Source organism: Mycobacterium sp. 1164966.3 (assembly GCF_001665395.1).
In the GTDB taxonomy this organism is placed as follows: Bacteria; Actinomycetota; Actinomycetes; order Mycobacteriales; family Mycobacteriaceae; genus Mycobacterium.
The window spans coordinates 1-80,929 of the sequence record NZ_LZSG01000007.1; the positions used below are offsets into that span (position 1 = coordinate 1).

Sequence of the window (80,929 nt, forward strand, 5' to 3'; positions counted from 1 at the left end):
TGTCAAGGATCAACCGAAACAGCTGTAAAGAATCAGCCGAAACACTGTCAGGCATCAACCGAAACCGAAACGTCAAGTATCAGCCGAGGTAATACATGCCCTGACGTGCCCCCGGCAGGATTCGAACCTGCGACACCGGCTTTAGGAGAGCCGTGCTCTATCCCCTGAGCTACGAGGGCGGACTGGCTGAGCTTACCGGGGACGGCGCGGGCCGCGGCCCGTTCACCGCAGCTCGGCGATCACCTTCGCGAAGGTGTCGATGTGGTTGTCCTGGACGGTGAAGCAGGTGACCCCGTATTTTTCGCGGTATCCGCTCAACGTGTCGGCCATCTCGCGGGGCGACCCGGTGAGCACCGAAGTCTGCTCTAGCAACTGCGAGTCGGACAGCCCGGACGCATACCTACGGGTCACCGACAAATCGGGCATGGTCTCGCCCTCGGCCGGAATGGCGGTGATCGCTAGGTTCAGCTCCAGCGGATCAAACCGGCCACCGGCGGCGTTGCGCACGAACTCGATGCGCTCGGCCAGCGGGTCGTCCACGTCGCGCACCCTCGACCCCGTCAGCCCGATGATGTCGGCATGCCGAGCTGCCAGGGTCAGGACGCGATCTCCGTTGCCGGCGATCAGGATCGGCGTGGTCGGGTGGTGCTGCTTCAGGTACTTCGTCATGTGCTCGAGGTAGTCGACGCGGGCTCCGGCGCTGGGGTACGGAAGCTCGGCGGCGTCGAATTCCTCTCGGACATAACCGGTGCCCAGCCCGATCTCCAGGCGGCCGTCGCTGAGCCGGTCCACCGCCCCGAGGTCTCTGCTCAGCAGGGCCGGCTTGTAGAAGGCGGCGTTGAGCACATACATGCTCAGCCGGATCGTCTTGGTCACCATCGCGACCGCGGTCAGTGTCGGCATCGGTGCCGCCGCGCCGAGATGGTCGGGCACACAGATGACGTCGAACCCGAGGTCTTCGGCGCGCTTCGCTTTCTCCTCCAACGCCGTGCGTGACTTGAAGAAGCGAATGCTGACCGAGAAGCGGAAATCCTTGGCCACCGACACCTCCGTTAAGCGAGCTAAGTAAAGACTTACCAGGACCGCGCCGCGGCCACCAAGCCGTCGACGAGGCTTGTGGTGATCGGTGACCAGCCGTCCGCGCCCGGATGCGGACTGCGCGGACTAAGACCCCGGACTCGCACCGACAGCTCCAGCTGCGTGCCGCCGTCGCGCACCCGGTTGACCGGGTTGTCCGGGTGCAGCCCGCGCAGTTCACGGGGAATTGCGTTGAGGTCGGTGACGACCTCGTATCCCGGCAGCACGATGTGCCGCGCCAAGTGTGCCGCCAGCGCGCGGTTGCCGCCCCCCGCCAGTAGCTGGGTGCCGCGTCCGATGCGTCCGTATCCGTGCAGCGAGACCGCGACGTCGACGTGTTCGAGGAACTCGGCCAGCCGCGCCGACTCGCTCGGGTGGAAACGGGCCGACGGCAGATGATGCGGGTAGCGGTCGGGATGACGCAGCACATACACCGATGCCCCGGCCGCCTCGGCCGCACGCTCGGCGATCGCGTCGGTCATCTGCTCCAGGCCGCCGCCGTGGATTGCGAGAAAGCCGAACCGCGACCGCAGCCGGCTGGCCTGGACCACCCCCGGCTCGTTCAACAACGCTGAAAGTGATTGCGGTCCCGGCCCAGACGGCGCCAGCGGATGCGGCCAATGCGCGGGGTCCCAGCGATGCAGAAAGTCGATCCAGCTCTGCGGGAGCCGGTGATGGACGGCGCCGTCGATGATCCGCGGCAGATAGCCCGGCCGAGGCGGACCCGGAGTCACCCGATGATCGATGTAGACCCACGCCGGTGCTGGGCCGCCGTCAGTGTGCACGGTCAGCCGGTCGCGCCGATAGCGCACCGGAACGCCCTCGGCGCTGTCCAGGACGGTCAGATCGTGGTCGGAGACCTGCCAGAGCACCCCGTGTACCTGGATGCCGGCGAATGGTTCGACGGTGGCGACGCCGCGCTCGTTGATCAGCCAGTCGTGATCGTTCAGCACCGCGGGCCGCGGATCAATTGCGTCGGGACAGCGCGACGCCATCTGACTGACGCACAGGTTGGATCCATATGCGAAGTACGAATGCCGGGCCGCCGGCATTCAGCCCGTCGCAACCGGATAGGCGATGGGGTGCGGAATGCGTTGCACCAAGCTAACTCCTGTACGTACCAACGTTCACTATCCTGCCGTACGGCCTGACCAGCACGCCACGCAGTCCGCCGCGGCGCCGGAAGCGCAACTGCCACAACGAATTACGCTGCGTCGGTCACCGTCAGGTAGATCAGCACGATGTTGAGCAGACTGACCATCACCGCGACCGCCCAGCCGAGAGCGGTGGTGACGGGATGGTTGGTGTCGGTGCCCATCAGCTTGCGGTTGCTGGTCAGCCGGACCAGCGGCAGTACCGCGAACGGTATTCCGAATGACAGCACGACTTGGGAGAGCACCAGGGTGCGCGTCGGGTCGAAGCCCAGCGCCAGAATCGCCACGGCGGGGCACAGCGTGATCAATCGGCGCGCGAGCATGGGAATCGAGCGCTGCAGTAATCCCTGCATGATCATCGCGCCGGCATAGGCGCCCACCGACGACGACGCCAGCCCGGACGCGAGCAGTCCGACCGCGAACAGCACCGCGATGGTGGCTCCCAGGGTGTCGTGGATGGCGGTGTAGGCGCCCTCGATGGAACCGCTCACGCCGTGGTGCTGCAGGTTGATGGCGGCGACCAGCAGCATCGCCGCGTTCACCGTTCCGGCGACCGCCATGGCCAGGACGACGTCCACGCGGGTGACCTGCAGCAAGTGACGTCGGTGTCGGCCCTCGGCGGGATGTCCATGCCGGTCGATAGCCAGACCCGAATGCAAATACACAGCGTGGGGCATCACGGTGGCGCCCAGGATGGCGGCGGCCAGCAGCACCGTCTCGGTGCCGCGGAACCGCGGTAGCAGCCCGCTGAGCACGTCGCCGGGCGGGGGAGTTGCGACGAAGAAGCTGGCCGCGAAGCCGATCGCGATGACCAGGAGCAACCCGGTGATGACACGCTCGAACAGCTGCTGGCCGCGACGGTCCTTGACGGTCAGCAACAGCAGCGACACCGCACCGGTGATCACCCCGCCGACCAGCAGCGGCAGGTTGAACAGGACATGCAAGGCGATCGCCCCCCCGACCATTTCGGCGACGTCGGTCGCCATCGCCACGAGTTCGGCCTGCAACCAAAACGCGAGCCGTAACGGACGGCTCATCTGCTTGCCGATCGCCTCGGGCAGCGAGCGACCGGTCACCAGTCCAAGCTTCGCTGACAGGTATTGCACCAGGCCGGCCTGCACATTGGCCACGACGATGACCCACAGCAGCAGGTAGCCGTACTGCGCACCGGAGCTGACATTGGCGGCGACGTTTCCGGGATCGACATAGGCGATGGCCGCGACGAAGGCCGGACCGAGCAGATACCAGCTCGTCTTGAGCGAGGTCTGAGTGTCCTGCGCCAACGTTTCGACCCTCAATCCCGTTCGCCCGATAGGAATGTGAGGTTAACCAAGTGTGCCGAGCAGACGCAAAAGCCCCTAATTCTGGCCGAATTAGGGTGCTTTTGCGTCTGCTCGCCAACTCGCCACCGGCTAGGCGGCGATAATGCTGCCGCCGCCGTCGACCCGAACGATCTGGCCAGTCAAGTACCCGGCGTCGTCGTGCAAGAGCATGCAGATCACATGGGCGATCTCGACGGGAGTGCCAACCCGGCGCAGCGGAATGGTATCCAGCAGCCGGGATTCGCGTTGCGATCCCACGGGGCTACGTTCGCGATACATCTCGGTCTCGACGGGCCCAGGGGCTACCGCGTTGACGGTGATGCCCGTAGAGGCAAGTTCACCGGCCCAGATGCGCGTTGCTGTTTCGAGCGCGGCCTTCGCGCCCGCATACGGCGTGCGTTCGGCGACCCCGAGCGTCGTCAAGCTGGTGACGTTGACGATGCGGCCCCACCGGTTAGCCAGCATTCCGGGCAGCACTGCCTGCACCACCTGGACCGCGGTACGCACATTCATGTCATACGTGACGAACAGATCGTCGAGATCGATCGACCCGATGCGACCGAACCGCGCATAACCCACGTTGTTGACCACGCCGTCGACGGCGCCTTCGGCAACGATTCGTTCGAGCGTTTCCGCGGTCGCGTTCCGGTCGGCGAGGTCGACTTCGTAAAACTGCCCGGGAAAGTCCGACGGCGCCGTCCGGGCGAGGCCGATCGGCTGGTGCCCGCCGGCGGCCAACCGGTCAGCCACCTCGCGGCCAATGCCCTTCGACGCCCCGGTGATGAGGAATCGGCGATTCGACATGGGATCCCCTTTCGGCACAACGACTCTGACTGCAACGCCGAAAGGAGCGCGATTGTTTCACCGCCGAGCAGACGCAGAATCGCCTAATTCGGGGCCGGATTAGGCAATTCTGCGTCTGGTCGCCAGAGACCGCGCCCAGTGACCAGGGGAAGGTCAAGCGTCGTGCGAATTCCGGGCGCAGCCGCCACCACCGCCGGAATCGCGTTGACGATCCGCATCGCCGTCGCGACCAGCCCGGCATGGTTGTGGTCGCCGTTGCGGCTGCTCAGGCAGATGTCCACGGCGTAAGACGGTTCGCCGGTGATTTCGATGCGGTAGCAACCGCCCGGCTGCGCGGGTTGCGGCCAGTCCGGACAGAGGTCCTCACGCAGCCGGGTGACGTGTTCCAGCACGACGGCGGGCCGGCCGTCGACCATCCCGCGCACCTCGAACCGCAACGCCGCGGCGCTGCCTTCGGGAATATGCCCCGAGGCGATGTCGAAGGCCTGCGGTGCTGGTTCGCGGACATACGTTTCGGAGACCTCGTCGAGCGAAATGCCCAGCCCCGCAGCAATTTGGCGGACTACCGATCCCCACGCCAGGCTCAGCACCCCGGGCTGCAACAGCATCGGGACATCGTCCATCGGCTTACCGAAGCCCATCACGTCGAACATGACGACCGCGCTGTCATACGTCGCGTAGTCGACGATTTCCATGCACCGAACCTGCTGAATGCTCTGGCAGGTGCCCGCCAACGCCAGTGGCAGCAGATCGTTGGCAAAGCCAGGGTCGATGCCGTTGACGTACAGGCTCGAATTGCCTTCTCGGGCAGCATCTTCCAAAGGTGAGATGAGCTCGTCAGGCAGCACCTGCCACGGCCACTGCAAGAACACGGGCCCGCTACCGACGATGTTGACCCCGGCCGCCAGGACCCGCCGATAGTCGTCCAGGGCCTCGGGCAGCCTGTTGTCGGCCATGGCGTTGTAGACGGCACATTGCGGACCCGTGGCCAGCACGGCGTCCAGGTCGGTGCTGGCTTTCACGCCGGTCGCCTTGTCGAGTCCGGCAATTTCTGCGGCGTCCTTGCCCGCCTTGGCATCGGATGACACCCAGACGCCGGTCAGCTGGAACTCCGGGTTGGTGATCAGCGCGCGCAGTGAGTGGACGCCGACGTTGCCGGTGCCGAGTTGTACGACGGGTATGGCCATGACGGGCTCCTTACAGGTGGGTTGCGGACCGCGAGCAGACGCAAAATCACCCTCAAACGACCCGTTTTGGGTGATTTTGCGTTCCCCCGCAAGCGGGTGGGCCCACACCGCAGGTAGGGGAGTGCCCCCAGCTCGCGCATCACAGGTCGGGGACGGGGATGTCGAGGTTGGGGAAGGTGAGGCCGCCATCGACCTCAAGTGTCTTACCGGTGAGGAAGCTGCCGGCCGGCGACGCCAAATAGACTGCCGCAGCAGCGATATCGACGGGGTCGCCGAGGCGACGCATCGGCGTCACCTTCTCCATCGGCTCGCGCAGCTCGTCGTTCGCGGCCACCACGTCCAGTGCGGACGTCAGGATCGAACCCGGCGCAATGGCGTTGACCCGGATGCGTGGGCACAGGTCGAGTGCGGCCAGCCGGGTGTAGTGAGACAGTGCCGCCTTCGCGGTGCCGTAGGCGGCGAACCCGCGCCCGGCCAGCCGGCCCATGGTGGAGGTGATGTTGATGATGCTGCCGCCGCCGGAGTGCTGCAGCATCAATGGAACGGCGGCGATTGTCAAGGCGTGGGCGGTGGCCACGTTGAAGGTGAACGCGTCTTTGAGGTCTTTCACCGGGGTGGTCAGCAACGTGTTCGGCATGGTGCCGCCAACGTTGTTGACGACGATGTCCAGTTTCCCGAACGCGTCGACGGCCTGGCCGGCCAGCTGCGCCGTTGCCTCGGGATGGGCCAGGTCGGCGGCGACGGTGTGGGCCCTTCGGCCGGTCGCCCGAACCTCTTCCGCGACGGCATCTAGTTGAGATTGCGTTCGCGACGCGATGACGACGTCGGCTCCCGCTTCGGCGAATGCCAGTGCGATGGCAGCCCCCAGTCCGCGTCCGCCACCGGTGATGACGGCGACTTTGTCGTCGAGACGGAACCTGTCAAGGATCATTGCGGCCTCTCTTTTCAGTTGCGGGCCGAACTCCGGATGGACACCATTTTTGTAACAGGTTCTAGTTTGGCACATCGGTGAGGCAACCGGCGACGACGGCCGCAAGCAAGTGTCGCCCGACGAAACTATTGAATTCGCGAGGTCCTAATGTAACGTCGTGGCTGCGGGAAAACGGCTGGCCGGCAAAGCCGCGGGGAGGAGCCGCGGCGAACATGTTTCATTTCAACCGTGAGGAAGTAAATTGAGACTCAAACGATTTGGCGCCGTACTGAGTGTCCTGGCAATTGGCGCATTGGTGTTGTCCGGGTGTGGCAGCGACAAAAATGCAGGCGGAGGAAGCGCGACGTCGGGGCCGTCTTCCGCGGGCGGGGGGAACGTCAGCTGCGGCGGTAAGCAGACCTTGAAGGCGAGCGGATCGAGCGCCCAGGCCAACGCCATGACCCTCTTCACCAAGGCGTTCGAGCAGGCCTGCTCAGGTCAGTCGTTGAATTACACGCCCAACGGTTCCGGTGCCGGAATCAAAGAATTCACCGGCAATCAAACCGATTTCGGTGGCTCGGACGTAGCGCTGAGCAAGGAAGAGGCCGCGGCTGCGGAACAGCGCTGCAGCTCGCCGGCATGGAACCTGCCGGTGGTCTTCGGCCCGATTGCGGTGACCTTCAACCTGAACACCGTCAACTCGTTGAACCTGGACGGCCCCACGCTGGCAAAGATCTTCAACGGCACCATCAAGACTTGGAACGACCCAGCCATCCAGGATCTGAACAAGGGCTTCACGCTGCCCGGTGAGCCGATCCACGTCATCTTCCGCAACGACGAGTCCGGCACTACGGACAACTTCCAGAAGTACCTGGACGCCGCTTCCAACGGCGCATGGGGCAAGGGCGCCGGAAAGGTGTTCAAGGGCGGCGTAGGCGAGGGCGCCAAGGGCAACGAAGGCACCTCGGCGGCCGTCAAGGCGACCGAGGGTTCGATCACCTACAACGAGTGGTCCTTTGCCCAGGGGCAGAAGCTGAACATGGCCAAGATCATCACCTCGGCCGGTCCGGATGCGGTGGCGATCAGCGCCGAGTCGGTTGGAAAGACCATTTCCGGCGCCACGATCTCGGGCCAGGGCAACGACCTGATCATCGACACCAATTCGTTCTACAAGCCGTCGCAGGCGGGCTCGTACCCGATTGTGCTGGCGACCTACGAGATCGTTTGCTCGAAGTATCCGGACGCCCAGGTCGGCAAGGCCGTGAAGGCGTTCCTGCAGACCACCATCGGCCCGGGGCAGAACGGATTGGGGGACCACGGTTACGCCCCACTTCCCGACAGTTTCAAGTCGAGGTTGTCGACCGCGGTCAACGCCATCACCTAAATTGATCGCGATATGGCCCGAGGACCGCTAGCCAGGCCGCAGCGCCCGAGCGAAGCAAAGCCTGCGCTAGCGGCCCCCGACGGGCGCGCGGCACGACGTGGGGACCGGCTGTTCAAGCTCGCCGCTGGAACAGCCGGTTCCACCATCGTCGTCGCGATCGTGCTGATCGCGGTGTTCTTACTGCTACGTGCGGTCCCGTCGTTGCGGGTGAACCACGCAAACTTCTTCACCAGTGCGCGATTTGACACCACCGACGCCAAGCACCTCGCGTTCGGTATCCGCGACTTGTTCATGGTCACGGTGCTCAGCTCGGTTTGCGCGCTGGTGCTGGCCGTACCGATCGCAATCGGAATCGCGGTGTTCCTCACCCAATACGCGCCGGTGCGGTTGTCGAGACCATTTGCCGCAATGGTTGATCTGCTGGCCGCGGTGCCGTCGATCATCTTCGGCCTGTGGGGAATCTACGTGCTGGGACCGAAGCTCGAGCCGCTCACCAACTTTCTGAACCGGCACCTGGGGTGGTTGTTTCTATTCAAACAGGGCAACGTATCCATGGCCGGCGGCGGCACCATCTTCACCGCCGGCATCGTGCTGTCGGTGATGATCCTGCCGATCGTCACGTCGGTATCGCGAGAAGTGTTCCGACAGACCCCGCCCATGCAGATCGAAGCCGCACAGGCGCTGGGGGCGACCAAGTGGGAAGTCATCCGAATGACGGTGCTGCCCTTCGGTCGCAGCGGCGTGGTAGCGGCGTCGATGCTGGGCCTGGGCCGCGCTCTGGGTGAAACCGTGGCGGTGCTGATCATCCTGCGCTCGTCAGCACGTCCGGGAAAGTGGTCGCTGTTCGACGGCGGTTACACGTTTGCCTCCAAAATCGCCTCCGCGGCATCGGAATTCAGCGAACCCCTGCCGACCGGGGCATATATTTCCGCTGGATTCGCATTGTTCGTCCTGACGTTCGTGGTCAACGCGATCGCCCGCGCGATCGCCGGCGGGAAGGTCAACGGGTGAGTGCCGACCTGCTCGACCGACCGGTGAAAGCGGCCGTGTTTCGGTCGCTGAGCGTCCGGCGTCGGATCACGAACAGTGTCGCGACAACGTTTTTCCTGAGCTCGTTCGTCATCGCGCTGATCCCACTGGTCTGGCTGCTGGGGGTCGTGGTGGTGCGGGGCTGGTACGCCGTCACCCGCTCGGGCTGGTGGACGCACTCGCTGCGCGGCGTAATGCCGGGTGAATTGGCAGGAGGCGTGTACCACGCCATCTACGGATCCCTGGTGCAGTCCGGAGTGGCCGGCCTTCTTGCCGTGCCGCTGGGCGTCATGACCGCGGTTTACCTGGTGGAGTACGGTTCTGGCCGGTTGGCCCGGGTGACCACGTTCATGGTCGACGTGCTCGCCGGGGTGCCATCGATTGTGGCGTCGTTGTTCATCTTCAGCCTGTGGATCGCAACCCTGGGATATCCGCAGAGCGCCTTCGCCGTCTCGTTGGCCTTGGTTCTGCTGATGTTGCCGGTGGTGGTCCGGGCCACCGAGGAGATGCTCAGGCTGGTGCCCGACGAACTGCGAGAAGCCAGCTACGCGTTGGGAATTCCCAAATGGAAAACGATCGTGCGGATCGTCTTTCCCATTGCGATGCCGGGCATCGTCGCCGGTATTCTGCTGGCGCTCGCGCGCGTCCTGGGTGAGACGGCGCCGGTGCTGGTGCTGGTCGGCTACAACCAGTCGATCAACTACGACATCTTCAACAACAACATGGCGTCACTGCCGCTGTTGATCTACACCACGCTCACCAACCCGGAGCCCGCCAGTTTCCTGCGGCGCTGGGGTGCGGCGCTGACGCTGATCATCATCATGGCGCTGATCAGTCTGACCGCCGCGGCGATCCGCTTCGTGGCAACCCGACGGCGCCGGTAGCCGGTCAGGGCTTGAGCTTGAGCACTCGGCCGTTGCCACGGTCGGCGACGTAGACGTTGCCGTCTTTGTCCACCGCCACCGACAGGGGCGTATTGAGGCCCTGGAACGGTAACTCGGTTGAGTTGCTCGCTCCGGCCGCCAGTTTCAGGACCCTGTTGTTGTCGTGTTCGGTGACGTAGACGCTGCCGACTTTGTCCACCGCGATACCCCACGGTGAGGAGAGGCCGGTGAACGGCAGTACGGACTGGTTGCTCGTCCCGGCATCCAGTTTGAGCACCCGGTTGTTGTCGGTGTCGGTGACGTAGACGTTGCCGTTGCTGTCCACCGCCACCCCGTCGGGATTCTTGAGCCCGTCGAAGGCCAGCACGATCTGGTTGGTTGACCCGGGCTCCAATTTCACGACCCGGTTGTTGCCGCGGTCAGCGACATAGATGGAGCCCTGGGCATCCACCGCCAAGCCCTCGGGGTAGTTGAGACCGGTGAAGGGCATGTCGGTCTGATTGTTCGATCCGGCCCCCAGCGAAACCACCCGGTTGTTGAAATCGCTGACGTAGATCTTGCCGGCGCTGTCCACCGCCACGCCCTGGGGCTCGTAGAGGCCGGAGAACGGCTTCACCGTCGGCGCGCTCGACCCGGCAGCCAGCGTCACCACCCTGCCCTTCATGCCCTGGTTGGTGACGTAGACGGTGCCGGAACTGTCGACCGCCACACCGCCGGGCGAGAGGCGGAAATTGAGATCTTTGAACGGCAGCTCTTGCTGTTGCCCAGGCTTTGCCTCCGGTTGACCCGACTTGTTGTCCGACCCCCCGAACGCGAACACCGCGACCAGCACGATCGCGAGCAGGACCGCCGCGATGCCACCCGCGATAAGCAGCAGTTTCTTCTTGTCGCGGGGCTTGCCCGCCGGCTGGTATGACTGGCCGGGCGGCGTGTAGGGACCGGGCGTGGCGACATCAGGTTGGCTGGGCCAGCCGCCGCCGGCCACGGGGTGGGCCTGGGTACGTTGGTCGCCCGCCTGCCCGCCGCTGTCCCCTGACACCGGACGCATCATGGTCTGGTCGCCGCTCGGGTACGACGGCCCCATCATGGTCTGGTCTCCGCTGGGGTATTGCGGCGTCGGTCCCATGGCGGTCGCGGCTGGATAGTCGCCGGAAGCGTAGTGGGGCCCCGACGACTGCTGCGGATAGCCACCAGACGTTTGTTGCGGGTAACCACCAGACGTTTGTTGTGGATAACCGCCGGAGATTTGTTGCGGGTAGCCGCCCGAGGGCTGCTGTTGGTACGCACCGGAAGCCTGCTGTGGGTGCGCACCCGAGCCGCCGAAACTGGCCCAGCCCACACTCGGGTCGACGACCGGGGCCATCAGAGTCTCATTGTCGCCCTGGCGCAGAATGGTGGCCTCTTGGCGCTGCTCGGAAGTCGTGAGCGCGTCATGGGCGGCATCGGCCAGATCACCGCAACTGAGGTAGCGGTCCAGTGGATTCTTGGCCATCCCTTTGGCAATCACGTCGTCCAAGGCCGCCGGCACTCTGCCCGGCCGCAGCTGGCTGGGCCGCGGCGCGGGCTCCATGAGATGCGACGCGATCAATCGTTCGACGCTCTTGGCCGAATAGGGCGGCGAGCCGGTCAGGCACTCGTCCAACACACAGGCCAGCGCATAGATATCGGCGCGGTAGGTGACCTCGGTGTCGCCGAACCTTTCCGGGGCCATGTAGTTATAGGTGCCCACGGCTGTCCCGGTCTGGGTCAGCCCGGGGTCAGTGGCGGCACGGGCGATACCGAAGTCCACCAGATACGCGAAGTCCTGGTTGGTGACCAGAATGTTTTCCGGCTTGACGTCGCGGTGGGTCACACCGGCGCTGTGCGCGGCGTCCAGTGCGGCGGCGATCTGGCGAATGATCGCCACCGATCGCGCCGGTGCCATCGGACCGGTCTGCGTCAGGATGTGCCGCAGCGAGACACCGTCGATCAGGCGCATCTCCACGTAGAACTGCCCGTCGATCTCGCCGTAGTCGTGGATCGGCACAATGTGCGGCTCGGTCAACCGTCCCGCGGTGTCGGCCTCACGTTGCATCCGGGCACGAAACACCGAATTGTCCGAGTATTGCGCCGAAATCAGCTTGAGCGCCACCACCCGGCGCTTGCGGGTGTCCTCGGCTTCGTAGACCTCGCCCATCCCGCCGCGACCTATGAGACGCACCAGCTTGTAGGGCCCGAACTGGGATCCCTCCCGCGAAACGGCGTTACTCACCGTCGACGCTCCCTTCGCCAGCCACCTGATCCGGACGGCCAGAGTAAGCCCTCGGAAAACCGATGGTTACCACACGGTAAATCCTTGACGACCAATGCGCCCAGAGATTCGGATTACTCACAGTGAATTCTGAAATCTCTCCAAACAGTTGCACGCGCGCAACATCGACTTCCATCAGTCCAACCCACGCCCAAACCCGTTGTGCCCGAGTTGGTTTGCGTGGTTACCCGATGCTGTTTACCGCTGGCACCAGTTTGGATTGCAACGAACTCGGTAGCGGAATGTAGCCGTACTCGTCGAGCCCGTTTTGGCCGTCGCCAATTGTGGCCTGCATGAAGGCCTTAACTGCAGCGCCGGTGGGGCCATCGGGGTATTTCGAGCAGACGATCTCGTAGGTCACCAGCACTATCGGGTAGGAGCCCGCCTGCGACGGCTTGTAGAACGTCGACGTGTCCACCACCAAGTCATTGCCCTGGCCCTTGAAGGCCGCGCCGGAGATGGTCTTGCCGACCGTTTCCGGGGTGATCGCCACCGGATCCGGACCCGCCGAGGTGACGATCAGCGCCCTGTTCAGTTGATGGCCCTCGGCGAATGACCACTCGTTGTACGTGATCGACCCGTCGGTTCTCTTCAGGGCCTGCGACGTCCCGTCATTGCCCGCGGCGCCCTCGCCGACCCCGCCGTTGAATGTCTTGCCGGCGCCCTTGCCCCACGCGCCGTTGGAAGCGGAGTCGAGGTACTTCTGGAAGTTGTCCGTGGTGCCCGACTCGTCGGAGCGGAAGACGACGTGAATGGGGGTCGGCGGCAAGTTGCTGCCAGAGTTGAGTGCCTTGATCGCCGGGTCGTCCCACTTGGTGATGCCGCCGTTGAAGATCCTCGCCAGGGTGGGGCCATCCAGGTTCAGCGAGCTCACCCCGTTGATGTTGTAGGTGACCGCGATGGGCCCGAACACCACCGGCAAGTCCCACGCAGGCGATCCGCAGCGCTCGGCCGCCCGGTCGGGTTCACCTTTAGCCTGATCCATCGGCGAATCGGACCCGGCCAAGTCGACCTGGCCGCTGATGAACGCCTTCATCCCGGCACCGGAACCGTTGGCGTTGTAGTCCAGCGTGTAGCCGGGGCAGGCGTGGATGTAGGCGTAGACGAATTGCTCGATTGCGTTCTTCTGCGCGGTCGACCCGGCGGCATGGAGTTTCTTCTTACCGCCGCAGTTCACCGGAACCGCGGGAGTGGTGGATTTTGAAGCTGACGGGGTGTTCGAATGTCCACCACAAGCCGATAACACCAGTGTGCTGGCGACCACCAGACTCAATGCGGTGCCAGATCGAGTGAACTTCACGGGACTCCTAGATTCAGGATCGGCAGCACGATGAGCATAACGTGAATCGAGGCCGCATTGGTCAGGACTTCGACGCCTGTTTCGCCCGGCTCTTCTTGGCCGGCGCTTTTTTCGCGGCTGTCTTTTTCGCCGGTTTGTTGGAGCCCGAGCGGGCTTTGACGCTGGCTTCCAGCTTCGCGAGCAGGTCGGAGACGTCTTCGGCCTCGTCCAGTTCTGTCGGTTTCTCCTCGGCGGTAAAAGCTTCCCCGCCTTCAAGTTTCGCGTCGACTAGTTCTTGGAGCTGCTCTTGATAGGTGTCGTGGTAGCGGTCGGGGTTGAAGTCGTCGGCCATCGACTCCACCACCTGCCCGGCCATCTTGAGTTCTGCGGGCTTGATATCGACCTTCTTGTCCAGCACCGGGAAATCGGGGTCGCGGATTTCGTCGGGCCACAACAAGGTGTGCACCACCATCACGTCGCGCTTGCCGAAATCCTTGACGCGCAAGGCCGCCAGCCGGGTCTTGTTGCGCAGCGTGAAGTGCACTATCGCCATGCGGTCGCTCTCGGCGAGCGTCTTGGCCAGCAGCACATACGATTTGGACGACTTCGAATCGGGCTCCAGGAAATAACTGCGGTCGAACAGCATCGGGTCGACCTCGCTGGCCGGGACGAATTCCAGCACCTCGATTTCGCGGCTGCGCTCCTCGGGCAACGTGGCGATGTCGTCGTCGGTGATCACCACCATGCGCCCGTCGGGGGACTCATAGGCGCGGGCGAGGTCGCTGTATTCGACGACTTCGCCACACACCTCGCACACCCGCTTGTATCGGATGCGCCCGTTGTCCTTGGCGTGCACCTGGTGGAACTTGATGTCATGGTCCTCGGTGGCGCTGTACACCTTGACTGGGACGTTTACCAGCCCGAAGGCGATCGAACCCTTCCAGATGGAGCGCATGGTGCCAGTATGCCCACGTAGTGCCGAGCAGACGCAAAAGCGCCCATTTCGGTACGAAATTGGGTACTTTTGCGTCTGCTCGCGCTAGCTAAGCCCCGGCCCGGGAGACGGTCAGCGCCGCCGCCAGACTCGCCGCCTCAAGGGCCGCGGTCAGCGCCTCCAGTCCGATCCCGCGTAGCGCCGCGCGCCGCTTGCCACCCAGTAGGCCCTGTTCCCAAAGCCTGTCGAGCAGACCGACCATGAACGCGTCGCCGGCGCCGACGGTGTCCACCACCTGCACCGGCCGCGCGGCCACCCGGGCCTGGCCGCCCGCGCAGAACGCCACCGACCCCTGACCGCCCAGGGTGAGCGCGACAATCGCAGGCCCTGAGGCCAGCCAGGTCTGCGCAGTGACCTCGGGCGGCCGGTTGGGATGGAGCCAGCTCAGGTCCTCGGCGCTGGCCTTGACCACGTCGCAGCGCTCGACGAGGTGCTCGATTCGTTCCCGGGCCAGATCCCGGTCGACGATCAGCGACGGACGCACGTTGGGGTCGAAGGTGAGGGTGGCCGAGACGCGGTAGGCGTCGAGCAGCGCCGCGACGGCCAGGCAGCCCGGCTCGCGCACCGCGGCGATGGATCCCGTGTGCACGAAAAGCGGCGGGGCGACCGGTGGTATCCCGGACAGCTCCCAGTCCAAGTCGAACGCATAACTGGCCGATCCGTCTTCGGTCAGTGTCGCGGTGGCCCGGGGGGTCCGCGAGGCCGAGATGCTGCTTGGAAGAAGTTGTGCGCCAGCAGATTTCACGTATTCGACGATACGGCGGCCGGCGTCGTCGTCGGCGATGTGGGTCAGCAGGTCGACTCCGCGGCCCACCCGGGCCAACCCGACGGCGACATTCAACGGGCTGCCGCCGACGTGGTCTTGGCCGCCGACAGTGTCGATCAGCGCTTCGCCGATCACCAGTCCGCGAGTCATGGCACCTCCCCGTGCAGCAACACTTCCAGGGTTGCCCGCGCCCCGCGGGTGTGCAACGAATCCAGCGCCCAGAGGTACGCCGCCACGAAGCGTGGCTGCTGCGCCAGATCCCCGAACACCGCGGTGATCTCGATGAACGCGATGGGATGCTCGTGCTGCGATCGGGCGATCGGCACCAGCGAGTCTGCGAGCTGGTCCACCACTTCGATCGGCTCGCCCCGCTCGTCGACGCCCTCGGCGTAGCGGGCCCAGCTGGCCACCGTCGCTGCCGCCAAGCGAACCGGCCCGTCGCCGGCAAGATTGTCGTGGATCACCGGGAGCAGCCACTTGGGGATGCGGTCCGACGAGTAGGCGCAAAGCCGCGCCACGGTGTCACGCACTCCGGGGTTGGCGAAACGCTCGACGAGCGTGCGGCTGTAGTCATGCAGGTCGATGCCGGGCACCGGCGCCAGCGTCGGGATGGCCTCGAAATCGAAATAGGCGAGCAGGAATTCGGCGAACAACGGGTCGCGCGCTGCGTCGTGGACGAACAGGAAGCCGCACAGCTGCGCGAAGTAGCACAGGCACTGGTGTCCCGCGTTGAGCAGCCGCAGCTTCATCAACTCGTACGGGCGGACATCGTCGACCAGCAGCACGCCGGCCCGTTCCAACGGCGGTCTGCCGTCCGCGAAGTCGTCTTCGACGACCCAGGCGGCGAACGGCTCGGTGAGCACCGGCCACCGGTCGGCTATTGCGAAGTCACGCCGTATCTCCGCGGCTATCTCCGGTGTCGTGGCCGGGGTGATTCGGTCCACCATCGAACTCGGGAACCGGGCGTTTTCCGCTATCCATTCGGCGAGACCGGGATGCCGACGTTCGGCATGCGCGAGGACGACCCGCCGCGCGACCTCACCATTGCTCTCGATGTTGTCGCAGGACAGAATCGTCGGTGCGGTAATCCCGCGGCTGCGACGCCTGGCCAGAGCCTCGCTGATCAACTCGAACGCGGGCCCGTCGGGGTCGCGGTAGCCGCCCTCGGTGATAGTCAACGAAACGATGCGGGTAGTTGCCGCGGCCAGCAACTCGATGGCTGCCTCCGGATCGTCTGGCGCGTAGCGGTAGTCGATGATCGAGCCGATCACTTGTGCGTCTCGGCTTCCGTCAGGGTTCTCCGAAATCAGCGTGTAGAGCCCGTCTTGGTCACGCAGCACGTCGCGCATTGGCCAGTCGGCCGGCAACACCCCCACCCCGCAGATGCCCCACTCGCGCGCCAGGCCCTGCCGCAGCAATCGGTCGATGTACATCGCCTGATGGGCGCGGTGAAAGTGACCGGTTCCGATATGCGCGATACCGACGCGGATGCCGCCGCGGTCGTAGTCAGGCGTTGCGATCGTCATCTTGGTCAGCGCTGCGTTGTCCGGCATCGTGGCACCTTTCGACGGTACGACGTCTGCCAAGTTCGGCGGCCTACCGGAGCGGGGAACCTGTTGTGAGCGACAACATCAGGACGTCAGCGAGAGCGCGCCACGAGTCGGTGATGGCGACCGCGCCGGCGTCGATCAATTCTGCACGGCGGCAAGCTCGTTCGTCAGGTAGCACGAACATCAGGTTCCCGACGGTGGCGTAGCCGGCTGCGACCGCGGACGTCACGCCGGCCACGGAGTCTTCGATGGCCAGCCCTTGTTCGGCTGCGACGCCGAGGACCTGGCCGCAGTGCAGATACACCGCCGGGTCGGGTTTGCTCGTCGGTACCGGAAGAGAATCCTCCGCGCTGAAGGTCACCGACTCCGGTAGCAGCGAGTCGAGACCGGTGGCGCTGAAGCAGGCGTGCAGACGCTTGGTGGCGCTGGAGCTGACGGCCGCGAGTGCGTAGTGGGTTGCCAGGTCTCTCAACGGTTCCAGTACCTGCGGATCGGGTGTCAGCGTGACGGCCAGATGAGCGGTGACTTGCTCGCGTTCTTCGCGGACCCACTGCTCGAGTTCGTCGGCGCACAACGCGTTGCCGCTCACCACTTCGCCGGCCGCGGCGACCACCGCTGCGGGACGGCCCTGGGCCAGTGTCTGATCGAGCGGGACTTCGCATTGCACCGCCAAGTCGAGCGCCGTGGTACGGAAGTTCTTCCCGACGGCCCGCTTACGCAGCTCTTCCGGGCTGAGCGGAGCCGTCACGCCGAACCTGGCCAGGAAACGATTCGTCACCTCGGTCGACGCGTCGAACGCCGGCCGCTCCGACGGAAACAGGTTGTCATCTGCGTCGCAGAGCAAGGTGGTGATCGGCGCGGGGTCGAATGGCCGGACGAACGTGATGGGCTGGCTCATTGCAGCACCAGCTCCCGCGCATCGTCCCGCAACGCTCGGCGCAGTGTGGGTATCACGCCGTGCTCATCGATGCCTGCAATCATGGCGCCCAAGCGTTCTGTGAAGCCAGGAATCAGACGGAGGTCGGCGAGGATTTCATGCCGCAGCAACGGACGAGGGTTGTTGCCTCCCATGGTCGCCAACTTGGTGAGCAGTCCTGATTCCGGGTCCTCCACATGGATCGGGCCACCGTCGAGGTCGTAGCCGCGCAGGTACCGGACCCAACCCGCCAGAGCCAACATCAGCAGCGTGTGCGGTCTGTCCTGCGCGATCGCCTCGTGCAGGGACGGCAGCAGAAACGACGCCATCTTCGTCGATCCCCGGCGAGCCAAGCGCGACAACTGGTCACTCAACCGGGGATTGCCGAGCCGAGTGAGCAACGTGTTGCGATAACTCGGTGTGTTCATCCCGGGCACCGCCGGGAGCAAGGGTTGAATCTCGTCGCGCATGAGCTGCTCGACGTAATCGAAGATGACCGGGTCACTCATCGCCTCGTCGGTGCGCTGATAGCCGGCCAGCGTGGCCAGACACCCGATCGCAATATGTGTTCCGTTGAGCAGACGGGTCTTCACCAGCTTGTGGTCGCTGACGTCGGTCACGAACTGGACGCCCACCTCGTGCAGCGGCGGGCGATCATCGCTGAAGGTGTCCTCGATGACCCATTGGCAATACGGTTCGGTCAGCACCGGCAATTTGTCGGCGATGCCGAACGTGTGCTCGACAAATTGGCGTTCGGAAGTCGAAGTCCGCGGGGTGATGCGGTCGACCATGGTCGACGGGAACGCCACATTGGTGTCGATCCAGCGGGCAAGGCCGGGATCTCGTAGAGCCGCGAACGACACCAGCGCAGTTCGCGCCGCCTGGGTGTTGTCCGGAATGTTGTCGCAGCAGAGCACCGTAAACGGGGCAGTGCCGGCGCGACGACGCCGTTCGAGTGCCTCGGCGAGATATGCCCACGCGGTGGCAAAGCTGTCCGACGCCACAAGATCGGCACGCACGTCGGGGTTGTCGGCATCAAATTCGCGGGTGACCGGATCCAGGAAGTACCCGTTGTCGGTAATCGTCAAGCTGACGACGCGGGTTTGCGGGTCAGCCAAAGCCGCACGCACCGCGTCGTTGTCGTTGGGTGCGTAGTGGTAGGAGCCGATCGAGCCGACGACACGGGCCGTTTGGCGGTCATGGGCGCGTTGTACGACAGTGTAAAGCCCATCTTGGGCCGACAGCAGATCCTTTACGTCGCGGGACCGCAGGCTGACGCCGGTGACTCCCCATTGCTGGGAAATGCCCGAGCGGGCAAGGTCATCAAAGTACACGGCCTGGTGCGCACGGTGAAAGTTGCCCGCTCCGATGTGAACAACACCAGGCTGCAGAGCCGACCTGTCATAGGTTGGCACGTCTATCCGTGGCGAATGCAGGGGTAATGTGGCGTCGCTCAGCGGAACCCCACTGCTGCAGCCCTCGGCGACGACACTGGTCAAGTGGTTGGCGTAGCGCATCGGTCGCCGAACATACCCACCGTGAAGGTCGTCGCAAAGCGAGCACGGCACCGTGGCGCCCGGCATTGCCTGCGTCAGCAGCCGTTTAGCCGAGGTGGTGACATACGCCACATCGAAGGCGGCGCTCGCGTGAGGTCGCCTGATATGAGGGGACCTGAGGGCCGTTCCAAGCGGGCTGATTGTCTGATTTGCATGCTGGTTTCGTTCGTCGGGTGTGACACTTGACTACCGAAGCCCGTTCGCTGCGAAGGAGGGCTCGTGAGTGCAAACAAGAGGCTGGCCCACATCGTTCTGCAGACCGGCCAGCTGCCCGCGATGCGCGACTGGTACTTGAAGGTCCTGGATGCTCACGTTGTGTACGACGACGGATTCATGTCACTGATGACGTTCGACGACGAACACCATCGACTCGGCATAGTGCAGCTGCCGGGTGCTGCCGCACGAAACCCGCTGACGGTGGGGCTGGCGCATTCCGCGTATACGTTCGAAAACCTTGAGCAGCTGCTCGGCAAGTACGAAGACTTGAAAGAACAAGGCATCGAACCCCACGTGCCGGTACAGCATGGACCGACGACGTCGCTCTACTACTGCGATCCCGATGGGAACAAGGTGGAGCTGCAGATCGACAACTTCGCAACGCCGGACGAGGCCAGCGAATACATCGGCGGCGAGCAGTTTCAAACCGATCCGATCGGGCCGACATTCGATCCACAGGCGATGTTGGTCGCGCTGCGCGAAGGGACGCCGCAAGCCGAACTCGTCACCAGAGAGTGGGCACTGACCAACCCACAATGCGATGTGCGAGCGCTGTTGGCGACTTGAGCTCGTGCGTCTGACGCCGTGGCAGACGGTCAACAACCTAGTCGACGAAGTACGTTGACAGCATGGGTACACCGGTTTCCAAGGCGCCGGGACCCCGGGTGAAGTTGACCAACGCCGACAAGGTGCTCTATCCCGCCACCGGTACCACCAAAGCTGAAGTTTTCGAGTACTACACCAGCATCGCCGAGGTCATGGTCTCGCACATCGCGCGGCGTCCGGCAACCCGCAAGCGCTGGCCCAACGGTGTCGAAGAGGGCTCGTTCTTCGAAAAGCAGCTGGCGTCGTCGGCGCCGGAATGGCTGCCCCGCGCCAGCGTGACGCACCGGTCGGGAACCACGACCTATCCGATCATCGAAAGCGCTAACGGGCTGGCCTGGATAGCGCAGCAGGCGGCCCTCGAGGTGCACGTGCCGCAGTGGCGGTTCATCGCCGAGTGGACCCGGAAAGGCGAACAGTTAACCCCCGGCCCGGCAACACGATTGGTGTTCGACCTGGACCCCGGCGAGGGCGTGACGATGGCGCAGCTGGCAGAGGTGGCCCGCGCCGTCCGCGAGCTGATCACCGACATCGGGCTGACCACCTTCCCGCTCACCAGTGGCAGCAAGGGGCTGCACCTTTACGCGCCGCTGGATGAGCCGGTGAGCAGCAGGGGGGCTTCCGTCCTGGCCAAACGCGTTGCGCAACAACTGGAAAAGACGATGCCCAAGCTGGTGACGTCGACGATGACCAAGAGCCTGCGCGCCGGGAAGGTGTTCCTGGACTGGAGCCAGAACAACGCCGCGAAAACCACCATCGCGCCCTACTCGCTGCGTGGCCGCGAACACCCGACGGTCGCGGCGCCGCGCAGCTGGGACGAGCTCGACGACCCCGACTCGCTGCACCAGCTGCGCTACGACGAAGTGCTTGCCAGGGTTGCGCGCAACGGCGATCTGCTGGCGGCGCTGGACGCTGATATGCGCGGCGCGGATCGGCTGTCCAAGTACCGCAGCATGCGTGACGCGTCCAAGACACCCGAACCGGTGCCAGCGTCCAAACCCGTTACCGGCCACAACAATACGTTCGTCATCCAGGAGCATCACGCTCGTCGGCTGCACTACGACTTCCGGCTGGAAAGAGACGGGGTCCTGGTGTCGTGGGCGGTGCCGAAGAACCTGCCCGAGACGACGTCGGTCAACCATCTGGCGGTGCACACCGAGGATCATCCGTTGGAATACGGCACTTTCGAGGGCAACATCCCCAAGGGGGAGTACGGCGCCGGCAAGGTGATCATCTGGGACGCCGGAACCTACGACACCGAGAAGTTCAACGACTCCGGCGAAAAAGGAGAGGTCATTGTCAACCTGCATGGCAACCGGATCTCCGGACGCTATGCCCTGATTCAAACCAACGGTGACCAGTGGCTGGCGCACCGGATGAAAGACCAGAAGTTCTTCGACTTCGACTCGCTGGCGCCGATGTTCGCGACGCACGGTTCGGTGGCCAACTTGAAGGCGAGCGTGTGGGCCTTCGAGGGCAAGTGGGACGGTTATCGCTTGCTCGTCGACGCCGACCATGGCAATGTGCGGCTGAGGTCGCGCAGCGGACGCGACGTCACCAAGGAGTATCCCCAATTACGTTCGCTGGCCGATGATTTCGCTGAGCACCATGTGGTGATCGACGGTGAGCTGGTTGCGCTCGGCAAGTCCGGCGTGCCCAGCTTCAACGAAATGCAGAACCGAGTGCGCGCCACCCGAATCGAGTTCTGGGCGTTCGACTTGCTCTACCTTGACGGTCGCTCGCTACTGCGGGCCCGCTACTCCGACCGCCGCAAGCTGCTCCAAACGCTCTCCAGCGCAAGCGATCTCATTGTTCCCGAGTTGCTACCCGGAAATGGCGCCGAAGCACTCGAGTACTCCCGCAAGCACGGCTGGGAAGGCGTCGTCGCCAAGCGGCGCGACTCCACGTACCAGCCGGGCCGGCGTTCGGCGTCGTGGATCAAGGACAAACACTGGAACACCCAGGAGGTCGTCATCGGCGGCTGGCGCGCGGGCGAAGGCGGGCGCAGCAGCGGCATCGGGGCGCTGCTTGTCGGCATCCCCGGCGGCGGCGGCCTGCGGTTCGCCGGGCGGGTCGGCACCGGCTTCACCGAGCGCGACTTGGCGAACCTCAAGGCCACCTTGGCGCCGCTGCACACCGACAAATCCCCGTTCGACGCTCCGCTTCCCCCACCCGACGCCAAACGAGTCACCTTCGTCGAGCCGGTCCTGGTCGGGGAGGTGCGCTACAGCGAATGGACCCCGGACAACCGTCTGCGCCAACCGAGTTGGCGGGGCCTGCGACCGGACAAGAAACCGAGTGAGGTGATACGCGAATGAAATGGGTGACGTATCAAGGCCCGGATGGCAGCGAACGGACCGGAGTGTTATCCGGCGACGTGATTCACCCAGCGCCGCCCGGCGTGACGTTGCTGGAGCTGGTCGGCCGTGGCGCCGGCGGGCTGCGCGAAGCCGGTGAGCATGCGCTGGGTTCCGAGCCGATTGCCCTGGCCGAGGTGCGGTTGCGCGCCCCGATCCCACGCCCACCGTCGATCCGGGACTCGCTGTGTTTCTTGGACCACATGCGCAACTGTCAGGCCGCACTCGGTGCCGGACGGGTACTGGCCGATACCTGGTACCGCATCCCCGCCTTCTACTTCGCCTGTCCGGCAACCGTGCTCGGTCCCTACGACGACGCACCGATGGCCCCCGGAAGTGCTTGGCAGGACTTCGAATTGGAGATTGCCGCCGTCATCGGAACAAGCGGCAAGGACCTCACGGTGCAGGAAGCCGAACGCGCCATCATCGGCTACATGATCTTCAACGACTGGTCCGCCCGCGACCTGCAGCAGCTGGAGGGCCAGCTGGCCATCGGGCAGGCCAAGGGCAAGGACAGCGGCGTCACGTTGGGCCCGTATCTGGTCACACCGGATGAGCTCGAGCCCTACCGTCGTGACGGCAAGCTCGACCTTCAGGTGAGCGCCCTGGTGAACGGGACCGTGATCGGTTCGGGATCCACCGCGCAGATGGACTGGAGCTTCGGCGAAGTCATCTCCTACGCTTCGCGCGGGGTGACGCTGGTGCCCGGCGACGTCGTCGGATCCGGGACGGTGCCCACCTGCACGCTCGTTGAGCACCTGAGTCTTGCTGCGCTGGAATCGTTCCCGGGCTGGCTACACGACCGCGACGTCGTCACCCTGCGGGTAGAAGGACTGGGGGAGACCCGGCAAACCGTTCGGGCCAGTCGTCCACCGCACCCGCTGGCGCCGCGGCCCAACCCGGACGCGCCGCCAGTCGCCGCCCGGGTCAATCGCGCGCCCGCACGAGTGCCCTACACTCGCGGCCTGCACGAGGTCGGCGATCGAGTGTGGGCGTGGACGCTGCCGGATGGCGGCTACGGCTGGAGCAACGCCGGGCTGGTCGCGGGCGACGGCGCTGCGCTGCTTGTCGACACGCTTTTCGACCTGGCGCTGACCCGCGAGATGCTCACCGCGATGAAGCCGATCACCGAGCAGGCACCCATCACCGACGCGCTGATCACCCACTCCAATGGAGACCACACGCACGGCAATCAGCTGCTGGGCCCGTCGGTGCGGATTATTGCCGCCGAGGGTACGGCCGAAGAAATCGCGCATGGCATGCCGGCCGAGATGCTGGCCATGACGCAGACAGCCAACCTCGGTCCCGTCGCCACCCCGTATGCGCGGGAACGATTCGGGCATTTCGATTTCAGCGGCATCAAGGTGCGCAATGCCGATTTCACCTTCGAGCGTGAGCTCACCGTGGAGGTTGGCGATCGGCAGATCAACCTGCTGAACCTGGGTCCGGCACACACCGCGGCGGACTCGGTGGTGCACGTGCCCGACGCCGGTGTGCTGTTCGGCGGGGATCTGCTGTTCATCGGGTGTACGCCCATCGTGTGGGCTGGTCCGATCGCGAACTGGATCGCGGCCTGCGACACCATGATTGCGCTGGATGCGCCGACGGTGGTGCCCGGCCACGGTCCGATCACCGATCCGGACGGAATCCGCGCGGTCCGAGGCTATCTCGCGCACGTGTCCGACCAGGCCGAGGCCGCATATCGTAAGGGCCTGTCGTGGTTCGAGGCCGCCGACACCATCGACCTCGGCGACTATGCGACCTGGCTGGATGCGGAGCGAGTCGTCGTGAACGTCTACCAGCGCTACCGCGAACTCGACCCTAATGTTCCGCAGTTGGAGGTAATGGCGTTGCTGACGATGCAGGCGGACTGGCTGGCCAAGCGCAGTTCGTAAAGCGCTGACCGCGAAAGTGCAAGTAGCAACACATTTCCCGAGAAGGGCCGTTGCCAGTTGCACTCTCGCGACTAGGTTTTCTCGGCTCGCACGAAGCGGATGGTGGCGGCGGCGCTCTGACGGTCAGCCTCGTCCAACCGCGGCAAGCCCGCGGCGTCGAAGAGGTCGGGCAGCCCGCACCTAGTCACCTGCCAGCCGCGGGATTCCAGGTGCGCGGCGACGTCAGTGTGTTCACCGGGATAGGTAAGTCCGGAGATGTCGAGCTCCAGCCCCTGCGCTCGCCAGCCGTCGGCCATCAGCTGCGCCTGTTCACCCGCTTCCGGCGTGCCCGGGTTCAGTGATCCGTAGTCCGCAGAGAACCGGCTGCCGACCGCGCTCAGCGCAATCACGTTGTCCAGCAATCGAACTTCGGCCTCGGGCGGCAGGAAGCCGATCAGCACTCCCTCGGCCAGCCACGCGGTGGGCTCGCTCACCTCGAACCCGGCCCCGCGTAGCGCGGCCGGCCAGTCGTCACGAAGATCGATGCCCACCGGGCGGTACTCGGCGCCGAGCCCGCTCAGCGTCGAGGTTTTGAACTCGATCACCTCGGGCTGGTCGATTTCGTATACCGTCGTGCCCGTCGGCCAGGAAAGTCGGTAGGCGCGCGAGTCCAGGCCGGCCGCGACGATCACGACCTGCCGGATGCCCGCGGTCCCGCTTACGCAAGCCTCGGCGAAGTAGTCGTCGTAATAGCGAGCCCGGGCCGCGAATGTGTCTGTTACCCGCGGAAATCCAAGCCCACGCTCGAAATCCTCGAAATCCATTTCACCGCCGGCCACCTTGGTGAACACGTCCAGTCCGACCGCGCGCACTAGCGGCTCGGCGAACTGGTCGGTGATGACCGGCTGCGGGCGCCGGGTCGCGGCCGCCCGGGCCGCTGCGACCATGGTGGCCGTGGCACCCACGCTGTTGGCCAGGTCCCAGGTGTCGTCTTCGGTTCGTGCCATTTGCGAATTCTCCTCCTATGTTGCGCGCCCAAACCACCGTAGGGCGCGTCCCTGAACATCGGCTGTGCCCTACGGTGCGGGTATGGCTGCTGTCGAACTTGGAACTCTCGAGGATGAAATCGCCCTGATCACCCTGAACCGGCCGAGGCGCCTGAACGCCATCGACGGGTCGCTGATCGACGCGATGGACGATTGCCTGGACGCGCTCGGGTCCGGCGAATACCGGGTCGCAATCCTGACCGGCGCCGGACGCGGATTCTGCGCCGGCGCAGACCTGAGCGGCACCGGCGAGGCCTGGACCAAACCGAAGCCAACCAGCCCGCCGTTCAAGGCCAGTTATGACGCTCAGGTTCGCTTGGCGGAACAGTACATTCGGCTCTACGAGCTACCCATCCCAGTTATCGCCGCGGTGAACGGGGTGGCCGTCGGTGGTGGGCTGGCCTTCGCGTTGCACTGCGACATCCGGATTGCATCCGAGAGCGCTCGGTTCGGGTCGGTGTTCATCAAGGCGGGGTTCTCGTCGATGGACATGGGCACTAGTTATCTGCTGCCGAAGATCGTCGGCGCCGGGGTGGCGCGCGAACTCATGCTGACCGGTCGCATCATCGACGCCGACGAGGCCTACCGCATCAAGTTGGTGCACGAAGTGGTGGCGCCGGATCATCTGATCACCGCCTCTGTGAACATGGCGCGGTCGATTGCGGAGAACAACGCTTTCGGGGTGTGGCAGACCAAGATTGGCCTCAACACCGCACTGGACGCACCCAGTTTGCGGCATGCGATCGAGATCGAGAACCGCACCCAGATGCTTACCGGCTTCACCAACAATCCGGCCGAAGCCGCCAAGGCCCATCAAGAGAAGCGGCCCCCGAAATGGGATTCTCTCTAGTGGCGAACAGACGCAAAATCACCTCTGACACGGCGTGTCGAGGTGCTTTTGCGTCTGCTCGCGCAACTAAGGCGATCGCCGCTAGACCTTCGAGATCACTTTTTCGGCGAACCGTTCCAGGTGCCGGATCTTTTTCTCCAGCGGCTCGGTGTCGGGCCCGTTGATGTACGGATACCGGAAGCCCACGATGGCGTCGGTGACGCCTTTGTCTTCGAGCCGTTTGATGCCGTCCACCGTATAGGCGTCCATCGAGATGACGTGGATCTCGAATGGTCCGGTCTTGCCCTCTTCTTCGCGGTACTTCTTGACCTTCGCGATCAGCCTGTCGAGCTCCTCGGCGTCGCCACCACCGCCGTGCATCCAACCGTCCAACCGCGCTGCCCGCCGCAGCGCAGCATCGGCATGGCCGCCGACCAGAATCGGGATCGGCGCGGTGGGAGCCGGGCTCATCTTCGTCTTCGGGATGTCGTAGAACTCACCGTGAAATTCGAAGTAGTCCCCGGTGGTCAAGCCCTGCACGATGGCAATGCACTCGTCCATCCGCTTGCCGCGCTTCTCGAACGGGATGCCCAGCAGTTCGTAATCCTCCGGCCACGGGCTGGTGCCCACGCCGAGTCCCAACCGATTGCCGGTCAGCGCGGCGAGTGAGCTCGCCTGCTTGGCGGTCAGCGCCGGATGCCGGACCGGGAGCTTGAGGACGAAGAAATTGAACCGCAGCTTCGTCGTCACCGCGCCCAGTGCCGCGGCCAGCACAAAGGCCTCGATGATCTCCTTGCCGTCCAAGAACTCCCGGCTGCCGTCGGGCGTGTACGGGTATTTGGAGTCGGACTCGAAGGGGTAGGCCAGGCTGTCGGCGATCGTCATGCTGTGGTAGCCGGCCTCGTCCGCCGCCTTGGCCAGCGGAATGTAGAACGACGGGTCTGTCAGTGACTCCGCAAAGCTGAACCGCACGACACGCACCTTCCGTCAGCGGGCAATAACAGAACAGTAGAACGTGTTCTAATTCGGCCCGCGACGGGGGGATGCTACAGCTGGTTTTCCGGACCGATGATCGCCCACACCGTCTTGCCCGACGCGCCGGGAGTGCTGCCCCAATCCCGCGACAAAGCGTCGACGATGGCCAGGCCGGACACGTCGATGCCTTTGGTGGGTGATGGCAGGCGCGCCGCGGGCGTGGAACTGGTGTCGGACACCGCGATCGTCGCGGTCCGGCCGTCGCACTCGATCATCATCAGCGGCTGGCTACCGGTGTGTTCCAGCACGTTCTCGATGAACACGTTCACCACCACCAGGGCAACCGGGATCAGCCCGGGCTCCGACCAGGCGGTGAACCACTCGCGCACCAGTTGACGCGACTCCCGGAGGCTGGACAAATGGGCGGGCAACTCCGCTTTGGCCCGCCGGACCTTCTTGCGCGAGAGCCGGGCGACGGCTTTCATCGCCGTCTTGTCGGTCGCATATACCGGCAGCAGGCGGGCCACCCCGCTGCGTTCGATCGCCTCGCGGCTGCTGCGATTCCCGCAGACCAGCAGCAGTGGAACCTCGGGGCGGCCGTCGTGTTGCCAGCGCGCGCCCAAGAACGTCGACCACGCCGATTCGTCCGGCACCCGAAGCGCGGTGACGTCGACGATGACCGCGGGCGGCCGCTTGCGGCTCGCTTTGGCGATGCTGTCCAGCAACGCCGCCGAATTGGCAGCGTCCAACACACCGTCGACGGTAAGCACGACCGCCGACTCCTCCGTCCGTGATGCGATGGCCAACGAGCTGGCCGAATCGGCGATCGCGCTCACCGCACCCACCCGTCCCGTTCCATCTGGGTCTCCTCGAGTTCCTGCCTGGTCAAATTGCGACGATGCCGCCTCTCGGCGGCATAACGCTTCGGGTTTCCGTCAGCCATCCCCGACGTGGGAGTTGGTTGACCGTACTGCGCTGGGCGAACGCTGCGCTGGGCGGAGACGAGTCGAGAAGCAACCTCGACGTTGCCAGCCGCGAGCACCGCCCCCTGCTAACGCCGAACCTGTCGATTTGGTCGTGTCTGGGCCCTCCGCTGTGCGCAACACTAACGTCGATTACCCACTTGGGCTGCGTGGACAACCTTGCGTGTGGTGAGGGTCAGCCTAACCGCATTCTTCGCATGTCAACAGCTAAGGATTTTGCGCCGTATCTCAAGCTCGGGTCAGCGCATAGGGAGGGGCGCCTACGCCGGCGATCGAATGCGTGCCCCACGGCGTCTGCTCGACGATGCGCGCGGGAACACTGCGGTCGCCGACCGTCAGCGTTGCCCCCCGCGCCTGTTTGAGCGTGCCCTCTGGTATCGAGCTGAAAACCGTGCCCTGCCAGTGGTAACGGCCGTCGATCGGATCGAGGTGGCCCCGAAGGCGAACGCGCACCGGGTGCACCGCGTCGGCGATGGTCAGCGTCGCGTCGCCGTCGTAGGTCTGCTCGTCGTCGGCCGCCCCGGTCGTGAGGTCGAACGCCGTGGCCGCCCGATGAGGCCGGGCGGGCTCAAGGTGGGCGCGCTCGTTGAAAACCTGCTGACTGCTGCGGAGCACCTCGACGCGGGTGCGGCCGCTGTCGCCCAGGAGTTTCACGCAACGGGCGACGTAGCGGCTCTGCCTGCCGATATCGGGGCCCGTGAGGAAGAAGTAGTTGGGAAATCCGTGGAGGGCAACCCCCTGGTAGGGCTCCATGCCGTCGTACCAGGCCTCCCGGATGGTTAGACCACCGGTGCCCACCAGTGCCTCGTCGGGCAGCGAGTCGGGAATCCGGAAGCCGGTGCCGTAGACGATGGCATCGAAGCGGTGCTCGACGCCATCGCGGGTGCGTATCGCGGCAGGGGTCAGCGTGTCGATCGGTGAATCCACCACCGACGGTCCGCGCCCGGCCCCGGTGCGGGCGCGCAGCCAGCGCAGGGCCGGAACGGTGCGCAGCGGCACCCACGGCGACATGTGCGTGACGACCCAGCGCGGTGCGTGCGCGAAGACGGTCACCGCCGAGCCCTTCAGCCGGCCGATGTGGTAGCCCGCGCAGGAATCCGTACCCACCATCGCGATGCGTTTGCCCGCCGGATTGAAATCGGGATCCCAGGCCGACGCGTGAAACGACATTCCCCGAAAGTCGTTGCGTCCGTTGAGTTCCGGTATCCACGGTACGAATGGCGGTGGGTGAGCCGCGATTACGACGCGACCCCGGACCTTCTCACCCGAGCGGGTCTGCAAGGTCCACGTGTCCGTGTCGTCGTCGAACACCGAGCAGACGACCTCGCAGCCGGACCTCAGCCGGCCGGCCAGCGCCGCCGGCCAGTGCGCTTCTTCGAGAGGGGCCTTGTCCAGGATCACGAGGTCGGTGAGGCCGGCCTTGAGCAATTCGGTCGCGGCGTCCCGACCCGCGGCGCCGACGACGACGACCGTCACAGAAACTTGGTTCGCTTCCATCCGAAGCGCGCGACCGGCCCCAGCAATCCCACCTCGGTCAAGAACGCCGCCAGGGGGGCGAACCCGGCCTTGTGCACCTCATGTCGGTGCGGACTGCTGCGCGCCAGCTTGCGTGCCCGCGCTGCATCCAGGCCCACTCGCGCGTAGGGGACCGGGTTGTTGAACAGGTAGCGGAAGAAATACCCGCCAAGGCCGTTGAAGTTGGACATCCACAATTTGTTGAGCCGGGGCATGCTCTGGACCCGCTTGCGCGCGCCGTCGCGGGCGAACTGGATGTGGCGGGCTTCCTCGGTGACGTGGATGCGCATCAGGCGCTGGATCATCGGCTGCAGCTCCGGGTCGTCCATCATCTGGCGCTGCAGCGAGTCGAAGATCTCCTCACCGATCAGGGCGGCCACCCACAGCATCGAGCCGCGCTGGAACACCAGCGGTAAGAGGTTGATGATCATCCGGTGCAGCCGCCGCGGCTGCACCGGCTTGGCGCCCATCCGCTCGATGGCCTTGCCGAACATCACCATGTGGCGGGTCTCGTCGCCAAGCTCGGTCAGTTTGTAATGGACCGTCTTGGAGGTGGGGTCCTCGTGCAGGATGGTGCGCAAGAGCGACTGGTTGAGCATGTTCTCGAACCAGATGCCCGCCGAGAGGGTGTTCACCATTTCCTGGCGGGACAGCTCGATCTGCTGCTCGCGGGTCATCTCGTCCCACATCGGCGTGCCGTACAGAGACACCAGCCGCGGCGGCAGAAAGAATTTGTCCGGGTCCAGCGGCGCATCCCAGTCGATATCGACGATCGGCTCATATGACTTCTTGACCGAACCCTTGAGCAGACGCTCGGAGAACTCTTCGCGACTCGGCCCATCCGATTTGACCGCAGTGGTCATTTTTGCTTCCCTTCGGCGCTTCAGACGTGCGGGAGATCACAAAATCGCCAGTCAATACGCATGGTATCCGGTACCGGGGGTATCGGCTAGAGGTTTTGTGGCATCGATTCGACGTCGATCCGCCTAGGCTGGCCGGGTGAGCCGGCGCATCCACGTCATCGGCATCGGCGCGGGGGACCCCGGCTACCTGACCGTCCAGGCCATCCAGGCGCTCAACGACACCCAGGTCTTCTTTGCGATGGACAAGGGTGAGACCAAAAGCGACCTGCTGGCGATGCGCCGGGAAATCTGCGCGCGGTTCATCCGCGAGCCTGGCTATCGGTTCGTGGAGCTGTCCGACCCGCCCCGCGCCCTCGATGCCGATTACCGCCATGCGGTGTCCGACTGGCACACCGCACGCGCCCGGATGTGGGCGTCGGCCATCGCCGACGAACTGGGCCCCAACGATGCCGGGGCCTTCCTGGCCTGGGGTGACCCGTCGCTGTACGACAGCACGCTGCGCATCCTCGACGCCGTCGCGGCCGAGGTCGACATCGACTATGACGTCGTTCCCGGCATCACGGCGGTCCAGGCGCTGACGGCCCGGCACCGCATCCCGCTCAACGAGGTTGGCGAGCCCGTGCTGATCACCACCGGCAGGCAGCTGCGGGCGCACGGGCTGTCCGGCTCGGCCGTGGTGATGCTCGACGCCGAGTGTTCTTTTCAGGTCTGCCCTGTCGACACGGCGATCTGGTGGGGCGCCTATCTGGGCACCGCCGACGAGTTACTGGTCGCCGGCACCGTCGGCGAAGTCGGGACCCGTATTCAGGCGCTACGCGCCGACGCCCGCGCGCGGCACGGCTGGATCATGGACACCTATCTGCTCAGGGCCGCGCGAGCCAGGTAACGCGCCGGCGGACCGTGCCGAAGGTAGAGGTGTCAGGTGGGCACTGGCGCGGGTTGACAGATTTCCCCGAACTCGTGATCTTGATCGCGCTACGATCGCGTCTTGCCCGCCGATCCAAAAGGTGGCCGTGATCGCTGGGCTCGCGAGGGGTACGGAATGTCGTTTGTCGTAGCGGCGCCCGCCTATGTCCAGGCGGCCGCGGCGGATTTGGCGAATATCGGCTCGACGATCAGCGCTGCGAATGCGGCGGCTGCGACGCCAACGACGGCGATCATGGCGGCCGGCGCCGATTCAGTGTCGGCCGAGCTCGCGGCGCTGTTCGGCGCACACGGGCAGATGTATCAGGCGCTGAGCAATCAGGCGGCGCTGTTCCACAGCCAGTTCGTGCAGCTCATGAATGCCGGTGGGGCGCAATACGCGCTCAGCGAGGCTGCCAACGCCTCGCCGCTGGCCAGCGCGGCCGGGGAGGCGGGCAACAACACGGCCACTCCTGGACGGCCGATCTCGGGCGATGTCCCGCACGCGGCTGCTGGCGGGCCCCTGTTCGCCAATGCCGGCAGTGCCGGTAGCGGCGGTGCAGGCGGCCGGGGCGGGCTGCTCACGAGCGCTGGGCCGGTCAGCAGCCTGGGCTCGAACAGCGGCGTTTCGCATGCCGACCACGCGGACGTGGATGGCCCGGGTGGTCCGGGTGGGCTGCTCTCGGGCGATACCGGGTATGGCGCGCTCGGCGGGGCCGGCGCCGTGGCCGCCGCCGGTGTACCCCTCGGTATCAGCAGTGGCCAGAGCGGTCATCGCGGCGGCTCAGCGCCCTCCACCAGCGCACCGAGCGCCTGCGCCTCCGGGATGCAGACGGGCGCGGGTGGCAAGCCGGTCTCCGGCGCCGCCGTGACACAAGCCGCCGCCGGCAGCGGCATGGACACCTCGCTGCGGCAGTCGGCAGACTGGTCGCGTGCCCGAACTTCCCGAGATCGAAGCGCTGGTTGACCATCTGCGGCGCCACGCGGTCGGTTTGACCGTCGGCCGTGTCGATGTCGCCGCGCTGTCGGTGCTGAAGACCTTCGATCCCCCGATCAACACGCTGCACGGCCAGACAGTCGAGGGCGCCCAGCGGTGGGGCAAATACCTGGGCCTTCAGGCGGGCAAGCTGTTCTTGATCGCGCACCTGTCGCGGGCGGGCTGGCTGCGGTGGTCCGAGCAGCTGGCCGCCGCGCCGTTGCGGCCGGGCAAGGGGCCGATCGGGCTGCGCGTCCACCTGGGCACGCCGGGAAGCGCGCCGGGCTTCGACCTCACCGAAGCCGGCACCCAGAAGCGGCTGGCGGTGTGGCTGGTCGACAATCCGAAGCAGGTGCCGGGCATCGCCGCTCTGGGCCCGGACGCTCTGGAGCTCAGCCCCGACGATCTTGCCGGCGTACTGGCGGGCAACACCGGTCGCATCAAAACCGTCATCACCGATCAGAAGGTCATAGCGGGCATCGGCAACGCCTACAGCGACGAGATTCTGCACGTCGCCAAGATTTCGCCGTTCGCCACCGCAGCGAAGCTGACCGACGAACAGCTCACCAACCTGCACGACGCCATGGTGTCGGTGCTGACCGACGCGGTGAGCCGCTCGGTCGGCCAGGGCGCCGCAACGCTGAAGGGCGAGAAACGCTCCGGGCTGCGAGTGCACGCCCGCACCGGGTTGCCCTGTCCGGTATGCGGAGACACCGTGCGGGAAGTATCGTTCGCGGACAAGTCTTTTCAGTACTGCCCGACCTGCCAGACCGGCGGGAAGGTGCTGGCCGACCGGCGCATGTCGCGGCTGCTGAAGTAGCCGATATGCTGCCCGGGTGACTCGCCAGAAGATTCTCATCACAGGGGCCAGCTCCGGGCTGGGCGCCGGAATGGCGCGCGCGTTCGCCGCCCAGGGCCGCGACCTGGCGTTGTGCGCCCGTCGCACCGACCGGCTCGACGAGCTGAAAGCCGAACTCTCGCAGCGGTATCCGGACATCAAGATCGCGGTCGCCGCGCTGGACGTCAACGACCACGAGCAGGTGCCCAAGGTGTTCGCCGAGCTGGCCGACGAGCTGGGCGGCATCGACCGCGTCATCGTCAACGCCGGCATCGGCAAGGGCGCCAAGCTGGGCTCCGGCAAGCTGTGGGCGAACAAAGCGACCATCGAGACCAACCTAGTTGCCGCCCTGGTGCAGATCGAGACCGCGCTGGAGATGTTCCAAAAAAGCGGGTCGGGTCATCTGGTGCTGATCTCGTCGGTGCTCGGCAACAAGGGGGTGCCGGGCGTCAAGGCCGCCTACGCTGCGAGCAAGGCCGGCGTGAGCTCGCTGGGCGAATCGCTGCGCGCCGAATACGCCAAGGGTCCCATCAAGGTCTCGGTGATGGAGCCCGGCTACATCGAGTCAGAGATGACGGCCAAGTCGGAGAGCACAATGCTGTTGGTGGACAACGAAACTGGTGTGAGGGCTCTGGTCGCCGCGATCGAGCGCGAACCCGGCCGGGCCGCCGTGCCGTGGTGGCCGTGGGCGCCCCTGGTGCAGTTGATGCGAGTGCTGCCGCCGTCGTTGACCAAGCGCTTCGCTTGAGTCTTTTCGGCCGCGAGCGCGCGCAAATGTACGTGATATGCCGCGAATCGCGTACATTTGCGGACTCTCGCCGCAAGATCGGCTCAGTGCGCGACGGGCGTGTAATGCGATGCGTCGGTGGTGAATTCCGGTTTTCCGTAGGTTGCCAGCCGTAGCTTGAGCAGCCCGATGACGTATGCGTCGGTGAAGTCCCGAACCACCGGGATGCGGCTGGCGTGCTGAACGGCGGTGAATCGTCCGATGATGAACGGTGCGGTCAGCGCAACGCGCACCAGGTCCGTCGGCCCGAGCGAGACACCCATGGCCTCGGCCACGTCGCGGTCACCACCGCAGAATGTGCGGACGAAAGTGAGCTTGCTGAAACTCTTCTCGACCGCCTCGGCGCAACGGTCGAACAGGGTGGTGCCGGGGCGCAGGTAGGCCGCCATCGTGCCGCTGACGAGTTCGCGGCAGATGTCGTCGAACCCGTCGCGGAGCAGTGCCGAGCGCGCGTGCATGACGTGCATGATGTCGGCCGGTTCGGCGGGCAGCAGTTCGGGCGGCAGGCCGAGCAAAAAGCAGCGGTACCTGGCGAATTCGACGACGGCGCGCTCTTCTTTGGTGAACTTCGTCCGGCCCTCCTGGCGCGCCTTGCGGGCCAACAGGTACTGCCCGATCATCCCTGCGGGCATCTGGTCGACCTGCGGCACCGGCATGCCGTAGACCGCTTTATCCCATTTGAGGCCCGACTTGCCCGGTTTCTTCAACGCGTTGAAGCGCACCATCGAGTGCATCAACCGGACCATGGCAGCCGCTTCGAAGCCCGGGCCGTAACGGTCCAGCGCACCGGGCAGCGTGGTGACGGCGAAGAAACTGGCTGTCTCGTTGACTCGCCGAGCCGCCCGCTTCCCGGAGAGGGCGCCGGTCAACGCCATCGGCAGCGCGGCATAGGTATTAGTGAAGGTTGCGATGAAGGCTCCTCGCGTGATGAACGGGGCCAGCAGCGCCGCGGGGATGCGCTCTTGCCGAGCACCTTCGCGCACCAGGTCGAAGTCGATCCACTCCGGGGTGGCCTCCATGGCGGCGATAAACGCCGCGAGCTCGGGGGGTGCCTCGGGTACGGCCTCGATTCCCTTGCGGCAGGCCCTCTTGAGCATGTCGATCAGCTGCGTGACGCTGTGCGTATTCATCAGTGCCGCATAGGGATCGGCGACGACGTCGCCGAGCAGGGTGGCGGTGCTGATCAACTCCATCACGCGGTCGTCCGCCAGGATCGGCTCGCGGTCGGCGACCCAGGCCGGCAGGGCGGAGTCGACGTCGGGCTCGGTGGCCAGGCGGTCCGGCTGCCGGTCGAAGTCGAAGTCTCCGTAGAGGTCGGGCTGCAAATCGCGCTGGCTTCGGACGCGCTGCGCGAGTTCGGGGTAATACGTGACCATCACAACCTCCGCTAACTAACACTTAGTGAGTAATACTCACAAGGTGTTAGTTATGCTGTCAAGCGTGGAACGCCCGAAGCGGCGCATGACCGCCGAGCAGCGGCGCGAGCAGATCCTCGACGTCACGCACGCGATCGTCGACGCCGAAGGATTCCACGCGGCGACACCGAATCGCATCGCCGAGGCCGCCGGCATCGACCGATCGCTGATATATCAGAAGTTCGGCGACTTGGCCGGGCTGTTCGTCGAACTGATCGACCGTGAGGCGGGGCGGGCCGGCGCGCAGTTCGCCGAGGCGATCTCCGGATTGGACGCGGCCCCCGACGACCAATCCCTGATCCTCGCGTTCGACGGGGTGCTGGCCGCGGTCGACGCGCACCCGGCCACGTGGCGGCTGTTCTTGTTTCCGCCGCAGGGTGCGCCGCCAGAGTTGTATGCCCGTCTGGCCAAATCTCAGGCTGTCGTGAACGCGTTCTTCGTCCGGGAACTGTTGCGCCACAATCCCACGCTGCACGAGCCGGAATACACCGCGCGCATCCTGCATGCGGCCGGTCGCGAATTGCTGCAGCTGCACCTGAGTGATCCTGAAAGCGCGTCCCAGGAACGCCTGCGCACCTTTGTGCGCCGACTCGGCTCCGAGCTCGCGGTCTCGCCGCGAGCGCGCGCAAATGTACGCAATATGCCGGGTTAGCGCGTGCATTTGCGCACGCTCGCGCCGAATAGGACGGGCTAGCTCGCGCGGCCTCGTTCGCTCCGGTAGCGACGCACCAGCGCATCGGTCGAGCTGTCCGACTGCTTGTCGGGCGCCGCGTCATTGGTGATCACCGGGAGCAGCGCCTTGGCCTGCGTCTTACCCAGCTCCACACCCCACTGGTCGAACGAGTCGATGCCCCAGATGACGCCCTCGGTGAACACCTGATGCTCGTAGAGCGCGATCAACTGGCCCAGCACCGACGGCGTAAGCCGATTTGCCAGGATCGAGGTCGACGGCCGGTTGCCGGGCATCACCTTGTGCGGCACCACGTCGGCGGGCGTGTCCTCGTCGGCGATCTCCTCGGCCGTCTTGCCGAACGCCAGCACCTGGGTCTGAGCGAAGAAATTGCTCATCAACAGGTCGTGCATGCTGCCGGTGCCCTCGACGGTTGGCAGGTCGTCCAGCGGCTGGCTGAACCCGATGAAGTCGGCCGGCACCAACCGGGTGCCCTGATGCAGCAACTGATAGAAGGCGTGCTGACCGTTGGTTCCCGGTTCGCCCCAGAAGATTTCGCCGGTGTCGGTGCTCACCGGCTTGCCGTCCGCGCGTGTCGACTTGCCGTTGGACTCCATGGTCAGCTGTTGCAGATAGGCCGCGAACCGCGCCAGGTCGTTGGAGTAGGGCAGGACGGCGCGGGACTGCGCGTCGAAGAAGTTGGAGTACCACAGGCCGATAAGGGCAAGCAGCGCAGGAACATTGGACTCCAGCGGCGCGGTGCGGAAGTGCTCGTCGACGATGTGGAATCCGGACAGGAAGTCGGCGAAAGCCTCCCGTCCGATGACGGCCATCAGCGACAGCCCGATCGCCGAATCTACCGAGTAACGCCCACCAACCCAGTCCCAGAAACCGAACATGTTGTCGGTGTTGATCCCGAAGTCGTCGACGAGGCGCTTGTTGGTGGACACGGCGGCGAAGTGGTGGGAGACCGCGGCGTCGCCGAGCGCGTCGGTCAGCCAACGCCGCGCGGCGGTGGCGTTGGTGATTGTCTCCAATGTGGAGAACGTCTTGGATGCGACAATGAAAAGCGTTGTGGCAGGGTCCAAGTCGGCAAGCTCCGCGATCAGGTCGGCGGGGTCGACGTTGGAGACGAAGCGCGCTGAAATGCCCGCGTCTGCATAGTGGCGCAGTGCCTGATATGCCATCACCGGGCCCAGGTCCGAACCGCCGATGCCGATGTTGACGACGGTGCTGATCCGCTTGCCCGTCGCTCCGGTCCATTCGCCGCTGCGCAACCGGTCGGTGAAGTCACCCATCGAGTCCAGCACAGCATGTACATCCTCGACGACGTTCTGGCCGTCGACCACCAGCTGGGCGTCGCGGGGCAGCCGCAACGCGGTGTGCAGGACCGCGCGGTCCTCCGACGTGTTGATGTGCACACCGGACAACATCTCGTCGCGACGCTCTTCGAGGTGTGCGGCCCGAGCCAGATCGACCAGCAGCCGCAACGTCTCCCGGGTGATGCGATGTTTGCTGTAGTCGATGTAGAGATCGCCGACCGTGGCAGTCAGCTCGCGGCCGCGATCGGGGTCGTCGGCAAAGAGCTGCCGCAGGTGGGTATGTCCGATCTGTTGGTGATGCTGGCGCAGAGCGTCCCACGCCGGGGTGGCGGTGATGTCAGGGATTGATTGCACGGTGGTCATCTGCGCCGCTCCTCCTCATTGCTTCGCGCTGCATCGTCGCCGGCGGAAGTCATCTGCGCCGCTCCTCCTCATCGCTTCGCGCTGCATCGTCGCCGGCGGAAGTCATCTGCGCCGCTCCTCTTCATCGCTTCGGGTTGCATCCCCGCTGCACGGGTCATCATTCGACCCTAATCGCCCGGTACCCCGTAATCGGTGCGGTCAGCGGCACAAGAAGTCAGTGCCCGAGCCGGCCGCGGCCCAAACGCAACAGCAGCATGGCCAGATCCTTGCCGTCCGGACCCAGTTCGCTGTAGCGCTCGATGACTTTCATCTCGCGGCTGTGCACCAGCCGGGTGCCGCCGGACGCCATTCGCGCCCTGCCGATCGCCTGGGACACTTCCGCGCGCCGCTTGACCGCGGCGAGGATCTCGGCGTCCAGCCGGTCGATCTCATGGCGCAACTCTTCGATGTCGGCCTCTGGAAGCTGGATTGTCTCTGCGTTCATTTCTGCTGACTCCGCGCTTTCATGTTGTGGGGGTTCTGGTCTCATCCGGTGTCAGGCCTCACACAAGAAACGAGCCCCGAATCCGAAGCGGACCACGGGGCTGTGCGAAAAGCAGCTAAACCCAAGGCACCGCTGGCCGGTACCCATAAGAAAATGGGGGCTGCACGTGGAGCACCAACCGAGTGTGCCATCAAGGGCCGTACCGGCGCAAAGTTGTCTCCCGGCGGCGGTAAGTTTGGACCGACATGAGTGTGCACGCAACGGCCCCCCAAACACCCCCGGAATTGGCACCCCCGGAAGTGGATCGACTGCTCGAGGGCCTCAACCCGCAACAGCGCCAGGCGGTGGTGCATGAGGGTTCGCCGCTGCTGATCGTGGCGGGAGCGGGGTCGGGTAAGACGGCGGTGCTGACGCGGCGCATCGCCTACCTGATCGCCGCCCGCGGCGTCGGGGTCGGTCAGATTCTGGCCATCACCTTCACCAACAAGGCCGCCGCCGAGATGCGCGAACGGGTAGTCCGGCTGGTCGGCGACCGGGCCCGGTACATGTGGGTGTCCACCTTTCACTCGACCTGCGTGCGGATACTGCGCAACCAGGCATCGTTGATCGAAGGCCTGAACTCCAACTTCTCCATCTATGACGCTGACGATTCGCGGCGCCTGCTGCAGATGATCGGCCGCGACATGGGTTTGGACATCAAGCGGTATTCGCCGCGGCTGCTGGCCAATGCCATCTCCAACTTGAAGAACGAGCTGATCGACCCGCACCGGGCCGTATCGGCGTTGACCGACGACGCCGACGACTTGGCCCGGACCGTCGCGTCGGTCTACGGCGAATACCAGCGGCGGCTGCGGGCGGCGAACGCGCTGGACTTCGACGACCTCATCAACGAGACCGTCGCGGTGCTGCAGGCCTTCCCGCAGATCGCCCAGTACTACCGGCGGCGGTTCCGGCATGTTCTGGTCGACGAGTACCAGGACACCAACCATGCGCAGTACGTGCTGGTGCGCGAGCTGGCCGGTCGCGGGCGCCCAGAACCCCAAGACCCTTCCGACGATGCGGTACCGCCGGCGGAACTATGCGTCGTCGGCGATGCCGACCAGTCGATCTATGCGTTCCGCGGCGCCACGATTCGCAACATCGAAGACTTCGAACGGGACTACCCGGACGCCAGAACCATACTGCTGGAACAGAATTACCGCTCCACCCAGAACATCCTGTCGGCGGCCAACTCGGTGATCTCCCGCAATGCGGGACGCCGCGAGAAGCGACTGTGGACCGATGCCGGTGAGGGCGAGTTGATTGTCGGCTACGTCGCCGACAACGAGCACGACGAGGCAAGGTTCGTCGCTCAGGAAATAGACGCGTTGGCCGAGCGCGGCGAGATCACCTACAACGACGTCGCCGTCTTCTACCGCACCAACAACTCGTCGCGGTCGCTGGAAGAAGTGTTCATCCGCTCCGGCATTCCGTACAAAGTTGTTGGGGGAGTGCGGTTTTACGAACGCAAGGAGATTCGCGACATCGTCGCCTACCTGCGGGTGCTGGACAACCCCGGCGACGCGGTGAGCATGCGGCGCATCCTCAACACCCCGCGCCGTGGTATCGGAGACCGCGCCGAAGCCTGTGTGGCGGTGTACGCGGAGAACACCGGCGCTACCTTCGCCGACGCGCTGGTGGCCGCGGCCGAAGGCAAGGTTGCGATGCTGAACAGCCGCGCGGAGAAGGCGATCGCCGGTTTCGTCGAAATGCTCGACGACCTGCGGGGCCGCCTCGATGACGACCTCGGCGATCTGGTGGAGTCGGTGCTGGAACGCACCGGCTACCGCCGGGAATTGGAGTCGTCTACCGACCCGCAGGAGCTGGCACGGCTGGACAACCTCAATGAACTCGTCAGCGTCGCACACGAATTCAGCATCGACCTGGCGAATGCGGCTGCGCTGGAAGCGGAGCGCCCACCCGAGGACGAAGATGTGCCGGATACCGGTGTGCTGGCGGCGTTTCTGGAACGGGTGTCGCTGGTCGCCGACAGCGACGAGATCCCCGAGCACAGTGCCGGTGTGGTGACGCTGATGACCTTGCACACCGCCAAGGGTCTGGAGTTCCCGGTCGTCTTCGTCACCGGCTGGGAGGACGGGATGTTCCCGCACATGCGGGCGCTCGACGATCCGACCGAACTCTCCGAGGAGCGGCGGCTGGCTTACGTCGGCATCACGCGGGCGCGGCAACGACTGTATTTGAGTAGGGCGATCGTCCGGTCATCTTGGGGGCAGCCGATGCTCAACCCCGAGTCGCGATTTCTGCGCGAGATTCCGCAACACCTTATCGACTGGCGGCGCACCGCCCCGAAGCCGTCGTTCAGCGCGCCGGTGAGCGGAGCGGGCCGCTTCGGTGCCCCGCGTCCGTCCCCGGCGCGCCCGGCGAGCAAGCGACCGCTGTTGGTGTTGCAGCCCGGTGATCGGGTGACGCACGACAAGTACGGCCTGGGCCGCGTCGAGGAAGTGTCCGGCGTCGGCGAGTCGGCCATGTCGCTGATCGACTTCGGTAGTGCGGGGCGGGTGAAGCTGATGCACAATCACGCCCCGGTCAGCAAGCTCTGACGGCCGCGGCGTCGAGCGTGCTGTCAGGGCGAAAAAATCGCGAAATTTCAGCTCTCAGAACACGTTCGGCGCGCGAAAGCGCTACCCCAGCAGCCAGCGTTTGGTTCGCGGATGCCACGCCAACACGATGCTGGCCACTGGCAGCACCCACAGGGTGTAGACGATCCACGCCACCCGCGCGCCCGCGAGAAATATGCCGCCGTAAGTCAGCAATGCGACCAGCCCACCGGCCGCGATCAGCCACCGTCCGACGGGCCGGTGTAACAACAGCAGGATCACGCCCGAAATGGTGGCCAACGCGAAGACCAGCGCGAGAAATCCCACCGCGATGCAGAACAGCCGGTCGGTCCGCCACCAGCCGGCGATCAGGTCGGTAGCCACTACCGACGCGGCCCACCCGCTGACGATGCTGACCGCGCAGGCGCCGACGGTCGTGCCGACCGTCGGCTCGTCGAGGCGAGGGCCCAGGCGTCGGGATCCCGGATCCACCGGCGGCGGAAGTTGGGTGGTCGGCGACTCCGGAACGATCGGCATCGGTCCGGTCGGCGCACGCCGGATGATCCGGCCCTTCGTTTCGGGCGCGGTAGAGGGCCCGGCCGGTTGCGCGCCTGGGGGTGGGGTGTTCGGCGCGGTCACCGGCTCAACCGGCGTAGTTGCCGACGTTGAGTCCGCGTTTGGCCAACCACGGCACGGGGTCAATACGTTCGGTGCCGCCCAGCAGCACCTCGAAGTGCAGGTGCGGGCCGGTGGAGAAGCCACGGTTGCCCATGGTGGCGATCTGGTCACCCGCCATCACCCGCTCGCCGACGCTGACCAGCGTGGTATTGACGTGGCCATAAAGCGTGACAGTCCCGTCGGCGTGGCGCAGCTTGACCCACATTCCGTAGCCGGCGGTGGGGCCGGCGTCGATGACGACACCGTCAGACACCGCGTAGATCGGCGTTCCGATCGAGTTGGCCAAATCGATTCCCGCGTGCAGCACACCCCAGCGATACCCAAAATTCGACGTGAAAATCCCCTTGGTGGGCATCACGTAGAGCGGCTGCTGCAGTCGCGCCTCGCGTTGGGCGCGTTCCTGGGCGAACGCCACGCCTTTGGCGAGCTCCAAGTTGTGGGCCGCGGCATTGGCCGCCGGCTGCACCGCGACAACCTGCGCGCCTCGGGTCGCGTTGCTGCCCGACCCTCCGAGCAGCGACGCGTTGGCGCTCAGCACGGTCTCGGTCTTCGTGGTGTCGGAGTGGGTGAGTGCCGCGTGGGCAGCCGCGGCCGTCGCGCCGGCCGCCATTGCCGAGATCATCAGGCGACCCTTGGCCGCACTGGTCGGCTGCTTGCGGTGCTGTCCGCCTCGCTGCGGAACCCGGACGACGCCCAGAGCGTCTGAACGGACGGGGCGAGGTTCGGCGTGCGGCTGCACGGTCACCCGCGGGAGCACGTCAGTGACCTCTAGGGGGACTGTCAGCCGCACCGGAGTCAGGTTGTCGGTGTCATGCAGATCGTCGAGTTCGGGGGCCAGCAGTACCTGGGCCTCGTTGTCGACCGCGAAGTCAACCTCCAGCTGCAGGTCACCGAAGTCGGTGTCGTAAAGGTCGTCGAGATCGTCGAAGTCGAAGCCGTCCAGCGGGAGGATTTCGGTGACTTCGTTCTGGTGATGCGGAGCCCAGCCTTCGCGGTTGGTGCGTACTGCCCCTGCAGCGACGCGAGAACGTGCGAGTCGGTGCTGCGACAACCTGAAAAGTCCTCGGATCGTGACCTTAACGTTATCTGGACCCTGAGACGGTATCCGCTGACCTACAGGGCTGGCAACTCGCGGCCAAGATCATGGGCGGGATTGTGAGCTTGATCACGTTTAACGCATTCGAGTGCCAGATGAGCTGTGCCACATTCCGTTTATGCGCAGCCACCGCCTAAGGGCGGGCCACGGGTTGGCCCCATTCGGTGGGGTGGATACAGTTCACCGTGCGTGTCGCCGAGACCGGCGCCGCCTCCCTACAGGCCAAGTAAAGACAGTGAGCACATGGATCTTTTCGAGTATCAAGCGAAAGAGCTGTTCGCGAAGCACAACGTACCCAGCACTCCCGGCCGGGTAACCGACACCGCCGAAGGCGCGCGTGACATCGCCGCGGAGATCGGTCGACCGGTGATGGTCAAGGCTCAGGTCAAGATCGGTGGACGCGGAAAGGCCGGGGGTGTGAAGTACGCCGCGACCCCGGAGGACGCCTACGAGCACGCCAAGAACATCCTGGGCCTCGACATCAAGGGCCACATCGTCAAGAAACTGCTGGTGGCCGAGGCCAGCGACATCGCCGAGGAGTACTACTGCTCCTTCCTGCTCGACCGGGCGAACCGCACCTACCTCGCGATGTGCTCGGTAGAGGGCGGCATGGAGATCGAAGAGGTGGCCGCGACCAAGCCGGACCGCCTCGCCAAGGTCCCGGTGAACGCCGTCAAGGGGGTCGATCTCGAGACGGCGCGGTCGATCGCCGAGCAGGGCCATCTGCCGGCCGAGGTGCTCGACGCCGCCGCGATCACCATCGCCAAGCTGTGGGAACTGTTCGTCGCCGAGGACGCGACCCTGGTCGAGGTCAACCCCCTGGTGCGCACTCCTGACGACCGGATCCTGGCCCTGGACGGCAAGGTCACGCTGGACGCCAATGCGGCGTTCCGCCAGCCCGGCCACGCCGAGTTCGAGGACCGCGCGGCCACCGACCCGCTCGAGCTCAAGGCCAAGGAGCACGACCTCAACTACGTCAAGCTCGACGGATCCGTCGGCATCATCGGCAACGGCGCGGGCTTGGTGATGTCAACGCTGGACGTCGTCGCTTACGCCGGCGAGAAGCACGGCGGCGTCAAGCCGGCCAACTTCCTGGACATCGGTGGCGGCGCCTCGGCGGAGGTGATGGCCGCCGGGTTGGACGTGGTGTTGGGCGACTCGCAGGTCAAAAGCGTGTTCGTCAACGTCTTCGGCGGCATCACGGCGTGCGACGCGGTTGCCACCGGAATCGTCAAGGCGCTGGAAATCCTCGGCGACGAGGCGAACAAGCCGCTAGTGGTGCGGCTGGACGGCAACAACGTCGACGAAGGCCGGCGCATCCTGGCCGAGGCCAACCACCCGCTGGTGACGCTGGTACCGACGATGGACGAGGCTGCCGACAAGGCCGCCCAGCTGGCGAGCGCCTGAGTGGCGATCGCAAGCGCGGCGAAGCCGGGCGCAGCGGGTCGACACTTTAGAGAGAGGACTGGCTAATGGCAATCTTTCTGACCAAGGAAAACAAGGTCATCGTTCAGGGCATCACTGGCAGCGAGGCTACCGTCCACACGGCCCGGATGCTCAAGGCCGGCACGCAGATCGTCGGCGGCGTCAACGCCCGCAAGGCGGGGACCACGGTCACTCATGAGGACAAGGGCGGCCGGATCGTCAAGCTGCCGGTGTTCGGCAGTGTCGCCGAGGCCATGGAGAAGACCGGCGCCGACGTGTCGATCATCTTCGTGCCGCCGAAGTTCGCCAAGGACGCCATCATCGAGGCCGTCGACGCCGAGATCCCGCTGCTGGTGGTCATCACCGAGGGAATCCCGGTGCAGGACAGCGCATATGCCTGGGCCTACAACTTAGATAAGGGCGGCAAGACCAGGATCATCGGTCCCAACTGCCCGGGCATCATCAGCCCCGGGCAGTCGCTGGTCGGCATCACCCCGGCCAATATCACCGGGGCGGGTCCCGTCGGGCTGGTGTCCAAGTCGGGCACGTTGACCTACCAGATGATGTACGAGTTGCGCGATTTCGGGTTCACCACGTCGATCGGCATTGGCGGTGACCCGGTGATCGGCACCACGCATATCGACGCGATCGAGGCGTTCGAGAAGGATCCCGACACCAAGCTCATCGTGATGATCGGCGAGATCGGTGGTGACGCCGAAGAGCGTGCGGCCGAGTTCATCAAGGCCAACGTGTCCAAGCCGGTCGTCGGTTACGTCGCGGGATTCACCGCACCGGAGGGCAAGACGATGGGCCACGCGGGCGCGATCGTGTCGGGCTCGTCGGGAACGGCTGCCGCCAAGAAGGAAGCCTTGGAAGCTGCCGGCGTGAAGGTGGGCAAGACGCCCTCGGAGACGGCGGCCCTGGCCCGCGAGATCCTGCAGAGCCTTTAGCGCCGCGCAGACGCACCCCAGCCGCCGCCCTGAGACCGGGCTGCGGTAGATAGTAAGGCTATGAATCTGGATTGGCGCACGCCCGTCGTCGTCGGTGTCGGGCAGGCCGCCGAGCGCATCGACGATCCGGACTACCGGGCGATGTCACCCGTCGAGCTGGCCGCCGCGGCGGCCCAGACCGCGATCAAGGACTGTGGCGCCGACGCCGCATCGGTGGCCGACGCCATCGACACCGTCGCCGGTGTGCGCCAATTCGAGATCTCGGGGCCAGTCGTCAACGCGCCCCTGGGGCGATCCAACAACTACCCACGGTCCGTGGCCAGCCGGATCGGCGCACAGCCTGCCCGCGCGATCCTGGAGATCGTCGGCGGCCAAGGGCCTCAGCATCTGGTCAGCGAGCTGGCCGCCCAGATCGCCGCGGGACGCTCGGAGGCCGCACTGGTCTTCGGCTCCGATGCGACGTCGACGCTGCGGCACTTCGCGCGGGCCGACCAGAAGCCGGACTTCACCGAGACCGTGGACGGTGACCTGGAAGACCGCGGTCAGGGTATCGACGGAATCATCTCGCGCTACACCGTCATTCACGGTCTGGTCGACGCACCGACCCAGTACGCGCTGATGGAAAACGCCCGGCGGGCCGCAGCCGGCCTCGGGCCGGCCGAGTATCTGCGGCGGATGGGTGAGCTGTTCGCCCCGTTCACGAAGGTCGCCGCCGGGAACCCGTTGGCCGCCGCGCCCGTCGAATACAGCGTCGACGAACTAATCACCGTCACCGACCGCAACCGGATGATCTCGGAGCCCTACCCGCGGCTGCTCGTCGCGCGCGACCAGGTGAACCAGGGTGCGGCCGCCCTGCTGATGTCGGTTGCGACGGCACGTCGCCTCGGGCTGCCCGAGGAGAACTGGGTGTACCTGCACGGCCACGCTGACCTGCAGGAGCAGGGGCTGCTGGCGCGCCCGGATCTCGGGCACGCCCCGTCAGCGGTCTTGGCGGTGCGCGAGGCGCTGGCCATGGCCGGAATCGGCGTCGACGACGTCTCCACCTTCGACCTGTACAGCTGCTTTCCGGTCCCGGTGTTCAACATCTGCGACGGTATGAGCATCGCGCCCGACGACCCGCGCGGCCTGACCCTGACCGGTGGCTTGCCGTTCTTCGGCGGCGCCGGCAATAACTACTCGATGCACGGCATCGCCGAGACTGTAGCCCGGATGCGAAGCGCACCAGGGCAATTCGGCCTTGTCGGAGCCAACGGCGGGATCATGAGCAAGTACTCCGTCGGTGTGTACTCCACTACGCCGGCGGAGTGGAAGCCCGACGGCAGCGCGCGGTTGCAGGCGCAGATCGACAGCGCGCCGGCGGTGCCGGTGACCGAGACGGCCGACGGGCCCGCCACCGTCGAGACGTACACCGTGCGGCGCGACAACGGGCGGCCGACGGGCATCGTCATCGGGCGACTCGACGACGGCAGCCGATTCCTGGCCACCACCGAGGACGACGAGCTGATCGCCCAGCTGACCGACGGCGACCCGCTTGGCCAACCGGTCCGGGTGCGTTCCTTCGACTACGGCAACCGCTGCAGTTTGTAGTGCTCGCCCTACACCGACGCGGCCAGCTTGCCGGCCAGTCGCTCCACGTAGGCAGCGATCTCGGCTTCGGGGCGATCCGGCAACCCGAACAGCACCTCGGTGACGCCGAGTTCGGCCCAGCGGGCCAGCTTCTCGGGTACCGGCTTGAAGTCCAGGGCCACGATCTGCGGGGCCCCGTCCCGCCCGGCGGCGGCCCAGGTGTCCTGCAGCAACTTCACCGGCTCGTCGATGTCGAAGTCGCGCGGGGTGGTGATCCACCCGTCGGCGCTGCGGGCGATCCACTTGAAGTTCTTTTCCGTCCCCGCCGCGCCCACCAGCACCGGAATGTGCGTTTGCACCGGTTTCGGCCACGCCCAGCTCGGCCCGAACCTGACGAACTCGCCGTCGTAGGCGGCCTCCTCCTGCGTCCATAAGGCCCGCATCGCCTCGATGTACTCGCGCAACATCGTGCGCCGTCGCCCGGGCGGCACGCCGTGATCGGCGAGCTCGTCGGTGTTCCAACCGAACCCAACGCCCAGACTGACCCTTCCGCCGGACAGATGATCAAGCGTCGCGATGCTTTTCGCCAGCGTGATCGGATCGTGCTCGACGGGCAGCGCCACCGCGGTGGACAGCCGCACTCGCGATGTCACCGCGCACGCCGCGCCCAAACTCACCCACGGGTCCAGCGTGCGCATGTACCTGTCATCGGGCAGCGATTCGTCACCCGTCGTCGGATGGGCCGCCTCTCGTTTGACCGGAATGTGCGTGTGTTCTGGCACGTAGAAAGTACGAAAGCCGTGGTCGTCGGCAAGCTTTGCGGCTGCCGCCGGAGTGATGCCGCGGTCACTGGTGAAAAGCACTAGCCCGTAATCCATGAACAGAATTAGAACGTGTTCTACCTGCGGCGGGCAAGCGGGGGTTGAGCGCCCCAGCACCGGCACTCCAACGTGCGCTAGCGTTGTTGGTCGAATCACGTCGCCACGCAAACGCGGCCAGCCTGGGAAGCAACAGGAGGAAAGTCAATGACCTACTCGCCCGGTAGTCCCGGATATCCACCCGCGCAGCAACCTTCCGGGTCCTACGGCGGCGCCGCACAGCCGGCCACTCCCGATTTCGCCAAGGAACCCGGTGAAAACAAACTTCCGCTGTATCTGGGCTTCGCCGTGGTGGGCCTCGGCCTGGCGGCCTACTTCGCGAGTTTCGGCCCCGGTGGCGGGGTGCAGTCCGTCGTCGCCGCCCTGCTGGCGGGTCTGCTCGCTGCCGTCGGCCTAGTGCCCAAGGCGAAGCCCCATCTGGGCGTGATCACCGCAATCTCGGTACTCGGCTTCCTGCTGGCGATCTCAGAGACCGTTAACGCGCCCGACAACGGCTCTACTCCGTGGGGACTGTGGCTGATCCTGGCTTTCAGTTTCCTTCAGGCGGCCTCCGCCGCCGCTGCGCTCCTGCTGGAGTCCGGCGTGATCACCATGCCGCCGCCGCGCCCCAAGTACGACCCCTATCAGCAGCAATACGGCCAGTACGGGCAATACGGCCAGCAGCAGTATGGGCAGCAGCCGTACTACGGTCAGCCGGCCCAACAGGCTCAACCCGGAATCCAGTCGCCGCAGCAGGCGCCGCCCAGCGGGTACGGGTCGCCCTATGGCGGCTACGGCTCAAGCCCCGGACAGGGCCAGCCGCCGAGCCAGGGCAACATGGCAACGCAGTCCGTCATCCCGACCTCCGGCTCGAATCCGTCGACCGGGGGATTCGGCGCCGCGCCGTCGGCCCAGTCCGGACCGCAGCCTGCCGCGCAGTCCGGGCACCAGGCCGCCGGGCAGTCCGGACCCCAGCCCACCTTTCAGACACCCACCACGCCGCCCACCGGCTTCCCCAGCTATGGACCGCCGCCATCGGCCAACGCGGGTAGCGGCTCCGACGCGGGTTCGGCAACGGTCAACTACTCGAATCCGCCCGGCGGCCAGCAGGCCCAGAACTACGGCCAGGGCCAGCAGTCGTCACCTGGGTCGGCGCCGGCCTAACCGGACGCATCCGCGTCTAGTCAGGCATATGCGCCGAGAGTGACACGGGTGGTGGAGGGCTACCGGGCTGCCGGCACGCGTCAACCGCGTGATCTTGTCCGGGTCGCATTCGGCCCCGCTTTGATCGCGCTGTTGATCATCGCGGCCGTCACGTTACTGCAGTTGCTGATCGCCAACAGCGACATGACCGGCGCCTTGGGCGCGATCGCCAGCATCTGGTTGGGCGTGCATGCCGTGCCGATCTCCATCGGCGGCCGCGAGCTGGGCGTAATGCCGCTGCTGCCGGTCCTGTTGATGGTGTGGGCGACCGCGCGCACCACCGCGCGGGCCACCTCCCCGCAGTCGTCATGGCTGGTCATCCGGTGGGTTGTCGCGTCGGCGCTGGGCGGCCCTCTGCTGTTCGCGGCCATCGCCCTGGCGGTCATCCACGACGCGTCGTCGGTGCTCACCGAGCTGCAGACACCCAGCGCCTTGCGCGCGTTCGTCAGCGTGCTGGTGGTGCACGCGATCGGTGCTGCGATCGGAATCTGGTCGCGGGTGGGGCGACGGGCGTTGGCGGCTTCGCCGCTGCCCGATTGGCTGGCCGACTCGGTGCGCGCCGCGACGGCCGGGGTGCTGGCGTTGTTCGGGCTCTCGGGCGTGGTGACGGTCGGTTCTTTGGTTGTGCATTGGGCGACGATGCAGGATTTGTACGGGATCACCGATTCGATATTCGGTCAGTTCAGCCTGACCGTGCTGTCGATCCTGTACGTGCCGAACGTCATTGTGGGCACCGCTGCGGTCACTGTTGGGTCCAGCGCACACCTCGGCTTTGCGACGTTCAGTGCGTTCACCGTTTTCGGTGGTGATATCCCCGCATTGCCGATCCTTGCCGCGCTCCCGACGCCGCAGCTGGGGCCGGCCTGGGTCGCCCTGCTGATCGTGGGTGCGTCGTCGGGCGTGGTGGTCGGTCAGCAATGCGCCAGGCGTGGGCTGCTGCTTGTTCCGGCAATGGCCAAGCTGCTGGTGGCGGCGATCGCCGGGGCTTTGACGATGTCGTTGCTGGCGTACGGCGGAAGCGGCCGGTTGGGCAACTTCGGCGACGTCGGCGTGGACCAGGGCACCCTGGTGATCGGGGTCTTCTTCTGGTTTGCCGTCGTCGGCGGCCTGACGGTGATGATGGCCGGTGGGATTCGGCGCCGGCCCAGACGGCCGAAAACCGTTGCCGCTCCTGGTGAGCAGCTCGACGAACCGGCCTCGAACGAGCCGGGCGCCGATGAGGCCGCTCCCGTCGCCGACGAGGACGTGCCCGTTGCCGACAGGGACGCCCCGGTGGTAGACGAGGACGCGCCTGCCGACGACGAACCGGCCGGCAATCGCGAGGATTAGTCAGAGCGGCGCGTCTCGTCGGGTTGTGCTGTTCAGGGCTTGCGCGTGAATCCTGGGCGTTGCAAGTGAATCCTGGGCGTAAATAAGCGCCTCCCGCTGATTCCCGCCCAGGCTTTACACCGAAAGCCCCCAGTTCACACTGAAAGCCGTCAGTTCACACTGAAAGCCGTCAGTTCACACCGAAGGCCGTCATTACCGAACGCCAGGCCGGCGGCATCGACGCGACTGCGGCCACCTAAGCGGCACTCACCCGCGCCAGACTAGGCTGCCCGTGTGCAGGAACCCGTGCCCCCAAGTGCACCGGCGCGGCTGGTGGTGCTGGCGTCGGGCACCGGTTCACTGCTGAACTCGCTGCTGAACGCCGCTCAAGACGACTACCCGGCGCGGGTGGTCGCGGTCGGCGTGGATCGCGATTGCCGGGCCATCGAGGTCGCCACCCAGGCGGGGGTCCCGTCCTTCACCGTCCGGCTGAAAGACCACCCCGACCGCGCCGCGTGGGATGCCGCCATCACCGCAGCCACCGCAGGCCACGAGCCCGACCTGATCGTCTCCGCCGGATTTATGAAAATCCTTGGGCCGCAATTCCTTTCACGATTCGACGGACGCATCCTCAATACCCATCCGGCGCTGCTGCCGGCATTCCCCGGCGCGCATGCGGTGGCCGACGCACTGGCCTACGGCGTTAAGTTCACGGGCTGTACGGTGCACCTCGTGGATGCCGGCACCGACACCGGACCGATCGTGGCGCAGCGACCCGTCGAGGTGCTCGACGGCGACGACGAAGAGACTCTGCATGAACGCATCAAGGTCATCGAACGCCAGCTGCTTGTCGACGTGGTGGCCGCGATCGCCCTCCATGGCGTGACGGTGGCCGGAGGAAAAGCGACGATCGGACGAAAGGCGACTCCCGGGATGAGCACAGCATGAGCACCGACAAGAAGCCGATTCGCCGCGCGCTGATCAGCGTGTACGACAAGACCGGGCTGGCAGACCTCGCGCAGGGCCTTACCGCAGCCGGCGTCGAGATCGTCTCGACCGGATCCACAGCCAAAACCATTGCGAACAAAGGTATTCCGGTGACCCGCGTAGAGGAGCTGACCGGTTTCCCCGAGGTGCTCGACGGCCGGGTCAAGACGCTGCACCCACGCGTGCACGCCGGCCTGCTGGCCGACCTGCGCAAGCCCGAACACGAAGCCGCCCTGCACGAGCTCGGCATCGAGGCGTTCCAGCTCGTCGTGGTCAATCTGTACCCGTTCAGCCAGACCGTGGAATCCGGCGCCGGCGTCGATGAGTGCGTGGAGCAGATCGACATCGGCGGCCCGTCGATGGTCCGGGCGGCGGCCAAGAACCATCCGAGCGTCGCCGTGGTCACCGACCCGCTCGGATACGACGGCGTGCTGGCCGCGGTGCGTGACGGCGGATTCACCCTCGCCGAGCGTAAAAGGCTGGCATCGCTGGCATTTCAGCGCACCGCCGAATACGACATCGCCGTCGCCAGCTGGATGCAGGAAACTCTGGCATCCGAGCATCCGCAGGCGCAGTTCCCGCAGTGGTTCGCCAGAAACTGGAGTCGCCAGGCGACGTTGCGTTACGGCGAGAACCCCCACCAGCAGGCCGCGCTCTATGTCGACCCAAGCGCCTGGCCCGGCCTGGCGCAGGCCGAGCAGTTGCACGGAAAAGACATGTCCTACAACAACTTCACCGATGCGGACGCGGCCTGGCGAGCGGCCTTCGACCACGAGCAGACGTGCGTGGCAATCATCAAGCACGCCAACCCATGTGGCATCGCCATCTCCGACGTTTCGGTGGCAGACGCACACCGCAAGGCCCACGAATGCGACCCGTTGAGCGCCTACGGCGGAGTCATCGCGGCCAACACCGAGGTCAGCGTCGAGATGGCCGAGTACGTCAGCACCATCTTCACCGAGGTGATCGTGGCGCCGGCCTACGCACCCGGCGCCGTCGAGGTGCTGACGCGCAAGAAGAACATTCGCGTGCTGGTGGCTTCCGAGCCGCTGACCGGTGGCCATGAACTCAGGCCGATCAGCGGCGGACTGCTCATGCAGCAGCGCGACCAGCTCGACGCGCACGGCGACAACCCGGCCAACTGGAACTTGGCCACCGGCGACCCGGCCGACCCGGCCACCCTCACCGACCTGGTCTTCGCCTGGCGCGCCTGCCGCGCGGTCAAGTCGAACGCAATCGTGATCGCCGCCGACGGCGCGACCGTCGGGGTAGGCATGGGTCAAGTCAACCGGGTCGACGCCGCCCGGCTGGCCGTAGAGCGTGGCGGCGACCGGGTGCGCGGCGCGGTTGGGGCCTCCGATGCGTTCTTTCCCTTCCCCGACGGACTGGAGACGCTGGCGGCCGCCGGAGTCAAGGCGATAGTGCACCCCGGCGGCTCGGTGCGCGACGACGAGGTGACAGCCGCTGCGGGCAAAGCCGGTGTGACTCTGTACCTCACCGGAGCTCGTCACTTCGCCCATTGACCAGGTTGGTAGCGCGTACTGAGCCCGCTCGTCGTAGCGTGGAGTGGTGACGTCACCGAGTCTTCTGCCCCGGACCGTCGGCGAGCTGCGTGCGGCTGGTCATCGAGAGCGGGGAGTCAAGCAGGAAATCCGGGAAAATCTGCTGACCGCGCTGGCCGACGGTGACAACGTCTGGCCCGGCATCCTGGGTTTCGACGAGACCGTGCTGCCTCAGCTGGAGCGGGCGTTGATCGCCGGGCACGACTTCGTCTTGCTGGGCGAACGCGGCCAGGGCAAGACCCGGTTGCTGCGGGCGCTGGTGGGTTTGCTGGACGAGTGGACGCCGGTGATCGCGGGGGCGGAATTGGGTGAGCACCCCTACACGCCGATCACGCCGGAGTCGATCCGGCGGGCCGCCGAGCTCGGCGACAACCTACCGGTGCAGTGGAAGCACCGCAGCGAGCGCTACACCGAGAAGCTGGCCACCCCGGACACCAGCGTCGCCGACCTGGTCGGTGACATCGACCCCGTCAAGGTCGCCGAGGGCCGCAGCCTCGGTGACCCCGAAACCATCGCCTACGGGCTCATCCCGCGGGCGCACCGCGGCATCGTCGCCGTCAACGAACTGCCCGACCTCGCCGAGCGCATCCAGGTTTCGATGCTGAACGTCATGGAGGAGCGCGACATTCAGGTCCGCGGCTACACCCTGAGATTGCCGCTGGACGTACTTGTTGTAGCTAGCGCCAACCCCGAGGACTACACCAACCGGGGTCGGATCATCACTCCGCTCAAGGATCGGTTCGGCGCGGAGATCCGCACCCACTACCCGCTGGAGCTCGAGGCCGAGATGGGTGTCATCGCTCAGGAGGCGCACCTGAGCGCGCAGGTGCCCGACTACTTGATGCAGGTGATCGCGCGGTTTGCTCGTTATCTGCGGGAATCCAACTCCATCGATCAGCGCTCGGGGGTCTCGGCGCGCTTCGCGATTGCGGCGGCCGAGACGGTGGCGGCTTCCGCACGGCATCGCGGCGCGGTGCTGGGAGAGACCGACCCGGTTGCCCGCGTGGTCGACCTAAGCACGGTGATCGACGTGCTGCGCGGCAAGCTCGAGTTCGAGTCCGGTGAGGAAGGCCGCGAACAGGCGGTGCTCGAGCACCTGTTGCGCCGTTCGACCGCTGACACCGCGTCACGGGTGCTTGGCGGCATCGACGTCGGCTCCTTGGTGGCCGCCGTCGAAGGCGGTTCCACGGTGACGACGGGCGAGCGGGTGTCGGCGAAGAACGTGCTGGCCGCCGTTCCGGGGCTGCCCGTGGTGGACAGTATCGCCAGAAAGCTGCGGGCCGAATCCGAAGGCGAACGCGCCGCAGCGCTGGAGCTGGCACTGGAGGCGCTGTATCTGGCGAAGCGGATCGACAAGGTCTCCGGGGAGGGCCAAACGGTTTATGGCTAAACCCGGGGCTGCTCGAGGCCACTCGTCGCGATACTCGGCGTACACCGGCGGGCCGGACCCGCTGGCTCCGCCAGTGGATCTGCGCGAGGCGCTGGAGCAGATCGGGCAGGACGTCATGGCGGGCACCTCGCCGCGCCGGGCTTTGTCCGAGCTGCTGCGGCGCGGTACCCAGAACCTGACCGGTGCCGACCGGCTGGCGGCGGAGGCCAACCGTCGTCGACGAGAGTTATTGCGCCGCAACAACTTAGACGGGACCCTGCAGGAGATCAAGAAACTGCTCGACGAGGCGGTACTGGCCGAACGCAAGGAGCTGGCCCGGGCTCTGGACGACGACGCGCGCTTCGGCGAACTGCAGTTGGATGCGCTGCCGGCGTCGCCGGCCAAGGCCGTGCAAGAGCTGTCCGATTACAGCTGGCGCAGCGGCGAGGCCCGCCAAAAGTACGAGCAGATCAAGGATCTGCTGGGCCGCGAGATGCTGGACCAGCGTTTCGCCGGCATGAAGCAGGCGCTGGAAGGAGCCACCGACGCCGACCGCCAGCGTGTCAACGAGATGCTGGACGACCTGAACGACCTGTTGGACAAGCACTCTCGCGGTGAAGACACTCAGCAGGACTTCGACGAGTTCATGGACAAGCATGGCGAGTTCTTCCCGGAGAACCCGCGCAACGTCGAGGAGTTGCTGGACTCGCTGGCCAAGCGCGCAGCGGCGGCCCAACGCTTCCGCAACAGCCTCAGTCCCGAACAGCGTGCCGAGCTGGATGCACTGGCGCAGCAGGCATTTGGGTCGCCGGCGTTGATGCAGGCACTGAATCGGCTGGACGCGCATCTGCAGGCTGCGCGGCCGGGCGAAGACTGGATGGGATCCGAGGACTTCTCCGGCGACAACCCGTTCGGCATGGGCGAAGGCACGCAGGCGCTGGCCGATATCGGGGAGCTGGAGCAGCTCGCCGAGCAACTGTCGCAAAGCTATCCGGGCGCCACCATGGACGACGTCGATCTCGACGCGCTGGCCCGCCAGCTCGGTGACCAGGCCGCCATCGATGCTCGCACCTTGGCCGAACTGGAGCGTGCGCTGGTCAACCAGGGCTTCTTCGATCGTGGTTCCGACGGTCAGTGGCGGCTCTCCCCGAAGGCGATGCGACGGCTGGGCGAAGCCGCGTTACGTGATGTGGCACAACAGCTTTCCGGCCGTCGCGGTGAGCGTGACCATCGTCGCGCCGGAGCGGCGGGTGAGCTGACCGGCGCCACCCGGCCGTGGCAATTCGGCGACACCGAACCGTGGAACATCCCCCGCACGCTCACCAATGCCGTGCTGCGCCAAGCTGGTACGGGATCGGTCGGCCAGACTTCGGCCATTCAGATCACCGTCGACGACGTCGAGGTCTCCGAGACCGAGACTCGCGTTCAAGCCGCGGTGGCGCTGCTGGTGGACACCTCATTTTCGATGGTGATGGAGAACCGCTGGCTGCCGATGAAGCGAACAGCGCTGGCGCTCAATCATTTAGTGTGTACCAGGTTCCGGTCAGATGCCTTGCAGATCATCGCCTTTGGCCGCTATGCGCGGACCGTGACCGCTGCCGAGTTGACCGGTTTGGAGGGCGTCTACGAGCAGGGCACCAACCTGCACCACGCGCTGGCGCTGGCCGGGCGTCATCTCAAGCGGCACCCCAACGCGCAACCCGTCGTCCTGGTGGTGACCGACGGCGAGCCTACCGCCCATTTGGAGGATTTCGACGGGGACGGCAGCGCCGTGTTCTTTGACTACCCACCGCATCCGCGGACCATCGCCCACACCGTGCGCGGGTTCGACGACATGGCCCGGCTGGGCGCACAGATCACGATCTTCCGGCTGGGCAGCGACCCCGGCTTGGCACGGTTCATCGACCAGGTGGCGCGACGGGTCGAGGGACGAGTTGTGGTGCCCGACCTCGACGGGCTGGGAGCGGCGGTAGTCGGCGATTACCTGCGCTCGCGACGACACCGCTAACCGGCCGCGAGCAGAAAGCAAACTTGCCTAATACCACGGCGTGTCGGGTAACTTCGCGTCTGCTCGCGCTCACTGGCGCGCTCATAGCTGGTGTTGCGGTGGTGCAGTCGGCAACTCGTACGGGCCGGCGCCGCCGGGCAGTCGGTCCACGCCCGACGCGCGGGGCGTGACGAGGTCGTCAGGCAGCCCGGCCAGCACCGCCGCCATGTTGTAGGCGCTCATCCGAAGTTCCCCGTTGCTTCCGATGCGAGGGTATTCCGAATGGCCGTATGCCCGTTCGTGAACCTGTCCGTCGCCGTACCGTCCACCCAGGGCCAAACCCGTCCTCGTCGACAGCTCGGTCATTCCGGGCACGTCTTGGGGTGCGCGACCGAAGATGTCGAAGCCGGGAATCACGTCGGCCACATGGTCATTGACGCCGATCAGGTAGTAGGCGTGTCCAGGTTGGACGCCCAGCTGCGCGACGTCGCTGAGTTCGATGCCGGGGGAGCCATACAAGACAACATCGCAGACCGGCGCGCCCTGCTGCAACGCCAGACTGGTCACCAGTGACCCGTAGGAGTGTCCGAAAGCTGTGATGCGCTGATCGGCGACGTTGCTGGTAGCCGCCAGCGCTTTATAGAAGCTGTTCAGCAGACCTGCGCTCCTGCGCGCCAGTTCGATATTGGTGACGTCGGTGAGGCTGTCGGGTGCGTCGTAGCCCAGCCACACCACCGATGCCACCGCGTCGTATCCGGGCTTGCTTGCCACTCTGCGCAATTCGCTTGCCTTGTTGCGTTGGGCTTCGGCCTCGCGCACCATTTGTTCGACGCTGGAGCTGACCCGGGTGTTGAGACCGCCGACGGTGACGCCGACGCATTCAGCATCGTCGACGTCACCGATAGCGATCGCCGCGAGCACTTTGCGGGGATCGCCGTCGACATCCAAGAGCATAAGGCGTGCGCCCGGTTGCCCGGTTAAAGCCCGTTGCAGCGCAGTCAGATCCGCGAGCTTGTCCGGGTTTGTATGCCAGCCGTGGGTGTTGAGCCAGCCGTTCTGAAGTCGTCTGATTTCGCGTTGCAGCACAGGAATATTGAGTTCGCTGCGGACATCGCCGGGTATGCCATCGAGGTTGCGGATGCTATCCCCGTACCGCTCTTTGACCCAATCCTGCTGGCCCGGAGTCAATGAGTGCCACCACTTGTCGACCCCAGCGGGACCACTGCCCGCTGCTGGTATCTGCACCACTTCGATTGCGGTACCGCTTATTTGGGCGTCAACTTGCTCGGCAGACAGATCGCCCTCGGCACCGCGGATCGCCGCAGCGAGGTCTTCGTCGGCCCGTTGGGCTTCGGCCAGCAGGTTGGTGATGCGTTGCATCAGGTCGAATTGCAGTTCGCTGATCCGGTCGCGGTCGGCAGCCGATAAACACGGAAAGCCGTCCGGCGGAACGACGGTGCCGGCGGCGTCATCGATCGTTAGGCCATGTTCCCAAGCAGTCTGCCTGATCGCTCGAAGCCGCGACTTGATCACGATGATCTCCTCGACCGACTTCTGCGCTGCCCGGGCGACCGCCAGGCAGGCGTCGGCGTGCGTGTCCAGGATGACAGTGGTGTGGTGGATGGCCAGCTCCGCCGCATCAGCGGCGTCACCACCGAAGTCGAGCAGTCGCGCGGTGTCGCTCAGGGCAGCCGACGCCACGCGCGTGCCGTGGGCGCGTTTGGTCGCCGCGTCGAACACGGCTGCGACCGCCTCCGGGTCCCAACTGTCGATGTCAGCCAACGTCAGTGTCATCGCCCGGTTTCGCCGCGGTGCTCAGCTTGGCCATGCCAGGGCCGCGGTGTTGCGCTGCTCCATCTGCCGGAAGCCGGCGGCGGCGAAGTGCATGCCCCGGGAGTGCTCGCCGAAGCGGGCGATGTGCGCGGTGCTGGTCATGGCCCACCCGTCGAGCAGTCCCGACAACGCCAGCGCCGACGATCCGACCCATCCGGGGTGCGCTTCCTCGGCCGTGCCGAGGCAAGACAGCTGCAAAGCCAGCAATGACTCGCCGTGGTCGGCCAGCTGGTTGCCGATTCGCGTCAGCGAATCAGGAGTCGCCCGCAACTGTTGCGGCATAACAACTCTCGGGTGCATCGGGCGGAGTATTACACGCCCCCATCGCGCGGGCCACTCAGCACGGCGAGCAGACGCAAAAGCCCCGAACAGTGGTGGTTTTGAGGGGCTTTTGCGTCTGCTCGCCGTCTACCTGCGGGGCCTGCGGGCTTTGCGCTTGATGGCCACGCCGCCCCACAACGAGAAGCCGCGGATCTTCACCGTCGGAGCGCCCCGGACACCTTCGCCCAATACCTCGCGGTCGAAGCCGCCCATCACCCCGCGGCCGTGGATCTCGACGTTGACTTCCGGCGGCAACAGGATGGTCTGCATGCCCATGATCGAATACGCATGGATCTCGACGTCGGTCGACGTGAAGTCCGCGTAGCGCAGATCCAGCACCCCGCTGCCCCAGAGCGTGAGCGTCGTCAGCTTCTTGGGCACGTTCCATCGGCCGCGCCGCTCGAACCCGCTCAGCAGGGCCAGCAGCAGCGTCGAAGGCGCCGGATTGGGTTTGCCGCCGCGGCGTTGGTTTATCGGTGCACCCGGTAGGTCTGCCCGGAGTCGATCCAGTTCTTCGTATGTGGTGGCGGCGTAGGCCTTAGTGAGCCGGTCTTCGTAGTCGTTCAGCTGCAGACGGCCTTGCTCGGCTGCATAGGCCAGCAGTTGCGCGAGCATGATGCGATCGGTGTCGCCCGCGCGCGACGGTTCGTCACGCGCGTCCCTCGTGTCACGTCGAGCGGAGTTGCTCATTACCCACGAGCGTACGACGTCCAGGTCTTAGGGCAAGTGGGTTGGCTAAACTGCAACCTCCGTGTGGCATAGCTGCTGGTCACGGGTCGGTTCCGGCCGCCGCGCGGTTTGACGGCCAGCCCCTTGGGGGGTTCTGTTCGCTACACCGCATGGCCGGCCGGCGCGGTTGACGGCTCGGCTCACTCGTCAGCGGCCGGCATCGTCAGCGGTGGAAGCTACCCAACTCGGGGGACGCTTCTGTAAGAACGCGAGCATGCCTTCGCGGGCTTCCTCGGACACGAACAGCCGCGCTGACTCCTCGGTCAGGCGTTCGGCGTCGCGGTCGAAGGCTGCCAGCACCGCGGCCGTGGTGAGGGCCTTGGAGGCGGCGAGGCCCTGCGGCGACCCTTTGCCGACGTCAGCGACCAGCCCGGCCACCGTCGCATCCACGTCGTTGGCCGCCATCGTGACAAGCCCGATCTGGACCGCCGTGTGAGCGTCGAACGTCTCGCCGGTGAGGTAGTAGCGGGAGGCGGCCCGCGACGACAGCTTGGGCAGCAATGTCAGCGAGATGATCGCCGGCGCGACGCCGATCCGGGCTTCGGTGAGCGCAAATGTGCTGCGGGGACCGGCGACCACGATGTCGCAGGCGCCGACCAGTCCGAACCCGCCGGCCCGGACGTGCCCGTTGATGGCGCCGATGACCGGAAGCGGCAATTCGACGATGTCGCGCAACAAGGCGGTCATCTCCCGGGCCCGCGCCACCGCCACGTCGTAAGGGTCACCACCGCCCGCTTCGGACAGGTCCGCTCCCGCGCAGAAGGTGCCCCCGGTATGTCCCAAGACAACCACGCGCACCGCCGGGTCCGCCGCGGCGTCACGCAACCCTTGGTGCAGTTGAGTCAACAGCGCGGTGGAAACCGCATTGCGGTTGTGCGGCGAGTTCAGCGTCAGCCGCGCGACCGGACCGCCGCATTCGCCCGGGCCCGCATACTCGACGACTCGACTATCCATCAGAGGGGCCATCAGTAGCTTCGGGGCAGGCCCAGCGATGTCTGTGCGACGAAGTTCAGCACCATTTCCCGGCTGATTGGGGCGATTCTTCCGAGCCGGGCCGACGTCATCATCGCCGCCACGCCGTACTCCTTGGTCAGCCCGTTGCCACCCATCGACTGCACGGCCTGATCGACGGTGCGGTTAGCCGCTTCGGCCGCAGCATATTTGGCCATGTTGGCGGCTTCGGCGGCACCGACGTCGTCGCCGCTGTCGTAGAGCGAAGCGGCCTTCTGCATCATCAGCTTGGCGAGTTCGATCTCAATGTGACACTGCGCCAACGGATGTGACAGACCCTGGTGTGCGCCGATCGGAGTGGACCAGACCTTGCGGGTCTTGACATAGTCGACGGCTTTGCTGAGCGCGAACCGACCCATGCCCACCGAGCTGGCCGCACCCATGATGCGCTCGGGGTTCAGGCCCGCGAAAAGCTGGGCGATGGCGGCGTCTTCGGCGCCGACGAGCGCGTCGGACGGCAGCCGCACGTCGTCGATGAACACCTGGAATTGGCGCTCGGGACTAATCAGCTCCATCTCGATCGGGGTGTAGGTGAAGCCTGGCGCATCGGTGGGCACCACGAACAAGGCCGGGCGCAGCTTGCCCGTTTTAGCCTCTTCGGTGCGGGCCACCACCAGCACCGCTTGGGCTTGATCGACTCCGGAGATGAAGACCTTCTGGCCCTTGAGGATCCAGTCGCTGCCGTCGCGGCGGGCGGTCGTGATGATCTTGTGCGAATTCGATCCGGCGTCGGGTTCGGTGATCGCGAACGCCATGGTGAGCGAGCCGTCGGCGATGGCCGGGATCCAGCGTTTCTTCTGCTCTTCGGTGCCGAACTTGCTGATGATCGTGCCGTTGATGGCGGGCGATACCACCATGAGCAGCAACGCGCTACCGGCGGCCGCCATCTCCTCCATCACCAGTGACAGCTCGTACATTCCGGCGCCGCCACCGCCGTACTCCTCCGGCAGGTTCACTCCCAAGAAGCCGAGCTTTCCTGCCTCCGACCACAATTCGTCGGTGTGCTGGTGTGCGCGCGCTTTCTGCAAGTAGTACTCGCTGCCGTAGTTGGAGGCCCACTCGGATACCGCCTTGCGCAGCGCCCGGCGCTCCTCACTTTCGATGAAGCTGGTGTCGATCATTACGAATCTCCTTCTGCGTCGGGCGCTTCCACTCGCGCGAGAACAGTGCCGACTTCCACTTGCTGGCCGGCGTTGACGTCGAGCTGGGCGAGCACACCGTCGTTCGGTGCGGTGATGGTGTGTTCCATCTTCATTGCCTCGAGCCAGATCAGCGGCTGACCGGCGGTGACGGCATCACCGACGGCCGCGCCGATCCGGATGACGTTGCCCGGCATCGGCGCCACCAAAGACCCTTGTTCCACGGCCGAACCCGGCTCGGGGAAGCGCGGCAGTGCCGTCAGGTGGACGGGTCCGCGGGACGAATCGACGTACACGTCCTGGCCGTACTGTGCCACCAGGAACCGATAGGCCACCCCGTCCGCATCCAGCACCACCTGGTCGGGCGCGACGGAGACCAGTTGCACCGCCGGATCGTCGGGCAGCGCCAATCCGGTTCTGCTGAAACGATATTGGACTTGGTGCTCGGCGTCGCTATCGTCGCGGTAGGCCTTGACCTGATAGCCCGACGATACGTTGCGCCAGCCGCCGGGAATCGAACCGAACGCGCTTGCGGTGGCGCGATTGCGTGCGGAGTCGGCGAGCGCAGCGGCGATCATCGACAGTCGCACCGTCGCCGAGTCGGCCAGCTTTGCGGACAGCTCCGCAAGGCCGTGCGTGTCGAAAAATGCTGTGTCGGTGGCGCCATCGAGGAACGCCGGGTGCCGCAGCACGTTGACCAGCAGCTCGCGGTTGGTGCGCAGGCCGTGCAGGCGGGTGCGAGCCAGCGCGTCGGCCAGCACTAGCGCCGCCTGACGGCGCGTCGGCGCGTAAGAGATGACCTTGGCCAGCATCGGGTCGTAGTAAATCGACACCGCCGACCCGTCGACAATGCCGGAATCCAGCCTGATCCCGGTGTGCCGTCCCAGCGAGGAGAACTCGGCGGCAACCGACGGCACGTCGATGGTGTGCACCGGGCCGGCCTGGGGTTGCCAGCCGCGCGCGGGATCCTCGGCATACAGCCGGGCCTCGATCGAATGCCCTTGGGCCGCAGGCGGTTCGGCCTCCAGCCGCCCGCCGGCAGCGACCGCGAGCTGCAGCTCGACCAGGTCTACCCCGGTGGTTTCCTCGGTCACCGGGTGCTCGACCTGCAGCCGGGTGTTCATCTCCAGGAAGTAGAACTCGCCGTCATCATCGGCCAGGAACTCCACGGTTCCGGCGCCGGTATACCCGATCGCACTGGCAGCCAGCCGGGCCGCGTCGAAAAGCTTGGCGCGCATCCCCGCCACCCGCTCGACCAAGGGCGACGGCGCCTCCTCGATGATCTTCTGGTGTCGGCGCTGGATCGAGCATTCGCGTTCACCGACGGCCCACACCGTGCCATGGGTATCGGCCATGACCTGAACCTCGACATGGTGCCCGGTGGGCAGGTAACGCTCGCAGAACACCGTCGGATCACCGAAGGCGGACTGGGCTTCGCGCCGCGCCGCCTCGACCTCGCCGGGCAGCGCCGACAATTCGCGAACCACCCGCATGCCGCGGCCACCACCGCCCGCGGACGCCTTGACCAGGACCGGCAGCTGCTCGTCGGTGACGGTCTCAGGGTCCAATTCGTCGAGCACCGGAACACCGGCCGCGGCCATGAGCTTCTTAGCCTCGATCTTGGAGCCCATCGCCCGCACCGCGTCCACCGGCGGCCCCACCCAGGTGAGGCCGGCCTCTCGCACCGCAGCGGCGAATTCGGCGTTCTCCGAGAGGAATCCGTATCCGGGGTGGACCGCGTCCGCGCCGGCCGCACGCGCGGCGGCGACGATCGCTCCGGCATTCAGATAGTCATTAGTGTTCGGCAACCGCACCCGCGCGTCAGCCTCGCCGACGTGTGGCGCGTCCGCGTCCGGGTCGGTGTAGACGGCGACGGTCCCCAGACCCAACCGCCGACAGGTGGCGAACACCCGCCGGGCGATCTCGCCCCGGTTGGCGACCAGAACTCGAGTGATCATGAGGCTCACATCCGAAAGACGCCGAAGCTCGACGTTCCCTTGATCGGGCCATTGGCGATGGCAGACAAACACATTCCCAGCACGATGCGGGTGTCGCGCGGATCGATCACCCCGTCGTCGTAAAGCATCCCGGACAGCACCATCGGCAGTGACTCGGCCTCGATCTGGCCCTCTACAGCGGCGCGCATCGCGGCATCGGCCGCCTCGTCGACCTGCTGCCCACGAGCCTCGGCGGCCGCGCGGGCGACGATCGACAGCACGCCCGAGAGCTGCGCGCCGCCCATCACCGCGGATTTGGCGCTCGGCCAAGCGAACAGGAACCGCGGTTCGTAGGCGCGCCCGCACATGCCGTAGTGGCCGGCGCCGTAGGACGCGCCGATGATCAGCGAGATGTGCGGGACCGTCGAATTCGACACGGCGTTGATCATCATCGAACCGTGCTTGATCATGCCGCCTTCTTCGTAGTCCTTGCCCACCATGTAGCCGGTGGTGTTGTGCAGGAACAACAGTGGCGTGTCAAAGCGGTTGGCCAGCTGGATGAATTGGGTTGCCTTCTGCGACTCCTCGCTGAACAAGACGCCTCGCGCATTGGCCAGGATGCCCACCGGGTAGCCGTGCAACTGAGCCCATCCGGTGACCAGCGACGACCCGTACATCGGCTTGAATTCGTCGAACTCGGAGCCGTCGACTATCCGGGCGATCACTTCCCGAGGGTCGAACGGGATCCGTAGGTCGGCCGGCACGATGCCGATCAACTCCTCGGCATCGAACAGCGGCTCGGTCACCGGCTTCGGTTCGGGCCCCTGCTTCCGCCAATTCAGCCGGGCCACTATGCGCCGGCCGATGCGTAAGGCGTCCAGCTCGTCGACGGCGAAGTAGTCGGCCAAACCCGATATCCGCGCGTGCATTTCAGCGCCGCCCAGCGATTCGTCGTCGGATTCTTCACCGGTCGCCATCTTCACCAGAGGTGGGCCGGCCAGGAACACCTTGGAACGTTCCTTGATCATCACCACGTGATCCGACATGCCCGGCACGTAGGCGCCGCCCGCGGTGGAGTTGCCGAACACCAACGCGATGGTGGGAATGCCCGCCGCTGACAATCGGGTCAGGTCGCGGAACATCTGTCCGCCGGGCACGAAGATTTCCTTCTGCGTGGGCAGGTCTGCGCCGCCGGATTCCACCAGCGAAACCACCGGAAGCCGATTCTGCAGCGCAATCTGTTTGGCCCGCAGTATTTTTCGCAGTGTCCAGGGATTACTGGTGCCGCCTTTGACGGTAGGGTCGTTGGCGACGATCATGCATTCCACACCCGAAACCGCGCCGATGCCGGTAACCAGGCTGGCGCCGACCGTGAACGCGCTGCCGTATGCCGCCAGCGGGCTCAGTTCCAGGAACGGCGAATCCGGGTCGACGAGCAGCTCGATGCGTTCGCGTGCGGTCATCTTGCCGCGGGCGTGGTGACGCTCGACGTACTTAGGACCGCCACCCGCAAGCGCTTTGGCCAGTTCGGCATCGATCTCGTCGAGCCGTGACGTCGCCGCCGCGGCCGCCTGAGCGTAACCGTCAGCGTTCGGGTCGAGGGTGGACTGCAGGACGGTCATGATTGATATCCCAGGAGTTTGGCGGCCAGCGCGGTGAGGATTTCGGTGGTGCCGCCGCCGATTCCCAGGATCCGCATATCCCGGTACTGGCGTTCGACTTCGGATTCGGCCATGTAACCCATGCCGCCGAACAGCTGCACCGCCTGGTTGGCCACCCATTCGCCTGCTTCGACGGCGGTGTTCTTGGCGAAGCACACCTGCGCGATGAGGTTGGTTTCACCGGCCAGCTGACGCTCCACCACACTACGGGAGTAGACGCGTGCCACGTCGATGCGGCGGGCCATTTCGGCGAGCGTGTTCTGCACGGCCTGCCGCGAGATCAGCGGACGGCCAAACGTCTCCCGGTCGCGGCACCATTGTGCGGTGATGTCCAGGCACCGCTGCGCGCTCGAATAGGCTTGAGCGGCAAGCCCGATGCGCTCGGCGACGAACGCCTGGGCTATCTGGGCAAACCCCGAGTTCTCCGCGCCCACGATGTTTTCCCTGGGAACCCGGACGTCGGTGTAGGACAGCTCGGCGGTGTCCGAGGACCGCCAACCCATCTTGTCCAGCTTGCGGCTCACCTCGAAACCAGGTGTGCCCTTGTCGACCACCAGCAGCGAAACCCCCGCTGCGCCAGGGCCTCCGGTGCGCACCGCGGTAACCACATAGTCGGCGCGGACCGCGGAGGTGATATAGGTCTTGGCGCCGTTGACGATGTAGTGGTCGCCGTCGCCCACCGCGGTGGTGCGCAGGTGCCCGACGTCCGAGCCGCCGCCGGGTTCGGTGATGGCCAGGGCGCCGATCTTCTCCCCGGTCAGCGTCGGGCGCACATACTCGTCGATCTGCCGCTGGTCGCCGGAGGCAATCATATGCGGAACGGCTATGCCGCAGGTGAACAACGACGCGAACACCCCTCCGGGCGCGCCGGACTGGTGCATCTCCTCGCAGATCACCACCGCGTCGGCCCCGTCCCCCCCGCCGCCGCCGACGGCTTCCGGGAAGTTGGCGCCGAGCAGCCCGGCCGCTCCGGCGCGCCGATGCAGGTCGCGCGGCAGGTCGCCGGTGCGTTCCCACTCGTCGATGTTGGGTAGAATCTCGCGTTCGGCGAAGGAGCGCACGGTCTTTCGCAGTTGCTCGCGTTCCGGCGTGGTCCAGATGTTCACAGCAACCTCTCCGGTATGTCGACATGGCGGCTGCGCAGCCATTCGCCCAGTCCCTTGGCTTGTGGATCGAAGCGCGCTTGGTAGGCGACGCCTTCACCGAGGATGCCCTCGATGACGAAGTTCACCGCCCGCAGCTTGGGCAACACATGGCGGCTCACCTCGAGATCGGCTGTCTCGGGCAGGAGTTGCTTGAGCAGTTCGACGGTCAGCGTGTTGGCCAGCCAGTGCCACTGCTCGTCGGTCCGCACCCAGACGCCGACGTTGGCCGATCCGCCCTTGTCGCCACTGCGGGCGCCCGCGATCAGGCCCAGCGGCGCACGCCGGGTCGGGCCGGGCGGCAGGGGGCCCGGCAATGCTGGAGTGTCCGCCGGTGCCAACTCCAAAGTTTCGGTGGCACAGGGGATCTCGAAGCGGGTTCCGTCGGCGTGCACTGCCATGTGCGGCACCTGGGCGGCATCGACATAGCCGGGCCGGAACACGCCGTAAACCTGGCCGTCGCCGGGCGGGGCGGTGGAGGTGAATCCCGGATAGCTGGCGAGCGCCAATTCGACTGCCGCTGAGGAGAATTGGCGTCCCACGTTGGCAGGGTCCGGATCGCGGACCACGCAGCTCAGCAGCGCGCTGGCGGCTTCTTCGGTGTCGGCATCCGGGTGGTCGGTGCGGGCCAGCGTCCACTGCAGCTCGGCAGGCTTGACCGTCAGACTGGATTCGAGCTGCCGTCGCACCAAGTCAGCCTTAGCCTCGATGTCCAGCCCGGTCAGCACGAATGTCATGGAGTTGCGGAACCCGCCGATGCTGTTCAGCGAGACCTTGAGGGTCGGCGGTGGCGGTTCGCCGACCACACCGCTGACGCGCACCCGGTCCGGGCCGTCATCAGACAGCTCGATGCTGTCCATCCGGGCCGTCACATCGGGGTTGGCATAGCGAGCGCCGGTGATCTCGTAGAGGAGTTGGGCGGTGACGGTGTCCACGCTGACCAGCCCGCCGGTGCCGGGATGCTTGGTGATCACCGACGAGCCGTCGGCGTAGACCTCCGCCAGCGGAAAGCCCGCGTAGGTCAGATCGGGAACTTCCGTGAAAAAGGAGAAGTTGCCGCCGGTGGCCTGGACACCGCATTCGATGATGTGGCCGGCGACCACGGCGCCGGCCAGCTGGTCGTAGTCGGTACGGCCCCAACCGAAGTGCGCGGCCGCCGATCCGACGATCACCGAGGCGTCGGTGACCCGGCCGGTGACGACGACGTCGGCTCCGGCGTTGAGGCAGTCGGCGATTCCCCAGCCGCCCAGATAGGCGTTCGCAGTTAGGGGGGCCGTTGCGGCTGTGCCGAGGCCCAGCTCGGCCGCCCGGGGCAACAGATCATCGCCCTCGACGTAGGCGATCCGCGCCGGGATGCCCAGCCGTTGCGCCAGCGCGCGCACCGCCTCCGCGAGTCCGGCGGGGTTCAGTCCGCCGGCGTTGGCGACGATGCGCACCCCGCGGTCGATCGCGAGGCCAAGGCACTCTTCGAGTTGGGTCAGGAAGGTTTTGGCGTAGCCGCGCTCGGGGTGCTTCATCTTGTCGCGGCCCAGAATCAGCATGGTCAGCTCGGCCAGATAATCCCCGGTGACGTAGTCCAGATCGCCACCAGTGAGCATCTCGTGCATCGCCGACAGCCGGTCGCCGTAGAAACCCGAGCAGTTCCCGATTCGCACGGCACCAGACGATGGGGCCACGCGTCCTCCCTTCATTGGGACCACCGGTAGCGGCAAAAAACCAACCAACCGGTAGGTTAGCGGGCGGCGCCGGGGGCCCGTCAACCGGCCGGGCCCCGCGACGCGGTTTTGGCGCCCAGCAGGTCAACGACTATCCTTGACTGCCTGTACGGGCACCGCATGGCATCGCATGACTATGCCGCGCGCAGACCCGTTCCGAAACCCCAACCGAGGAGTGAGGCCCGCCATGGCGACACCCAAGCGCAGGATGTCGCGCGCGAATACCCGAAGCCGTCGCGCGCAGTGGAAGGCCACCCGGACCGAGCTCGTCGGTGTGACGGTGGCGGGGCAGAAGCACAAGGTGCCGCGCAGGCTGCTCAAGGCCGCCCGCCTCGGTTTGATCGACCTGGACAAGCGCTAACCCGCGGGCTGATATCGCCGGGGCTATCGCAATCGACAATCGCGTAGTGGTCCCGCGGCATTACTGGTGTGGTCTGTGTGATCAATGGGACCACTGAGCCTAGTTCTGACCCGGCGCGCCTCTCAGGCCGCTCTCAGGCGTTCGTACGACACTAGTTCGCGTGCGAATTCTTGTCGTTGACGACGATCGTGCGGTGCGAGAGTCGCTGCGCCGGTCGCTTTCGTTCAATGGGTATTCAGTCGAGCTCGCCCACGACGGGGTCGAGGCCCTCGACATGATCGCCAGCGATCGGCCCGACGCGCTCGTCCTGGATGTCATGATGCCGCGGTTGGACGGCCTCGAGGTGTGCCGTCAGCTCCGCAGCACCGGCGACGACCTGCCGATTCTGGTGCTCACCGCCCGTGATTCGGTCTCCGAGCGGGTGGCCGGGCTGGACGCCGGTGCCGACGACTATCTGCCCAAGCCGTTTGCCCTCGAAGAGCTGCTGGCTCGCATGCGCGCGCTGCTGCGCCGCACCAAGCCGGAAGATGCCGCCGAGTCGGTGGCGATGAAGTTCTCCGACTTGACCCTGGACCCGGTGACCCGCGAAGTCACCCGGGGCCATCGCCGGATCAGCCTCACCCGCACCGAGTTCTCCCTGCTGGAAATGCTGATCGCCAACCCGCGCCGGGTATTGACGCGCAGCCGGATTCTCGAGGAAGTCTGGGGATTCGACTTTCCCACCTCGGGCAATGCACTGGAGGTGTACGTCGGCTATCTGCGTCGCAAGACAGAGTCCGAGGGTGAACCGCGTTTGATTCACACCGTCCGTGGGGTGGGCTACGTGCTGAGGGAGACGCCACCCTGATGGTTCGGGTCCGGCGGCCCGTCCAGAACAGGCGCGCAGCGTTGCGAGCCACCAGCTCATTGTCTTTGCGGTGGCGGGTCATGCTGCTGGCGATGTCCATGGTGGCGATGGTCGTCATCCTGATGGCGTTCGCGGTCTACGCGGTGATCTCGGCGGCCCTCTACAGCGACATCGACAACCAACTGCAGAGCCGGGCCCAGTTGCTGATTGCCAGCGGTTCGCTGGCAGCCGATCCTGGAAAGGCCATCGAGGGCACCGCCTATTCCGACGTCAACGCGATGCTGGTGAGCCCGGGCGAGTTCATCTACACCGCCAACCAGCCAGGCCAGACGCTGCCGGTGGGATCCGCTGAGAAGGCGGTCATTCGCGGCGAGCTGTTCATGTCCCGTCGCACCGCCGGCGACCAGCGCATACTTGCCATCCACTTGCCCAACGGGAGTTCGCTGCTGATCTCGAAGAGTCTGCGGCCGACGGAAGCCGTGATGACCAAACTGCGATTTGTACTGCTGCTGGTCGGCGGAATCGGTGTCGCCGTCGCCGCGGTGGCCGGTGGAATGGTCACCCGGGCCGGGCTGCGGCCGGTGGCTCGTCTCACCGAAGCGGCCGAGCGGGTCGCGCGCACCGACGACCTGCGGCCCATTCCAGTGTTCGGCAGCGACGAACTGGCCAGGCTCACCGAAGCCTTCAACTTGATGCTGCGGGCCCTGGCCGAGTCCCGCGAACGGCAGGCCCGGCTGGTCACCGACGCCGGACACGAACTGCGCACACCGCTGACGTCGCTGCGCACCAATGTCGAACTGCTGATGGCATCGATGGAACCGGGAGCGCCCCGGCTGCCCGAGCAGGAGATGGTCGACCTGCGCGCCGATGTGATCGCTCAGATCGAAGAGCTGTCCACCCTGGTTGGTGACCTGGTGGACCTGACCCGCGACGCCGGTCAGGTCGTGCATGAACCGGTCGACATGTCCGATGTCATCGACCGCAGCCTGGAGCGGGTCCGGCGGCGGCGCAACGACATTCACTTCGATGTCCAGGTGACGCCGTGGCAGGTCTACGGCGATGCGGCCGGACTGTCGCGCGCGGCACTGAACCTGATGGACAACGCGGCCAAATGGAGCCCGCCGGGCGGCCGTGTCGGCGTCACGCTGCGCCAGCTGGACGCATCGCACGCCGAGCTGGTGGTGTCCGACCACGGCCCCGGGATCCCACTGCATGAGCGGCGCCTGGTGTTCGAACGGTTCTACCGGTCGACGACGGCGCGCGCATTACCTGGTTCAGGTTTGGGGCTTGCGATTGTCAAACAGGTGGTACTCAACCACGGTGGATTGCTGCGCGTGGAAGACACCGTGCCGGGAGGTCAGCCTCCGGGAACCACGATTTATGTGCTTCTACCAGGACGTCCGATGCCGGTTTCGGATTCCGAGACAGGAGACGCTGCACTGGCGCCTTCGGAACCCGCGGAATTTTCGGACGCGTCAGCAGACAGCCGCACCAATCCGACAGGAAAAGTGATTGAGACCGGTGCGAACTCTCCGGATTCGGCGAACGTTATCTCAGCGGACTCTCAGTCCGCGCGCGCAAGGTAGTTGTGCGGTTAGTGTTGGCAATCAAGCCGACAACGTTCGACAGACGTCGAAGAGACATCGAATTACGAGGAAGAGCGACTTAGCGACATGACGAATCACCCGAGGTATTCGCCACCGCCGCAGCAGCCTGGATACCGTACCGGGCCTGGTGGGCCTGTGCCGCCCGCCTATGCCCAGGGGCCGCAGGACAGCTACAACCAGCAGTTCGACTGGCGCTATCAGCAGCCGTCACAGCAGTACCGTCAGTCTTTCGGCGGCACCGGAACGGGCACCATCCCGACCGGAACGGGGGCGGGCACGATACCGGGAATCACCGGCACCGGTCCGGGGCCGATACCGGGAATGCACGGCACTGGCGCTGGTCCGATACCCGGGATGGGCGGCACCGGCCAAGGTCACATTCCCGGAATGCTTCCCCCGATGCCAGGCCCCCCGGTACGCCAAAAACGTTCGCGCGCAGGCTTGTTCGCGGGCGCGTTGGCGATCGCGGTGGTGTCGGCGGGCATCGGCGGTGCGGCGGCCACGGTTGTCGAACTCGGCCACCAGTCGCCGGGCGGCCACGCCGGCGGATTGATACCTGGAGCGGCACCCAGCGTCCCGGCCGCGAACATGCCGGTCGGCAGCGTCGAACAGGTCGCCGCGAAGGTGGTGCCCAGCGTCGTCATGCTGGAGACCGATCTGGGTCGGCAGTCCGAGGAGGGCTCCGGCATCATCCTGTCGGCGGACGGCCTGATCATGACGAACAACCACGTCATCGCCGCCGCCAACCCCAAGGCGCCGCCCGGGCCCGGCGGTCCGCTGCCCGGCGGTGGCGGTGCGCCGAAGACGACGGTGACCTTCTCTGATGGGCGCACCGCTCCGTTCACCGTGGTCGGTGCCGATCCCACCAGCGACATCGCGGTGGTGCGAGTGGCCGGTATGAGCGGACTCACCCCCATCGCGATGGGCTCGTCGGCGGATCTGCGAGTCGGCCAGCCGGTGGTGGCGATTGGCTCACCCTTGGGTCTGGCGGGCACGGTCACCACGGGAATCGTCAGCGCGCTGAACCGGCCGGTATCGACGACCGGTGAGTCGGGAAATCAAAACACGGTGCTCGATGCGATTCAGACCGATGCCGCGATCAACCCCGGCAACTCCGGCGGGGCACTGGTCAACATGAGCGGACAACTGGTGGGCGTCAATTCGGCGATCGCCACCATGGGTGCTGATTCGGGCGATGCCCAGAGCGGCTCGATCGGCCTTGGCTTCGCGATTCCGGTCGATCAGGCCAAGCGCATCGCCGACGAGTTGATCAGCACCGGCAAGGCGTCCCACGCCTCGCTGGGCGTGCAGGTGATCACCGACAAGGGCACGCCCGGCGCCAAGGTGATGGAAGTCGTTCCGGGCGGGGCGGCCGCGGGTGCCGGAGTGCCCAAGGGTGTGGTCGTCACACGGGTCGACGAGCGCCCGATCAACAGTGCCGACGCATTGGTTGCAGCCGTGCGTTCCAAGGCGCCGGGCGACAAGGTGTCGCTGACCTATCAAGATCCCTCTGGTGGCACTCGCACAGTGCAGGTCACCCTCGGCAAGGCGGAGCAGTGATGAGAGCCGACGCGCAGTTGTCCGACCTCGGATATACGGTTGCACCCATGGAAAAAGGCGCGGAGTTGGTTGTCGGCCGGGCACTCGTCGTCGTCGTCGACGATCGCACCGCGCATGGCGATGAGGACCACAGCGGTCCGCTGGTCACCGAGCTGCTGACCGAGGCGGGGTTCGTCGTCGACGGGGTGGTGGCAGTCGAGGCTGACGAGATCGAGATTCGCAACGCGCTCAACACCGCGGTGATCGGTGGGGTGGACCTGGTGGTGTCGGTCGGCGGGACCGGGGTCACGCCGCGCGACGTCGCTCCGGAGGCCACCCGGGACATCCTGGATCGGGAGATCCTCGGCATCGCCGAAGCCATCCGGGCCTCGGGGCTGTCTGCGGGAATCACCGACGCTGCGCTGTCACGCGGACTGGCGGGTGTTTCGGGAAGCACGCTGGTGGTCAACCTCGCCGGGTCCCGGTATGCCGTGCGCGACGGAATGGCGACGCTGAATCCGCTGGCCGCGCAGATCATCGGCCAGTTGTCCAGCTTGGAGATCTAACTCGGCCCGCGCTGCTGTTCGGCGTCCGCCCGGGGGCCGTAGTCCGGTGTTGGTGCTCTTTCGAAGGAGCCCTGGCCGCCGTGCTTGCCTGACGACACGCCCACGTTGGTCTGGGCGAGCAGGTCGCGGATCTCGGTGAGCAGGACAACCTGGGCGTCGTCCGCCTGCTCGACCTCGCCCTTCTTGCGCAGTTTGTCGTATGGCAGCACGACGAAGAAGTACACCACCGCCGCGACCAGGATGAAGTAGATACCAGCCGACAACAGGACATTCAGGTCGATGGGTTTCGAGCCGCCGATGTCGATGCTCAGGGCGCCGTACTTGGCGTCCGGCTTGACGCCGATCCGCGCGATCAGTGGTTCGATAATGGCGTCGGTGAAGCTTTTGACCAACGCCGTGAACGCCGTACCGATCACCACCGCGACGGCTAGGTCGACGATATTGCCCCGCGAGAGAAACTCCTTGAACCCTTTTAACATGGGCGGACCTTTCTGGACTGGACAGAGTTTGCTGCAGGTCGTGTACCGAATCGCGGACAGCTACTCAGTGCAGGGTAAGGGTCACCGCTTGACCTAACGCCGAGCCTGCCACCGTGTTCGCCACCCGAGCCGGCAGCGCAACCAACACTACGCGGTCATCCGCGGCGGCCCCGCCTTTTTCCTTGGCGGACACCAGGACAACTACCGCGTCGGTGGCCAAAACTCGGGGAGCCGACGGTACAGCCGGCTGCGCATCGCCGGCCGGCGCAGCCAGTACGTCGACGACATCGCCGACCCGAACGAGGTCGATCAGCGCGCTGTCCGCGAGATGCAGTGGCACGATGCGTGCGCCGGGTCCGGCCGTCGACTCGGCTAGCCGGCTACCCAACACCCGGACATCGGTGAGCACCTCGCCGCGTCGCGCCGGGCCGGCCAGCGTCGAACCCACCACCGCGCCCGGGTCGGCCTGTGATCCGTCGGGAACCGTTGTCGCTAAACGCTTTTCGACGCGCACGTCATCAGGGGTCAACGTCGTCCCAGAGCGCAGGTCGCGATTGGCAACCACCACGTTGACCCGATCGCCCTCTGAATTCGAACGCAGCGCCGCAATACCTGCCAACACGACGAGCCCGCCTGCGGCGACTCGCCGGGCCAACACCGTCCGAGTCCAGTCCGGATGCAACGACGTCAAGATCCGGCTGAACAGGGAAGGATTCAGCGATGGTTGCGCCACACAGCAAAACGTAGGCCCAACGCAACCGCGCGGATGCCGGACAGTGGCCGGCTTGTGGACGACTTACTAGCTCGACGCGCCCGCGGTAGCCGGAGCGGAGTTGCTCGTCGACTTGTCGCTAGAGGTGGTCGACTTGGTATCGCCCGACCCCGAACTCGACGTGGATTCGCCGGACGAGGAACTGTTGCTTGAACCGTTCGACTTATTGGCCGACTCACGGCTGTCGGTGCGGTAGAAACCGCTGCCTTTGAACACGACACCCACCGAGTTGAACAGCTTGCGCAGCCGACCCGAGCACTTCTCGCAGGTCGTCAGGGCGTCGTCGGTGAAGGCCTGCACAACGTCGAAGCGGTCAGCGCATGCGGTGCACTGGTAGCTATAGGTCGGCACGAAAACCTCCGGATAAGTCAGGCTGTGTTAGCACTCTAGCGTGTCAAGTGCTAGAACCGCCAGGTGATGTGTCTCATTCCCTGGACAGTTCGACTGCTCCACCGCGCGGCGTGAGCGCGTGCGTCATTGCGACATCGTGCGGTTCGGCGGGCAGTTCGTCCACGAATTCCTCGTCGCGCACCATCGCGATCAGCCGCGCCTGTGGATCACGGGCGGCCAGCGAGCGGTCGTAGAAGCCGCGGCCCCGGCCGAGTCGCACGCCCGAGCGGTCGACCGCCAGCGCCGGCACCAGCACCAGCTCGGCATCGGCCAGGGCCGACTCCGGCAGCCACGGCTCGAGCGGTTCGAGCAGACCCCACCTACCCTGCGCAAGCCCGTCGGAGCGATACTCTCCCCACCGCAGCGGCAGTGGCACGCCGTCGGCTGAGGTGCGCGCTACCGGGAGCAGGACTCGTTTAGCTTTGCCCAGCAACACGTCGAGCATGTCGATGGAACCGGGCTCGGCGCCCACCGGGACGTGGGCGCATACCGTGCTGCCGGCGCTGACCACCAGCTCCAGGTGCTCGCAAAGCATTCTGGCCTCGGCGGCGCGAACGTCGTCGGCGACCCGACGCCGGGCTGCCAGCAGCTGTTCGCGCAGCACTGCCTTGTTCCCGCTCGCCATGTCCTCAACGATGACAGCCAAGACTGCCGCGCCGCCAACGCGGTTAGACAAGCGCATAACGGTTATGGTGTGAGTCGATGTCATTCCCCTCGAACTCGCAAGTGCCTTACACCGCAATCGTCCCGGCGGCCGGCTTGGGCACGCGGTTCTTGCCCGCCACCAAAACCGTGCCCAAGGAGCTGCTGCCCGTCGTCGACACCCCCGGTATCGAACTGGTCGCCGCCGAGGCCGCCGAGGCCGGCGCCGAGCGCCTGGTGATCATCACCTCCGAGGGCAAGGACGGCGTCGTCGCGCACTTCGTCGAAGACCTGGTGCTGGAGGGCACGCTTGAGGCGCGCGGCAAGAAAGCCATGCTGGCCAAGGTGCGTCGCGCTCCGGAGCTCATCAAGGTCGAGTCGGTGGTCCAGGCCGAGCCGCTGGGGCTGGGACACGCCATCAGTTGCGTGGAACCCACGCTGGCCGCCGACGAGGACGCGGTGATGGTGCTGCTGCCCGACGACCTGGTGCTGCCCACCGGCGTGCTGGAGACGATGTCGCAGGTCCGCGCGGAGCTGGGCGGAACGGTGTTGTGCGCCATCGAGGTTGCGCCGGAGGAGATCAGCGCCTACGGCGTCTTCGACGTCGAACCGGTTCCCGGTCTCGACCTTGCAGGCAATGCCGACGTCCTGAAAGTCAACGGCATGGTCGAGAAGCCCAAGGCTGAGGACGCTCCTTCGATGTACGCGGCGGCGGGCCGTTATGTGCTCGACCGTGCCATCTTCGATGCGTTGCGCCGGATCGAACGCGGCGCAGGTGGCGAGGTGCAGCTCACCGATGCCATTGCGCTGCTGATCGCCGAGGGCCACCCGGTACACGTGGTCGTGCATCGGGGATCTCGACACGACTTGGGAAATCCCGGCGGCTACCTCAAGGCTGCGGTTGACTTTGCATTGGATCGTGACGACTATGGCCCGGATCTGCGGCGGTGGTTGGTGGCGCGATTGGGCCTGACGGAGCAGTAGCCAGGCGATCGGGCTCCGTTCGCCCGACGTGGCGCGACCGGGGCTCGAGGGCAGGAAGGCGCGCTTGTGCGATCTGTTGAGGAGCAGCAGGCCCGAATATCTGCCGCCGCGGTGGCGCCGAGGCCGATCCGCGTTGCCATAGCCGAGGCGCAAGGCCTGATGTGCGCCGAAGAAGTCGTGACCGAACGACCGTTGCCGGGCTTTGACCAGGCCGCAATCGATGGCTACGCGGTGCGTAGCGTCGACGTGCTCGGCGTCGGTGAATCGGGAGTTTCCAGCATCGACGGGGCCGTCGACCCGGATGCCGAGGACGCCGACGGTTCCAATGCGGTCACGCTGCCGGTGATGGGCACGATCGAGGCCGGATCGCGCACCCCGAGCAGGCTGCAGCCCCGCCAGGCCGCCCGCGTCCAGACCGGCGCGCCGCTGCCGACGCTCGCCGATGCGGTCCTGCCGTTGCGCTGGACCGACGGCGGTATGTCGCGGGTCCGGATCCTGCGCGGTGCGCCGTCGGGCGCTTACGTGCGGCGCACCGGGGATGACGTCCAGCCCGGCGACGTCGCCGTGCGTGCCGGAACGATCATCGGCGCGGCGCAGGTGGGCCTGCTGGCCGCGGTGGGGCGTGAACGGGTGCTGGTGCATCCGCGCCCACGGCTGTCGGTCATGGCCGTGGGGGGCGAGCTCGTCGACATCTCGCGGACACCGGGCAACGGGCAGGTGTACGACGTCAATTCGCATGCCTTGGCGGCCGCGGGCCGGGATGCCGGCGCGGAGGTGAACCGTGTCGGCATCGTCAACAACAAACCTAAGGAGCTCGGCGAGATTGTCGAGGGTCAGCTCAGCCGCGCCGAGATTGTGGTGATCGCCGGTGCCGTCGGAGGGGCGGCCGCCGAGGCGGTGCGGGCGGTGCTCTCCGAACTCGGCGAGATGGAAGTGGCGCGGGTCGCCATGCATCCCGGGTCGGTGCAGGGCTTCGGTCAGCTGGGGCGCGAGGGCGTGCCGACATTCCTGCTGCCGGCCAATCCGGTGAGTGCCCTGGTCGTGTTCGAGGTGATGGTGCGGCCGCTGATCCGCCTTTCGCTGGGCAAGCGCCACCCGATGCGCCGGATCGTGCAGGCTCGCACGCTGTCGCCGATCACGTCGGTGGCCGGCCGCAAAGGCTATCTGCGCGGTCAGCTGATGCGCGATCAGGACACCGGCGAATACCTGGTGCAGGCACTCGGCGGTGCGCCGGGCGCGTCATCGCACTTGCTGGCCACCCTTGCCGAGGCGAATTGCCTGGTTGTCGTCCCCACCGGCGCTGAGCAGATCCGCACCGGTGAGATCGTCGACGTCGCATTCCTGGCTCAGCGCGGCTGAGCTGGACCTACGGCACATTCCCGTGAACCTCTTTCGTGACAACTCGCGGCATCCGGGCTGGCCGCAGCCGGTCGGACCGCTGCGGGTCACCGCCGGCGTGATCCGCTTGCGCGCGGTGCGGATGCGCGACGGCGTGAAGTGGAGCCGCACCCGGTTGGCCGACCGGGCGCACTTGGAGCCCTGGGAGCCCAGCACTGACGGCGACTGGACCGTCCGGCACGCCCTGGCCGCATGGCCTGCGGTGTGTTCGGGGCTGCGGTCGGAGGCCAACAAGGGTCGCATGCTGCCGTATGTGATCGAGCTCGATGGGCAGTTCTGCGGGCAGTTGACCATCGGGAATGTCGTCCATGGGGCGCTGCGGTCGGCGTGGATCGGCTACTGGGTCACGAAATCGGCGACCGGCGGCGGTGTAGCCACCGGCGCGGTGGCATTGGGCCTCGACCACTGTTTCGGTCCGGTGATGCTGCATCGTGTGGAGGCGACCGTGCGCCCGGAGAACGCGGCAAGTCGCGCCGTGCTGGCAAAGGTCGGGTTTCGCGAAGAGGGCCTGCTGCGCCGCTATCTCGAGGTCGACCGGGCCTGGCGGGACCATTTGCTGATGGCCATCACCGTCGAAGAGGTGTACGGATCGGTGACGTCGAGCCTGGTCCGCGCCGGTCACGCCAGTTGGGCGTGAAGATGTGGTGCGGGCGCGTTGTCTGGGGGTTGGGTGTGAAGCCTTGGCGTTGGGTGTGAATGCTGGGCTTTGCGTGTGCGGCCACGGCTGAGATTCGCGCCGAACTCCACCCTGGCTTCACCCCGAAAGCCGTCAGTTCACACCAAGACCACCTTTGGCGCCGACCTGGTGTGGCTGACGTGACACGAGTGACTCTTGGTGCTTGTAATGGGCAAATTACAGGTGTGTAATTGTCCTGGGCGTTTGCCGTGAGCCGCACAGGCCATCCATGGATCCGGCCGGGGGATCGCCGCGAAAGGAGCAGGTCATCATGCCGAGCATCCCGCAATCGTTGTTGTGGATTTCATTGGTGGTGCTCTGGCTGTTCGTGCTGGTTCCGATGCTGATCAGCAAGCGAGATGCGGTGCGCCGCACCAGCGATGTCGCGTTGGCGACCCGAGTGCTCAACGGTGGCGCCGGCGCCCGGCTGCTCAAGCGCAGCGGTCCGGCGGCCGGCCATCGCAGCAACCCCGACTGGAAGCCCGAGGACGAATGGGAAGACGAGCCGGTTGACGGTGCGTACGCCGACGCGGACCAGGAGCAAGACGAGGACGAACAGCAGGACGTCGACGATTCGCGGCCGGTCGTCATGAAGCGTGCCGCTGCCGAGGACAGCGAGCCCGACTACCTGGACGTCGACGTAGTCGAAGACTCAGCGGCGCTGCCGGCCGGCGCCGAGGCGGTCGAGGCCGTGGCGGCCGACGAGGCGGTCGAGGAGGAGATCGAGCCGGAAGCCGAGGCTGAGCAAGACGCCGACGAATACGAATACGTCGAGGACTCATCGGGTTTGGAGCCCGAGGAGGACGACGAGGATTCGGCGCCGCCCGTCGCGCCCGCCGCCTCGCGGCGCCGCCGCTTCGACACGAAGACCGCCGCGGCCGTCAGCGCCCGCAAGTATGCATTCCGCAAACGCATGCTGGTGGCGATGGCCGTCGTATTGGTCGGCTCCGCTATTGCGGCGTTCGAAGTGTCGCCGGCGGCCTGGTGGGCCTGTGGCAGCGCCACCGCCATCACCGTCCTTTACCTGGGCTACCTGCGCCGGCAGACGCGGATCGAGGAGAAGATCCGCCGCCGCCGTGCGCACCGAATGGCACGCGCGCGGCTCGGTGTGGAAAACGCATACGATCGCGAGTTCGAGGTGGTCCCGTCGCGACTGCGGCGCCCCGGCGCGGTGGTCCTCGAGATCGACGACGAGGACCCGATCTTCGAGCATCTCGACGACGCCGTGTCGATGCGCAACTACGGCTGGCCCAGGGACCTGCCGAGGGCCGTCGGACAGTAGCGCCCGCCGCGGAACTGGTAGCCTGCTAGCGATCAGGGGCTATGGCGCAGTTGGTAGCGCGACTCGTTCGCATCGAGTAGGTCAGGGGTTCGAATCCCCTTAGCTCCACCAGCGAAAGCCAAGCTACAAGTCCTATACGGGTTAGCTGAGTCCGGGCTTCCGATTGTCCAGTACGCAGTCGGTACGCAGTAGCTTGATTGCCGCGTCCAGGTTGGCGTGTTGAGCGCATTACGCGAAATCTTCGACGGCAGATGGGATCGGCGGGCAGTTGTCGACGGCGGCGTCGTCGCCACCTGGAACCGGGCGCGTGGCCGTGCTAGGTGCTGTCACGACAGCGTGGGATGCCGCGCACGCCGTAATCGCCAAATGTGGTGACAGGTTCCTGCTGCTACGTATCGACTCCACTAGGGAACGAGTCGCTGTCGCCCAGTCCACGCTGAAGGTCATTGGCCGCGAAGGCGAAATGCGCGAGGAGCTAAAGCAACTCGCCGCCGGTGTCATCGCCGGGGTGGACGCAAACATACCGATTGAGCTGAGCGCCACGGATCAAAGCGCGCTCATTGAAGCCGCCGACCTGGTGACGCGGTGCCGCACCGCAATGGAGCGTGACTACCAGTCCAATCCAGTGATGGCCCACGCGCCGGAAGCGCCGACACGGTTCGTCAAGCAGCTCGCACAGGTGATGCGCGGCGCGATCGCAATTGGCCACACCAACACCGCAGCGTTACGGCTGGCGTTGCGCGTGGCCCGCGACTCAATGCCGCCGCTACGGCTGCAAATCCTCAACCATCTCGAGAAGGAGTCGCAACAGACGACCACCGATGTGCGCAGGGCATTGCAGAAGCCGCACAACACCATTGACCGTGAATTACAGGCGATGCAGCTACTCGGCGTGGTGACCTGTGCCGAGGAACAGCGGTACAACGATTTCGGTGCCGAGGCTAAGCCGAAGTGGCGGTGGTCGCTGGCCCCCGGCTTAAACCCTGGCGTTTTGGTGATGCCAGAAGTGTTTCCAAATTCTGCTACCCCCACATATAAGGAGAAAGCACCGTCAGCAGACGTTCTTAATTTGCCTTATACGCGGGCGACAGAATTTGGAAACGATTCGGGGGTCGCGGCTCAGGAACAGACGCCACCAGACTCAAGCAATAACACCTCTGGTACATCTCCATCCCACTCCGACGACCACAGCGCCGAACCCCGCTGCGGCGGCTGCACCAAACCCCTTTGGGCGTCGGTGTCCATCGAGCGTGGGCTGTGTGAAAATGCTTCCTCACCACCAAGCGTGGCGACGCAACAAATCAGGACGGTGCCGCATGACCACCACCTTCGCTTTCAGCCCGAGGACGACTGGAACTTTGTCGCGTTGAGTTACGCCCCACAACTGGCGGCAACCATTAAGACCCTCCGAACGGGGGGTCGCTTCGCTCCTCGCACCCTGCCACCAAGCAGTGGCGCATCCACTCGCTCCTCGCCCTCGAGCTGGCTGCCACGCGGCGCCGGGATGACGACACCATCATTACCCCGCACGAGCAGCCGACCCCCAATGGTCACTGTTGCAGAACCAGACTTGTGAATATGCAGTAACGTAATACCTGTACCAGGAGGGGGTATCTAAATCGCTGCAAACGACCATCCGGACCAAGCCTTTGGCATGGATCTTTTCGTTCCGCTGCATGCGAATGCCGTTTTTTGACCGGAAAGGCTTGAGAAGTGACGACGCAGTCGCGCAGATCAGCGCCAAGTGACCTCAAAGCTCGTGGAAAGGCATTGTGGTGCAGCGTGGTCGCAAAGTATGTGCTCGACCCGACCGAGACCGCGCTGCTGCATGAGTTGTGTCGGACCGCCGACGAGCTCGATGCCCTGACTGCTGCCATCGCTGACGAGTCGCCGGGTGTGGTGGGTCGCAGGGTCAGCCGCGGCATCCGCTGCTGGCCGAGATTCGCCGGCACCGCAAGCTGGCGGAAGCCTTAGCTACCGCATTGGCGCTTCCCATCGACCCAGAGACGATCGGTCAGCGGCGCAGCACTAACGCCAGGGCCGCCGCACAGGCTCGCTGGCGTAACGGGAAGGGCGCTTAATGGCGAGGTTGTGCGCTCAAGAGTCGGGGTCATGGCTTAGCCTCAAGTGATCGCTGCAACACCTTAGCGAGAGGTGTTGAGCGATATGGGGTATGTGACGGGGTTTCGGCG

70 protein-coding genes, 2 tRNA genes and 1 pseudogene are annotated in these 80,929 nt (G+C 65.8%); 35 read left to right on the forward strand and 38 right to left on the reverse strand.

What is annotated here, in order from left to right:
* Nucleotides 1-106: 106 nt before the first annotated feature.
* The 7 genes from A9W99_RS03895 to A9W99_RS03925 form a co-directional block, all read right to left on the reverse strand.
* Nucleotides 107-179, reverse strand: a tRNA-Arg gene (locus A9W99_RS03895).
* A 43-nt stretch (nucleotides 180-222) separates the two neighbouring features.
* Nucleotides 223-1,047, reverse strand: coding sequence for an LLM class F420-dependent oxidoreductase (locus A9W99_RS03900; RefSeq protein WP_082929810.1), 825 nt, complete (start codon nucleotides 1,045-1,047; stop codon nucleotides 223-225).
* Between the two features lie 26 nt (nucleotides 1,048-1,073).
* Entirely contained in the window at nucleotides 1,074-2,129 is a 1,056-nt protein-coding gene (locus tag A9W99_RS03905) for a poly-gamma-glutamate hydrolase family protein (protein ID WP_067373737.1), read from the reverse strand.
* A gap of 152 nt (nucleotides 2,130-2,281) precedes the next feature.
* A complete protein-coding gene (locus tag A9W99_RS03910) occupies nucleotides 2,282-3,550 on the reverse strand; it encodes an Nramp family divalent metal transporter (protein WP_371514916.1) in 1,269 nt (422 codons plus the stop codon).
* Nucleotides 3,551-3,643: 93 nt separating this feature from the next.
* Nucleotides 3,644-4,357: an SDR family oxidoreductase gene (locus A9W99_RS03915; protein ID WP_067373744.1), complete on the reverse strand. Its 714-nt coding sequence runs from the start codon at nucleotides 4,355-4,357 to the stop codon at nucleotides 3,644-3,646.
* Between the two features lie 83 nt (nucleotides 4,358-4,440).
* Nucleotides 4,441-5,544, reverse strand: coding sequence for a diacylglycerol kinase (locus A9W99_RS03920; RefSeq protein ID WP_067373747.1), 1,104 nt, complete (start codon nucleotides 5,542-5,544; stop codon nucleotides 4,441-4,443).
* 139 nt (nucleotides 5,545-5,683) lie between these two features.
* A complete protein-coding gene (locus A9W99_RS03925) occupies nucleotides 5,684-6,475 on the reverse strand; it encodes an SDR family oxidoreductase (protein WP_067373750.1) in 792 nt (263 codons plus the stop codon).
* Between the two features lie 241 nt (nucleotides 6,476-6,716).
* Here A9W99_RS03925 and pstS (A9W99_RS03930) point away from each other — a divergent pair, with 241 nt between their 5' ends.
* From pstS (A9W99_RS03930) to pstA, 3 genes are read left to right on the forward strand one after another with little or no spacing between them, the layout of a single operon-like run.
* On the forward strand, nucleotides 6,717-7,838 hold the full coding sequence (pstS, locus tag A9W99_RS03930) for a phosphate ABC transporter substrate-binding protein PstS (protein ID WP_067373752.1): 1,122 nt from the start codon (nucleotides 6,717-6,719) through the stop codon (nucleotides 7,836-7,838).
* Between the two features lie 12 nt (nucleotides 7,839-7,850).
* The gene (gene pstC / locus A9W99_RS03935; RefSeq protein WP_067373756.1) at nucleotides 7,851-8,849 is read left to right on the forward strand and encodes a phosphate ABC transporter permease subunit PstC; all 999 of its coding nucleotides are present in this window, start codon (nucleotides 7,851-7,853) and stop codon (nucleotides 8,847-8,849) included.
* On the forward strand, nucleotides 8,846-9,751 hold the full coding sequence (pstA, locus tag A9W99_RS03940) for a phosphate ABC transporter permease PstA (RefSeq protein WP_067373759.1): 906 nt from the start codon (nucleotides 8,846-8,848) through the stop codon (nucleotides 9,749-9,751). The genes pstC and pstA overlap by 4 nt, the downstream gene beginning before the upstream one ends.
* Before the next feature lie 4 nt (nucleotides 9,752-9,755).
* Here the strand turns inward: pstA and A9W99_RS03945 are convergent, their stop codons facing one another.
* The 7 genes from A9W99_RS03945 to A9W99_RS03975 all read right to left on the reverse strand — a co-directional run bounded on the left by A9W99_RS03945 (nucleotide 9,756) and on the right by A9W99_RS03975 (nucleotide 19,063).
* The gene (locus A9W99_RS03945; RefSeq protein WP_067373762.1) at nucleotides 9,756-12,002 is read right to left on the reverse strand and encodes a serine/threonine-protein kinase PknD; all 2,247 of its coding nucleotides are present in this window, start codon (nucleotides 12,000-12,002) and stop codon (nucleotides 9,756-9,758) included.
* Nucleotides 12,003-12,225: 223 nt separating this feature from the next.
* Nucleotides 12,226-13,341, reverse strand: a complete 1,116-nt coding sequence (pstS, locus tag A9W99_RS03950) for a phosphate ABC transporter substrate-binding protein PstS (protein ID WP_067373764.1) — start codon at nucleotides 13,339-13,341, stop codon at nucleotides 12,226-12,228.
* 61 nt (nucleotides 13,342-13,402) lie between these two features.
* Nucleotides 13,403-14,275: a Ku protein gene (locus A9W99_RS03955; RefSeq protein ID WP_067373767.1), complete on the reverse strand. Its 873-nt coding sequence runs from the start codon at nucleotides 14,273-14,275 to the stop codon at nucleotides 13,403-13,405.
* A gap of 88 nt (nucleotides 14,276-14,363) precedes the next feature.
* On the reverse strand, nucleotides 14,364-15,230 hold the full coding sequence (locus A9W99_RS03960) for a carbohydrate kinase (protein WP_067373770.1): 867 nt from the start codon (nucleotides 15,228-15,230) through the stop codon (nucleotides 14,364-14,366).
* Nucleotides 15,227-16,633, reverse strand: coding sequence for a mannitol dehydrogenase family protein (locus A9W99_RS03965; RefSeq protein WP_067373773.1), 1,407 nt, complete (start codon nucleotides 16,631-16,633; stop codon nucleotides 15,227-15,229). The genes A9W99_RS03960 and A9W99_RS03965 overlap by 4 nt, the downstream gene beginning before the upstream one ends.
* A gap of 43 nt (nucleotides 16,634-16,676) precedes the next feature.
* Nucleotides 16,677-17,528, reverse strand: coding sequence for an HAD family phosphatase (locus A9W99_RS03970; RefSeq protein ID WP_067373776.1), 852 nt, complete (start codon nucleotides 17,526-17,528; stop codon nucleotides 16,677-16,679).
* Entirely contained in the window at nucleotides 17,525-19,063 is a 1,539-nt protein-coding gene (locus A9W99_RS03975) for a mannitol dehydrogenase family protein (protein ID WP_067373914.1), read from the reverse strand. Before A9W99_RS03975 ends, A9W99_RS03970 begins: the two co-directional genes overlap by 4 nt.
* A 258-nt stretch (nucleotides 19,064-19,321) precedes the next feature.
* Between A9W99_RS03975 and A9W99_RS03980 the strand changes: the two genes are divergently transcribed.
* From A9W99_RS03980 to A9W99_RS03990, 3 genes are all read left to right on the forward strand, one after another.
* The gene (locus A9W99_RS03980) at nucleotides 19,322-19,885 is read left to right on the forward strand and encodes a VOC family protein (RefSeq protein ID WP_067373779.1); all 564 of its coding nucleotides are present in this window, start codon (nucleotides 19,322-19,324) and stop codon (nucleotides 19,883-19,885) included.
* A gap of 62 nt (nucleotides 19,886-19,947) precedes the next feature.
* Entirely contained in the window at nucleotides 19,948-22,239 is a 2,292-nt protein-coding gene (locus A9W99_RS03985; protein WP_067373782.1) for an ATP-dependent DNA ligase, read from the forward strand.
* Entirely contained in the window at nucleotides 22,236-24,173 is a 1,938-nt protein-coding gene (locus A9W99_RS03990) for a fumarylacetoacetate hydrolase family protein (protein WP_067373785.1), read from the forward strand. The genes A9W99_RS03985 and A9W99_RS03990 overlap by 4 nt, the downstream gene beginning before the upstream one ends.
* Before the next feature lie 71 nt (nucleotides 24,174-24,244).
* Here the strand turns inward: A9W99_RS03990 and A9W99_RS03995 are convergent, their stop codons facing one another.
* Nucleotides 24,245-25,159 carry a class I SAM-dependent methyltransferase gene (locus tag A9W99_RS03995; protein WP_067373788.1) on the reverse strand — a complete coding sequence of 305 codons (915 nt, stop codon included), beginning with the start codon at nucleotides 25,157-25,159 and terminating at the stop codon, nucleotides 24,245-24,247.
* Between the two features lie 82 nt (nucleotides 25,160-25,241).
* Between A9W99_RS03995 and A9W99_RS04000 the strand changes: the two genes are divergently transcribed.
* Complete coding sequence (locus A9W99_RS04000; protein ID WP_067373791.1) at nucleotides 25,242-26,048, forward strand: enoyl-CoA hydratase/isomerase family protein; 807 nt, start codon at nucleotides 25,242-25,244, stop codon at nucleotides 26,046-26,048.
* Between the two features lie 81 nt (nucleotides 26,049-26,129).
* Here the strand turns inward: A9W99_RS04000 and A9W99_RS04005 are convergent, their stop codons facing one another.
* The 4 genes from A9W99_RS04005 to A9W99_RS04025 form a co-directional block, all read right to left on the reverse strand.
* Nucleotides 26,130-26,999 (reverse strand): TIGR03619 family F420-dependent LLM class oxidoreductase, encoded by an 870-nt coding sequence (locus A9W99_RS04005; protein ID WP_067373917.1) that lies wholly within the window; start codon nucleotides 26,997-26,999, stop codon nucleotides 26,130-26,132.
* 74 nt (nucleotides 27,000-27,073) lie between these two features.
* A complete protein-coding gene (locus tag A9W99_RS04010) occupies nucleotides 27,074-27,847 on the reverse strand; it encodes an STAS domain-containing protein (RefSeq protein ID WP_156622927.1) in 774 nt (257 codons plus the stop codon).
* Nucleotides 27,848-28,213: 366 nt separating this feature from the next.
* Nucleotides 28,214-29,191: a DUF4873 domain-containing protein gene (locus tag A9W99_RS04020; protein ID WP_253869582.1), complete on the reverse strand. Its 978-nt coding sequence runs from the start codon at nucleotides 29,189-29,191 to the stop codon at nucleotides 28,214-28,216.
* Between the two features lie 266 nt (nucleotides 29,192-29,457).
* Nucleotides 29,458-30,363 (reverse strand): diiron oxygenase, encoded by a 906-nt coding sequence (locus A9W99_RS04025; RefSeq protein WP_067373799.1) that lies wholly within the window; start codon nucleotides 30,361-30,363, stop codon nucleotides 29,458-29,460.
* A gap of 136 nt (nucleotides 30,364-30,499) precedes the next feature.
* Between A9W99_RS04025 and cobF the strand changes: the two genes are divergently transcribed.
* From cobF to A9W99_RS04045, 5 genes and pseudogenes are all read left to right on the forward strand, one after another.
* Entirely contained in the window at nucleotides 30,500-31,249 is a 750-nt protein-coding gene (gene cobF / locus A9W99_RS04030; protein WP_067373802.1) for a precorrin-6A synthase (deacetylating), read from the forward strand.
* Nucleotides 31,250-31,405: 156 nt separating this feature from the next.
* A complete protein-coding gene (locus tag A9W99_RS27580) occupies nucleotides 31,406-32,233 on the forward strand; it encodes a PE family protein (RefSeq protein ID WP_067373805.1) in 828 nt (275 codons plus the stop codon).
* Nucleotides 32,199-32,387: pseudogene (locus A9W99_RS27080) on the forward strand (DNA-formamidopyrimidine glycosylase family protein); the annotation flags it as partial. The gene A9W99_RS27580 and the pseudogene A9W99_RS27080, both read left to right, overlap by 35 nt.
* Before the next feature lie 207 nt (nucleotides 32,388-32,594).
* Complete coding sequence (locus tag A9W99_RS27085; protein WP_231996013.1) at nucleotides 32,595-33,062, forward strand: zinc finger domain-containing protein; 468 nt, start codon at nucleotides 32,595-32,597, stop codon at nucleotides 33,060-33,062.
* A 16-nt stretch (nucleotides 33,063-33,078) separates the two neighbouring features.
* A complete protein-coding gene (locus A9W99_RS04045) occupies nucleotides 33,079-33,828 on the forward strand; it encodes an SDR family oxidoreductase (protein WP_067373809.1) in 750 nt (249 codons plus the stop codon).
* An 83-nt stretch (nucleotides 33,829-33,911) separates the two neighbouring features.
* On the opposite strand, the gene A9W99_RS04050 is transcribed toward A9W99_RS04045, so the two are convergent.
* A complete protein-coding gene (locus tag A9W99_RS04050) occupies nucleotides 33,912-35,243 on the reverse strand; it encodes an oxygenase MpaB family protein (RefSeq protein ID WP_067373811.1) in 1,332 nt (443 codons plus the stop codon).
* Nucleotides 35,244-35,328: 85 nt separating this feature from the next.
* On the opposite strand from A9W99_RS04050, the gene A9W99_RS04055 reads away from it, so the two are divergent.
* Nucleotides 35,329-35,934, forward strand: coding sequence for a TetR/AcrR family transcriptional regulator (locus tag A9W99_RS04055; protein WP_172828804.1), 606 nt, complete (start codon nucleotides 35,329-35,331; stop codon nucleotides 35,932-35,934).
* 38 nt (nucleotides 35,935-35,972) lie between these two features.
* Here A9W99_RS04055 and pgi read toward each other — a convergent pair whose 3' ends face one another.
* Nucleotides 35,973-37,637, reverse strand: coding sequence for a glucose-6-phosphate isomerase (pgi, locus tag A9W99_RS04060; protein ID WP_067373817.1), 1,665 nt, complete (start codon nucleotides 37,635-37,637; stop codon nucleotides 35,973-35,975).
* Between the two features lie 214 nt (nucleotides 37,638-37,851).
* The gene (locus A9W99_RS04065; protein ID WP_082929812.1) at nucleotides 37,852-38,166 is read right to left on the reverse strand and encodes a chorismate mutase; all 315 of its coding nucleotides are present in this window, start codon (nucleotides 38,164-38,166) and stop codon (nucleotides 37,852-37,854) included.
* A gap of 200 nt (nucleotides 38,167-38,366) precedes the next feature.
* On the opposite strand from A9W99_RS04065, the gene pcrA reads away from it, so the two are divergent.
* Entirely contained in the window at nucleotides 38,367-40,721 is a 2,355-nt protein-coding gene (gene pcrA, locus A9W99_RS04070; protein WP_067373823.1) for a DNA helicase PcrA, read from the forward strand.
* Nucleotides 40,722-40,802: 81 nt separating this feature from the next.
* On the opposite strand, the gene A9W99_RS04075 is transcribed toward pcrA, so the two are convergent.
* Nucleotides 40,803-41,357, reverse strand: coding sequence for a hypothetical protein (locus tag A9W99_RS04075; protein WP_067373826.1), 555 nt, complete (start codon nucleotides 41,355-41,357; stop codon nucleotides 40,803-40,805).
* 4 nt (nucleotides 41,358-41,361) lie between these two features.
* Nucleotides 41,362-42,447, reverse strand: coding sequence for a M23 family metallopeptidase (locus tag A9W99_RS04080; RefSeq protein ID WP_067373829.1), 1,086 nt, complete (start codon nucleotides 42,445-42,447; stop codon nucleotides 41,362-41,364).
* A 288-nt stretch (nucleotides 42,448-42,735) separates the two neighbouring features.
* On the opposite strand from A9W99_RS04080, the gene sucC reads away from it, so the two are divergent.
* From sucC to A9W99_RS04095, 3 genes are all read left to right on the forward strand, one after another.
* Nucleotides 42,736-43,899 carry an ADP-forming succinate--CoA ligase subunit beta gene (gene sucC, locus A9W99_RS04085; protein WP_067373832.1) on the forward strand — a complete coding sequence of 388 codons (1,164 nt, stop codon included), beginning with the start codon at nucleotides 42,736-42,738 and terminating at the stop codon, nucleotides 43,897-43,899.
* A 65-nt stretch (nucleotides 43,900-43,964) separates the two neighbouring features.
* A complete protein-coding gene (gene sucD / locus A9W99_RS04090) occupies nucleotides 43,965-44,867 on the forward strand; it encodes a succinate--CoA ligase subunit alpha (protein ID WP_067373835.1) in 903 nt (300 codons plus the stop codon).
* Between the two features lie 60 nt (nucleotides 44,868-44,927).
* A complete protein-coding gene (locus A9W99_RS04095) occupies nucleotides 44,928-46,454 on the forward strand; it encodes an acetyl-CoA acetyltransferase (RefSeq protein ID WP_067373836.1) in 1,527 nt (508 codons plus the stop codon).
* A gap of 8 nt (nucleotides 46,455-46,462) precedes the next feature.
* Here the strand turns inward: A9W99_RS04095 and A9W99_RS04100 are convergent, their stop codons facing one another.
* Nucleotides 46,463-47,311: an LLM class F420-dependent oxidoreductase gene (locus tag A9W99_RS04100; RefSeq protein WP_067373840.1), complete on the reverse strand. Its 849-nt coding sequence runs from the start codon at nucleotides 47,309-47,311 to the stop codon at nucleotides 46,463-46,465.
* Between the two features lie 147 nt (nucleotides 47,312-47,458).
* On the opposite strand from A9W99_RS04100, the gene A9W99_RS04105 reads away from it, so the two are divergent.
* The 6 genes from A9W99_RS04105 (at nucleotide 47,459) to A9W99_RS04130 (ending at nucleotide 55,727) form a co-directional block, all read left to right on the forward strand.
* Nucleotides 47,459-48,454, forward strand: coding sequence for a DUF5336 domain-containing protein (locus tag A9W99_RS04105; RefSeq protein WP_067373842.1), 996 nt, complete (start codon nucleotides 47,459-47,461; stop codon nucleotides 48,452-48,454).
* Nucleotides 48,455-48,493: 39 nt separating this feature from the next.
* Nucleotides 48,494-49,822, forward strand: coding sequence for a DUF6350 family protein (locus tag A9W99_RS04110; protein ID WP_172828803.1), 1,329 nt, complete (start codon nucleotides 48,494-48,496; stop codon nucleotides 49,820-49,822).
* 273 nt (nucleotides 49,823-50,095) lie between these two features.
* Complete coding sequence (gene purN, locus A9W99_RS04115; RefSeq protein WP_067373845.1) at nucleotides 50,096-50,749, forward strand: phosphoribosylglycinamide formyltransferase; 654 nt, start codon at nucleotides 50,096-50,098, stop codon at nucleotides 50,747-50,749.
* Complete coding sequence (gene purH / locus A9W99_RS04120; protein ID WP_067373847.1) at nucleotides 50,746-52,311, forward strand: bifunctional phosphoribosylaminoimidazolecarboxamide formyltransferase/IMP cyclohydrolase; 1,566 nt, start codon at nucleotides 50,746-50,748, stop codon at nucleotides 52,309-52,311. Before purN ends, purH begins: the two co-directional genes overlap by 4 nt.
* A 43-nt stretch (nucleotides 52,312-52,354) precedes the next feature.
* Nucleotides 52,355-53,740: an ATP-binding protein gene (locus A9W99_RS04125; protein WP_067373850.1), complete on the forward strand. Its 1,386-nt coding sequence runs from the start codon at nucleotides 52,355-52,357 to the stop codon at nucleotides 53,738-53,740.
* Nucleotides 53,733-55,727: a VWA domain-containing protein gene (locus A9W99_RS04130; RefSeq protein WP_082929813.1), complete on the forward strand. Its 1,995-nt coding sequence runs from the start codon at nucleotides 53,733-53,735 to the stop codon at nucleotides 55,725-55,727. Before A9W99_RS04125 ends, A9W99_RS04130 begins: the two co-directional genes overlap by 8 nt.
* Before the next feature lie 81 nt (nucleotides 55,728-55,808).
* Here the strand turns inward: A9W99_RS04130 and A9W99_RS26410 are convergent, their stop codons facing one another.
* The 9 genes from A9W99_RS26410 to A9W99_RS04175 all read right to left on the reverse strand — a co-directional run bounded on the left by A9W99_RS26410 (nucleotide 55,809) and on the right by A9W99_RS04175 (nucleotide 67,134).
* Complete coding sequence (locus A9W99_RS26410; protein WP_156622928.1) at nucleotides 55,809-57,500, reverse strand: alpha/beta hydrolase; 1,692 nt, start codon at nucleotides 57,498-57,500, stop codon at nucleotides 55,809-55,811.
* Nucleotides 57,501-57,521: 21 nt separating this feature from the next.
* The gene (locus A9W99_RS04140) at nucleotides 57,522-57,839 is read right to left on the reverse strand and encodes a hypothetical protein (RefSeq protein WP_253869574.1); all 318 of its coding nucleotides are present in this window, start codon (nucleotides 57,837-57,839) and stop codon (nucleotides 57,522-57,524) included.
* Between the two features lie 108 nt (nucleotides 57,840-57,947).
* Nucleotides 57,948-58,550: a DUF1707 domain-containing protein gene (locus A9W99_RS04145; protein ID WP_067373856.1), complete on the reverse strand. Its 603-nt coding sequence runs from the start codon at nucleotides 58,548-58,550 to the stop codon at nucleotides 57,948-57,950.
* Nucleotides 58,551-58,736: 186 nt separating this feature from the next.
* Nucleotides 58,737-59,543, reverse strand: coding sequence for an enoyl-CoA hydratase family protein (locus A9W99_RS04150; RefSeq protein WP_067373859.1), 807 nt, complete (start codon nucleotides 59,541-59,543; stop codon nucleotides 58,737-58,739).
* Between the two features lie 11 nt (nucleotides 59,544-59,554).
* The gene (locus A9W99_RS04155; RefSeq protein WP_067373862.1) at nucleotides 59,555-60,721 is read right to left on the reverse strand and encodes an acyl-CoA dehydrogenase family protein; all 1,167 of its coding nucleotides are present in this window, start codon (nucleotides 60,719-60,721) and stop codon (nucleotides 59,555-59,557) included.
* Nucleotides 60,721-62,697: a biotin carboxylase N-terminal domain-containing protein gene (locus A9W99_RS04160; RefSeq protein WP_067373865.1), complete on the reverse strand. Its 1,977-nt coding sequence runs from the start codon at nucleotides 62,695-62,697 to the stop codon at nucleotides 60,721-60,723. The genes A9W99_RS04155 and A9W99_RS04160 overlap by 1 nt, the downstream gene beginning before the upstream one ends.
* 5 nt (nucleotides 62,698-62,702) lie before the next feature.
* Nucleotides 62,703-64,298, reverse strand: a complete 1,596-nt coding sequence (locus A9W99_RS04165) for an acyl-CoA carboxylase subunit beta (RefSeq protein ID WP_067373868.1) — start codon at nucleotides 64,296-64,298, stop codon at nucleotides 62,703-62,705.
* Nucleotides 64,295-65,443 carry an acyl-CoA dehydrogenase family protein gene (locus A9W99_RS04170; RefSeq protein WP_067373871.1) on the reverse strand — a complete coding sequence of 383 codons (1,149 nt, stop codon included), beginning with the start codon at nucleotides 65,441-65,443 and terminating at the stop codon, nucleotides 64,295-64,297. Before A9W99_RS04170 ends, A9W99_RS04165 begins: the two co-directional genes overlap by 4 nt.
* Nucleotides 65,440-67,134: an acyclic terpene utilization AtuA family protein gene (locus A9W99_RS04175; RefSeq protein ID WP_156622932.1), complete on the reverse strand. Its 1,695-nt coding sequence runs from the start codon at nucleotides 67,132-67,134 to the stop codon at nucleotides 65,440-65,442. Before A9W99_RS04175 ends, A9W99_RS04170 begins: the two co-directional genes overlap by 4 nt.
* Before the next feature lie 247 nt (nucleotides 67,135-67,381).
* Here A9W99_RS04175 and rpmF point away from each other — a divergent pair, with 247 nt between their 5' ends.
* The 5 genes from rpmF (at nucleotide 67,382) to A9W99_RS04200 (ending at nucleotide 72,114) form a co-directional block, all read left to right on the forward strand.
* Complete coding sequence (rpmF, locus tag A9W99_RS04180; protein WP_067242709.1) at nucleotides 67,382-67,555, forward strand: 50S ribosomal protein L32; 174 nt, start codon at nucleotides 67,382-67,384, stop codon at nucleotides 67,553-67,555.
* Between the two features lie 160 nt (nucleotides 67,556-67,715).
* Nucleotides 67,716-68,402 carry a two-component system response regulator MprA gene (mprA, locus tag A9W99_RS04185; protein ID WP_067373877.1) on the forward strand — a complete coding sequence of 229 codons (687 nt, stop codon included), beginning with the start codon at nucleotides 67,716-67,718 and terminating at the stop codon, nucleotides 68,400-68,402.
* Entirely contained in the window at nucleotides 68,402-69,988 is a 1,587-nt protein-coding gene (locus A9W99_RS04190) for a HAMP domain-containing sensor histidine kinase (RefSeq protein ID WP_067373880.1), read from the forward strand. The genes mprA and A9W99_RS04190 overlap by 1 nt, the downstream gene beginning before the upstream one ends.
* A gap of 87 nt (nucleotides 69,989-70,075) precedes the next feature.
* Nucleotides 70,076-71,569, forward strand: a complete 1,494-nt coding sequence (locus A9W99_RS04195; RefSeq protein WP_067373884.1) for a S1C family serine protease — start codon at nucleotides 70,076-70,078, stop codon at nucleotides 71,567-71,569.
* A complete protein-coding gene (locus A9W99_RS04200; RefSeq protein ID WP_067231928.1) occupies nucleotides 71,569-72,114 on the forward strand; it encodes a molybdenum cofactor biosynthesis protein B in 546 nt (181 codons plus the stop codon). Before A9W99_RS04195 ends, A9W99_RS04200 begins: the two co-directional genes overlap by 1 nt.
* On the opposite strand, the gene mscL is transcribed toward A9W99_RS04200, so the two are convergent.
* The 4 genes from mscL to A9W99_RS04220 all read right to left on the reverse strand — a co-directional run bounded on the left by mscL (nucleotide 72,111) and on the right by A9W99_RS04220 (nucleotide 74,380).
* Nucleotides 72,111-72,593: a large-conductance mechanosensitive channel protein MscL gene (gene mscL, locus A9W99_RS04205; protein WP_067373887.1), complete on the reverse strand. Its 483-nt coding sequence runs from the start codon at nucleotides 72,591-72,593 to the stop codon at nucleotides 72,111-72,113. The genes A9W99_RS04200 and mscL overlap by 4 nt on opposite strands.
* A 64-nt stretch (nucleotides 72,594-72,657) precedes the next feature.
* Nucleotides 72,658-73,326 (reverse strand): SAF domain-containing protein, encoded by a 669-nt coding sequence (locus A9W99_RS04210; protein WP_067373890.1) that lies wholly within the window; start codon nucleotides 73,324-73,326, stop codon nucleotides 72,658-72,660.
* A gap of 66 nt (nucleotides 73,327-73,392) precedes the next feature.
* Nucleotides 73,393-73,716 (reverse strand): FmdB family zinc ribbon protein, encoded by a 324-nt coding sequence (locus A9W99_RS04215; protein WP_067373893.1) that lies wholly within the window; start codon nucleotides 73,714-73,716, stop codon nucleotides 73,393-73,395.
* A gap of 73 nt (nucleotides 73,717-73,789) precedes the next feature.
* A complete protein-coding gene (locus A9W99_RS04220) occupies nucleotides 73,790-74,380 on the reverse strand; it encodes a 5-formyltetrahydrofolate cyclo-ligase (RefSeq protein ID WP_067373930.1) in 591 nt (196 codons plus the stop codon).
* Between the two features lie 77 nt (nucleotides 74,381-74,457).
* On the opposite strand from A9W99_RS04220, the gene A9W99_RS04225 reads away from it, so the two are divergent.
* The 7 genes from A9W99_RS04225 (at nucleotide 74,458) to A9W99_RS04255 (ending at nucleotide 80,711) form a co-directional block, all read left to right on the forward strand.
* Nucleotides 74,458-75,381 (forward strand): UTP--glucose-1-phosphate uridylyltransferase, encoded by a 924-nt coding sequence (locus A9W99_RS04225; protein ID WP_067373896.1) that lies wholly within the window; start codon nucleotides 74,458-74,460, stop codon nucleotides 75,379-75,381.
* Between the two features lie 66 nt (nucleotides 75,382-75,447).
* Nucleotides 75,448-76,740, forward strand: a complete 1,293-nt coding sequence (glp, locus tag A9W99_RS04230) for a gephyrin-like molybdotransferase Glp (RefSeq protein ID WP_067373899.1) — start codon at nucleotides 75,448-75,450, stop codon at nucleotides 76,738-76,740.
* Between the two features lie 22 nt (nucleotides 76,741-76,762).
* Nucleotides 76,763-77,416 (forward strand): GNAT family N-acetyltransferase, encoded by a 654-nt coding sequence (locus A9W99_RS04235; protein WP_067373933.1) that lies wholly within the window; start codon nucleotides 76,763-76,765, stop codon nucleotides 77,414-77,416.
* 310 nt (nucleotides 77,417-77,726) lie between these two features.
* Complete coding sequence (glpR, locus tag A9W99_RS04240; protein WP_156622929.1) at nucleotides 77,727-78,737, forward strand: gephyrin-like molybdotransferase receptor GlpR; 1,011 nt, start codon at nucleotides 77,727-77,729, stop codon at nucleotides 78,735-78,737.
* Between the two features lie 35 nt (nucleotides 78,738-78,772).
* Nucleotides 78,773-78,848, forward strand: a tRNA-Ala gene (locus tag A9W99_RS04245).
* Nucleotides 78,849-79,044: 196 nt separating this feature from the next.
* Nucleotides 79,045-80,313, forward strand: coding sequence for a hypothetical protein (locus A9W99_RS04250; protein ID WP_067373904.1), 1,269 nt, complete (start codon nucleotides 79,045-79,047; stop codon nucleotides 80,311-80,313).
* 137 nt (nucleotides 80,314-80,450) lie between these two features.
* Nucleotides 80,451-80,711, forward strand: coding sequence for a hypothetical protein (locus A9W99_RS04255; protein WP_156622930.1), 261 nt, complete (start codon nucleotides 80,451-80,453; stop codon nucleotides 80,709-80,711).
* The last annotated feature ends 218 nt before the right edge of the window (nucleotides 80,712-80,929 follow it).

What these genes read in the sequence shown, in the direction of transcription:
- A9W99_RS03960 (WP_067373770.1), bottom strand. Translation starts at nt 15,230, where the DNA reads ATGACTCGCGGACTGGTGATCGGCGAAGCGCTGATCGACACTGTCGGC.
- A9W99_RS04195 (WP_067373884.1), top strand. Translation starts at nt 70,076, where the DNA reads ATGACGAATCACCCGAGGTATTCGCCACCGCCGCAGCAGCCTGGATAC.
- A9W99_RS27580 (WP_067373805.1), top strand. Translation starts at nt 31,406, where the DNA reads ATGTCGTTTGTCGTAGCGGCGCCCGCCTATGTCCAGGCGGCCGCGGCG.
- A9W99_RS04165 (WP_067373868.1), bottom strand. Translation starts at nt 64,298, where the DNA reads ATGACCGTCCTGCAGTCCACCCTCGACCCGAACGCTGACGGTTACGCT.
- A9W99_RS03965 (WP_067373773.1), bottom strand. Translation starts at nt 16,633, where the DNA reads ATGCCGGACAACGCAGCGCTGACCAAGATGACGATCGCAACGCCTGAC.
- A9W99_RS04140 (WP_253869574.1), bottom strand. Translation starts at nt 57,839, where the DNA reads ATGCACCCGAGAGTTGTTATGCCGCAACAGTTGCGGGCGACTCCTGAT.
- A9W99_RS04190 (WP_067373880.1), top strand. Translation starts at nt 68,402, where the DNA reads ATGGTTCGGGTCCGGCGGCCCGTCCAGAACAGGCGCGCAGCGTTGCGA.
- mscL (WP_067373887.1), bottom strand. Translation starts at nt 72,593, where the DNA reads ATGTTAAAAGGGTTCAAGGAGTTTCTCTCGCGGGGCAATATCGTCGAC.
- purH (WP_067373847.1), top strand. Translation starts at nt 50,746, where the DNA reads ATGAGCACCGACAAGAAGCCGATTCGCCGCGCGCTGATCAGCGTGTAC.
- A9W99_RS04100 (WP_067373840.1), bottom strand. Translation starts at nt 47,311, where the DNA reads ATGGATTACGGGCTAGTGCTTTTCACCAGTGACCGCGGCATCACTCCG.
- pstC (WP_067373756.1), top strand. Translation starts at nt 7,851, where the DNA reads ATGGCCCGAGGACCGCTAGCCAGGCCGCAGCGCCCGAGCGAAGCAAAG.
- A9W99_RS04095 (WP_067373836.1), top strand. Translation starts at nt 44,928, where the DNA reads ATGAATCTGGATTGGCGCACGCCCGTCGTCGTCGGTGTCGGGCAGGCC.
- A9W99_RS04145 (WP_067373856.1), bottom strand. Translation starts at nt 58,550, where the DNA reads ATGAGCAACTCCGCTCGACGTGACACGAGGGACGCGCGTGACGAACCG.
- A9W99_RS03925 (WP_067373750.1), bottom strand. Translation starts at nt 6,475, where the DNA reads ATGATCCTTGACAGGTTCCGTCTCGACGACAAAGTCGCCGTCATCACC.
- sucC (WP_067373832.1), top strand. Translation starts at nt 42,736, where the DNA reads ATGGATCTTTTCGAGTATCAAGCGAAAGAGCTGTTCGCGAAGCACAAC.
- sucD (WP_067373835.1), top strand. Translation starts at nt 43,965, where the DNA reads ATGGCAATCTTTCTGACCAAGGAAAACAAGGTCATCGTTCAGGGCATC.
- A9W99_RS03920 (WP_067373747.1), bottom strand. Translation starts at nt 5,544, where the DNA reads ATGGCCATACCCGTCGTACAACTCGGCACCGGCAACGTCGGCGTCCAC.
- A9W99_RS03955 (WP_067373767.1), bottom strand. Translation starts at nt 14,275, where the DNA reads ATGCGCTCCATCTGGAAGGGTTCGATCGCCTTCGGGCTGGTAAACGTC.
- glpR (WP_156622929.1), top strand. Translation starts at nt 77,727, where the DNA reads ATGCCGAGCATCCCGCAATCGTTGTTGTGGATTTCATTGGTGGTGCTC.
- A9W99_RS04050 (WP_067373811.1), bottom strand. Translation starts at nt 35,243, where the DNA reads ATGGTCACGTATTACCCCGAACTCGCGCAGCGCGTCCGAAGCCAGCGC.
- pcrA (WP_067373823.1), top strand. Translation starts at nt 38,367, where the DNA reads ATGAGTGTGCACGCAACGGCCCCCCAAACACCCCCGGAATTGGCACCC.
- A9W99_RS04000 (WP_067373791.1), top strand. Translation starts at nt 25,242, where the DNA reads ATGGCTGCTGTCGAACTTGGAACTCTCGAGGATGAAATCGCCCTGATC.
- A9W99_RS03995 (WP_067373788.1), bottom strand. Translation starts at nt 25,159, where the DNA reads ATGGCACGAACCGAAGACGACACCTGGGACCTGGCCAACAGCGTGGGT.
- A9W99_RS04025 (WP_067373799.1), bottom strand. Translation starts at nt 30,363, where the DNA reads ATGACCACTGCGGTCAAATCGGATGGGCCGAGTCGCGAAGAGTTCTCC.
- A9W99_RS04130 (WP_082929813.1), top strand. Translation starts at nt 53,733, where the DNA reads ATGGCTAAACCCGGGGCTGCTCGAGGCCACTCGTCGCGATACTCGGCG.
- A9W99_RS04150 (WP_067373859.1), bottom strand. Translation starts at nt 59,543, where the DNA reads ATGGATAGTCGAGTCGTCGAGTATGCGGGCCCGGGCGAATGCGGCGGT.
- A9W99_RS03990 (WP_067373785.1), top strand. Translation starts at nt 22,236, where the DNA reads ATGAAATGGGTGACGTATCAAGGCCCGGATGGCAGCGAACGGACCGGA.
- A9W99_RS03985 (WP_067373782.1), top strand. Translation starts at nt 19,948, where the DNA reads ATGGGTACACCGGTTTCCAAGGCGCCGGGACCCCGGGTGAAGTTGACC.
- A9W99_RS04200 (WP_067231928.1), top strand. Translation starts at nt 71,569, where the DNA reads ATGAGAGCCGACGCGCAGTTGTCCGACCTCGGATATACGGTTGCACCC.
- A9W99_RS04225 (WP_067373896.1), top strand. Translation starts at nt 74,458, where the DNA reads ATGTCATTCCCCTCGAACTCGCAAGTGCCTTACACCGCAATCGTCCCG.
- A9W99_RS04105 (WP_067373842.1), top strand. Translation starts at nt 47,459, where the DNA reads ATGACCTACTCGCCCGGTAGTCCCGGATATCCACCCGCGCAGCAACCT.
- A9W99_RS04055 (WP_172828804.1), top strand. Translation starts at nt 35,329, where the DNA reads ATGACCGCCGAGCAGCGGCGCGAGCAGATCCTCGACGTCACGCACGCG.
- A9W99_RS03975 (WP_067373914.1), bottom strand. Translation starts at nt 19,063, where the DNA reads ATGCGCTACGCCAACCACTTGACCAGTGTCGTCGCCGAGGGCTGCAGC.
- rpmF (WP_067242709.1), top strand. Translation starts at nt 67,382, where the DNA reads ATGGCGACACCCAAGCGCAGGATGTCGCGCGCGAATACCCGAAGCCGT.
- A9W99_RS26410 (WP_156622928.1), bottom strand. Translation starts at nt 57,500, where the DNA reads ATGACACTGACGTTGGCTGACATCGACAGTTGGGACCCGGAGGCGGTC.
- A9W99_RS03905 (WP_067373737.1), bottom strand. Translation starts at nt 2,129, where the DNA reads ATGCCGGCGGCCCGGCATTCGTACTTCGCATATGGATCCAACCTGTGC.
- A9W99_RS04220 (WP_067373930.1), bottom strand. Translation starts at nt 74,380, where the DNA reads ATGGCGAGCGGGAACAAGGCAGTGCTGCGCGAACAGCTGCTGGCAGCC.
- A9W99_RS04155 (WP_067373862.1), bottom strand. Translation starts at nt 60,721, where the DNA reads ATGATCGACACCAGCTTCATCGAAAGTGAGGAGCGCCGGGCGCTGCGC.
- A9W99_RS04065 (WP_082929812.1), bottom strand. Translation starts at nt 38,166, where the DNA reads ATGAGACCAGAACCCCCACAACATGAAAGCGCGGAGTCAGCAGAAATG.
- A9W99_RS03915 (WP_067373744.1), bottom strand. Translation starts at nt 4,357, where the DNA reads ATGTCGAATCGCCGATTCCTCATCACCGGGGCGTCGAAGGGCATTGGC.
- pgi (WP_067373817.1), bottom strand. Translation starts at nt 37,637, where the DNA reads ATGACCACCGTGCAATCAATCCCTGACATCACCGCCACCCCGGCGTGG.
- A9W99_RS03970 (WP_067373776.1), bottom strand. Translation starts at nt 17,528, where the DNA reads ATGAGCCAGCCCATCACGTTCGTCCGGCCATTCGACCCCGCGCCGATC.
- A9W99_RS04160 (WP_067373865.1), bottom strand. Translation starts at nt 62,697, where the DNA reads ATGATCACTCGAGTTCTGGTCGCCAACCGGGGCGAGATCGCCCGGCGG.